The following is a 115,343-nucleotide window of genomic DNA, read 5'->3' as shown; positions in this document are numbered from 1 at the left end:
TTCGAAATAGAGCGACGGCGTTCCCTGGCCCCCGCTGGTACCCACTAAGGCGATTGGTTGACCGGCACGCACCTGCGCCCCGACATTGACCAACGCGCTTTGGTTGTAGCCATACAGGCTCATGTCACCCTTACCGTGCTCGATGACGACCACCAGGCCATAGCCCTGCAACCAGTCGGCCAGCAATACGCGGCCATCGGCAATGGCTTTCACTTCGCTGCCTTCTCTGGCCTCGATGACCATGCCTTTCCAGCGTAGCTCGCCCTGCAGCTGTTCGCCGAAACCGTGCAGTGTGCGGCCGCGCACCGGCCATATGGCCTGTCCGTTTGGTCGACCGAGGCCGCCGGTACGGGCCATCAGTGAACGGTCGGCTTCGCTTGGCTTATAGCTGGTGCCGGTTTTCTTCGCCTGCTGTTCTTTGACGCGAACCTGTTCGCGCACCTTGGCGGCTTCACGGGCTTCGCGTTCCGCACGGGCGCGGGCTTCTCGTTCGGCCCGGGCAATTTTGTCGCGCATGCGGGTTTCGTTCTGACGCAGTTCCACCAGACGCTGCTGGTCTTTTTCCAGCGAGGCTTCCAATGCGGTCAGCGTTTTCTTACGCGCTCCGCGTGCCTGCTCCAGCTTCTGTTGCTGCGTCTGTTGCTCGCCCAGCAGCGATTTCTGTTGGCCTTGCTTGGCGACCAGCGTGGTTTTTTGCTTGGCCAGTTCGGCGCGGGTTTGTTTCAGCTCTTCAATCGTTTGCTGGCGTGCTTCGTTCAGATAACCGAAGTAAGCCAAAATACGTTCGCTGCGTTGGCTCTCTTCACCGCTAAGCACCAACTGGACGGCGCTGTGCTGACCCTGCCTAAAGGCGGCATCGAGTTGCTTGGCAAGGATTTCCTGCTGGGTTGACTGCTGTTTTTGCAGCTTGGCGATTGAGGCGTTCAGGCCGGAGATATCTTTCCCCAACTGGCTCAAAGTGCCCTGGGTATCACGCAGCAGGCGGCTGGCCTGCGCGATGGTTTTTTCTTGCTGCTTAAGCTGGTCTTGCAGTGAGCTGCGCTGTTGCTGCTGCTGTTTAACCGCCTTTTCTTTCTCGGCGATGCTCTGCTGGATGTCTTTGAGTTGGGATTTGTTGTCTTCCGCCGCCTGGCTGGCTAACGGCAACAACAAGACGCCAGCGTAAAATACGCTGGCGCACATGGTGGTCAACTTCCTTGGCGCGGTGCGTTCAGGCAGCGGTTGGCTGCCTGCGTTTGCGCTTCGGGTTACCCTTGATAGTGCAAAAAACGCCTTTTCCCTCATGGAGAAGGATTATTCCACGATGAACAGCGGCTTACCAGTCATCTCTTGCGGGATTTCCATTCCCATCAGCGCCAGCATGGTTGGCGCGATGTCCGAAAGCTTGCCACCATTGACTGCGCTGGCAGGCTTGCCGATGTAAATCAGCGGTACCGGCAGGCTGGTGTGAGCGGTATGCGCCTGACCGGTAGCCGGATCGCGCATTTGTTCGGCGTTGCCGTGATCGGCGGTGATCAGCAACTGCCCGTCGACGGCCTTAACTGCCTCAACCACCTGAGCAATGCAGTTATCCAGAGTTTCTACTGCCTTCACTGCCGCGTCGTAGACCCCGGTATGGCCCACCATGTCCCCATTCGGATAGTTGCAGATAATGGCGTCGTATTTACCACTGGCAATGGCGGCCAGCAGTTTGTCGGTCAGCTCGGCGGCGCTCATTTCCGGCTGCAGATCGTAGGTAGCGACCTTCGGTGAGTTGACCAGCACGCGATCTTCACCGGTGAAGGGTTCTTCAACACCGCCGTTAAAGAAGAAGGTGACGTGAGCGTATTTTTCGGTTTCCGAGATGCGTAGCTGGGTCTTGTCGTGTTTCATCAGCCACTCACCGAAGGTATTGCTCAGCGATGCAGGCGGATAGGCGCAAGGGGCTTTGATATCGGCGGCATACTCGGTCAACATCACGAAATCACCAAAATTGATGACTTTGGCGCGAGGGAAGCCGTCGAAATCGGCATTAACGAAAGAGCGGACGATCTGGCGTGCGCGATCGGCACGGAAGTTCATGAAGATCAGTGCGTCGCCATCATGTAATTCGGCCTTGGCTTCACCGGCGGCTTGCAGCACGGTCGGCTTGACGAATTCGTCGTTTTCACCGCGCTCGTAAGCGGCCTGCAGAGCAGCCACGGCGTTATCGGTGACGTAATCCCCCTTGGCCTGGGTCAGCAGATCGTAGGCCAGTTGAACGCGGTCCCAACGGTTGTCGCGGTCCATGGCGTAATAACGGCCAATCAGCGACGCGATGCGCCCGGTGCCCAGTTTGGCAAAGGCATCGCTAAAGCGTTGCAGAGAGGCTTCTGCGCTGCGTGGCGGGGTATCGCGACCGTCCAGGAAGGCGTGCAGGTAAACGGCTTTGGCGCCGCGCTGCGAAGCCAGTTCAATCATCGCCAGAATATGGTCTTCGTGGCTGTGGACGCCGCCCGGTGACAGCAGGCCCATGATATGTACCGCTTTGCCGGCCTGTACGGCCTTATCGACCGCCGCCGTCAGCGTCGGGTTGGCGAAGAAATCGCCTTCTTTGATCTCTTTATCCAGTCGGGTCAGGTCCTGATAAACGATGCGCCCGGCACCCAGGTTGACGTGGCCGACTTCCGAGTTACCCATCTGGCCGTCAGGCAGGCCGACATCCAGCCCGGACGCGGCGATCAGCTGGTGTGGCTGCTGTTGCCACAGACGGTCCATTACCGGCGTTTTGGCGTTCAGAATGGCGTTGTCCTGTTGCTCCTCGCGGTGGCCGTAACCGTCCAGGATCACCAGTACCATCGGCTTTTTGTTACTCGACATTGCGTTAACCTCGTTATGAACTTTTAAGTTGTGAATAGTCATCAACCCCTGGCCGGGCGGATGACTATTCACTCTCAAAACCGCCCGATTTTACAACGCGACCGCTTAAAAAGAGCCCAGAGAGATCAAAGTTGCGGTGAACAAGGGCGGCTTTTATGCTGTGGCATCGTGAATTTCTCAGCGTAGCCCGCAGTTTCTGCAATAGCGCTTGCTTATTGGCTGTATTTGCTGCACTCGGCAGGTATACTCTGGAACCTTGAGTTATTTTTTCCCTTAACTAACGGGAGTTGTTACACCCCATGCTGCAAGAAATTATGCAATTCGTTAGCAAGCATCCCATACTGAGCCTGGCCTGGATCGCCCTGCTGGTTGCGGTGATCGTCATGACGTTCAAGAGCAGTTTCTCCAAGGTGAAAGAGATCACCCGTGGTGAAGCCACCCGCCTGATTAATAAAGAAGATGCCGTTGTGGTTGATACCCGCAGCCGTGATGATTTCCGCCGAGGCCACCTGGCCAACGCCATCAACCTGACCGCCAGCGAAATCAAAAGCGGCAGTCTGGGCGAGCTGGAAAAACACAAGGCTCAGCCGATCATCGTGGTTTGTGCCAACGGCACCACCTCCCGCGAGCCGGCAGAGAACCTGAGCAAGGCCGGTTTTGAAAACGTAGTTACGCTGAAAGACGGTATTGCCGGCTGGAGCGGGGAAAACCTGCCGTTAGTGCGCGGTAAGTAATTCTTTAACGTATTTGAGGTGGTAATCCATGGCTAACATTGATATCTACACCAAAGCGACCTGTCCGTTCTGTCATCGCGCCAAAGCGCTGCTGAACAGCAAGGGAGCCGCGTTTAACGAAATCGCCATTGATGGTGATAATGAAAAACGCGAAGCGATGATTGCGCGCAGTGGGCGCACCACCGTGCCTCAGATTTTCATCGACGGCCAACATATTGGCGGCTGTGATGATTTATATGAACTCGATGCTCGTGGTGGTCTGGATCCGCTGCTTTAAGCGGATGACTGCCGGTTACTGAGTATCAATAAGGACGTTTAACCAAGGGTATTACACACATGTCAGAACAAAACAGCACAGAGATGGCTTTCCAGATCCAGCGTATTTACACCAAGGATATCTCCTTCGAAGCGCCAAAGGCTCCGCAGGTTTTCCAGCAGGAATGGCAGCCAGAAGTTAAACTGGATCTAGATACCGCTTCCAGCCAGTTGGCTGATGAAGTGTATGAAGTTGTACTGCGCGTAACCGTGACGGCCTCTCTGGGCGAAGAAACTGCGTTCCTGTGTGAAGTGCAGCAGGCGGGTATCTTCTCCGTAGCGGGCATCGACGGTACTCAGTTGGCGCATTGCCTGGGTGCATACTGCCCGAACATTCTGTTCCCGTATGCGCGTGAGTGCATCACCAGCCTGGTTTCTCGCGGTACATTCCCGCAGCTGAACCTGGCACCGGTTAACTTTGACGCGCTGTTCATGAACTATCTGCAGCAGCAGTCAGAAGGCGAAGGTGCCACACCACATCAGGATGCCTGATGAACACCGTCAATGCTTCAATGACTGTAATCGGTGCCGGCTCGTACGGCACCGCATTAGCTATTACGCTGGCGCGTAACGGCCACTCCGTGGTGCTGTGGGGCCATAACCCCGAGCAAATTCAAAAGATGCAGCGCGATCGCTGCAATCAGGCATTTCTTCCCGATGTCGCTTTCCCCGATACCCTGTTGCTCGAAGCCGATCTGGCGCGCGCGCTGGCTGCCAGCCGCGATGTGCTGGTAGTGGTGCCAAGCCACGTGTTCGGTGACGTGCTGCGCCAGTTGAAACCGCATCTGCGTCCGGATGCCCGCATTGTGTGGGCCACCAAAGGGCTGGAAGCGGAAACCGGCAGGCTGTTGCAGGACGTGGCGCGCGAAGCGCTGGGCGAGACTATTCCGCTGGCGGTGGTCTCAGGGCCGACGTTTGCCAAAGAGCTGGCCGCCGGGCTGCCGACCGCGATTGCGCTGGCTTCTACCGACGCGCAGTTCGCCGAAGATTTGCAGCAGTTGCTGCACTGTGGCAAAAGTTTCCGCGTGTACAGCAACCCCGATTTTATCGGCGTTCAACTGGGCGGGGCGGTGAAGAACGTGATTGCCATCGGTGCCGGGATGTCAGACGGTATCGGGTTTGGTGCCAATGCGCGAACGGCACTGATTACCCGTGGCCTGACGGAAATGACCCGTCTTGGCTCTGCGTTGGGGGCTGACCCATCGACCTTTATGGGCATGGCCGGGTTGGGCGATCTGGTGTTAACCTGCACCGATAATCAATCGCGCAACCGCCGTTTCGGTATTATGCTGGGACAGGGTAAAGGCGTGCAGGAAGCGCAGGACAGCATCGGTCAGGTGGTCGAAGGCTATCGCAATACCAAAGAGGTATTGGCACTGGCGCAACGCTACGGCGTGGAAATGCCGATTACCGAACAGATTTATCAGGTGTTGTATTGCCATAAAAATGCCCGGGAAGCTGCGCTGAGCCTGCTGGGGCGTACCAGAAAAGACGAAAAGCACAGCGCATAACCTATAAAACTGATATGCGGGGCGGCATGCTGACCCGGCAATTGAATTGGGCTGCCTGACTGCGATGCGGTGAGGCAGCCTGTTTTGCAAGGCGGAGAGGAACCTGATGTCGTCAGAAGAGTTAGAGCAGGTCTGGAATAGCATCAAATCAGAGGCGAGAGAGCTGGCTGAGTGTGAACCGATGCTGGCTAGCTTTTATCATGCGACGTTGCTCAAGCACGACAACCTGGGTGGTGCGCTCAGCTATATTCTGGCAAACAAGTTGGCCAACCCGATTATGCCCGCTATTGCGGTGCGTGAAGTGGTGGAAGACGCTTACCTGGCCGATCAGCAAATGATCGTTTCGGCGGCTCGCGACATCCTGGCGGTGCGCTTGCGTGACCCGGCAGTAGACAAGTACTCAACGCCGCTGTTGTACCTGAAAGGCTTCCACGCGCTGCAGGCTTACCGTATCGGCCACTGGCTGTGGTTGCAGGGGCGACAGGCGCTGGCAATCTATCTGCAAAACCAGATTTCGGTCGCTTTTGGCGTGGATATCCATCCGGCTGCGACCATTGGCTGCGGCATCATGCTCGACCACGCTACCGGCATTGTGATCGGTGAAACCGCGGTGGTAGAAAATAATGTCTCTATTCTGCAATCGGTCACCCTTGGTGGTACCGGAAAGACCAGCGGCGATCGCCACCCGAAGATCCGCGAAGGCGTAATGATTGGCGCCGGGGCTAAAATTCTCGGCAATATCGAAGTGGGTAAAGGCGCGAAAATCGGTGCCGGTTCGGTGGTGCTGCAATCGGTGCCACCGCATACTACGGCTGCCGGTGTGCCGGCGCGCATTGTCGGTCGACCGGAAAGCGATACGCCATCGATGGATATGGATCAGTACTTCAACGGTACCAACCACGGTTTTGAGTACGGCGACGGTATTTAATCCGGTGGGTTCAAGAATAAATTCAGGGGAGCTTCGGCTCCCCTGATGCTTTCTGACGCGGGATTAACCCTGTTTCGGGAAGTTGGTGATATCGGTGACGACGTCGTCGATCGCCGCTTTCACATCCTCAGCAGTGACCGGCGTGCTGTCGTTGCTAACGGTTTTGCCATAGGTTTTACGCACGACTTCCAGCACTGTTTTACCGGTGTCCTGATCGATCAACTCACCTTCAATATAAAGCGTGGTGTTTTGAGTTCTGTGGCCACTGGCAGCCATGGTGCCGGCAACCACCGCGGCAACTGGAACGACCTCATAGAATTTCATGTCTTCATCTTCAGCGGAGACGGCGGTAATGGCGAGTTTGGCCACCAGAACGCGCGAACCGGCCGGACTTTTCAGGATGGTAAAGCGATCCTGAAGCGCAGCTTTTATCCGCTGGGTGGAATAGGCCTTGATTTTATTCAGCGTGTCCTGGCTCACACGTGTGGTCGGTTTTTCCGCTGGGAAATAGACGACCGGCTGGAAATACAGGCCGCGGTAGTTGGATTCTTTGTAGCTTGGGTCGATCCAACGCAGCGTTTTATGGCCGCTTGGCGACGTCGTTTCTTGCAATTTGCTGTAGTCAGACAGGAACCCCGAGTACTGCTTTGTAGTGGTCACTTTGGACGAACAACCCGCCAGCAACAAACTCACTGCCAATGCCGCCATGGCAACGCTCAAGCGTTGTTTTTTCATACGATTTCCTATGATGAGTGGTGATTACCCCCTACAAAACATAGCTTATTATCTTCTGCCGCAGCGAATATTTTTGGGGCCAAGCGTGCCCTGTTTTTATATCCGTTGTCTGGATCGTGATATACAGCCGGTTTTCGAAGGCGATCAGGGCATGTCGTTGTTTTAAGATTTAATTAATGCGCCCGCATAGTCCAGTTGTCGCCAGGCTTCATACACCACCACGGCGACGGCGTTGGACAGGTTCATGCTACGGCTTTGTGCCTGCATCGGAATGCGGATTTTCTGTTGTGCCGGCAAGGCTTCGAGGATTTCAGCAGGCAGCCCGCGGGTTTCCGGCCCAAACAGCAAATAGTCGCCGGCCTGATAGCTGACCGCGCTGTGCGCGGGGGTGCCTTTGGTGGTCAGGGCAAACAGCCGCTGCGGATTTTCGCTGGCGATAAAAGCGGCGTAGTCGGCGTGACGTCGGATGCTGGCGAATTCATGATAGTCCAGCCCGGCGCGGCGCAGGCGTTTGTCGTCCCACGGGAAGCCCATCGGTTCTATCAGATGCAGTTGAAAGCCGGTATTGGCACACAGGCGGATGATATTGCCGGTATTGGGTGGAATTTCGGGTTCGAATAAAACAATGTTCAACATGTAAAAAGCCCCTCATGACGAGGGGCGCAGAATAGCAAAATCTTACCGACCTGTCTTAGGCGATCAGCGCTGATGCAAGGGTAACCACAGGACTAACCGCAGGCCACCGAGCGGACTGTCTTCCGCTTTCACCCAGCCGCGATGCTGGTTGACTGCCGCCTCTACGATCGCCAGGCCCAAGCCGGTGCCACCGGAGGCGCGATCGCGTGCTTCGTCGGTACGATAAAACGGTCGGAAAATTTGCTCGCGATCTTCCGTACTGACGCCAGGGCCGTCATCGTCGACCACAATGGTAATGCCCTGGTTGTCCGCGCTGAACGCCACGGCGATCCTGGTGTTCGAATAGCGCAGTGCGTTACGCACAATGTTTTCCAGTGCGCTGTCCAACGCGCCGGCGTTGCCGAACAGCGTCCATGGACCAGGAGGAGCGGTGACTTCCAAATGCTTGCCCATTTGCTCGGCTTCAAAGCTGGCGTCATCGAGTACATTGGCCCAGAGTTCATTGGCCAGCAGCCGCTCACGGACCAACTCGCTTTTCTGCTGTCCTCGTGACAGCACCAACAGATCGTTGATCATCGAGTCCAGACGCTGCGCCTCGGTTTCGATGCGCTCCAGCTCACGCCCTTCGCCGTGGCGACGACGCATTAACGCGGTAGCCAGCTGCAGACGGGTTAGCGGGGTGCGCAGCTCATGCGAGATGTCGGAGATCAGCCGTTGCTGAGCGGTCATCATGCGTTCCAGCGAACTGACCATTTGGTTGAAACTGGCACCGGTCGCCAGAAACTCTTGCGGCCCGGCTTCCAGCTCCGGATGCTGTTTCAGATTGCCACGGGCAACGTCATCGGCCGCGTTTTTCAGCTTGCGTGCCGGTTTCGCCAGGCTCCAGGCCAGCCATAGCAGCAATGGGGCGCTGATCAACATGGTGACGATCAGCAGCAGCAGCGGCCGGTCGAACATCAGGTTGATGAAGTCGGATTGTGGGCTGTTGGCCGGACGAATGAGATACAACTGGTAGTTGTCTTCACCATCGCGTACGGAGAAGGGGCCGACCAGTTCGACGCGGCCGTATTTTTTCTTCTTCGGGTGGTCGGAATTATCAGATTGGCCGATAAAATTACGCACCAACTGCATTTCGTTGCGTTGCATGTTGCCAATCACCCGGCCTTCGCTGGTGACCAGGATCAGGCGCTGCCCTGGCGGGGCCCATTTTTCAATGGCGCGGAATAAACGCCGCCACCACATCAGGTCGTTGGCCGGATCGTTTTGCAACTCGGCCTCGACATGTTGTTCCAGCATCAGCCCCTGCCGCTGCTCGCTGTCGAGCAGCGAGGTCATTTGGCGGGAGTCGAGCTTGGGCACCATCAACACCAGCATCAGCACCAGGGCCAATGTGAACCAAAAAATGGCGAAGATACGTGCCGTCAAACTGTTGATCATGTTGCAGATACCATTAAGTAACCCCGTCCACGCAAGGTTTTGAACCACGGGTGGCCGTCTTTGCGGTTCGGCAGTTTACGTCGTAAGTTAGAGATGTGCATATCGATGGCGCGATCAAACGGCGTCAGACGTTTGCCCAGCACTTCCTGGCTCAGCAGTTCACGAGAGACTACCTGGCCGAGATGCTGTGCCAGCAGGTACAACAGGGTAAATTCGGTGCCGGTAAGATCCAGCGTTTGGCCGTCGAAACTGGCTTCCTGGCGGCCCGGATTGAGCTGCAAACCGTCAACGTCCAGCGTGGGTGCGCCGGTATCGACATTTTGCTGCTGCTCGCTCCAGTTGGAGCGGCGCAGAATCGCACGAATACGCGCAACCAGTTCGCGATCGTTAAAAGGCTTTGGCAAGTAGTCATCGGCACCCAGCTCCAGACCCAGTACCCGGTCCAATTCGCTGCCGCGAGCGGTCAGCATAATGACCGGCGTCTGGTGGTGCTGACGCAGCTCTTTTAATGTATCGATACCGTTTTTCTTCGGCATCATGATATCGAGCAACAGCAGATCAATGGAGCTGTCCAGAAGCGACAACGCCTGTTCACCATCGTAGGCCACGACGATAGTAAAACCTTCCATTTCAAGAAGTTCTTTTAACAGCGAGGTCAGCTCGCGGTCGTCGTCAACTAACAGAATTTTGTTCATTGTATTTTTTCCTCCTGACGCAAAATACGTCATCAACTGTTGGCATTCCATGACTTTACGTAGTTTTACATGCACTGACGCATGTTTGCAGGTGCAGCAGTACACTGCTCCTCGTTGATTCGCAAAGTGAGAAAGCACGAGGAGTTAAAATGCGTAAGGTGACCGCATTAGTTATGGCATCAATGCTGGCAATAGGTTCTACCGCTGCGTTTGCTGCTGACACTAAATCGGAAACTGTACCGACTCCCGGCAACGACGCGATGACCCGAGCACCAGGTCAGCACCACATGTTTGACGGTGTTAGCCTGTCTGAACAGCAGCGTCAGCAAATGCGAGATTTAATGCGCCAGGCGCGCCACGATCTGCCTGGTGTCAATGTAGCTGAAATGGAAGCCATGCATAAGCTGGTGACCGCAGACAAATTTGATGAAGCCGCCGTGTATGCCCAGGCGGAACAGATGGCTCAGCAACAGGTTAAGCGCCAGGTCGAAATGGCCAGAGTACGCAATCAAATGTATAACCTGCTGACGCCACAGCAAAAAAGTGTTTTAGACCAGAAACATCAGCAGCGCATGCAGCAGATGGAGCAACAAATTTCTGGTTTGCAGCAAACTTCTGCCCAGAAGTTAAGTATGACTGAGTAGTCCCTGTTTTTCCTTGCCATAGACACCATCCCTGTCTTCCCCCGCCATGATGGCGGGGTTTTTTTTGTCCATCATTCCGCTATATTGGCCCTCTCAACGTTTAACCTGGATGGGTTATGGAACCGCAATATGCGCGTTTGGTGAAATCTGCCGCGTTAGCTGCCACTGCGTTGGCCTCGATACTGCTACTGATCAAAATTGTCGCCTGGTACCACACCGGTTCGGTGAGCCTGCTGGCCGCTTTGGTAGATTCCCTGGTGGATATCGCCGCGTCGCTGACCAACTTGCTGGTGGTGCGTTATTCACTGCAGCCGGCCGACGAGGAACACACCTTCGGGCATGGTAAGGCCGAGTCGTTGGCCGCGCTGGCGCAGAGCATGTTTATTTCCGGCTCGGCACTGTTTCTGTTCCTGACCGGCTTCCAGCATCTGTACTCTCCGGAAACGCTGCGCGATCCCGGTGTTGGTATTGCCGTGACGGTGGTGGCGTTGTTCAGCACCTTGCTGCTGGTCACCTATCAGCGTTGGGTGGTAAGGAAAACCCGTAGTCAGGCCGTACGAGCAGATATGCTGCATTATCAGTCAGATGTCATGATGAATGGTGCTATTCTTATAGCGCTTGCGCTAAGCTGGTACGGTTTTCAACGGGCGGATGCGCTGTTTGCATTGGCCATTGGCGTCTACATTCTTTATAGCGCGCTGCGGATGGGCCATGAGGCGGTGCAATCGCTGCTGGACAGGGCATTGCCGGACGATGAGCGTCAGGCAATTATTGATGTGGTTTCCTCCTGGCCAGGGGTGAAAGGTGCGCATGACCTACGGACCCGCCAGTCAGGTCCGACGCGTTTCATCCAGTTGCATCTGGAAATGGATGATGCGCTGCCGCTGATGCAGGCGCATCTTCTGGCCGAGCAGGTGGAACAGGCACTGTTGCATCGTTTCCCCGGAGCGGATGTCCTCATTCACCAGGATCCCTGTTCCGTGGTGCCAGAGGGCCGACAGGGGCGTTGGGAGCTATAATCAATACAGGGCCTGCAAGATTGGTGCAACGGGTGAATGGCGGAGTTAGCTCAGCGTGCCATGATGGTTTTTTACCGCAATATTGCGTGACTTGAATCAATTCAGCTGGGTGTTTTTGTTATAATATCCAGCAATAAGCCGTAAAGCTGATTTTCTACAGCCGGAGAGGTTCCAGGACAATCGGCGAATACAGAATTCTTAAGAAATTGCATCTACAGTTCAGAGGTAGTCATGATCAAGAAAATCGGTGTACTGACAAGTGGCGGTGATTCGCCGGGTATGAACGCTGCGATCCGTGGCGTTGTGCGTGCTGCACTTTCAGAAGGTCTGGAAGTTTTTGGTATTTACGATGGCTACCTTGGCTTGTACGAAGATCGCATGGAAAAATTGGACCGCTACAGCGTGTCCGATATGATCAATCGCGGCGGCACCTTCCTTGGTTCAGCCCGTTTCCCGGAGTTCAGAGACGACAGCGTACGTGCCAAGGCGATTGAAAATCTGCAAAACCGCGGTATTGATGCGCTGGTGGTGATTGGCGGTGACGGTTCCTATATGGGGGCTAAACGCCTGACGGAAGAAGGTTTCCCTTGTATTGGCTTGCCGGGCACTATCGATAACGACGTGGCCGGTACCGACTACACCATCGGTTTCTTCACCGCGCTTGAAACCGTGGTGGAAGCGATTGACCGCTTGCGCGATACCTCATCTTCACATCAGCGTATTTCTATCGTTGAAGTGATGGGCCGTTATTGCGGCGATCTGACGCTGGCGGCGGCGATTGCCGGCGGTTGCGAGTTCATCGTGTTGCCTGAAATTGAGTTCAACCGTGAAGATCTGGTTTGTGAAATCAAAGCCGGCATCGACAAGGGTAAAAAACACGCGATCGTGGCAATCACCGAGCATATCTGCGATATCGATGAGCTGGCACGCCATATCGAGCAAGAAACCAAGCGTGAAACCCGTGCTACCGTGTTGGGGCATATTCAGCGCGGTGGTTCACCGGTAGCCTACGACCGTATTCTGGCTTCCCGCATGGGTGCTTACGCCATCGAGCTGTTGTTGCAGGGCTACGGCGGCCGCTGTGTCGGTATCCAAAACGAGAAGATGGTGCACCACGACATCATCGATGCGATCGAAAACATGAAGCGTCCATTCAAGGGCGACTGGCTGGAAACGGCGAAAAAACTGTACTGATCCCGTTTTAATTCAGTCAACAGAAGCCTCCGCATGCGGAGGCTTTTTTTATGTCTGCTGTGGTTATATTCCAGAATCGTCTAGCCCAACATTTTTTATTCTTTAATTGATAGCCGAGTTTCTGGCAGGCTCTGATGCTAAATCAACCGATTGAGGTTGCGATTATTTTTCCTGGGGGAGCAAGTCGATGCGTATGCGTAAATGGGGTGCAGGTCTGACAATAATGCTGCTGGCGTCCGGCGCCATGGCGAAAGATATCCAATTGCTGAACGTTTCATACGACCCGACGCGTGAGTTCTATCAGGAATATAACACCGCATTCGGTAAATACTGGCAGCAGCAGACCGGCGATAAAGTTACTGTGCGCCAGTCGCATGGCGGCTCCGGCAAGCAGGCGACTTCGGTGATTAACGGCATTGAGGCCGACGTGGTGACACTGGCACTGGCCTATGACGTGGACGCTATCGCTGAGCGCGGGCGCATTGATAAAGAGTGGATCAAACGTCTGCCGGACAACTCGGCACCTTATACCTCGACCATTGTGTTCCTGGTGCGCAAAGGTAATCCAAAGCAAATTCACGATTGGGCGGATTTGACCAAACCGGGCGTCTCGGTAATCACCCCGAACCCGAAAACCTCTGGTGGCGCGCGTTGGAACTATCTGGCAGCCTGGGGTTATGCACTGCATCAGAACAATAACGATCAGGCCAAGGCGCAAGAATTCGTTAAAAACCTGTATAAGAACGTCGAAGTGCTGGATTCCGGTGCGCGCGGTTCAACTAATACCTTCGTTGAACGCGGTATCGGTGATGTGCTGATCGCCTGGGAGAACGAAGCGCTGCTGGCGGAAAAAGAGCTGGGTAAGGACAAGTTTGAGATTATCACCCCAAGCGAATCGATTCTGGCCGAGCCGACCGTGTCGGTGGTGGATAAAGTGGTTGATAAGCGCGGTACCCGTGATGTGGCTACGGCTTACCTGAAGTATCTGTATACGCCGGAAGGGCAGACCATCGCGGCGAAAAACTATTACCGTCCACGCGATGCGGCGGTAGCGGCCAAGTTTGCCGACCAGTTCCCGAAACTGAAACTGTTCACCGTGGATGATACTTTCGGTGGCTGGACTCAGGCGCAGAAGGTGCACTTTGCCACCGGCGGCGTGTTTGACGAAATCAGCAAACGTTGATGCTCAATGGGCACCAATAAAAAACCCCGGCAAGCCGGGGTTTTGTTATTTATAAGCCGGGTGAACTCAGGCTTTTTTAGCAGCAGCAGCGGCTTTGACGATCACGGCGAAAGCATCGGCTTTCAGTGATGCGCCGCCAACCAGCGCACCGTCGATGTCCGGCTGAGTGAACAGCTCGGCAGCATTTTTGTCGTTCACGGAGCCGCCGTACTGGATGATCACTTCTGCAGCCACGGCTGCGTCCTGCTTGGCGATGTGATCGCGGATAAATTTGTGTACTGCCTGTGCCTGCGCAGGAGTGGCAGACTTGCCGGTACCGATAGCCCAAATTGGCTCATAAGCGATAACCGCGCCTTTAAAGGCTTCTGCACCCTGGGTTTTCAGTACGGCGTCGATCTGACGTGCGCAAACTTCTTCGGTTTTACCCGCTTCGTTTTCAGCGTCAGTTTCACCGATGCACAGCACTGGGATCAGACCGGCAGCTTTCAGCACGGCAAATTTCTCGGCGATCGCAGCGTCAGTTTCTTTGTGGTAAGTACGACGCTCGGAGTGGCCGATGATGATGTATTGCGCACCAATATCTTTCAGCATGTCGGCGGAAACTTCACCGGTGAATGCGCCGGACAGATTCACGTCTACGTTTTGGGCGCCCAGAGCGATGCGGCTGCCGGCCAGCGCGTGCTTGGCCTGGTCCAGGTACATGACCGGTGGTGCGATAGCGACGCCACAACCGTCAACACTGCTCAGTTCATTGCGCAGCGCGGCGATCAGTTCGTTAACCATGTGAGTGCTGCCGTTAAGCTTCCAGTTACCCATAACTAATGGATGACGCATGTTTTTTCCTCCAACAAGGGAACGCGAGAGTCGAAATAACCACTGCCGGACCGGCAGTTTACCTGCCCAACAGTATAGAGATGATTAAGCGCGAAGGCTTTGCTTTTCGTCATTAAATGACCGGCTGTTACGGCTCGGATAGCGTCAGCTTAACCGGTTCAACAGCGAAAGTTACCCCTTTATCGCCGTTGTCCGCGACCACATAACGGATCGCACCGACCTGCTGTTGGTAAAAGCGTGAACCTTTGCCTTTCTCCAACAGGTTGGCCACTTTGCTCAGGCTTTTTTCCACCGTCAGCGCCGGTTCAAACTGGCGCATCAGTGCGGCCATATAGTTGATGGCAATGGTGCGGGCCGCCTTTTCTTCGCTGCTTTGCTGCAGCGGCAGATGGGTAATTTGCAGCGTTTTGATTTTGCCGGTGCCCTTTTCCAGCGCAGTGGAGGCGTAGAGATTTTCGTTCAGCTTGCTGGCGGCACGCGTCAGCAGTGGCGTATCGTCCTCTGCGGTTGCGATGGCGCGAAATTCGCCAATCGGCAGCGTCGGGTTGTCGCGGTTATATTTTTCGCGGAATTTGACCACCGTCAGATCAAAGGTCGGCGCGCCGGCCAGCAGATACGGCGCAGTGGGCGATGCACTGACGGCGGCATCCGGCGGATCGGCCCAGACGCTGCTGATACTCAGCAACAGGCAGGCGATGGCGATGGTTTTTCTCAGCATGGTATAACACGGCATCAAGAACAAAGATGGCTCCGATTAAAGCGATAACCCAGGGGGATTGTCAAAGATCCCACGCCATTATCGCTTGCTGACAGGAAAGCTGTGCGTTACTCCGCGTAATGCAGGGCAGAAATCTTCGCCCGGCAGCGCCTATGTTACACTGCACGGCAGAATATGGGCAGGCTAACAACGCAGGATTCAATGACAATACAACAGTGGTGCTTTTCGTTTAAGGGCCGAATTGGGCGGCGTGACTTTTGGATTTGGATGGTGCTGTGGCTGGTGCTGATGGTTGTGGCTTTTTCTCTCGCCAGTCGTGAACTGGTGGATATCCAGACCATCGCATTCTTTATCGTGGGCTTGCTATGGCCGACGGCGGCGGTGCTGGTGAAACGGCTGCACGACCGCAATAAAGCCGGCTGGTGGGCGTTATTGCTGATCCTGGCGTGGTTGCTGGCGGCGGGCAACTGGCAGATGCTGGCACCGCTCTGGCAATGGGGCGTCGGGCGTTTTATCCCGACGCTGATCATTGTGATGATGATGATCGATTTGGGCGCCTTTGTCGGCACGCCCGATGCCAACCGTTTTGGCCCGCCGGCCGTGCCGGTGAAGTTCAGCGCACAATGAGGCCGTACGCTACCAGTATTGCTCGCTGGTGATATGGCCAGGCTTGCGGCGCAGGTGCTTGCGCATCTGCCGCTGATCCTTCAGCGTTTGCTGGGTATCCCGCACCATTTGCGGGTTACCGCACAGCATGACGTGGTCGGTTTCCGCGTCGAGGGGTAATCCCACGGCCGCTTCCAGCCGTCCATCCTCGATCAGCGCCGGTACGCGGCCGGTCAGCGAGCCGGTGACCTCTTCGCGGCTGACAATAGTCTGAATGCGCAGTTTGCCATTGTAACGCTGCTGTAATTGCTGCATCAGCGGCAGGTAGCTGAGATCGCGTGCAAAGCGGGTGGCATGCACCAACACCAGATTTTTGAAGCGTTCCAGGTCTTTGCCTTCCTGCAGCATCGACAGGTAAGGGCCGATGGCGGTGCCTGTCGCCAACATCCACAGGGTGTCGCATTCAGGCACTTCCTCCAGCACGAAAAATCCGGCGGCCTCTTTGGTCACCATCACTTCGGAACCCGGTCGCAGTTGATTGAGGCGTGGGCTTAGTTTGCCTTCCGGCACGGTGACCAGGTAAAACTCCAGGTTCGGATCGCTGGGGGCATTGACGTAGGAATAGGCGCGCTGCACGCGTTCGCCGTCAATTTCCAGCGCCAGTTTGGCAAATTGCCCGGCGATAAAGGGAGCAATGGGGGCATGGACGGTGATGCTGAACAGCCCGTCGGTCCATTGCGTGACTTGTGTAACCTTGCCATTAACCCAGTCAGCCATACTCTAAAGCTCCAATGGTCGAATCAAATAAGCGCAATGTCGTGAGCCGGAAATAGCATGCGCAGTACGCTCGATGCGATAACCCTGGCCAAACAGACGGTTAAACAGTTGCAGCTCCGAGTTGCACAGGCTGCTGCAGGCGGTGGCCGCCACGCCGATTGGGCAGTGGTTTTCCACCAGTAGCATGCCCTGCGGGTGCTCTAACAGTTCGGCCATGTAGCCATCATGCTGCCGCAGGCGCACCAATCGGGCGAGTTTGGCCTGATGGCAGTCTTCCTCAGACAGTTCTTCAGCATAGCGCTGATAAAGCTTGTCTTCGCGCGCGCTGAGCAACTGCTCCACCCCTTCCGCCCCAAACAACTGATGGGCGGATCCCAACAGCTCTGTCGCCAGCCGATCGTGGCCATTGGCAAACTGGGCGTGGCCCTGCTGGGTCAGCGACCAGTAGCGTGTGGGGCGACCTACCTTGGTACGCGCTTCCTCGTAACCCACCAGCTCACGTTTTTCCAGAGATTGCAGATGCTGACGGATACCCATGGGGGTGATGTCCAGACGCTCAGCCAGCATTTTGGCAGAGTGCGGCCCCAAGGTTTTTAACTGCAATAAAATCAGCTCTGTTGTCTTCATAAACCCAATCCCTATGGCGTTATTTTATTTCAAGATGATGAAAATAATTATCGATTAAATGCTAAAGCCAAACTATTGAAAGTTTGCCATTTTTAACCCATAAGCAGTAGACGTACAGTTTAATTTACGAGGCTGGTTGGCTTTGCTGCCACTGTGACGGAGATCAATATTTGCCGGAAACTCGCTAAAAAAATTAAATTTGTTAGCTTATGCCGCCATAGAGGGCTGCTCGCCGTTCTGGCTGAATTAGGGGCCATACCGGGACGCTGTGACGAGTTAATACGTTAACGAAGATAATGAGAAAAATAGAAAACTTTCACCTGTTGGTGATGCTTACCCTGTTAGTGGCCGTCGGTCAGATGGCACAAACCATTTATGTCCCCGTGATTGCTGATATTGCCAAGGATCTGTCGGTGCGCTCCGGTGCCGTGCAGCGCGTGATGGCGGCTTATCTGATGACCTATGGCTTCTCGCAGTTGATTTACGGCCCGCTGTCGGACCGTATTGGCCGTCGGCCGGTGATCCTGGCCGGGATGATGATCTTCATGATGGGTGCGCTTGGCGCGCTGCTGTCCACCAACCTGACGATGCTGGTTGCCGCCAGTGCCATTCAGGGGATGGGGACCGGCGTGGCGGGGGTGATGGCGCGAACCATGCCGCGTGACCTGTATGCCGGTACTTCGCTGCGCTATGCCAACAGCCTGCTCAACATGGGCATTCTGGTCAGTCCGCTGTTGGCACCGATCATCGGTGGGGCATTGGCGATGATATTTGGCTGGCGCGCCTGTTATGCCTTCCTGCTGGTGTTGTGCGCCGGTGTAGCCTTCGCCATGTTCCGCTGGCTGCCGGAAACCCGACCGCAGCAGACCGAAAAGCGGCGCATGCTGGCGAGCTTCCGCAAGCTGCTGACGGACAGTACTTTCAGCTGTTATCTGGTGATGCTGATTGGTGCTCTGGCGGGGATCGCGGTCTTTGAAGCCAGCTGCGGCGTGCTGATGGGCGGCGTATTGGGCCTTAGCGGACTGACCGTCAGTATCCTGTTTATTCTGCCAATCCCGGCGGCGTTCTTTGGTGCCTGGTATGCCGGTCGTGACGGCAAAAGCTTCCACAGTCTGGTGTGGCATTCGGTGATCAGTTGCCTGTTGGCGGGCCTGATGATGTGGATCCCCGGGTGGTTTGGCGTGATGAATATCTGGACGCTGATTGTGCCGGCTGCGCTGTTCTTCTTCGGTGCCGGGATGTTATTCCCGCTGGCCACTACCGGGGCGATGGAGCCGTTTCCTTATCTGGCCGGTGCGGCTGGCGCATTGGTCGGGGGCATGCAGAACATGGGCTCCGGCCTGGCGACCTGGCTTTCCGCCATGCTGCCGCAGACCGGGCAGTTTAGCCTCGGCCTGCTGATGTTTGCCATGGCATTACTGATTTTGCTGTGCTGGTGGCCGTTATCGCACCGGATGCAGCATCAGGGACATACCGTATAAAACTGACAGGGCGCCGAAGGCGCCCTGATTATTTACAGCAGGAACTCGTGCAGCGCCGGGTCTTTACGATCCAGATAGTGGGTTGAGCGGATACGGCGGATAGTGCGTGATTTGCCGCGGATCAGCAGGGTTTCCGTGGTGGCCATATTGCCCTGACGGCTAATGCCTTCCAACAAATCGCCCTTGGTGATGCCGGTAGCGGAGAAAATCACGTTGTCGTTGCGCGCCATATCATCCAGCAGCAGCACCTTACCGGCTTCAATCCCCATCTCTTTGCAACGCGCCAGTTCTTCCTCACCGATGCGGCGATTCTCGGCGCTGTCGCCCTTCACCTGGTGGCGCGGCAGCAGGCGTGCCTGCATATCACCGTCCAGAGCACGGATCACCGCGGCGGAAATGACCCCTTCAGGTGCACCGCCGATACCGTACATCACGTCGACTTCACTGTCGGGCATACAGGTCAGGATTGAGGCCGCCACATCGCCGTCGGGGATAGCGAAGACTCGTACCCCGAGTTGCTGCATCTGGGCAATAACGCCGTCGTGACGCGGCTTGGCCAGAATGACCACCGTCAATTGGCTCAGCGGTTTGCCCAGACAGACCGCGACCTTGTTCAGGTTCTCGGCCAGCGGCAGGTTAAGATCGATCGCGCCGCGCGCTGCCGGGCCTACCACCAGTTTTTCCATATACATGTCAGGGGCGTGCAGGAAGGTGCCGCGATCGCCCACCGCCAGTACAGCCAACGCATTGGGCTGGCCCATGGCGGTCATGCGGGTGCCTTCGATCGGGTCGACGGCGATATCCACCGCGTCGCCCTGGCCGCTGCCGACCTGCTCGCCGATATACAGCATTGGCGCTTCATCAATTTCGCCTTCGCCGATCACTATGCGGCCATCGATATCCACTTTATTAAGCATAATGCGCATTGCGTTGACCGCAGCACCATCGGCGGCGTTCTTATCGCCGCGTCCCAACCATTTGTAGCCCGCCAGCGCGGCAGCTTCGGTAACACGGGAAAATTCGATGGCTAATTCACGTTTCATGGCAAAACCTGTCTGTGAGAAAGGGAGAAAATATCGACAAAGTTTATCACAGCGGGCGATGGTGGGGCGGGGCAAAAAAAACGCGCCACCCGGAGGCAGCGCGTGATGAGGTCAACAAAGCAAAACAGCGTTAGTCGTGCTCTTCCCATGCTTGCGCGCGGGCAACCGCTTTTTTCCAGCCGCTGTAACGGAAGTTACGCTCGGTGGTTTCAATGCTTGGACGGAACTCACGCTCGATGACCGCCTTGCTCTTCACTTCATCCAGGTCGTTCCAGTAGCCGATAGCCAGGCCTGCCAGGAATGCCGCACCGAGCGCCGTCGACTCACGCACTTCAGGACGCTCTACACGGGTCCCGAGGATGTCAGACTGGAACTGCATCAGGAAGTTGTTGGCGACCGCGCCACCGTCCACACGCAGCGATTGCAGGCGGGTGTTGGAGTCGGCCTGCATGGCATCCAGCACGTCGCGCGTCTGATAGGCAATGGATTCCAGCGTGGCACGGATAATGTGGTTGCTGTTCGCGCCACGGGTCAGACCGAAGATCGCGCCACGGGCATACGGGTCCCAGTAAGGCGCGCCCAGACCGGTAAAGGCAGGCACCACATATACCCCGTTGCTGTCTTTCACCTTGGTGGCGAAGTATTCGGAGTCGGCCGCATCGCTGATCAGTTTCAGCTCATCGCGCAGCCACTGAATAGAAGCGCCGCCGATGAAGACTGCGCCTTCCAGCGCATAGTTCACTTCGCCGCGTGGGCCGCAGGCGATAGTGGTCAGCAGGCCGTGGCTGGAACGTACCGCTTCTTTGCCGGTGTTCATCAGCAGGAAGCAGCCGGTGCCGTAGGTGTTTTTCGCCATCCCCGGTTGAACGCACAGTTGGCCGTACAGTGCCGCCTGCTGGTCACCGGCAATACCGGCGATAGGAATACGCGTACCGCCTTTACCACCGATGTTGGTCTGGCCGTACACTTCAGAGGATGGACGAACTTTCGGCAGCATGGCGCGCGGGATATCCAGCGCTTCCAGCATGCGCTCATCCCAGTCCAGCTCATGGATATTGAACATCATGGTGCGCGAGGCGTTGGTGTAATCGGTCACATGCACCCGCCCCTGGGTCATTTTCCACACCAGCCAGGTGTCGACGGTACCGAACAGCAGCTCGCCGCGCTTGGCGCGTTCACGGGCACCTTCAACGTGATCGAGGATCCATTTTACCTTGGTGCCGGAGAAGTACGGGTCAACCACCAGGCCGGTGTTGTGACGGATGTACTCTTCCATGCCATCGCGTTTTAGTTTTTCACAGATATCGGCGGTGCGGCGGCATTGCCAGACGATGGCGTTATAGATTGGTTTGCCGGTGTCTTTTTCCCAGACGATGGTGGTTTCGCGCTGGTTGGTGATGCCGATGCCGGCGATCTGATCGGAATTGATGTCGGCTTTCGCCAGCACTTCCACCAGCGTGGAGCTCTGTGATGACCAAATCTCCATTGGATCATGCTCAACCCAGCCGGCTTTCGGGTAAATCTGCGTGAATTCACGCTGCGACACCGCAACAATATTGGCATCGTGGTCTAGCACTACGGCACGTGAACTGGTAGTTCCCTGGTCGAGAGCGACAATGTATTTTTTTTCTACAGTCATGATTTTAGTCCTGCTGTTGTTAACCGTTTTAAAACTGTGCCAATCACGCTTTACGCTGCTGAGCCTTGGCGGCGGGTTTTTCTTCTTCTACGCAAACGTCACACGGCAGATTGCGGCCAATGAGCATGCGGTAGCCGAAGGCACCCAGGCAGGCACCGATGATTGGGCCAAAGATTGGCACCAGGAAGTACGGGATATCACGCGCACCGGTGAAGGCCACTTTGCCCCAGCCGGCCAGATAAGCGAACATTTTCGGACCGAAGTCACGGGCCGGGTTCAGCGCAAAGCCGGTCAATGGTCCCATAGAGGCGCCGATCACGGCAATCAGAATACCGATTAACAGCGGTGCCAGCGGGCCACGTGGAATGCCGTTGCCGTCGTCGGTCAGCGCCAGGATCAGGCACATCAGGATCGCGGTAATCACCGTTTCAACCAGGAAAGCCTGACCCACGGAGATGTGTGCATTAGGATAGGTGGAGAAGATGCCGGCCAGGGCCAGGCTTTCGTCGCTGCCACGCACCATATGGTTGGCCGCTTCAAAATCGAAGAACAGGTTGTAATACAGCCCGTAGACCAGCGCTGCGGCGCAGAAGGCTCCGGCGATCTGCGCGACGATGTAAGGTAATACTTTGCGTCCGTCAAAGCAGGCGAACAGCCACAGTGCGATGGTGACTGCCGGGTTGAGATGCGCACCAGAGATGGCAGCGGTCAGATAGATGGCCATGGCAACGCCCAGGCCCCAAATGATACTGATTTCCCACTGGCCGAAGCTGGCGCCAGCCAGTTTCAACGCGGCAACGCAGCCTACGCCAAAAAATATCAACAGGCCGGTGCCGAGAAACTCGGCGATACATTGGCCTTTTAGGGTCGGACTGGTGGTTTGGCTCATAATGTTGTTGTCCTGCAAAACGGCGGTTATGGGTTTATAGGCTCTGGGTGTGTATCGATCTGGCCTATGGGTACAGTTTTTTTCATCTCGTCCAATTATTAATTGAGGACGTGATGTAAATTTATCGTTAACGAACATAAACGAGAAATAGCGAAATCAAAATGTGTGTGCTTCGTCATAAAATTGAGCGAATTCGCGTCGTTTTGTGTTCTTTCTGCTCCATGAAACTGTGATCTGACCAGTGATTTGACCACCGTTCGTTAACAAAGCGATTTACGCGCGGTGAGTATTTTCAGTTTTTGCTGATAGTGGCGGCAGGAAAATTGCAACAGACTGCGCGTTGAGCCGGATGTTGCTAGACAGTCGGGGACAGGCTACTTACAATCGTTTTTATCGAAAGAAGCGTTTTATCGAGACAGGCGCGTTATTTTCAATAAAAGCGTGTGTCACTTGGCGCGATGCATATTCGCAGCAGTTGCAACCAGAGTTGCGGCCGTTACCTATAGATGTACGCCTTGCTATCATGAGGGGACTGAAGAATGTCATTTGAAGTATTTGAGAAATTGGAATCAAAAGTTCAGCAGGCGATCGATACCATCACCCTGCTGCAGATGGAAATTGAAGAGCTGAAAGACAAAAACAACACTCTTTCACAGGAAGTTCAGGCTGCCTCTGGCAACCACGAATCGTTGGTACGCGAGAACCAGCAACTGAAAGAAGAGCAGCACGTATGGCAAGACCGTCTGCGTGCGCTGTTGGGCAAAATGGAAGAAGTCTGATTCCGTATTGCACGATCGAAAAGGGCGCCCTATGGCGCCCTTTTTCCTGTCTGAAAATCACTCGATATCGAGTGGATCCTCGGACAGGATAATACCGGTATTGTCGGCATACAGATGATCGCCGGAGAAGAAGGTCACACCGCCGAAGTTAACGCGGATGTCGCTTTCGCCAATGCTTTCACTGGCGGCGCCGACCGGAATGGCCGCCATTGCCTGAATACCGATGTCCATCTCTTCCAGATCGTCTACCTGGCGAACCGCGCCGTACACCACGATGCCTTCCCACTCGTTCTGGGTGGCCAGACGTGCCAGTTCTGCGTTGATCAGGGCACGACGTACCGAGCCGCCACCGTCAATCACCAGGACGCGACCACGGCCGTTTTCTTCAAGCAGCTCGAATAACAGACCGTTATCCTCAAAGCATTTCACCGTAGTGATTTGCCCGCCAAATGAAGTACGCCCGCCAAAATTGGAGAATAGAGGCTCAACTACGTTCACCTCTTCGTGATAGATGTCGCAAAGTTCGGAAGTATCGTATTTCATAGGATTTTACGTCTGTTTGCCGCTGGAATAACCAGTATATCCCTTTATTCGCCCTGTTGGCAAAATCATCAGTTCGATGGCTAACTGAGCACCACGCCGATAGCGAACAATATATTGGCCAGCAGCGCCGCCTTAACCATATGTTCAAGCATCGGCCGCATACCGGCTGGCGTAGGGTCACGCAACACGCGTAAGCCATGGCGTACCAGCAACGGGATAGCCAAGACAAACAACCAGCCCCACAGGCTATGCAGGTTGAGCAACGTGAACAGCGTAAAGCACGCCACCGCGCCGATCAGCAGCAACAGGTGGTAATAACGCGCCTTCTGCGGCCCGAGCCGGACTGCCAGGGTATTCTTGCCGTTGGCGCGATCGCTTTCGATATCGCGCAGATTATTGATATTGAGCACCGCCGCTGCCAGCAGGCCACAGGCGGTGGCCGGCAGCATCACGATGCTGTCAAAGGCGTGGGTTTGCAGGTAAAAAGTGCCTGCGACGCTCAGCCAGCCGAAGAACACCAGCACCGAGATATCGCCCAAGCCCAGATAGCCGTAAGGTTTGTTGCCGACGGTATAGGTAATGGCTGCGACGATAGAAAGCCCGCCCAGCACCAGGAAACCCACCACATCGCTGGGTTGTTCACAGGCCACGGCAATTAGCGAACTGCCGGCGATGGCGATCAGTACCACCGTCACCACCAAAGCCCGTTTCATCTGTGCCTGGGTGATCATGCCTTTTTGCATACCACGTAGCGGCCCGATACGATCTTCTTTGTCGCTGCCTTTTACCGCATCGCCATAGTCGTTCGCCAGGTTGGAGAGAATTTGCAGCAGGCCGGCCGTCAGCAGCGCCAGCAGCGCCACGCCGGGCTTCAGGCTACCTTGCCAGGCGGCAATGGCGGAACCGACGACGATCGAGGCAAAGGCCAGCGGCAGGGTGCGCGGTCGTAAACTTTCAAGCCAGGCTCTGGCCGGGGAGATGGTAGTTGATGAGCTCATTTTTCGCTTCAGAGTTAGTGGCTGTGTCCGTTAGAAATAGTTGTGGGAGGCAAATGCCTCCCACAGATGACTGACTGGACATGATTGAGCGATTATAGGATAAAACGACTCAAATCTTCATCCGCTACCAGTTCATCCAGATGATTACCTACGTAATCCGCATCAATTGTAATGGATTGACCGTTAATTTCACTCGCATCATAAGAAATATCTTCCATCAGACGCTCGAGCACGGTGTGCAAACGACGTGCGCCGATGTTTTCGGTGCTTTCGTTAACCTGCCATGCGGCTTCGGCGATGCGGCGGATACCTTCGGCGGTGAACTCGATATTGACGCCTTCGGTGCCCATCAGCGCTTTATACTGCTCGGTCAGCGAAGCGCTTGGCTCGGTCAGAATACGCTCGAAGTCTTCGGTGGTCAGCGCCTGCAACTCAACGCGGATCGGCAGACGACCCTGCAGTTCCGGGATCAGGTCTGAAGGGCTGGCGGTCTGGAATGCGCCGGAAGCGATAAACAGAATGTGATCGGTTTTCACCATCCCGTGCTTGGTGGAAACGGTACAGCCTTCCACCAGCGGCAGCAGGTCGCGCTGCACGCCTTCGCGAGACACGTCCGGGCCGGAGCTTTGGCCGCCGCGCTTACAGATTTTGTCAATCTCGTCGATAAACACGATGCCGTGCTGCTCAACCGCTTCGATCGCCTGTTCTTTCAGCTCTTCCGGGTTCACCAGCTTGGCGGCTTCTTCTTCCACCAGCAGTTTGAAGGCTTCTTTGATCTTCAGCTTGCGCGGTTTCTGCTTCTGGCCGCCGAGGTTCTGGAACATTGACTGCAGCTGGTTGGTCATTTCTTCCATGCCAGGAGGAGCCATGATTTCTACGCCCATCGGCGCTGCGGCCAGATCGATCTCGATTTCCTTGTCGTCCAACTGGCCTTCACGCAGTTTCTTGCGGAATGCCTGGCGTGCCGAGGACGGCTCCTGATGCTCTTCCGCCTGGCCCCAGTTGTTCTTGGCCGGTGGGATCAACACATCAAGGATACGTTCTTCCGCCAGTTCTTCGGCGCGGGTACGGTTCTTGTCGATTGATTGCAGACGCACCATTTTGATCGCAGCATCGGTCAGGTCGCGGATAATAGAATCCACTTCTTTCCCAACGTAGCCCACTTCGGTGAACTTGGTGGCTTCAACCTTGATGAACGGCGCGTTGGCCAGTTTCGCCAGACGGCGGGCGATTTCGGTTTTACCGACGCCGGTCGGGCCGATCATCAGAATGTTCTTTGGCGTGACTTCGTGGCGCAGCATCTCGTTGAGCTGCATCCGGCGCCAGCGGTTACGCAGGGCGATGGCAACGGCACGTTTGGCTTTGTTCTGGCCAATGATGTAGCTGTCCAGTTCGCTGACGATCTCGCGCGGGGTCATTTCAGACATAGTATTCGATCCTTACGCTTTGGAAGGCAATTCTTCAATGGTGTGGAAATGGTTGGTGTAAATACAGATGTCACCGGCGATGTTGAGAGACTTATCAACAATTTCGCGGGCGCTCAGCTCGGTATTTTCCAACATCGCGCGGGCGGCTGCCTGGGCGTACGGACCGCCGGAGCCAATCGCAATCAAATCATTTTCAGGCTGGATCACGTCACCGTTGCCGGTGATGATCAGCGAGGAGTTTTCATCCGCGACTGCCAGCAGCGCTTCGAGCTTGCGCAGCATGCGGTCGGTGCGCCAGTCTTTCGCTAATTCAACGGCTGCTTTCACCAGGTGACCCTGGTGCATTTCCAGCTTGCGCTCGAACAGCTCAAACAGCGTGAAGGCATCCGCGGTGCCACCGGCAAAACCGGCAATCACTTTGTCGTTATACAGGCGACGCACTTTCTTGACGTTGCCCTTCATTACCGTATTGCCCAAGGTAGCCTGGCCATCGCCACCGATCACTACCTGGCCGTTACGGCGTACGCTTACAATTGTTGTCACGAGCAGACCCTCGTTGAAGACGGAAAGAAGCCCTCGCAGTATCTGCTTGCGCAGACACTACGAGGCATATTGAGAGTATAGATGGGGGGGGATTGAAGCTTTTCAACCCCCAACGGAGAGGGGAATGCAACTTGACATGCCTACGCCCTTCAGGCGCGACAGGGTTTTGTCCGCAGCAGCCCGGCTGCTGTATGGGCCGAGCACCACACGATTCCAGCCGCCGCCGGCGGTGATACGGCTTTCAATACCTTCAAACGCCAGGCGCGCACGCACGGATTCTGCCTGGTCGGTTGCACGGAACGAGCCACACTGCACCATCCATTTTTGCTTCGACTCTGGCTTGGTTTCCTGCTTGGCCGTTTCCTGTTTCACTTCCGGCCTGGTTTCCGGTTTGACCTCAGGTTTCGGCTGCTTAACCTGCACCGGCGGCTGCGTTACCGGCTGCGGCTTGGGTTGTGGCTTCGGCTGAGCCGGCTGCTGTACCGGTGCTGTCGTCGCGCCGTTGTTAAACGGGTTACGCGGTTGAGTCACCGGTGGTTGCTGCACCTGCTGCTGCTGACGGCTACGTGCGGCGGCCTGAGAAGGGTCGTTATACGGCACTTCATTGAGCTGTGTCGGACGTTGTTGCATATCCGCCTGCATTTGATCCAGCAGTTGGCGTTGCTCTGCAGTCAACTGAGTCTTGGAGTTGGCTTCACCGCCTGCCGTAGGTTCGGTCGGGGTTTGCACGCCAATCTGACGATTCTCCAGCTCTTTGATGTAGCGCCAGCGTTCTTCCGGTTTCGGCGGCAAGCCGTTACCCGGACGATTGCTGTGCACAGGCAGCAGCGGCGCGTCATCCGGCTTGTTGTGCGTAATGAAATAGAGGCCACCGATAAAGACAACCAGAAGTGCGACGGCTAACGCCAACACGGTTTTGGAAACCTTCGGAGAACTGCGTTTTTTACGGCTGGGGGTTTTACGCTTAGCTCCTGCTGCGCGCCCACGGCTTACATAGTCTTTTTGTGCCACTATTATTCCGCTGTGTCCTGATGAGGGGATAAGTCCGTCATGTTACTGAACCCTAAAATATTTGACTAGCGTTTCGGGGCAGCGGTGCTGCCTCTGATAATCAATTCACTGTCCAATAGCCGGGAGCCGCTTGCCACGGTCTGCCCGTGTAGCTGCTCCAACAGCAATAACATGGCCTGCTGGCCAATCTGGTAGCGCGGTTGAGCCACTGTGGTTAACGGTGGATCGCAATACTGCGCCAGTTTGATGTCGTCAAAGCCGATGATAGAAAGGTCCTGCGGTACCCGCAGCCCCATCTTTTTCGCCTGCGACAGCACGCCAATGGCCATCACATCACTGTGGCAGAACACTGCCGTCGGCGGTTTTGGCTGTGCCATCAACGTTGCCAGCGCCTGAGCGCCAGCTTCGTAGGTGAAATCACCCCGGGTAATATAGCTGCTTTCGACGGTAATGCCATTACGACGTAGCGCCTGAATGTAACCTTGCAGGCGATAATGGCTGAGCGGCATCTGCTCCGGCCCGGCGACACAGGCGATTTGCTGGTGGCCGAGCTGATGTAAATAATGCACGGCTTCGAAGGCGGCGGTCAGGTTATCGATGTGCACCGTCGGCAGTTCCAGCTCCGGAGCAAACTCGTTGGCCATCACCATTGGCGGCAGGTTACGCTGCTCTTCCTTGCTGGCATCGAACGGCAGGTTGGAGCCGAGCAGCAGCATGCCATCGATTTGTTTGGTGATGATCAGGTTGACGAAGGTGCGTTCCTGCTGGTTTTGCTGAGCACAGTCACCAATCAGCACCAGGTAGCCCTGTTGTGCGGCGGTTTGCTCGATCCCCTGGATCACATCGGCGAAAAACGGATCGCAAATGTCGGGGACGATCACCAGGATAGTCCGGGATTCGTTACGCTTGATATTGCGAGAGAGGGCATGAGGAGAATAGCCCACGGCCAGTACGGCCTGTTCCACTTTCTGACGCGTCGGCGTTGACACCTTTTCCGGGTTCATCAGCGCACGCGACACGGTTGCCGTTGAAACGCCCGCCATTTCGGCAACGTCTTTCATGGTTGCCATGGATAATTCTTTCTTGTGTTCCAACGCCTTTCTCCTTGCGTTAGCCCCATGCCAACGCGACGACTTCAGTTTGCTCACAAATTCTGGCGTGCGGTGGTGTTGTTATCATTTAGCGCCATCCGCGCTCAAACATTCCATCACTGTCCTGCAAGAGGTGACAAATTGCCTTCGCAGTTATTCTAAACAGAATATGTCCTGCCTTTGTTACCTAATTTGCATAAAAAGTGTGACCTGGGAAGGTTTTTTAGCGTTCGCTCGCAATTTCAAGGGTAAACGTTTGCATTGGATGAACTGAATCGGACTTTTCTGGGTTCAGCTATCTATCGGATCGATATCCAGCGTCCATTTCACCTTACGTGCTTGTGGCAGGGTACTGACCAGCGGCAGGGAGCTTTTCATTAACTGTTGCAGTACCCGCCGGGAAGGGTGTTGCAGCAGCAGTTGCCAGCGGAAACGACCGCCGCGTTTCGACTGCAGCGCCGGGACCGGCCCCATCACCCATAGCGAGTCATCTTTCAACGGGCTGGCTTCCAGCAGATTGCGCAGTTGCTGCAGGAACTGGGGGGCCTGCTGGTTATCGTGATCTTCCGAACGCACGATGATATGGCTGGTATAGGGCGGCAGGAACACGCTGTTGCGCTCCGCCAACGTCTGTTTGGCAAAGGCGTCGTAACCCTGCTGCAGCAGAATTTGCAGCAGTGGGTGTTCCGGGTGGTGAGTCTGTAACAATACTTCACCGGGTTTACCGGCACGGCCGGCGCGGCCGGAGACCTGGGTATACAGCTGGGCAAAGCGCTCGGCGGAACGGAAGTCGGCCGAGAACAGAGCGCCGTCGACATCCAGCAGGGCTACCAACGTCACATCCGGGAAGTGGTGGCCCTTGGCCAGCATCTGGGTGCCGATCAAAATGCGCGAGCCGCCGCGGTGAATATCCGCCAGATGCTGTTCCAGCGAGCCTTTGCGGCTGGTGGTGTCGCGATCGATACGGGTGATCGGCGTTTCCGGGAACAGCGGCGCCAGTTCATGTTCCAACTGTTCTGTGCCGACGCCGACCGACACCAGATGAGTAGAGCCGCATTGTGGGCACTGGTGGGGGACCGGACGCTGGCTGTCGCAGTGGTGGCAGCGCAGTTGACGATGATTCTGGTGGAAGGTGTAGTAATGATCGCAGCGCTGGCACTCGGCGATCCAGCCGCACTCGTGGCACAACAGCGCTGGTGCGTAGCCGCGCCGGTTAAGAAACAGCATCACCTGATTACCGGCCTTCAAATGGTGCTGCATGCTTTTCAGCAACGGCTGCGAAAGACCCACTTTCAGCGGCAGGCCTTTCAGATCGATCAGATGCTGCGTCGCCGGTTTGGCATTACCTGCACGCTGGGTGAGTTTGAGCTGGCGATATTTACCCAGTTGCACATTGTGCAGCGTTTCCAGTGCCGGCGTGGCGGTGCCCATCACCATCGGGATGTTTTCCTCGCGGGCACGGAATACCGCCAGATCGCGGGCGTGGTAGCGCCAGCCTTCCTGCTGTTTATAAGAGCTGTCGTGTTCTTCGTCGATGATGATCACGCCCAGGCGCGAAAAAGGCGTAAACAGCGCCGAGCGGGTGCCGATAACAATTGCCGCCTCGCCGCTGCGGGCGCGCAGCCAGACTGCCAGCCGTTCACTGTCGTTAAGGCCGGAGTGCAGCACCTCCACCGGAGCGTTGAAGCGTTCGCGAAAACGGGCAATGGTCTGCGGCGTCAGGCCGATTTCCGGCACCAGTACCAATGCCTGTTTGCCCTTCGCCAGGATGTTTTCCAGTACGCTGAGATAGACCTCAGTCTTGCCGGAACCCGTGACCCCGGCCAGCAGCCAGGTGGCGAACTGCTCGTCTTCGCTGCGAATGGCACCCACGGCAGTCGCCTGCTCGGTGTTCAACCGCAGCCGTTCACCCAGCACTTCAAAACCGGGTCGCCAGTCCTGCACCGCCAACGTCTGAGAGCGTAAATCGATCAGCCCCTTGGTGCGTAATGCCTGCAAGGCGCTCTCGGTTAATTCCAGTTCACTGACCTGATGGCGATAGACCGGGCGTTGCAGCAACGCGGCCAGTGCTTGCTGCTGCTTGGGCGCGCGTTTCAGGCTTTCCGGCAGCGTAGCGCGGCCCTGTTCGGTAGCGAACCACTGCCACAGCGGTGCCGCTTCAGCCGGTTTTCCCTGACGCAGCAGGATAGGCAATGCGTGGAACAGCACTTCACCGATGGGGTAATGATAATAGTCGCTGGCCCAGCGCAGAATGCGCCACAGGCTGGGGGAAAACAGCGAGGCGCTGTCGAGCACGCTGTCGATGGGTTTAAGCTTGTCCAGCGGCAATTCGCTGGTTTCGCTGCAGCCGGTGACGATACCGATCGCCCGTTGCTTACCCCAGGGCACACCTACGCGCGCGCCGACCGCCGGCTGCAGGCCTTGCGGCAGCAGATAGTCGAAGGTGCGGGCGAGGGGGACCGGCAAAGCAACGTGAACAACAGGCATGGGGTCATCCAGAGTGAAAAAAAGAGTCCATCAGTTTACACTGCGCATCGGCAAATGTACGGTTCCGATTGCGCGGTACTTTTAATTCTGTATAATTTGCCGCCTTTGGTATAATTCGATACCAAATTCTTTATCAACCACGTGTGGTGTCTGGCGAAACAGGGCTGGATAGCGACACGGCCTTAACTGAGGTTTCCCATGAAACAAGGTATCCACCCAAAATACGAAGAAGTTACTGCTAACTGCTCTTGCGGTAACGTGATCAAAATCCGCTCTACAGTGGGTCACGATCTGAACCTGGACGTTTGTGGCGAATGCCACCCGTTCTACACTGGCAAGCAGCGTGATGTTGCTACCGGTGGCCGCGTTGACCGCTTCAACAAGCGTTTCAGCGTGCCAGGCGCTAAGAAATAAGATTTCTTATCGTCAGATGAAAAAGGCGCCTTCGGCGCCTTTTTTCGTTTCTACCGTCTGCAAGCAAGTGCAGACCGGCGCTTAGTATTCCCAGGTATCGGGATCCACACCCAATTCACGCATCAGCAGTTTCGCGGCTTCCGGGATTTCATCGCTGCGTTCTTTGCGCAGGTCTTCGTCGTTCGGCAGCGGCTGGCCGGTAAAGGCGTGCAGAAATGCTTCGCACAGCAATTCGCTGTTGGTGGCATGGCGCAGGTTATTCACCTGGCGACGCGTCCGTTCATCGGTAAGGATTTTCAGGACCTTCAGCGGAATGGATACCGTGATTTTTTTTACTTGCTCGCTTTTTTTACCGTGTTCAGCGTAAGGGCTGACATACTCGCCGTTCCACTCAGCCATGGGACACCTTAAAATTGTCAGAAAAATTACAAAATTCTAAAAACCGGCCAATTATGCCCGATCTTCACTGTTCTCACTAAATAAATGTCAATTTTACGCGACCAGGGTCACTGAATGCGGACGATCAATAGGCGTCGCCTATGCATTCCGGGTTAACATCGTATCGTCATCTAAAACTGGCATAATTTTAGCGGGTATTAGGCTTTTGCTCAATCTATACGCAAAGAAGTTTAGATGTCCAGATGTATTGACGTCTATCCTCACTGCGATTAATCTTTAGGCCTCATTCATCCCAATCCCGAGAGCCGAGAGACCCTATGACGCGTAAACCTGCCACGATTGCCGTACGTAGCGGCCTGAACGATGACGAACAGTACGGCTGCGTTGTCCCGCCGATCCACCTTTCCAGCACCTATAATTTCACCGACTTCAACCAGCCTCGTGCTCATGACTACTCACGTCGCGGTAACCCGACGCGTGACGTGGTCCAGCGTGCGCTGGCGGAACTGGAAGGCGGCGCCGGTGCGGTGATGACCAGCAGCGGGATGTCGGCAATCCACCTGGTGACCACGGTATTCCTGCAACCCGGCGATCTGCTGGTGGCACCGCATGATTGTTATGGTGGCAGCTACCGTCTGTTCGACAGCCTGAGCAAGCGTGGCGCTTACCGCGTGCTGTTTGTCGATCAGGGGAATGAAGAAGCACTGCAGCAGGCGTTGGCGCAAAAGCCCAAGCTGGTGCTGATCGAAAGCCCAAGTAATCCGCTGCTGCGTGTGGTGGATATTGCGGCGATTTGCGATGCGGCACACGCCGTGGGGGCCTTGACGGTGGTGGACAACACCTTCCTCAGCCCGGCGTTACAGCAGCCGATTGGGCTGGGTGCCGATTTGGTGGTGCATTCCTGTACCAAATACCTCAATGGCCATTCCGACGTGGTGGCCGGCGCGGTAATTGCCAAAGATAAAGATCTGGCGGTGGAATTGGCGTGGTGGGCCAATAATATCGGCGTGACCGGTGGCGCGTTCGACAGCTATTTGTTGCTGCGCGGCATGCGCACGCTGTCGCCGCGTATCAAGGCGGCGCAACAAAACGCCGATGCGATTGTCAGTTATTTACAGCAGCAACCCTTGGTGAAAAAGCTGTATCATCCTTCTCTGCCTCAGAACCCTGGGCACGAGATTGCACGTCGTCAGCAACGCGGCTTTGGCGCGATGCTCAGCTTTGAACTGGACGGTGATGAAGCGCTATTGCGCCGTTTTCTGTCTGCCCTTGAGCTGTTTACTCTGGCAGAATCCTTGGGCGGCGTAGAAAGCCTGATCTCGCATGCAGCGACCATGACCCACGCAGGTATGGCGGCAGAAGCCCGTGCGGCGGCCGGTATTTCCGAGAGCCTGCTGCGTATCTCCGTGGGTATTGAAGACAGTGAAGATTTGATTGCCGATCTGGAACGAGCCTTCCAGGCGGCGGCAACGAGGTAAGCATGAATGCAATTGCGGTAGCAGGGCCGGTGAGCGGGCGTCAACTACACAAGTTTGGCGGCAGCAGCCTGGCAGACGTGAAGTGTTATCTGCGGGTGGCCGGGATCATGGCCGAATACAGCCAACCGGGTGACATGATGGTGGTGTCGGCTGCCGGCAGCACCACCAACCAACTGATTAGCTGGCTGAAGCTCAGTCAAAGCGATCGTCTTTCTGCACATCAGGTTCAGCAGACGCTGCGTCGCTATCACAGCGAATTGATTGGCGGTCTGCTCCCACCGGAAACTGCCGAGCCGTTGATCGCCGAGTTTATTCAGGATCTGGAGCGTCTGGCGGTGTTGCTGGACGAAAAGCTCGACGACGCCGTATACGCCGAGGTCGTTGGGCACGGTGAGATTTGGTCGGCGCGGCTGATGGCGGCGGTACTGAACAAGCTGGATATGCAGGCCGCCTGGCTGGATGCGCGTGACTTCCTGCGCGCGGAGCGTGCCGCTCAACCCCAGGTTGACGAAGGCCGCTCTTATCCATTGCTGCAACAGTTGCTGGCTCAGCACCCGGGCAAACGCCTGGTGGTGACCGGCTTTATTTCACGCAACGACGCCGGTGAAACCGTGTTGTTGGGGCGTAACGGCAGTGACTATTCCGCTACCCAGGTCGGCGCGTTGGCCGGTGCGGAGCGCGTGACCATTTGGAGCGACGTGGCCGGGGTGTACAGCGCCGATCCGCGCAAGGTAAAAGATGCCTGCCTGCTGCCACTGTTGCGGTTGGATGAAGCCAGTGAACTGGCTCGCCTGGCGGCACCGGTGCTGCATACCCGTACCCTGCAGCCGGTGTCCGGCAGTGATATCGATCTGCAACTGCGCTGTAGCTATCAGCCGGAACAAGGCTCAACGCGTATCGAACGCGTGCTGGCCTCCGGCACCGGCGCGAAGATTGTCACCAGCCATGACGACGTGTGTTTGATTGAGCTGAACGTTGCCAGCCAGCATGACTTCACACTGGCGCAGAAAGAGCTGGATTTGGTACTCAAGCGCGCGCAAATCAAACCGCTGGCGATCGGCATTCACCCTGACCGTAATCTGGTTCAACTGTGCTACACCTCGGAAGTGGTCAATAGCGTGCTGCGTACCTTGCAGGAAGCGGCATTACCGGGTGAGCTGCGGCTGCGTGAAGGCCTGGCGCTGGTGGCGCTGGTGGGCGCGGGCGTTTGCAAGAATCCGCTGCACAGCCACCGTTTCTATCAACAGTTGAAAGACCAGCCGGTAGAATTTATCTGGCAGGCCGAAGACGGCATCAGCCTGGTGGCGGTACTGCGTCAGGGGCCGACCGCGTTGCTGATCCAGGGCCTGCACCAGACCCTGTTCCGCGCCGAAAAAAGCATTGGCCTGGTGCTGTTCGGTAAAGGCAACATCGGCGCACGCTGGCTGGAGCTGTTTGCCCGCGAGCAGAAAAATATTTCCGCACGCAGCGGCTTTGAGTTCAGCCTGGCGGGCGTGGTGGACAGCCGCCGCAGCCTGCTCAATTACGATGGGCTGGATGCCAGCCGCGCCCTGGCGTTCTTTGAGGACGAAGCACAGGAGCTGGACGAAGAGTCACTGTTCCTGTGGATGCGTGCGCATCCGTTCGACGATCTGGTGGTGCTTGACGTGACCGCCAGTGAGGAGCTGGCCGAACAATATCTGGATTTCGCCAGCTATGGCTTCCATGTGATCAGCGCCAATAAACTGGCGGGCGCATCTTGCAGCGATAATTATCGCCAAATCCGTGATGCCTTCGCCAAAACCGGCCGCCACTGGCTGTATAACGCTACCGTCGGTGCCGGTCTGCCGGTCAATCATACGGTGCGAGATCTGCGTGACAGCGGCGACAGCATTCTGGCGATCAGCGGTATCTTCTCCGGTACGCTTTCCTGGCTGTTCCTGCAGTTCGACGGCACGGTGCCGTTCACCGAGTTGGTGGATCAGGCCTGGCAGCAGGGGCTGACCGAACCGGATCCGCGGGTCGATCTCTCCGGCCAGGACGTGATGCGCAAGCTGGTGATCCTGGCGCGTGAAGCGGGCTACGATATTGAGCCGAATCAGGTACGAGTCGAATCGCTGGTGCCTGCGGGGGCCGAACAGGGCTCCGTCGATCAGTTCTTCGAAAACGGCGATGCGTTGAACCAGCAGATGCTGCAACGTTTTGAGGCCGCCAGTGAAATGGGGTTGGTGCTGCGCCACGTGGCGCGTTTCGATGCCAATGGTAAGGCGCGTGTCGGCGTGGAAGCGGTACGGCCTGAACATCCGCTGGCATCGTTGCTGCCGTGCGATAACGTGTTCGCTATCGAAAGCCGCTGGTACCGCGACAACCCACTGGTGATCCGCGGGCCGGGTGCCGGGCGTGACGTCACTGCCGGTGCGATCCAGTCAGACCTTAACCGTTTGGCACAACTGCTTTAATCTTCTTGTGGGCGCGGATCAACCGCGCCCTTCGTTTGATGACAAACACCCGAAAAACGTGGTTTTCGGGTGTTTGGGTTGAACCAGAAGACATAATCCTTTGTTTTTATTAGCACTCAAAATAGTACTTTAGCCACAAATGACTTTGTCAGCAGTCTGAGGGCGCGCATCCGCCGCGCCCTTCGTTTTTCCTGCCATAATTCTTCTTATTCTGAACGTGAAGTTCTTTCTCTTAACGGGTGAGGATTAATCATCTTATTCCCCTCAGTTTCCTGTTGACTCTTTAGTCAACATACGGCATTTTCTATCTAGACGTCTAAACGTATAGACGCTTAATAAGATAAAGCAAAACAGCGATCGATAAGAGGCGGACAGGGTATGAGTTTTTTTCACGCAAACCAGCGGGAAGCGCTGAATCAGAGTCTGGCAGAGTTAAACGGCCAGATTAACGTATCATTCGAGTTCTTCCCGCCGCGCACCAGCGAGATGGAAGACACCCTGTGGCAGTCCATCGATCGTCTGAGCAGCCTGAAACCTAAATTTGTCTCTGTGACCTATGGTGCCAACTCCGGCGAGCGCGATCGTACCCACAGCATTATCAAAGGGATTAAGGAGCGTACCGGTCTGGAGGCAGCACCGCACCTGACCTGCATCGACGCCAGCCCGGCTCAGCTGCGCGAGATTGCTACCGACTACTGGAACAGCGGCATCCGTCATATCGTGGCGCTGCGTGGCGACCTGCCACCGGGCAGCGGTAAGCCCGAAATGTACGCTACCGATTTGGTGGCCTTGCTCAAAGACGTCGGCGATTTTGATATCTCGGTGGCGGCCTACCCTGAAGTGCACCCGGAAGCCAAAAGTCCGCAGGCGGATCTGATTAACCTGAAGCGTAAAATCGATGCCGGTGCCAACCGCGCGATTACCCAGTTCTTCTTTGATGTGGAAAGTTACCTGCGTTTTCGTGACCGCTGCGTGGCGACCGGTATTGACGTGGAAATCGTGCCGGGCATTCTGCCGGTGTCCAACTTCAAGCAGTTGCAGCGTTTTGCCACCATGACTAACGTGCGTGTGCCGAGCTGGATGACCAGTATGTTTGAAGGGCTGGACGACGATGCCGAAACCCGCAAAATGGTCGGTGCCAATATCGCGATGGATATGGTGAAAATTCTCAGCCGCGAAGGGGTGAAAGACTTCCACTTCTATACGCTGAACCGCGCCGAGATGAGTTACGCCATTTGCCATACGTTGGGCGTGCGCCCAGGTCCTGTGGCTGTCGTCTGAAAAAATACCGGTCAGTAAGCTCTGACCGGTATGAGTCTTTTCCGTCGTTACGCTAGAGATCCAGCACCAGCGTAGGTGAAAGAGCGCGGGAAACGCAAATTAGAATCGAACGGTTGGTGGCGCGTTCTTCATCGCTTAAAACATAATCCCGATGGTCTGCTTCACCCGCCAACAGGGTGACTTCACAACTGCGACACAGCCCCTCGCGGCAACTGAAAGGCAGATTGATGCCGTTTTGTGCCAGAGTTTCCAAAATCGAGATGCCGGGCAACACCCGATAACGCCCACCGCTGCGCTGCAATTCAATATCAAAAGCCTCTCCCTCCTCGCTGATAACCTCGCCGGCAGTAAAACGTTCGAAATGAAGCCGGTCGGCAGGGATCTGCTGCGCCTGGGCAAGGCGTTGTACTTCTTCCATCAGCGACTCCGGCCCACAACAGTAAATGCGCTCCTCAGACGCAATGGCCTCCATGGCCGACGCCAGGTCCTGGCTGCGGGTTTGGCTGTCGGCATGGATGCGTACGCTGTTTCCTGCTACTAACAAGGGTTCCAGCCAGGACTGAGGGTAGTGAGAGCGGATAAACCAATCCAAATGCCATAAATATCCGTGCCGCTGACACCACAGGATCATGCTGCGGATCGGGGTAATGCCAATGCCCCCGGCAATAAAGCGGTAGTGCGGTGCGCCGGGAACTAAAGAAAACAGTGAGCGCGGTTCACCAATGGTCAGTTGTTCCCCTACGCGCAATTGCTGATGAATATAGGAAGATCCCCCACGCGAAGCGCTGGCCAGAGCGATCCCCAGACAGTAGCGATGTGTTTCGTGAGGATCATTGCATAACGAGTAAGGCCTGACCTGACCATTGGGTAAATGCAGGTCCAGGTGATCGCCGGCGGCAAAGGGCTGCAGGGGACGATCGTCGGCTGCCGTTAACTCAATGCCGATCACGTTTTCCGCCAGGTGATAAAGCCGGGAGACCTTAACCGTCCTCATGGCGTTTCCCCGCTGCGACTTTCCTGTTCCAGACGCTGCGTGACATGCCAGCGGAACTGCGCCAGGGCGGCATCAATGGCAAAGGGGAGCATCTTGAAGTCCGGTGCCAGCGCCAGGCTCTGTTGCTGGGCGGTGATAATCACGCGGTCTTCATCAAAGGCTTGCAGGATAGCGCGGTGGATCTGCGCGGTGACCTCTGGTTTATCCAGCGCAAAGTTATGCGGCTGGCAGAAAAAATAGTGGGTGCTGTTTTCCGTTTCCGGCGTGAGCGCCTGACAGCTGTAAAACTCCAAAGCGCCATTGCGATTACCCTCAGGCGCACCCTGGCCTGCCGGGGCGACGCCGGAATCCATCCGCAGAATGCCCGGCAGGGTGAAATGGTAAATATTCCAGCGGTCGACCCGTTCGGGGCAGCCTTCGATATCGCGAACAAACGGCGGCGGAGGCATATTCATCAGCCAGCGGGTGATGCGAACGCCGTCTTCCATTTTCTCCACCTTGGGCTGCACGTTGGCGTATTCCTCACCCCCGCCAAGGGTGGTGCTGTGCACGTAGGGCAAGTGGGAAAAGTCGAGCAGGTTGTCACAGATCAGCAGGTAGTTGACGTCATAATGCAGATAACCGGGGATATAGCGCCATTGCGGCGAGTCCAGCCAAGGTGTGTCGGGGATGGTTGCCGGGTCGGCCAACTGCGGGTCACCGGGCCACAGCCAAATCCAGTTATTGCGCTCTACCACCGGGAAGCTACGCACCCGCGCTTGCGGGGGTAAACGGCTTTGCAGCGGGGCTTCAACACAGGCACCTTCTGAGGTGAATCTCAGCCCGTGATACATGCAGCGGATGTCGTCCCCTTCACGGTTTCCTAAAGACAAAGGTGCGCCGCGATGGCAACAGCGGTCTTCCAGCGCCTTCACTGCTCCGGATTCGGTCCGATAAAATACGATGGGAATACCAATGATGGTGCGAGCAAACAGCGCATCGTCGAGAATTTCATGTGACCAGGCAGCGACATACCACGTATTGCGAATAAACATAGCACACTCCTGTGTAGGGGTTTTGTGGCCGCCTAAAGGCAGCTCGTTGCATTCCCTGCAAACTATGTAATTATATTGTTAAGTTCAACGCAAAGGGATTCATCAGGAGATGCATGCTATGCATATGAAAGGACTTGATTTAAATCTCCTCATTGTTTTTGATGCACTTTTATGTGAAAGAAATGTTACTTGCGCAGCGCAAAAGGTCGGTCTTTCTCAAAGTGCGGTGAGCCATGCGCTGGCGCGTTTGCGGACTTTCTTTGCCGATCCTCTGTTTATCAAAGGGGCCATTGGCATGGAGCCGACCCCCAGAGCGTTGCAGCTGCGCGCCCCGATCGGCCGGATATTGTTGGAGGTACGCCAGCATATCCAGTCACCGACCCCTTTTGAACCCGCATTGGCGCGGCGCCAATTTACCCTGGCCCTGACCGATCTTGGGGAAGTGGTGATGCTGCCAACGTTGCTGAGGCAGTTTCGCCAATTGGCGCCCCATTGCACGCTGCGCAGCGTGCAGATAGCGCCGGAGCAGATGGAGCAGGCGTTGGCCGGAGGGGAGCTGGATTTGGCGGTGGGGGCATTTCCCTCACCGGCGGAAGTGTTGTTTCAGCAACGGCTTTATGATCACACCTTTGTGGTGCTGGGCAGTAGCCACAATAGCCAATTACATAAGGGCATCACGCACGATCTCTTTGAGTCCTTGCCTCATGTGGCGGTCAAATATCCCGGCCGGTTGGGGGCCTGCTATGACGCGGTGCTTGAACAGTTGGAGATACGACGCAATATATGCCTGACCACCCCGCATTTTCTGACCATTCCGTTTTTACTGGAGCAAAATCCGGATCTTATTGCGACGGTGCCGTTAGAGCTGGGGTTGATTTTTGCCCAGAGTCGTCACATCACATTGCTGCCACCGCCAATCCTGCTGCCATCTTTTACTCTGCGTCAGTATTGGCATCCGCATTTTCATGATGATGCGGCGAATCAATGGTTACGGCAGTTGATTCGTCATACGTTCGAGAATTATCCCGAGGTTGAAGGCAATCGGCCTGTGCGACTTAGCGCGCTATAGATAACGGCATTGGCGATGGATAAAAAAACGGCCCCTGTGAACAGGAGCCGTTTTTTACAACGCTCTACCTAGCCGGTGTTGCGCATCCCGGCGGCGACGCCGGCAATGGTCACCATCAGCGCCTGCTCAACGCGGGCATCCGGTTGTTCCTGTTGACGTGAACGGTGCAACAGTTCCGCCTGCAGTACGTTGAGTGGATCGGTATACACGTTACGCAGCGCAATGGATTCGGCGATCCACGGCAAGTCTTCCATCAGGTGCGCGTCATTGGCGATGGTCAACACCACCTTGATGTCGCTTGCCAGCTGGTCGCGCAATTGCTGGCCCAGTGGCCACAGCGATTTGTCGACCAGACGCTGATCGTAGTATTCCGCCAGCCACAGGTCGGCCTTGGCGAACACCATTTCCAGCATCGCGATGCGGGTGGAGAAGAACGGCCAGTCGCGGCACATGGCTTCCAGTTGATCCTGCTTACCGGCCTTCACCGCCTCTTGCAAACCGGCACCGGCACCCAGCCAGGCCGGCAGCATCAGGCGGTTCTGCGTCCAGGCGAAGATCCATGGAATGGCGCGCAGACTTTCAACGCCGCCGTTTGGCTTGCGTTTGGCCGGGCGTGAACCCAACGGCAACTTGCCCAGCTCCAGTTCCGGCGTCGCGGCGCGGAAGTACGGCACGAATTCCGGATTTTCACGCACGTAACCACGATACATTTTGCATGAAGTGTCTGACAGGTCATCCATCAGTGCACGCCACTCTTTTTTCGGCTCCGGCGGCGGCAACAGGTTGGCTTCCAGGATCGCACCGGTGTACAGCGCCAGGCTGCTGATGGTGACTTCCGGCAGGCCAAATTTGAAGCGGATCATCTCACCCTGTTCGGTGACGCGCAGGCCGCCTTTCAGGCTGCCCGGCGGTTGCGACAGCAGTGCCGCATGCGCCGGGGCACCACCACGGCCAATCGAGCCGCCGCGACCGTGGAACAATGTCAGCGCCACGCCGGCTTTCTCACAGGTTTTGATCAGTGCGTCTTGCGCGCGGTACTGCGCCCAGGAGGCGGCCATCACTCCGGCATCTTTTGCCGAGTCGGAATAGCCAATCATCACCATCTGTTTGCCCTGGATAAAGCCGCGGTACCAGTCAATATTCAGCAACTGGGTCATTACGTCGTCGGCGTTGTTCAGGTCGTCGAGGGTTTCGAACAGCGGGGCCACCGGCAGGGCGAACGGGCACCCGGCTTCTTTCAGCAACAGGTGAACCGCCAGCACGTCAGAAGGCGTGCGAGCCATGGAAATCACGTAGGCGGCAATCGAACCCTGTGGCGCTTCGGCGATCACCCGACAGGTTTCCAGCACTTCCTGGGTGTCGGCACTCGGCTCCCATTTCAGTGGCACCAGCGGGCGTTTGGAGTTCAGTTCGCGGATCAGGAACGCCTGTTTGTCGGCTTCCGACCAGCTTTCGTAGTCGCCCAGCCCCAGATAGCGGGTCAATTCGGCGATGGCTTCGGTGTGGCGGGTACTTTCCTGACGCACGTCGATCCGCACCAGCGGCACGCCAAAGCAGCGTACGCGACGCAGGGTATCGAGCAACTGGCCATTGGCGATGATGCTCATGCCACAGGCCTGCAGCGACTGGTAACAGGCGAACAGCGGCTCCCACAGCTGTTCGTTATTCACCAGCAGGTCGTGCGGTTTCAGTACGCGCTCACCCTTCAGGCGACCTTCCAGATAAGCCTGAGAGCTCATCAACTGGCTGCGCAGTTGCTTCATGATTTCGCGGTACGGCTCTTGCACTTCATCGCCACCGGCCCGTGCACGCAGTTCCGGGGTACATTCGGTCATCGACAATTCGGAGACCAGCACCTGAATATCGCGGGTGAATAGGTCGCAGGCCTTCCAACGGCTGAGCAGCAGTACATGGCGGGTAATTTCAGCCGTCACGTTAGGGTTGCCATCGCGGTCACCGCCCATCCAGGAGGTGAAACGTACCGGCACCGCTTCCGCCGGCAGGCTGTAATCGATGGAGTTTTCCAACTGTTCGTTGAATTCGCGCAGGAAGGCAGGCACCCCTTCCCACAGGCTGTTTTCCACCACCGCAAAGCCCCACTTGGCTTCGTCGATCGGGGAGGGACGATGTTTGCGGATCTCGTCGGTATGCCAGGACTGGGCCACTAATTGGCGCAGACGGCGCATGATCTTGTTGCGCTCGTAGTCGGCCAGATCGTTATGGTCGAGTTGGCTGAGGCAGGTGTTGACCTCAACCAGCTTGTGGATCAGGGTGCGGCGAGTGATTTCCGTCGGGTGCGCGGTCAGCACCAGTTCAATGGACAGCTGTGACACCGCATTTTGCAGCTCCTTGGTGCTGAGCTTTTTGTCTTTCAGCCGGGTGAACAACTGCGCCAGCGCTTCCGGGTTGCTGGCGGCTTCACCATTGGGTGAAATGCTGTGGTACTGCTCGGCGACGTTGGTCAGATTGAGAAACTGGCTGAAGGCGCGTGCGACCGGCAGCAACTCGTCGTTGGACAGGTTTTGCAAGGTAGAAAGCAGCTCCTGGCGATGCGCTTCGTTACCTGCACGTGAAGATTTGGAAAGCTTACGGATAGTTTCAACGCGATCGAGAATATGCTCGCCCAGCGCTTCTTTGATGGTATCGCCGAGCAATTTGCCGAGCATACTGACATTACTTCGCATTGCCGAATATTGTTCGTTCATATAACCCCTGACCCAGTTCTGTATGATTTTTATCTTGTAAGTAAATTTCACGTGTCAGGCGAACAGCGCCTGTTTCATCTCGCCACGTTCCTGTCCAATGGTCAATTGACACTATTTTTAGCAAAAAAACATCAAAATCGGCGCATTTTCTGAAATTTAATTACGCTGCGCCGGTTATCAGTCTGGCTTATTTCATTGGTTTGCTACTTATTAATGGGTAGGGAGATGATAAATCATTAACCCTACCCTGTGTCAGGTTTATTGGCGACAGAAGTGGCTGACCAACTGACCCAGCAGCTTGCGCGTCGGTTCGATAAAGCCGGTATCTATGTATTCGTCCGGTTGATGCGCCTGGTCGATAGAGCCGGGACCCAACACCAGCGTCGGGCAGACCTGCTGGACGAAGGGAGCCTCTGTGCAATAGTTGACCACCTGCGTGCGGGTGCCCAGCAGTTTCTCAATCACCGCCACCATATGGTGATCGGTCGGGCACTCATAACCCGGAACCGAGGCATGCAACTCCTCAATGCTCAGGCGGCCCGGCCAGCGCTGGCTGACTGGCTCCAGCGTTTGCTGCATCAGTTCGTTGATGTTGTCGAGCGTCATGCCCGGTAACGGGCGGATATCCAGATGCAGCTCGCAGCAGGCGCAGATACGGTTGGCCGCATCGCCCCCGTTGATATGACCGAAGTTCATGGTCGGGTAGGGCACGGCAAAGGCCGGGTTGTTAAAGCGCTCTTGCAGCGTTTTGCGCAGCTCCATCAGGCGGCCGATGGTTTCATGCATCAGATCGATGGCGTTCACGCCGCGCGCCGGGTCACTCGAGTGGCCGGATTGGCCGACGATGCGGATGGCGTTGGCTATGTGGCCCTTGTGCGCACGCACCGGCTGCAGCGAGGTTGGCTCACCGATAATGGCGAAGTCCGGACGGATGCTGGTCGAGGCGGCAAAATAACGTGCGCCGGCCATCGTCGTTTCTTCATCTGCGGTGGCCAGAATGTATAAAGGCTTGGTCAGTTGGCTGACGTCGATGTCGCGTACCGCATCCAGAATAAAGGCAAAGAAGCCTTTCATATCGGCAGTGCCCAGACCGTACAGCTTATTGTCGTGTTCGGTCAGGGTGAAAGGGTCGCGCGTCCAGCGGCCTTCATCGTAAGGCACGGTGTCGGTGTGACCCGCCAGCAGCAGGCCGCCGCTGCCTTCGCCAATGCTGGCCAGCAGGTTGAATTTGTTGCGGCTGTCCGGCACCGGCTGCACGTCGACGCGGAAGCCCAAATCGGCAAACCAGCCGGCCAGCAAGTTGATTAATGCTTCATTACTCTGATCGAGGGCGCCATCGGTGGCGCTGATCGACGGAGTGGCGATCAACGCCCGGTACAGCTCAATAAATGGAGGTAATTTCATCTTCACTGTTGACAGCCTTTGGTTAGGTTGGTATCAATATTCATGCAATTATTGTGAATAAAAATACAATAAGCTGGAGCGTAAGGGAACCCGATTCCCGGATGATTATAAAAACATCAACGCTCGACCTCGTGGGTGAACGGCAAAACAACGCTGGTGAGCCTGGAAACCTGAGTCGAATACGACCAAACGCAAGTCTAGAAGGTGAAAGGCCCCATGTTGAATACGCTGATTGTCGGTGCCAGCGGTTATGCCGGAGCAGAGCTCACGGCGTACCTTAATCGTCACCCACACATGAACATAACCGCTTTAGCGGTTTCAGCGCAAAGTGCAGATGCAGGAAAATTGCTTTCCGATTTGCACCCCCAGTTAAAAGGCATCGTCGATCTCCCCTTGCAGCCGCTGGTTGATGTAGCCGCCGCCGCTGTGGGTATTGACGTAGTGTTCCTGGCGACGGCACACGAGGTTAGCCACGATATCGCGCCGGCATTCCTGGCCGCAGGTTGCGTGGTGTTTGACCTGTCCGGTGCGTTCCGCGTGAAAGATGCCGCCTTCTACAGCCAATATTACGGTTTTGAACATCAGCATGCCGACTTGCTGGAGCAGGCGGTGTATGGTCTGGCGGAATGGCAGAGCGACAAAATCAAACAGGCTCAGCTGATCGCCGTACCGGGCTGTTATCCGACGGCGGCGCAGTTGGCACTGAAACCGTTGATCGACCAGGAGTTGCTGAACCTTGAGCAGTGGCCGGTGATCAACGCGACCAGCGGCGTTAGCGGTGCAGGCCGCAAGGCCAGCGTGACCACCAGTTTCTGTGAGGTGAGCCTGCAGCCGTACGGTATTTTCAACCACCGTCACCATCCGGAAATCGTCGCGCATTTGGGCGTGCCGGTCATTTTTACGCCACATTTGGGTAACTTCCCGCGTGGTATTCTCGAAACCATTACCTGTCGCCTGAAAGCCGGTGTGACCGCGCAGGATGTGGCTGCCGTTTATCACGCCGCCTATGACGACAAACCGCTGGTGCGGCTGTACGACCAGGGCGTACCGGCATTGAAGTCAGTCGTCGGGCTGCCGTTCTGCGACATCGGCTTTGCCGTGCAGGGCGAACACCTGATTGCCGTGGCGGCGGAAGACAACCTGTTGAAAGGCGCAGCCGCTCAGGCGGTGCAATGCCTGAATATCCGTTTTGGGTTCCCTGAAACCCAGTCATTACTTTAATAAATCACCAGCGTGGGATGTATACAGCGATGAACCCGTTAATTATCAAGTTAGGTGGCGTGTTATTAGACAGTGAAGAGGCGCTGGAGCGTCTGTTTACCGCACTGGACAGCTACCGTCAGCAGCATCAGCGCCCGTTGGTGATCGTTCACGGCGGCGGTTGCCTGGTCGATGAACTGATGAAAAAGCTTTCCCTGCCGGTGGTGAAGAAAAATGGCCTGCGTGTGACTCCGGCCGATCAGATTGACATTATTACCGGCGCGCTGGCCGGCACCGCCAACAAAACCTTGCTGGCGTGGGCCATCAAGCACCAGATTAATGCGGTCGGCCTGAGCCTGGCGGATGGTGGCAGCGTGACTGTCACCCCGCTGGATCCAGCGCTGGGCCACGTGGGCAATGCGCAACCGGGTTCCCCGCTGTTGCTCAATACCCTGCTGGGCGCCGGTTATCTGCCGGTGATCAGTTCCATCGGTATTACCGCCGATGGGCAGTTAATGAATGTGAACGCCGATCAGGCAGCGACGGCTCTGGCCGCCACGCTGGGTGCGGATTTGATCCTGCTGTCGGATGTCAGTGGCATCCTCGACGGAAAAGGGCAACGCATCGCAGAAATGACGGCGCAAAAAGCGGAACAACTGATTGCCCAGGGCATCATCACTGATGGTATGGTGGTGAAGGTGAATGCGGCGCTCGATGCGGCCCGCACCCTCGGTCGCCCGGTAGATATCGCCAGTTGGCGCCATGCCGATCAGCTTCCTGCACTGTTTAACGGCGTGTCAATTGGCACCCGGATCCTCGCTTAAATATAGAATTAAAAAGGAAAAGACCATGCAAAACCAAGGCATCAAAAAAATCGTTCTGGCGTACTCTGGCGGTCTGGATACTTCGGCCATCATTCCCTGGCTGAAAGAAAACTACGGCGGCTGCGAAGTGGTAGCCTTCGTGGCGGATATCGGCCAGGAGCGCAGCGATCTGGAAGGTGTGGAGCAAAAAGCCCTGCAATCCGGTGCCTCTGAGTGCCACGTGGTTGATCTGCGTGAAGAATTCATCCGTGATTACGTTTACCCGGTACTGCAGACCGGCGCCCTGTATGAAGGCAGCTACCTGCTGGGCACCTCCATGGCGCGCCCGATTATCGCTAAAGCGCAGGTTGAACTGGCGCTGAAAGTGGGTGCTGACGCGGTGTGCCACGGCGCAACCGGTAAAGGTAATGACCAGGTGCGTTTCGAAACCACCTATACCGCACTGGCCCCACATCTGAAAGTGGTTGCCCCTTGGCGTGAGTGGAACCTGCGTTCCCGTGAAGCGCTGCTGGACTACCTGAAAGAGCGCAACATCCCGACCACCGCGTCGCTGGAAAAAATCTACAGCCGTGACGAGAATGCCTGGCATATCTCTACCGAAGGCGGCGTGCTGGAAAGCCCGTGGAACGCACCGAACAAAGACTGTTGGGTCTGGACTGTCGATCCGCAGGAAGCGCCGGACCAGCCTGAGCAAGTGACCATCACCGTAGAGAAAGGCTGCGTAGTGGCCGTTAACGGTGAAGCTCTTAGCCCGTACAAATGTCTGGAAACCCTGAACGTGCTGGGTGCCAAGCATGGCGTGGGCCGTATCGATATCGTAGAAAACCGTCTGGTAGGCATCAAATCCCGCGGCTGCTACGAAACCCCGGGCGGCACCATTATGGTGGCGGCACTGCGTGGCGTTGAACAGCTGGTGCTGGATCGCGACAGTTTCAAATGGCGTGAGCAACTGGGCCTGGAAATGTCTTACGTGGTGTACGATGGCCGTTGGTTTGCTCCACTGCGTCGTTCACTGCAGGCCTCCGCCGAAGCGCTGGCCGAAGAAGTTAACGGTGAAGTGGTGTTGCAGTTGTATAAAGGCCAGGTGACGGCGATTCAGAAGAAATCCGCCAACAGCCTGTACTCCGAAGAGTTCGCGACCTTCGGCGAAGACGAAGTTTACGATCACAGCCACGCGGGCGGTTTTATCCGTCTGTTCTCACTCTCTTCACGCATTCGCGCGCTGAACGAGATCAAGAACAAGTAACTTATTAATTATTCGGCGTGACTTGATAGGGGCGCAGCGTGCTGCGCCCCTATTCGCATAAAAATCAGGAGTAAGGTATGGCACTTTGGGGCGGACGGTTCAGTCAGGCGGCAGATCAGCGGTTCAAACAATTAAACGATTCTCTGCGCTTCGATTATCGCCTGGCGGAACAGGACATTGTGGGTTCGGTGGCCTGGTCGAAAGCGCTGGTCACCGTCAACGTATTGACGGCAACCGAGCAGCAGCAGCTTGAGCAGGCGTTGAACGGGCTGTTGGCAGAAGTGCAGGCCGATCCGCAGGCGATTGTCAGCAGCGATGCAGAAGATATTCACAGTTGGGTGGAGCAGAAGCTGATCGACCAAGTCGGCGATCTGGGCAAAAAACTGCACACCGGCCGTAGCCGTAACGATCAGGTCGCGACCGATCTGAAATTGTGGTGCAAACAGCAGATCGGCGAACTGCATCAGGCCATCGTGCAGTTGCAACAGGCGCTGGTGGAAACTGCCGAAGCCAATCAAGACGCGGTAATGCCGGGTTATACCCACCTGCAGCGCGCGCAGCCGGTGACCTTTGCCCACTGGTGTTTAGCCTATGTGGAAATGCTGGCGCGTGACGAAAGCCGTTTGCAGGACACGCTGAAGCGCCTGGACGTCAGCCCGCTGGGCAGCGGTGCGCTGGCCGGCACCGCCTATCCGATCGACCGTGAACAACTGGCCGGTTGGCTGGGCTTTGCTTCGGCCACCCGTAATAGTCTGGACAGCGTTTCCGACCGTGATCACGTGCTGGAGCTGTTATCCAATGCTTCTATCAGCATGGTGCACCTGTCGCGCTTTGCCGAAGACCTGATTTTCTTCAACAGTGGCGAAGCTGCCTTTGTCGATCTGTCTGACCGTGTGACTTCCGGCTCATCGCTGATGCCGCAAAAGAAAAACCCGGATGCACTGGAGCTGATCCGTGGCAAATGTGGCCGCGTGCAGGGTGCATTGACCGGTATGATGATGACGTTGAAAGGCCTGCCGTTGGCATATAACAAAGACATGCAGGAAGACAAGGAAGGGCTGTTTGACGCGCTTGATACCTGGATGGATTGCTTGCAGATGGCTGCGCTGGTGCTGGATGGCATTCAGGTGAAACGTCCGCGTTGTAAAGAAGCGGCGGAGCAGGGTTACGCCAACTCGACCGAACTGGCGGACTATCTGGTCGCCAAAGGCGTGCCGTTCCGTGAGGCGCACCATATCGTCGGTGAAGCGGTAGTGGAGGCCATTCGTCAGGGCAAGGCGCTGGAAGCCCTGCCGTTGACTGATTTGCAGAAGTTCAGCGCAGTGATTGGCGACGATGTGTACCCGATCCTGGCACTGCAGTCTTGCCTGGATAAGCGCTCGGCCAAAGGAGGCGTTTCTCCTCAGCAGGTCGCCAGCGCGATCGCCGCAGCGAAACAGCGTTTGGCTTAATTAGGTTACTCAGTATCAAGGGCGCAGTTCATAGGCAGAACTGCGCCCTTTGTTTTTAGAAAGATTACTCGCCCGGGCAGCGCTGGCAGCGTTCGGCCTCGGCCTCACCCAGCTTAAGCTTGGCCTGCAGATCGCGCAGCGCGGTGCGCAGACCTTCTTCGATCACCGGATGGTAGAACGGCATGTCCAGCATCTGATTGATGGTCATTTGCTGCTGATGCGCCCAGGCCAGCAGATGGGCGATATGCTCGACGTCCGGCCCCATCATCTCTGCACCGAGGAAACGTCCGGGCCCTGTTCGCCGTAGACGTGCAGGATACCTTTGTTACGTAGTATCACGCGTGAACGTCCCGGCAATGCGCGCCTGATCTCCGGCGTCTTGCCGTGTAAATCCTGATAACGGATAAACACTTTGTCGCCTTCGCGCTGCATCATCTCCACTTTCACATCGGCATCAAGATAGAACTCTTCGCCCAGGGTTTTAGCAGCGTAGTTGCGTACCGTGCTGTCAGTCAACGGACCGACGGCGCCGCCAACGCCAAACACTTTGGTCTCAACCCCGAGACGATGAAGCGCCACCGATAACGGCGACGTCAACATTCAACAATTTCATATCCGCTCCTGAAAGCTAAAAAAAGGGCGGGCCGGAGCCCGCCAAAAGTTCACGTTGGCTTTGTTATTACTTATAAATGTTATTACTTATAAATCAGGCTGACAGGAAGTTTTCCAGGTTATCGCTACCGCCAATATGACGGCCGCCGATGAACACCTGCGGTACCGTGGAACGGCCGCTGACGGCGCGCAGGCTGACGGTCGTTGCGTCCTGACCCAGTACAATCTCTTCATACTGGATGCCACGTTCCTGCAGCATTTGTTTGGCTTTGGTGCAGAACGGGCAGCCCGGCTTGGTAAACAGGGAAACCGACTCTTGCACTTTGAATTCCGGTGCCAGGTATTTCAGCATGGTGTCGGCGTCAGACACTTCAAACGGGTCGCCCGGCTTGTTGGGCTCGACAAACATTTTTTCCACTACGCCGTTACGTACCAGCATCGAATAACGCCATGAGCGTGGGCCAAAGCCCAGATCGGCTTTTTCGACCAGCATGTTCATGCCTTTGGTGAATTCACCGTTGCCGTCCGGCACAAAGGTGATGTTTGCAGCATGTTGATCGGCTTTCCAGGCGTTCATCACGAAAGTGTCGTTCACCGAGACGCACAGAATGCTGTCAACGCCGTGCTGTTTGAATACGCTGGACAGCTCGTTGTAGCGTGGCAGGTGGCTGGAAGAACAGGTTGGGGTGAACGCGCCCGGCAGTGAAAATACGATGACGGTTTTATCTTTAAACAGGTCGTTGGTAGTCACATCGATCCATTGGTCACCCTGGCGGGTGTGGAAGGTGACCTGAGGAACTTTTTTGCCTTCTTGACTGGTAAACATCAATTAACCCTTTAATTAGGAAAAATAATTTCTAGCTGACAGCGTACTGCCGCTTTGTTGGGACACATTATCGACCTCGGGGCTTGATAGTTCTAATCGCTCATTGCTATCTTATCTATCGCCATGAGCTATCGTGGTCTGGAGGGAAACAATGAATATTCGTGATTTAGAGTACCTGGTCGCCTTGGCCGAGCACCGGCATTTCCGCCGTGCCGCCGATTCATGCCATGTTAGCCAACCCACGCTCAGTGGGCAGATCCGCAAGCTGGAAGACGAACTGGGTGTGATGTTGCTCGAACGCACCAGCCGCAAGGTGTTATTTACCCAGGCGGGTCTGTTGCTGGTGGAGCAGGCACGTACCGTGCTGCGCGAAGTCAAAGTGCTGAAAGAGATGGCCAGCCAGCAGGGCGAAGCCATGTCCGGGCCGTTGCATATCGGCTTGATCCCCACCGTCGGGCCTTATTTGCTGCCGCAGATCATCCCTACGCTGCATAAAACCTTTCCCAAGTTGGAAATGTACCTGCATGAGGCGCAAACCCAACAGCTGCTGGCGCAACTCGACAGCGGTAAACTGGACTGTGCGATCCTGGCGTTGGTGAAGGAAAGCGAAGCCTTTATCGAAGTGCCGTTGTTTGATGAGCCAATGAAGCTGGCGGTGTACTCCGATCACCCATGGTCGCAGCGTGACCGCGTGGCGATGCCGGACTTGGCAGGGGAAAAACTGCTGATGCTGGAAGATGGGCACTGCTTGCGCGATCAGGCAATGGGCTTTTGCTTCCAGGCCGGTGCCGACGAGGATACCCATTTCCGGGCGACCAGCCTGGAAACGCTGCGCAATATGGTGGCGGCGGGCAGTGGTATTACGTTGTTGCCTTCATTAGCGGTACCGCCGCAGCGCGAGCGTGACGGCGTGTGCTATCTCGACTGTTATAAACCTGAACCCAAGCGCACCATTGCGCTGGTGTACCGCCCCGGCTCCCCATTGCGCAGTCGTTATGAGCAATTGGCCGAGGCGATCCGCGAGCACATGCAAAACTACCTGGGTACTACGCTAAAACAGGCGGTTTAAGCCGTTCAGCGCTGCCACCCGGTAGGCTTCGGCCATGGTCGGATAGTTGAAGGTCGTATTAACGAAATACTCGATAGTATTGCCTTCACCTTTCTGTTCCATGATCGCCTGGCCGATGTGAATGATCTCCGCCGCACGCTCACCGAAGCAGTGGATCCCGAGGATCTGCAGGGTGTCGCGATGGAACAGGATCTTCAGGCTGCCGACGTTCATCCCGGCAATCTGCGCACGCGCCAGATGTTTGAACTGGGCGCGGCCCACTTCATACGGCACCTTCATCGCTGTCAGTTCCTGCTCGGTTTTACCGACGGAGCTGATTTCCGGAATGGTGTAGATACCGGTGGGGATGTCTTCAATCAGATGCCCGCTGGCTTCGCCTGAAGCAATCGCCTGCGCGGCAATACGGCCCTGATCGTAAGCGGCAGATGCCAGGCTTGGATAACCAATTACGTCACCCACGGCATAAATGTGCGACAGCGCAGTCTGGTACATGCTGTTCACTTTCAGCAGGCCACGGCTGTCTGATTCCAGACCGACGTTCTCCAACCCCAGCGAGTCGGTGTTACCGGTACGGCCGTTGGCATACAGCAGGCAGTCCGCTTTCACTTTTTTGCCGGATTTCAGGTGAACAATCACGCCGTCGTCGGTGCCTTCGATCTTCTCGAATTCTTCGTTGTGACGGATCACCACGCCGTTGTTCCAGAAGTGGTAAGACAGTGAGTCTGACATTTCCTGGTCAAGGAACGCCAGCAGGCGATCGCGGGTGTTGATCAGATCGACCTTCACGTTCAACCCGCGGAAGATAGATGCATATTCGCAGCCGATAACCCCGGCGCCGTAAATGATCACGTGACGCGGTTCGTGGTTCAGTTCGAGAATTGAATCGCTGTTGTAAATGCGCGGATGGTTAAAATCGACGCTCGACGGATTGTAAGGGCGCGAACCGCAGGCGATCACGATATGGTCGGCGCGGATAGTGTCCTGAGTGCCATCCATATAGCTGACGCTGACGGTGTTGGCGTCGATAAAGCGTGCGTCGCCGGCAAACAGCTTGCATTGGTTACGCTCATAGAATCCCTGGCGCATCCGGGTTTGCTGGTTAATCACGTTATCGGCATGGCGCAAAATATCAGGGAATGTCGCGCTGAGCGTGCGTGAGTTGTTATAAAGCGGGTTCTGGTTGAATTCGATAATGCGGCTAACGGCGTGGCGGAGGGCTTTGGACGGGATGGTACCCCAGTGGGTACATCCGCCGCCTACGTTATTGTACCGTTCGATAACGGCCACGCGGGCGCCCTGTTTCACCAACCCCATAGCGGCACCTTCACCACCAGGGCCCGAGCCAATAACTATGGCATCAAATTGATAGTGCTGTTGCATAGGGGAGAGACCTGTCTTAATTACAAAATTACAACGGTATCTTAACATCATAGCGCTGAGTGCCCAATCACCATTAGGCTTTTTGAGGCAAAGCACAAATGGTGCAGGCGGAAACTGTGACAGGGCGCGTTTGTATAAATGCTGTTGCAATAAAATTTGCTATATTGCCGGGTCTACGGCGTTAGACTGACAAAATGGATCTTATCTGGATATGCATATGGGCGTCAGAGCACAACAAAAAGAACGGACGCGTCGTTCCCTCATCGAGGCGGCCTTCAGCCAGCTAAGCGCCGAACGCAGCTTCGCCAGCCTGAGCCTGCGTGAAGTCTCGCGTGAAGCGGGCATCGCACCGACGTCATTCTACCGTCACTTTCGTGACGTGGATGAGCTGGGGCTGACCATGGTTGATGAGAGCGGCCTGATGCTGCGGCAACTGATGCGTCAGGCACGCCAGCGTATTGCCAAGGGCGGCAGCGTGATCCGCACCTCGGTCTCCACCTTTATGGAGTTTATCGGTAACAATCCCAACGCCTTCCGTCTGTTGCTGCGTGAGCGCTCCGGTACCTCGTCGGCCTTCCGTGCGGCGGTAGCGCGTGAGATCCAACATTTTATCGCCGAACTGGCAGATTACCTCGAGCTGGAAAACCATATGCCGCGCAGTTTTACCGAAGCGCAGGCGGAAGCCATGGTGACTATCGTATTCAGCGCCGGTGCTGAAGCGTTGGACATCGATCTCGAACAACGGCGTCGGCTTGAGGAACGTTTAGTGCTGCAACTGCGGATGATTTCCAAAGGTGCTTATTATTGGTATCGCCGCCAACAAGAAAAAGCTTCTGTATCCCACGTATAAAAGGTAGAAAGCGATGGAAAAACCAAGCCGTGAGAATGGCACCTTACTGCTGGCGTTGATTGCCGGCCTGTCGATCAACGGTTCGTTCGCCGCGTTGTTCAGCTCGGTGGTGCCGTTTTCGATTTTCCCTATCCTGACTTTGGTGTTGGCGGTTTACTGTCTGCACCAGCGTTATTTGCACCGTGCGATGCCGGACGGCATGCCCAAGCTGGCCGCAGCGACCTTCCTGCTGGGGGTGTTGTTGTACAGTGCGATCGTCCGGGCCGAATACCCGCAGATTGGCTCTAACTTCCTGCCGGCGATCATTTCCGTGGCGTTGGTGTTCTGGATTGGAATCAAGCTGAAGGCGCGCAAGGTGCTGGATGAGAATACGCCGGCCTGATGGGCGTAAAGCAGGGGCGCAGCAATAATGGCGCCCCTGTCAGATTAAACGCGTTTTTCCAACAGTACGCCGCATTCCATATGATGGGTGTACGGGAACTGATCGAACAGCGCCAGGCGGCTGATGCTGTGGGTTTCCTGCAAGGTCTCCAGATTGGTGCACAGCGTTTCCGGGTTGCATGAGATATACAAAATACGCGGATAGGCCTGCACCATCTTCACCGTTTCATCGTCCAGCCCACTGCGTGGCGGATCGACGAAAATGGTTTCGCAGTTATAGCTGCTTAAATCGATACCCTTCAACCGATTAAACTCACGCACTCCGTTCATCGCCTGGGTAAAGTCTTCCGCAGCCATACGGATAATCTGCACGTTATCGATCTGGTTGGCCGCAATATTGTACTGTGCCGCAGCGACCGAAGGTTTGGCGATTTCGGTAGCCAGCACCCGCTCGAAGTTACGCGCCAATGCCAAAGAGAAGTTACCGTTACCGCAATACAACTCCAGCAAATCGCCTTTAGAACCGGTGGTGACGTCCAACGCCCATTCCAGCATCTGTATATTCAACGCCGCATTCGGCTGGGTGAAGCTGTTTTCCACCTGGCGATAGATCATGTCGCGGCCGGCAACCGGCAGCACTTCGTCTACATAATCCTGATCCAGCATGATTTTCATTTTAGACGCGCGGCCAATCAGTTGCAGGTCAAAGCCCTGCGCGCGCAGATCATCACGCAGCTTTTCTGCCTGCTGCTGCCATTCGTCGTCCAGTTTGCGGTGATACAGCAGTGAGGCAATGATTTTGCCGCTGCGGGTCGACAGGTAGTCAATCTGGAAAAGCTTGCGGCGCAGAATCGGCTCCGGCTTGATGGCAGCGATCAGGGCGCTCATCAGGCGGTTAATCAATTCACTGGCGGCAGGAAATTTGTCGACGCGGATGCGTTGCTTGGTCTGCTGATCAAACATGATGTGGTACATCTCGTCTTCATCATGCCAGATGCGGAATTCGGCGCGCATGCGGTAGTGGCTTACCGGCGAGCGGAACACTTCCGGCTCGGGTGCCGTGAACGGTGACATCAGCGTTTTCAGCCGGGCAGTTTTCTCCGCCAGTTGGTCATCGTAACGTTCAATAGGCAAATTCTCGGGCGTCATGTTTCTTCTCGTCAGGCAAAATTGATCAGCGGGGATTGTAGGGAATCAGTCCGTGAAGTCCAGTTTTGTCGTGTTTATTATTTGTAACACTGATGGCAGTCTAGACATCTATTTACATTGATCGTAGCATTGTCGTCCGGCCTCAAGCAGCGAGTGAAAAGGGAATCCGGTTCGAATCCGGAGCTGACGCGCAGCGGTAAGGGGAAGTCACGGCGATAGCGTTTTACGCAGACACTGTCCATTGCAGGATGGGAAGTCATCGCCCGGTGCAGGTCGCTCACAGGCCACCCGCAACTCCCAAGCCCGAAGACCTGCCGGTGTTACGTCGCAATGTCCGTGGCCGTCGCGAAATACCGGCCATGATCCTGCGGCATCCGCCAATTAAGTTTGGATGCTTTTTCATGACAATTACAAAAAATACACTGCTGGCGGTGGTTTCTTCGATCACGGCTTTTTCTGGATGGGCGCAAGACAACACCACAGCCAAGAACAGCGATGACCTGGTGGTTTCCGCCAACCGTTTTCCGCAGCCGGTTTCTTCCGTGCTGGCACCCACCTCTGTCGTTACCCGTGACGAAATCGACCGCTGGCAGGCAAAAAGCCTGACCGATGTGATGCGCCGCCTGCCGGGCGTAGATGTGTCGCAAAATGGTGGGTTGGGGCAAACCAGTTCGCTGTTTATCCGCGGTACCAACTCCAGCCATGTACTGGTGTTGATTGACGGCATTCGTCTGAATCAGGCTGGCGTCAGTGGTTCTTCCGACCTCAGTCAAATTCCGATCTCGCTGGTACAGAAAATTGAATTCATCCGTGGGCCGCGCTCGGCGGTATATGGCTCCGATGCCATCGGCGGCGTGATCAACATCATTACCACCCGTGAAAAGAACGGTACTACGCTTTCTGCCGGCATGGGTTCAAACGGCTATCAGGCCTATGACGCCTCCACTCAGCAACAGTTGGGCGACAGCACGGTTGCGACCCTCGCCGGTAACTACACCTATACCAAAGGGTATGACGTGGTGGCGAATCTGCCAGACAGCTTTGGTAACCCGGCGCAAACTGACCGCGACGGTTTCATGAGTAAATCTCTGTATGGCAGCATAGATCATAAGTTTAATGAGGCTTTCAGCGGATTTGTTCGCGGCTACGGTTATGACAACCGTACGGCTTATGATGGTAATTACAGCTATTCCGACCCGGCACATTCAGACGCACTGCCGGATACCCGTCAGCTCTATAGCCAAAGTTGGGATAGCGGTCTGCGTTACCAGGACGGTATTTATGCCACTCAGTTGATTGCCAGCTATAGCCACAGTAAGGACTATAACTACGATCCCAAGTATGGCCCTTATTCTGCTTCTGCAACTTTGGATGATTCCACACAATACAATGTGCAGTGGGGTAATACGTTCCAGGTTGCCAATGGCAACATCAGTACGGGTGTTGATTGGCAGGATCAGAAAATTGAGCCAGGCACTGCTTATATTACCGACAGCAAGAGTCAGCGTAATACCGGACTTTATCTGACGGCACAGCAACAAATTGATGCCTTTACTCTGGAAGGGGCAGTTCGTGGTGACGATAACTCGCAATTTGGCTGGCATGGCACTTGGCAAACCAGCGCCGCATGGGAGTTTGTTGAGGGCTACCGCGCTATTGCTTCCTATGGCACTGCGTTTAAGGCTCCGAATATGGGGCAACAATACGGTAGCTTTGGCGGCAACCCGGATTTGAAACCAGAAGAAAGTAAACAGTGGGAAGGGGGTTTTGAAGGGTTGACCGGGCCGGTTACCTGGCGCGTCACCGGATATCGCAACGATATAGATAACCTGATCAGCTATGCCTCAAGCGGCTCTGGTTCTGCTTACTACAACGTTAATCAGGCAACCATTAAAGGTGTCGAGGCTACGGCTTCCTTTGATACCGGGCCGTTGACCCACCAGATTGGCTATGATTACGTTGATCCGCGTAATGCCAAAACCAACGAAGTGCTGCTGCGTCGGGCCAAGCAACAGGTGAAATATGAGCTGGACTGGCAGGTCTATGATTTCGACTGGGCCGTGACCTACCATTATCTGGGGGAACGTTATGATGGCGATTACAGTGGTTACACGACACGCACTGTCAAACTTGGTGGCGTCAGCCTGTGGGATCTCGCAGTTTCGTATCCGGTCACATCTCATCTGACAGTTCGTGGTAGAATCGCCAACCTGTTTGATAAAGATTATGAGACGGCTTATGGCTACGCTACTCCAGGAAGAGAATACTACCTCACTGGAAGCTATACCTTCTAACACCACCGCGAAGACCCGTCCGACGGTACTGGTATTTGATTCCGGCGTCGGCGGGTTATCGGTGTATCAAGAGGTTCGGCAACTGCTGCCGGACCTGCACTATATATACGCTTTCGATAATGTGGCGTTTCCCTACGGTGAGAAATCCGAAGAGTTTATTGTTGAACGCGTGCTGGAGATTGTCAGTGCGGTGCAGCAGCGCCATCCTCTGGCGATAGTCATCATCGCTTGTAACACAGCCAGTACCGTATCCTTACCGGCCTTACGTGAACGCTTTACCTTCCCGGTCGTTGGTGTGGTACCTGCCATCAAACCTGCCGCCCGTCTGACTGCCAATGGCGTCGTCGGCCTGCTGGCTACCCGCGGTACCGTACAGCGCACCTATACTCATGAGTTGATTGCCCGCTTCGCCACCGATTGCAAAATTGAGCTATTAGGGTCCTCAGAGCTGGTGGAGCTGGCAGAGGCCAAGCTGCATGGCGAAGCTGTACCATTGCCAACGCTGAAGAAAATCCTGCATCCATGGCTGAGCATGCGTGAGCCGCCGGATACTGTAGTTCTCGGTTGCACCCACTTCCCTTTATTAGCAGAAGAGTTAATGCAGGTGTTGCCTGAGGGAACCCGGCTGATCGATTCCGGCGCGGCAATCGCCCGTCGTACCGCCTGGTTGATCTCGACACAGGAAAATCTGGTGTCTACGCAGGAAGATAATCTGGCGTATTGCATGGCGTTAAATGAAGACACTGACGCTTTATTGCCCGTTCTGCAGGGATATGGCTTTAAATCGTTGAAAAAACTGCCTGTTTAAGACCGTTTTGGTTAAACATTCAACGGTCGGAAAAAATATTGAAATTAGGGGTTGCGGCGTTCTGAGAACTCCCTATAATGCGCCTCCACTGACCGGGAACAACGACTCCTCTAACGAGAACCAAGTCGCCCAGCCAGGAAGAAGCAAGCCGGTGAAAACACCGTTTCTTAATAAGAAAAAAGCTTGACTCTTCAGCGGGAAAGCGTAATATGCACCTCCCGCGTTACCGAGAGTTATCTCCGTAACGAACGCTCTTTAACAATTTATCAGACAATCTGTGTGGGCACTCCACAAGACGATATCCAGAACCTTCGGGTTCGAAAAAATATCAAGTCTTGAAGAGTGACCAAGCAATAAGTTGTTTCGTTGGCTTGTCCAACTGAATGACTATTACGAAAGTTATTTTCGAGCATCGCTTCACGAGTTGAAGCAAATCAAGCTTTTAATTGAAGAGTTTGATCATGGCTCAGATTGAACGCTGGCGGCAGGCCTAACACATGCAAGTCGAGCGGTAGCACAAGAGAGCTTGCTCTCTGGGTGACGAGCGGCGGACGGGTGAGTAATGTCTGGGAAACTGCCTGATGGAGGGGGATAACTACTGGAAACGGTAGCTAATACCGCATAACGTCTTCGGACCAAAGTGGGGGACCTTCGGGCCTCACGCCATCAGATGTGCCCAGATGGGATTAGCTAGTAGGTGGGGTAATGGCTCACCTAGGCGACGATCCCTAGCTGGTCTGAGAGGATGACCAGCCACACTGGAACTGAGACACGGTCCAGACTCCTACGGGAGGCAGCAGTGGGGAATATTGCACAATGGGCGCAAGCCTGATGCAGCCATGCCGCGTGTGTGAAGAAGGCCTTCGGGTTGTAAAGCACTTTCAGCGAGGAGGAAGGGTAGTGTGTTAATAGCACATTGCATTGACGTTACTCGCAGAAGAAGCACCGGCTAACTCCGTGCCAGCAGCCGCGGTAATACGGAGGGTGCAAGCGTTAATCGGAATTACTGGGCGTAAAGCGCACGCAGGCGGTTTGTTAAGTCAGATGTGAAATCCCCGCGCTTAACGTGGGAACTGCATTTGAAACTGGCAAGCTAGAGTCTTGTAGAGGGGGGTAGAATTCCAGGTGTAGCGGTGAAATGCGTAGAGATCTGGAGGAATACCGGTGGCGAAGGCGGCCCCCTGGACAAAGACTGACGCTCAGGTGCGAAAGCGTGGGGAGCAAACAGGATTAGATACCCTGGTAGTCCACGCTGTAAACGATGTCGACTTGGAGGTTGTGCCCTTGAGGCGTGGCTTCCGGAGCTAACGCGTTAAGTCGACCGCCTGGGGAGTACGGCCGCAAGGTTAAAACTCAAATGAATTGACGGGGGCCCGCACAAGCGGTGGAGCATGTGGTTTAATTCGATGCAACGCGAAGAACCTTACCTACTCTTGACATCCAGAGAATTCGCTAGAGATAGCTTAGTGCCTTCGGGAACTCTGAGACAGGTGCTGCATGGCTGTCGTCAGCTCGTGTTGTGAAATGTTGGGTTAAGTCCCGCAACGAGCGCAACCCTTATCCTTTGTTGCCAGCACGTAATGGTGGGAACTCAAAGGAGACTGCCGGTGATAAACCGGAGGAAGGTGGGGATGACGTCAAGTCATCATGGCCCTTACGAGTAGGGCTACACACGTGCTACAATGGCGTATACAAAGAGAAGCGAACTCGCGAGAGCCAGCGGACCTCATAAAGTACGTCGTAGTCCGGATCGGAGTCTGCAACTCGACTCCGTGAAGTCGGAATCGCTAGTAATCGTAGATCAGAATGCTACGGTGAATACGTTCCCGGGCCTTGTACACACCGCCCGTCACACCATGGGAGTGGGTTGCAAAAGAAGTAGGTAGCTTAACCTTCGGGAGGGCGCTTACCACTTTGTGATTCATGACTGGGGTGAAGTCGTAACAAGGTAACCGTAGGGGAACCTGCGGTTGGATCACCTCCTTACCTAATGATATTGATTGCGTGAAGTGCTCACACAGATTGTCTGATGAAATGAAAGAGAGCATAAGGCTTAATCTTCGCGGTTAAGTCTTAAAGCACCTTGTCGGGTCTGTAGCTCAGGTGGTTAGAGCGCACCCCTGATAAGGGTGAGGTCGGTGGTTCAAGTCCACTCAGACCCACCAATTCTCTCCTATCCTGCGTTGTCACCCTATTCGTTTATGTGAATAAACGTCGTAGGACTTCGCTTTGACTAGAAGCGAATTGGCGAAGGTAGTAGATAAGGTGTGAAAAATGCTTTTCTGATATGGGGCTATAGCTCAGCTGGGAGAGCGCCTGCCTTGCACGCAGGAGGTCAGCGGTTCGATCCCGCTTAGCTCCACCATATCAAAAAATCTTAAAACTGATTCGCAAGAGTCATGTTTAAGATATTGCTCTTTAACAATCTGGAACAAGCTGAAAATTGAAACATGACAGCTGAAACTTACTCCTCCGTAGATGTACTGGAGTAAGGATTAACCTGTCATAGAGTCTCTCAAATGTAGCAATGCAAATGTGGAAACACTTTTGGGTTGTGAGGTTAAGTGACTAAGCGTACACGGTGGATGCCTAGGCAGTCAGAGGCGATGAAGGGCGTGTTAATCTGCGATAAGCGTCGGTAAGGTGATATAAACCGTTATAACCGGCGATACCCGAATGGGGAAACCCAGTGCAATTCGTTGCACTATCATACGATGAATACATAGTCGTATGAGGCGAACCGGGGGAACTGAAACATCTAAGTACCCCGAGGAAAAGAAATCAACCGAGATTCCCCCAGTAGCGGCGAGCGAACGGGGAGGAGCCCAGAACCTGAATCAGTTCTTGTGTTAGTGGAAGCGTCTGGAAAGTCGCACAGTAAAGGGTGATAGTCCCGTACACTAAAATGCATTAACTGTGAGTTCGATGAGTAGGGCGGGACACGTGACATCCTGTCTGAATATGGGGGGACCATCCTCCAAGGCTAAATACTCCTGACTGACCGATAGTGAACCAGTACCGTGAGGGAAAGGCGAAAAGAACCCCGGCGAGGGGAGTGAAATAGAACCTGAAACCGTGTACGTACAAGCAGTGGGAGCCTACTAGTTGGGTGACTGCGTACCTTTTGTATAATGGGTCAGCGACTTATATTTTGTAGCAAGGTTAACCGTATAGGGGAGCCGTAGGGAAACCGAGTCTTAACTGGGCGAATAGTTGCAAGGTATAGACCCGAAACCCGGTGATCTAGCCATGGGCAGGTTGAAGGTTGGGTAACACTAACTGGAGGACCGAACCGACTAATGTTGAAAAATTAGCGGATGACTTGTGGCTGGGGGTGAAAGGCCAATCAAACCGGGAGATAGCTGGTTCTCCCCGAAAGCTATTTAGGTAGCGCCTCGTGAACTCATCTTCGGGGGTAGAGCACTGTTTCGGCTAGGGGGCCATCCCGGCTTACCAAACCGATGCAAACTCCGAATACCGAAGAATGTTATCACGGGAGACACACGGCGGGTGCTAACGTCCGTCGTGAAGAGGGAAACAACCCAGACCGCCAGCTAAGGTCCCAAAGTCATGGTTAAGTGGGAAACGATGTGGGAAGGCATAGACAGCCAGGATGTTGGCTTAGAAGCAGCCATCATTTAAAGAAAGCGTAATAGCTCACTGGTCGAGTCGGCCTGCGCGGAAGATGTAACGGGGCTAAACCATGCACCGAAGCTGCGGCAGCGACGCTTAGGCGTTGTTGGGTAGGGGAGCGTTCTGTAAGCCGTTGAAGGTGGCCTGTGAGGGTTGCTGGAGGTATCAGAAGTGCGAATGCTGACATAAGTAACGATAAAGCGGGTGAAAAACCCGCTCGCCGGAAGACCAAGGGTTCCTGTCCAACGTTAATCGGGGCAGGGTGAGTCGACCCCTAAGGCGAGGCCGAAAGGCGTAGTCGATGGGAAACAGGTTAATATTCCTGTACTCGGTGTTACTGCGAAGGGGGGACGGAGGAGGCTAGGCTAGCCGGGCGACGGTTGTCCCGGTTTAAGCGTGTAGGGGGAGTGACCTGGTAAATCCGGTTGCTTATTCAACCCTGAGGCGTGATGACGATGCACTACGGTGCAGAAGTAGTTGATGCCAAGCTTCCAGGAAAAGCCTCTAAGCATCAGGTAACACAGAATCGTACCCCAAACCGACACAGGTGGTCAGGTAGAGAATACCAAGGCGCTTGAGAGAACTCGGGTGAAGGAACTAGGCAAAATGGTGCCGTAACTTCGGGAGAAGGCACGCTGGCGCGTAGGTGAAGAGACTTGCTCTCGGAGCCGAAGCCAGTCGCAGATACCAGCTGGCTGCAACTGTTTAATAAAACACAGCACTGTGCAAACACGAAAGTGGACGTATACGGTGTGACGCCTGCCCGGTGCTGGAAGGTTAATTGATGGGGTCAGCCGCAAGGCGAAGCTCTTGATCGAAGCCCCAGTAAACGGCGGCCGTAACTATAACGGTCCTAAGGTAGCGAAATTCCTTGTCGGGTAAGTTCCGACCTGCACGAATGGCGTAATGATGGCCAGGCTGTCTCCACCCGAGACTCAGTGAAATTGAACTCGCTGTGAAGATGCAGTGTACCCGCGGCAAGACGGAAAGACCCCGTGAACCTTTACTATAGCTTGACACTGAACATTGAGCCTTGATGTGTAGGATAGGTGGGAGGCTTTGAAGCGTGGACGCCAGTCTGCGTGGAGCCAACCTTGAAATACCACCCTTTAATGTTTGATGTTCTAACTCGGCCCCATAATCTGGGGTGAGGACAGTGTCTGGTGGGTAGTTTGACTGGGGCGGTCTCCTCCCAAAGAGTAACGGAGGAGCACGAAGGTTAGCTAATCACGGTCGGACATCGTGAGGTTAGTGCAAAGGCATAAGCTAGCTTGACTGCGAGAGTGACGGCTCGAGCAGGTACGAAAGTAGGTCTTAGTGATCCGGTGGTTCTGAATGGAAGGGCCATCGCTCAACGGATAAAAGGTACTCCGGGGATAACAGGCTGATACCGCCCAAGAGTTCATATCGACGGCGGTGTTTGGCACCTCGATGTCGGCTCATCACATCCTGGGGCTGAAGTAGGTCCCAAGGGTATGGCTGTTCGCCATTTAAAGTGGTACGCGAGCTGGGTTTAGAACGTCGTGAGACAGTTCGGTCCCTATCTGCCGTGGGCGTTGGAAGATTGAGAGGGGTTGCTCCTAGTACGAGAGGACCGGAGTGAACGCACCACTGGTGTTCGGGTTGTCATGCCAATGGCATTGCCCGGTAGCTAAGTGCGGAAAAGATAAGCGCTGAAAGCATCTAAGCGCGAAACTTGCCTCGAGATGAGTCTTCCCTGGGAACTTGATTCCCCTGAAGGAACGTTTAAGACTAAGACGTTGATAGGCTGGGTGTGTAAGTGCAGCGATGCATTGAGCTAACCAGTACTAATGATCCGTGAGACTTAACCTTACAACACCAAAAGTGTTTTGATTTGAGAGATTTTCAGCGCGTTCCGAGATTGGTTCTGGTGGTCATGGAAATGACGGCTGGAATGAAACAGAATTTGCCTGGCGGCAATAGCGCGGTGGTCCCACCTGATCCCATGCCGAACTCAGAAGTGAAACGCCGTAGCGCCGATGGTAGTGTGGGGTCTCCCCATGCGAGAGTAGGACACTGCCAGGCATCAATTAAACGTTATCGGTTTGACACCCGGTAATGAGCAAGATCGCCAAGCGCGATTTTGCCACATCGAAAGATGTAACGTGAAAGAACCGGTGGAGCGGTAGTTCAGTTGGTTAGAATACCTGCCTGTCACGCAGGGGGTCGCGGGTTCGAGCCCCGTCCGTTCCGCCACTTATTTAAATTATGCCTGCTAACTTTAGCAGGCATAATGTTAAGCATGATTTAGGGGCGTAGCTCAGTTGGTAGAGCACCGGTCTCCAAAACCGGGTGTCGCGAGTTCGAGTCTCTCCGCCCCTGCCATATTAGAAACCCTTTGCGAAAGCGAAGGGTTTTTTTTGCTTTCAACTTTCCCTAATCTTCGCTATTCCTCTGATAAATTGCCTAAAAACCCTGCCGAAACTGTTCCAAATTTAGACATTTTTAGCTGGATCCATGTACAAAATGGTTGTTCTCCCGTGATGTGATGCCGCTCATTATTCCTGCCTGATTTTCGACTACACCTAATGGGTGTCCGAGTCTTTGGATACCCACTTCACCAGAAAAATATGCAGCATACACAACAACAGTTACCACTGCCTGAGGTCGCCTGATGCCTGGGCAGTGCGGGGAGAACACAAACATGATTAAACGTCTGCTGTTAGCGGCCGTCATCACTGGCGCATTGATAAGTACGGTACAGGCGGCACCGCTGGTCGTCGGTTTTTCTCAGATTGGTTCGGAATCGGGCTGGCGTTCTGCCGAAACCAAGGTGTCGAAACAGGAAGCGGAAAAACGCGGTATTACGTTAAAAATAGCCGATGCGCAGCAAAAACAGGAAAACCAGATCAAAGCGGTCAGATCCTTCATCGCCCAGGGTGTTGATGCCATTTTCATTGCACCGGTAGTCGCCACCGGGTGGACCCCGGTACTGCAAGAGGCCAAAGAGGCCAAGATCCCGGTATTCCTGCTCGACCGGATGATCGAAGTGAACGATCCCTCGTTGTATACCGCAGCCGTGGCGTCCGACAGCGTGCATGAAGGTAAAGTCGCAGGAGAGTGGCTGGTGAAAGAGGTCGCCGGCAAGCCCTGTAACGTGGTGGAACTGCAGGGGACCGTGGGCTCCAGCGTCGCCATTAACCGCAAGAAAGGCTTTGCCGACGGCATAGCCACCGCTGCCAACGTTAAAATCATCCGCTCGCAATCCGGCGACTTTACCCGCAGCAAGGGCAAAGAAGTGATGGAAAGCTTTATCAAGGCCGAGCAAAACGGCAAAAATATTTGTGCGGTGTATGCGCATAACGACGATATGGCGATTGGTGCTATTCAGGCAATCAAAGAGGCGGGTTTAAAACCGGGCTCACAGATCAAAATTGTCTCTATCGACGGTGTGCCAGACATATTCAAAGCGATGATGAATGGTGAAGCTAATGCCACGGTTGAACTGACGCCGAATATGGCTGGCCCGGCGTTCGATGCGTTGTTGGCGATGAAGAAAGATGGCACTCAGCCGCCGAAGTTTATCCAGACTGAATCGAAACTGCTGCAGCCAGATACTGCGAAACAGGAATTCGAGCTGAAGAAAAGTATGGGTTATTAATCCACTTACCGGCGGGACAGAAGATGGACACATCTCAGACCACGTTATTGGCGATTAAGGGATTATCCGTTGAGTTTCCTGGCGTTAAAGCGCTGGAGCAGGTCGATATCACGTTGCAGCGCGGAGAGATCATGGCGTTGCTGGGTGAAAATGGCGCGGGCAAATCCACGTTAATCAAAGCGTTAACCGGGGTCTATCAGCGTTCCGCCGGTGAGATACTGCTGGAGGGGCGCGCAATCGCCCCACAGAGCACCGCACAGGCGCAAGTGCTGGGGATTGGTACGGTTTATCAGGAGGTTAACCTGCTGCCGAATATCTCGGTGGCGGCCAATCTGTTCATTGGTCGAGAGCCAACGCGCTTCGGTCTGGTTGATCAAAAAAAGTTGCTGCGCCAGGCCCAACAGCTTTTATTGGGGTATGGATTACAGTTGGATGTCAGCCAGCCATTAGGGAATTACTCCATTGCGATCCAGCAGATTATCGCTATCGCGCGGGCGGTCGACTTGTCAGCGAAAGTCCTGATCCTGGATGAGCCAACCGCCAGTCTGGATGCTAAAGAAGTCAGCATGCTACTGGGTATTCTCAGCCAGCTCCGCACCCAGGGCATGGGGATGATCTTTGTCACCCACTTCCTCGATCAGGTTTACCGTATTTGCGATCGCATCACCGTACTGCGCAACGGTAAGTTAGTGGGAACCAAGATTACCGCTGATTTACCGCGCCTGGAATTGGTACAGATGATGCTTGGCCATGCCTTTGACGAATCGCTGCTCAAACGCGGTGAGCACGGGCTAACTGAAGCGCCATCTCTGGTCGAATTCAGTGGTTACGGGCGGCGCGGCATGGTTGAACCCTTCGATCTGCAAATACGTCCGGGCGAGATAGTTGGCCTGGCCGGCCTACTGGGATCGGGGCGTACGGAAACGGCTCAGCTGATATTCGGCATCAAACCTCGTGATAGCGGTAGTGCCAAAGTCGAGGGCCGTAGGGTGAACATCCGTACGCCTCGTAAAGCGGCCAGTCTCGGTTTCGGCTATTGCCCTGAGGATCGTAAAACCGACGGGATTGTCGGCGCTGCAACGGTGCGGGAAAACATCATTCTGGCTCTGCAGGCGCAACGCGGTTGGTTAAAACCCTTATCGCTGCGGGAACAAACCCGGATTGCCGAGAGTTATATCCAACTGCTGGGCATCCGTACTCCGGGGCCGGAACAGCAGATCCAATATCTCTCCGGTGGCAATCAGCAGAAAGTGTTGCTGTCCCGCTGGTTGGCGACCAAACCGCGTTTTTTGATCCTGGATGAACCGACCCGCGGAATAGACGTTGGCGCACATGCTGAAATCATTCGTTTAATTGAAAAACTCTGTGATGAAGGGCTGGCGCTGCTGGTGATTTCTTCCGAACTGGAAGAGCTGGCGGGCTATGCCGATCGTATCTTGGTGCTACGCGACAGAAAGCACGTGGCGCAGCTTGAACATGACGCCATTACGGTGCCTGCAATCATGCAGGCGATTGCCGCGCAACAGGGGGTTGAATGAACCTCAGGAGTTTTTCCATGTCCGGTGGGCCACGCAAGGTCAGATGGGTGTTCCCCGCAGGGGCAACGCAACTGGGGGCGCTGGCGGTGATTTTGCTGATCGACAGCCTGGTCGCCCCGAATTTCTTTTCCATCCACATTCAGGACGGCCGACTGTTTGGTAGCGTGATCGACATCGTTAACCGTGGCGCGCCGGTAGCGTTATTGGCATTGGGCATGACGTTAGTGATCGCCACCGGGGGTATCGACCTTTCCGTGGGGGCGGTGATGGCGATAGCCGGTGCCACGGCCGCAACCTTGACCAGTGCCGGTTATCCGCTGGGGTACGTGCTGGCCGCTGCTTTGGCGGCCGGAGCGCTGTGTGGCTTGTGGAACGGTTTTCTGGTGGCGGTACTGCAGATACAACCGATTGTTGCCACGTTGATGCTGATGGTGGCCGGTCGTGGCATTGCACAACTGATCACCGAAGGACAAATCGTCACCTTTGAACGAGAAGGGTTGGCGTGGCTTGGTAGCGGCGCGCTGATGTATTTGCCGCTGCCGGCGATCATTGCCGCAGTGATGCTGCTGTTGATCTGGCTGCTGACGCGTAAAACGGCGCTGGGGCTGTTTATCGAGGCTGTGGGCATCAATCTGCGCTCGGCCCGCAATGCGGGGGTCAGTACGCGCTGGGTGGTGATGGCGGTATATGTGATCTGCGGGCTCTGTGCTGCGGTGGCCGGGATCATAGTTACGGCGGATATCCGGGGTGCAGACGCCAACAATGCCGGGCTGTGGCTGGAGTTGGATGCAATCCTGGCGGTGGTGATTGGCGGCGGTTCATTGCTTGGGGGGCGTTTTAACCTGCTGCTGTCGGTGGTGGGGGCATTAATTATTCAGGGGATGAATACCGGTATTCTGCTCTCCGGCTATCGGCCGGAGTTTAATCTGGTGCTGAAAGCGATCGTGGTGCTGGCGGTGCTGATGGTGCAATCACCCAGCATTTCGTTGCGTCAACTGCTTAGGAGAAAAAGGCCATGATCAAGCGTAATCTGCCACTGTTGATGACTGTCCTGGTGTTCCTCCTGGGCTATGGTTTTTGCCTTACTCAGTTCCCCAGCTTTGCCTCAACGCGGGTGTGGTGTGACTTGCTGACCGACAACGCCTTTCTTGGCATTGTCGCGGTAGGCATGACGTTTGTGATCCTTTCCGGCGGTATTGATCTGTCGGTCGGCTCGGTGATCGCCTTCACCGGGGTGCTATTGGCCAAATTGATCGGAACCTACGGTATTGCCCCGGGCTATGCGTTTGTTATTGCGCTGCTGATGGGGGCATCGTTTGGTGCACTGATGGGCTGGATCATCGATGTGTTGAAGCTACCGGCGTTTATCATCACGCTGGCCGGAATGTTCTTCGTGCGGGGCATGAGTTTTATCGTCTCGGAAGAGTCGATTCCCATTGATCACCCGTTGTATGCCACGCTGGCGAACTACGCCTGGAAACTGCCGGGTGGCGGCCGTTTCACGCTGCTGGCGTTGGTGATGCTAATGGTGGTGGCGGTCGGCATAGTGTTGGCGCACCGCACCCGATTTGGCCACAACGTCTACGCCATCGGCGGTAATCGGGTGTCTGCGGCGCTGATGGGCGTACCGGTGCAACGGACTACGGTGCTGATTTATATGCTCTCAGGCACGCTGGCTGCGTTGTCCGGGATTATTTTCTCGTTATATACCTCAGCGGGCTACGCGCTGGCGGCCAGCGGGGTCGAGCTGGATGCCATTGCTGCGGTAGTGATTGGTGGCACCTTGTTGACCGGTGGGGTCGGCACCGTATTGGGCACGCTGTTCGGCGTGCTGATCCAGGGGCTGATACAGAGTTACATCACTTTCGACGGCACGCTCAGCTCCTGGTGGACCAAAATTGTCATCGGCATTCTGTTGTTCGGCTTTATCGGCCTTCAGAAGGCGATGAGCGCGTTTTGGCTCGGTAGACGAACCAAACCCCGGCATCCTCGCTTAACGCCGTTATAACGCCTCATGCCGTAGTATTTAAAGGTATTTTCAGCAGTTGCCGGATCAGCGGCTGCTGATCGCTATTTTGCAGCCAAACGGCATACAGCGGGCGGATTATCGGCGGGATGTCGGCAATGGCGGCCAACTGCGGGTAGTCCTTCTCCCATTGACTGGGCAGGAAGGCGCAGCCGCCGGTGGTTTCCAGTAGTTGTCGGGTCAGGTGTGCGGAGGTTGTGGTGAGTACCGGCAAATTATCCCCCTCCAGCATACGGCTCTCCTGCTGATGAAAATCCGCCCCCCATTCCAGCTTGATATACGGCATCGGCGCATGTTTATCACGCAGGGTGGAGGAGAACAGCCGCAGCGAGAAATTGCCCAACAGCTGGCTGGCCAGTTCATCCATTTTTGGCGGCTCGGTGGTGATAAGCAAATCGAGCTGTCTTTCATGCAGCTGTTTTACCAAAGAGTGCCGTAACGCCACCCTGGCTTCCAGCTGTAATGCCTCGCGTTGTTGGTACAACGATTGCAGCCACGGGGTCAGATAAGCTTCCCACAATGACGCGGTGGCACCGATGGACAATTCAGTATGCTGCAGCGAACGCACTACCTCTTTTTTCGCCAATTGCCAGGTCGTCATCAGGCTCTCAGCATAGGGCAGAAGCCGCTCCCCTGCTGGCGTCAGACGGATATTGTTACGATGTCGGGTGAATAAATTCGCGCCCAATTGGGTTTCTAACTGGCGGATACGAAAACTAACGGCAGACTGCGTTAAGTACAAGGATTCTGCGGCTCGGCCAAAGTGACGCGTTCTACTGACCTCCAAAAAGGTTTTCAGTAATTCGGTATCCACACCCATCTCCAGAAATTTTTATCGTTAAGATTTAAATGTTTTGTTTTACACAATGTCAAGCCTATCTAATACTCCGCGCCATAAACAGCACGGCCATGAGAGAATTAGGAGCGTGTCAGATGGCGGATAGCTTCACCACGACCAGTCGTTTTTTTGATAATAAACATTATCCTCGCGGGTTCTCCCGTCACGGCGATTTCACCATTAAAGAAGCGCAATTGCTAGAGCGTTTCGGGTATGCGTTCAATGAGCTGGACGCGGGCAAACGTCAGCCGGTCACTGAAGAAGAACAGTTGTTCGTCGCAGTGTGCCACGGTGAGCGTGAGCCGGTTACCGAGCAGGAAAAAGTATGGGCTAAATATCTGGTGCGCACACGCCGCCCGAAAAAATTCCATACCCTGTCCGGCGGCAAGCCGCAGGCTGATGCGGTGGAAGATTACACCGACAGCGACGATTGATAACGATGGGGCCTTTGGGCCCCATTTTTATTCCAGGCTGCGGTGCAGCTGCAGCAACAGGCGATCCATACTGCGATAGCCCAGCGCTTCGCTCAAATGGCGCTTATCAATATCCCGATCTCCTGCTAAATCCGCCAGGGTGCGAGCCACTTTTAAAATCCGCTGCCAGGCGCGAACCGATAATCCCAATCGATTTAACGTCGTCTCAAGAAAATCTGCGTCCGCCTCGCTCAATGCGCAATCACGCTCTACCTCGTGATTATTCAGCAGGGCGTTGATCTTCCCTGAACGGTTGAGCTGCCTTTCGCGTGCCAGCAGCACCCGCTTGCGTACCTGAGTACTACTTTCACCGGCGATGCGTCGTTTGCTCAGCACGCCTGGTGGCAGCAGTGGCACTTCAATCGATAAATCGAAGCGATCGAGAAACGGCCCTGAAAGCCGCCCGAGATAGCGCAGGATCTGTTGTGGGGACGCGCGGTTATGCATGCCCTGATAATGGCCGGTGGGGCTGGGGTTCATGGCGGCGATCAACTGCACTCTGGCCGGAAAGCAGACCTTGGCCGTAGCGCGAGAAATGACTATTTCGCCGGACTCGAGGGGTTCACGCAGGGCATCCAGCACTCGCCTTTCAAATTCGGGCAACTCATCAAGAAACAGCACGCCGTTGTGCGCCATGGATATCTCACCCGGCCGCGGCAGCGAGCCGCCGCCAACCAGCGCGGCCATCGAGGCACTGTGATGCGGTGCGCGAAACGGCCGCTGTCGCCATGGCAGCGCTTGTGCAGGGTGATGCAGCAGACTGGCTACCGCGATGCTTTCCAGTGCCTCTCGTTCGGTCAGCGGGGGCAGCAGGCCATTCAAACGGCTGGCCAGCATGGTTTTCCCGGTTCCCGGTGGGCCGACCAGCAGCAGGTTGTGACCCCCGGCCGCGGCGATCTCCAGCGCCCGTTTAGCCTGTTCCTGGCCCAGGATATCTTGCAGGTCGGCAGGTTCTTGCGCGCTCTCCATTGCCGGCGGCGCGCTGGCTATCGGTAAGTCCCCTTTACCCAGCAGAAAGGCGCACACCTCCAGCAGGTGTTCTGCCACCAGGGTTTCGCTCTGGGTAATCAACCCCACCTCTCGGCCATTGGTGGCAGCCAGAATCAACTGCCTGCCCGCATCCATTGCGGCCAGCGCGGCGGGTATCGCGCCACTGACTCCCCGTAGTGCGCCGGATAGCGCCAACTCCCCAAGAAATTCATAACGAGCCAGCTTATCGGCCGGTAACTGTTCGGAGGCGGCGAGGATCGCCAAAGCGATCGGCAGGTCGTAACGCCCACCTTCCTTGGGTAAATCGGCCGGTGCCAGATTGACGGTGATACGCCGCGCGGGAAAGGTGAAACCATTGTTGATCAATGCGCTGCGTACCCGATCGCGGGCTTCTTTCACCGTAGTTTCCGGCAGGCCGACCATGGTCAGACCGGGTAGCCCGTTGCTGATATGCACTTCCACCGTAACCGAAGGGGCCTGAACGCCCAGCGTGGCTCGGGTATAGATAACCGCCAGTGACATATTGCTCTCCTTGCTGTAGGCAACATGATGCGGCAAAGACCCTGGCAAGGCGCGGTAACCTTGGAATGTTTGCGTGGAAATCCGCAATTAAAACAATGAATTTCATAGAGATAACGAATTTTTGTGCAGCACTGCGCAAGTTGCGGCAATACCCCTTAACAAATACGTGAATGCTGCAACAAATTAGCAAGCTAACCAAGTTGCAGTGAGGGGGGGAATGGGTGTATTTAACAATTGATTAAAATAAAAATCACTTCGTTAACAAACTCCGACCGCCGTCGCCTTCCGCTGCGGCAGCCGCTAAACCTCATGACCTCGTATTCCAGAGTAGGGATAACACTATGTTTGGTTGGACCCCGCTGCAACGCAATGCAGCTATCGCCAGCTTTTCAAGCTGGACGCTTGATGCTTTCGATTTTTTCGTGCTGGTCTTTCTGCTCAGCGATATCGCGCAATCTTTCCATGTCGGCATGGAGGAGGTGACGCTGGCTATCTTGCTGACGCTGGCGGTGCGACCGATTGGTGCACTGATCTTCGGCCGGGCGGCGGAAAAGTATGGCCGTAAACCGATTTTGATGCTGAATATCGTGTTCTTCTCGATTTTTGAACTGTTGTCCGCAGCGGCACCGTCGTTGACGGTATTCCTGTTACTGCGGGTGTTGTACGGCGTGGCGATGGGCGGGATCTGGGGCGTCGCGTCGTCGCTGGCGCTGGAGACCATTCCGGATCGTTCGCGTGGCCTGATGTCGGGGATTTTCCAGGCCGGTTACCCGTTCGGTTATCTATTGGCGGCGGTGGTGTATGGCCTGCTGTTTGAGGTGATTGGCTGGCGCGGCATGTTTGTGATCGGGGCGGCACCAATTTTACTGCTGCCGTTTATTTACTACTGCGTGCAGGAATCGCCGGTGTGGCTGGCGGCGCGTGAACGCAAGGAAAGCAGCGCCCTGCTGCCGGTATTGAAAAGTCACTGGAAGCTGTGCGGCTATCTGGTGTTACTGATGGCGGCATTCAATTTCTTCTCGCACGGCACCCAGGATATGTATCCGGTGTTTTTGAAAGTTCAGCACGGTTTCGATCCTAAAACCGTCAGTATCATCGCTATTAGCTACAATATCGCGTCAATTATCGGCGGTGTTTTCTTCGGTGCGCTATCGGAAAAAATCGGCCGCCGTAAGGCAATTATCATTGCCGCGTTATTGGCCTTGCCGGTGATCCCACTTTGGGCATTTTCCAGCGGCTCGTTGATGCTGGGGATTGGCGCATTTCTGATGCAGTTCATGGTGCAGGGAGCCTGGGGCGTGATACCGACTTATCTCACCGAACTGGTGCCGGCCAATACCCGTGCGGTGCTGCCAGGATTTGTTTACCAACTGGGTAACCTGATTGCTTCGGTCAACGCTACGCTGCAGGCGACCATCGCCGAACATCACGGCCATAATTATGGCCTGGCGATGGCGATTATTGCCGGCACGGTGGCGATTGTCATTGCGCTACTGGTGTTCTTTGGCAAGGACACGCGCGGCAAGGCAATCTCGGGTGAGGTTAACTCTTCGGGCGTGCAGGCTAACGTTTGAAATCCGGGCATTTTGCACGAGGTATGACCAGATTGCGCCGAATAATAACGCAAAAAAAGTGTTGTCATGCCGCGCGGGACTATGGTACCTCTGTAGGCATTAGTTCGAAACGAGCACAGTGAACAAACCTATTATGAAAGCCTTTGCCCAAGTGATTAGCCTAGTCGTGATTAGCGTGGTGGTGATTATTATCCCACCGTGCGGGGCTGCACTTGGACGAAGAATGGCTTAGAAAACAAGCCGGAATCGCAAGAGAACCCCCGCACCGAAAGGTCCGGGGGTTTTTTATTGGCAAGAGAAAAGTGAAACGAGGATAACAATATGAATGACAGAACAAAATCCTGCAGTTGTCGAAGTAAGGCGGGGAAATAACTATGAACGGGGCTCAGTGGGTAGTACAAGCATTGCGTGCACAGGGAGTTGATACGGTTTTCGGCTACCCGGGTGGCGCAATCATGCCGGTCTATGATGCATTGTATGACGGTGGGGTGGAACACCTGCTGTGCCGCCACGAGCAAGGCGCCGCGATGGCTGCCATTGGTTATGCCCGTTCAACCGGCAAGGTGGGCGTTTGTATCGCCACTTCCGGCCCCGGCGCCACCAACCTGATCACCGGCCTGGCCGATGCGCTGCTGGATTCTGTTCCGCTGGTGGCGATCACCGGTCAGGTAGGCTCCGCACTGATTGGCACCGATGCCTTTCAGGAGATCGATGTCCTCGGCCTGTCGCTGGCCTGCACCAAACACAGCTTCCTGGTGGAATCACTGGATGCGCTGCCGGGCATCATGGCGGAAGCCTTCGCCATCGCCAGCAGCGGTCGTCCTGGCCCGGTGCTGATCGATATCCCGAAAGACATCCAACTGGCACACGGCGAATTACACCCGCACCTGATGCCGGTAGAGGAAGAACTGCACTACCCGGCAGCGGAGCTGGCGCAGGCCGCCGAATTGCTGGCGCAGGCGCACAAGCCGATGCTGTACGTCGGCGGCGGTGTTGGCATGGCGCAGGCGGTACCGGCGCTGCGAGAGTTTATCGCGGTGACCCAAATGCCCAACGTTGCCACGCTGAAAGGGCTGGGCGCACCGGACGCTGAGCAGCCGTACTACCTCGGTATGCTGGGGATGCATGGCACCAAAGCCGCCAACCTGGCGGTGCAGGAGTGCGATTTGCTGATTGCCGTTGGCGCGCGTTTTGACGATCGCGTAACCGGTAAACTGAATGCTTTCGCCCCGCATGCCAAGGTGATCCACATGGATATCGACCCGGCGGAAATGAGCAAGTTGCGCCAGGCCCACGTGGCGCTGCAGGGTGATTTGAAAGCCTTGTTACCGGCATTGCAGCAGCCGTTGAAGATCGCCGCCTGGCAGCAGCGAGTGGTTGAACTGAAAGAAACCCATACCTGGCGTTATGACCATCCAGGCCAGCCGATCTACGCGCCGCTGTTGTTGAAGCAGCTGTCCGAGCGCAAGCCGGCCAACAGCGTAATCACCACCGACGTGGGCCAGCACCAGATGTGGACCGCGCAGCACATGACCTTTGAACGCCCTGAGAATTTCATCACCTCCAGCGGTTTGGGCACCATGGGTTTTGGCGTTCCGGCCGCGGTTGGCGCCCAGATGGCCCGCCCGGAGGATACGGTGGTCTGCGTATCGGGTGACGGTTCTTTCATGATGAATGTGCAGGAGCTGGGTACCATCAAACGCAAACAGTTACCGCTGAAAATCGTTTTGCTGGATAACCAGCGTTTGGGGATGGTTCGTCAGTGGCAGCAGCTGTTTTTTGACGGGCGTTACAGCGAAACCAATCTCTCCGATAACCCCGATTTCCTGATGTTGGCCAATGCCTTTGGCATCCCCGGCCAGCGTATTACCCGCAAAGACCAGGTAGCAGACGCACTCGATGCCTTATTCAACAGCGAAGGGCCTTACATGCTGCACGTGTCGATCGATGAACTTGAAAACGTCTGGCCGCTGGTGCCGCCGGGTGCCGGTAACGAAACCATGTTGGAGAAAATATCATGATGCAGCATCAACTCTCGATCCAGGCCCGTTTTCGCCCTGAAATGTTAGAGCGCGTATTGCGTGTCGTGCGTCATCGTGGTTTTCAGGTTTGTGCTATGAATATGGCAACGGCGGCAAATACCGACAAGATTAATATTGAATTGACCGTTGCCAGCCAGCGCCCGGTGGATCTACTGTCATCTCAGTTGAGCAAACTGATGGATGTCTCCTGCGTTGAGATCCAGCAACAAACATCACAACAAATACGCGCCTGACGCGCGAGAAGGATAAATAACAATGACGAAGAAAGCCGATTACATTTGGTTCAATGGTGAGATGGTTCCTTGGGCTGACGCCAAAGTGCACGTGATGTCGCATGCGTTGCACTACGGCACTTCGGTGTTTGAAGGGGTCCGTTGCTACGACTCCCATAAAGGCCCGGTGGTGTTCCGTCACCGTGAACATATGCAGCGCCTGCATGACTCGGCGAAAATCTACCGTATGCCGGTATCACAAAGCGTTGATGAACTGATGGAAGCCTGTCGCGCCACGCTGCGTAAAAATAATCTGGGCAGCGCTTATATTCGCCCGTTGGTGTTTGTCGGTGACGTCGGCATGGGGGTTAACCCTCCGGAAGGTTACAAAACAGACGTGATTATCGCGGCGTTTCCTTGGGGCGCGTACCTGGGTGAAGAGGCGCTGGATCAAGGTATCGATGCGATGGTTTCGTCCTGGCACCGCGTGGCACCAAACACCATCCCAACCGCGGCCAAGGCCGGCGGTAACTATCTTTCCTCCCTGCTGGTGGGCAGTGAAGCGCGCCGCCACGGTTATCAGGAAGGGATCGCGCTGGATGTGCACGGCTATATTTCCGAAGGCGCAGGTGAAAACCTGTTTGAAGTGAAAGAGGGCGTGCTGTTCACCCCGCCGTTTACCTCTTCCGCGCTGCCGGGTATCACCCGCGATGCCATCATCAAGCTGGCGAAAGACATGGGCTTCGAAGTGCGTGAGCAAGTGCTGTCGCGCGAGTCGCTGTATCTGGCCGATGAAGTGTTCATGTCCGGTACCGCCGCAGAAATTACCCCGGTTCGTAGCGTTGACGGCATCAAGGTCGGCATTGGTAAATGCGGCCCGGTGACCAAACAGATCCAACAGGCGTTCTTTGGCCTGTTTACCGGCAAGACCGAAGACAAATATGGTTGGCTGGATCCGGTAAATCCATAAAATCCTTACCCGCAACCTGAAAGGCAACGGGTAAATCGACAGACAGATAAGAATATCCAGGCGGTTCGTTCGCCGCCTGTAATAAATACATTTGGAGTGAAGAGCATGCCTAAGTACCGTTCCGCCACCACCACCCACGGCCGCAACATGGCGGGTGCCCGCGCATTATGGCGCGCGACCGGAATGACCGACGACGATTTTGGCAAACCCATTATTGCGGTGGTCAACTCATTTACCCAGTTCGTTCCGGGCCATGTGCACCTGCGTGATTTGGGCAAACTGGTTGCAGAACAGATCGAGGCCTCAGGCGGCGTCGCCAAAGAATTCAACACCATTGCGGTGGATGACGGTATCGCCATGGGCCACGGCGGCATGCTCTATTCCCTGCCGTCGCGCGAATTGATCGCCGACTCGGTTGAATACATGGTGAATGCCCACTGCGCGGATGCGATGGTGTGTATCTCCAACTGCGACAAGATCACCCCAGGGATGCTGATGGCGTCACTGCGCCTGAATATTCCGGTGATTTTCGTTTCCGGCGGCCCGATGGAGGCCGGCAAAACCAAGCTTTCCGACAAGATCATCAAGCTGGATCTGATCGACGCCATGATCCAGGGTGCCAACCCGAACGTCAGCGATGCCGACAGCGCGCAGATCGAACGTTCCGCCTGTCCGACCTGCGGCTCCTGTTCCGGTATGTTCACCGCCAACTCGATGAACTGCCTGACCGAAGCCCTGGGCCTGTCCCAACCGGGCAACGGCTCGCTGCTGGCGACCCACGCTGATCGTAAGGATCTGTTCCTCAACGCCGGCAAACGCATCGTTGCGCTGACCAAGCGCTACTACGAGCAGGACGACGAAAGCGCACTGCCACGCAGCATCGCCAACAAGGCCGCATTCGAAAACGCCATGACGCTGGACATCGCCATGGGCGGTTCGACCAATACCGTGTTGCACCTGTTGGCGGCGGCTCAGGAAGGTGAAATTGATTTCACCATGGAAGATATCGATCGTCTGTCGCGCAAGGTACCGCACCTGTGCAAAGTGGCGCCAAGCACCCAGAAATACCATATGGAAGACGTGCACCGTGCCGGTGGCGTACTGGCGATTCTGGGCGAGCTGGATCGTGCGGGTCTGATGAATCGCGACGTCGATAACATCCTGGGCCTGAAGCTGACGGAAACGCTGAACCAGTACGACATCATGCTGACTCAGGACGAAGCGGTGAAGAAAATGTTCCGCGCCGGTCCAGCGGGTATCCGTACCACCCAGGCGTTCTCGCAGGATTGCCGCTGGGACACGCTGGACGATGACCGCGCAGAAGGCTGTATCCGCTCGCTGGAAAATGCCTTCAGCCTGGAAGGTGGCCTGGCCGTGTTGTACGGCAATATGGCACTGGACGGCAGCATTGTGAAAACCGCCGGTGTCGATAAAGACAACCTGACCTTCCGTGGCCCGGCCAAAGTGTATGAAAGCCAGGACACCGCGGTAGAAGCGATCCTCGGCGGCAAAGTGGTTGCCGGCGACGTCGTGGTGATCCGCTATGAAGGGCCGAAGGGCGGGCCGGGCATGCAGGAAATGCTCTATCCAACCACCTACCTGAAATCCATGGGCCTGGGTAAGGCCTGCGCGCTGATCACCGACGGTCGTTTCTCTGGCGGGACTTCGGGTCTGTCTATCGGCCACGTTTCTCCGGAAGCGGGCAGCGGCGGTCTGATTGCGCTGATCGAAGACGGCGACATGATCGACATCGATATTCCAAAACGCAGCATGGTACTGGATGTCAGCGACAGCGAACTGGCGGCACGCCGCGAAGTTGAACTGGCACGTGGCGATCGGGCCTGGACACCGAAAAACCGTGAGCGCCAGGTTTCCTTCGCTCTGCGCGCCTACGCCACACTGGCGACCAGCGCGGACAAAGGCGCAGTACGCGACAAGAGCAAGCTGGGAGGCTAAGCATCATGGCGGTATCGCAACCCCTACCCGACGCCCCCTGTGGCGCGGAGTATCTGCGAGCGGTGCTTCGCTCGCCGGTTTACGAGGTGGCTCAGGTCACCCCGTTACAGACCATGAGCAAAATCTCTTCGCGGCTCGGCAATACTATTTTGGTGAAGCGCGAAGATCGTCAGCCAGTACACAGCTTCAAGCTGCGTGGGGCCTACGCGATGATCGCCAGCCTGAACGAAGAACAAAAGGCGCGCGGCGTGGTGACGGCTTCGGCCGGCAACCATGCGCAGGGCGTGGCCTATTCAGGCAAACGGCTGGGGATCAAAACGCTGATCGTAATGCCGGTGACCACCGCAGATATCAAAGTGGATGCGGTACGCGGCTTTGGTGGCGAGGTGCTGTTGCACGGCGCCAACTTTGATGAAGCCAAGGCCAGAGCGATAGAGCTTTCACTCAAGCAGGGCATGACCTTCGTGCCGCCGTTCGACCACCCGACGGTGATCGCCGGGCAGGGTACGCTGGCGATGGAACTGCTGCAGCAGGACGCTCATCTCGACCGGGTGTTTGTACCGGTTGGCGGTGGCGGTCTGGCGGCAGGTGTGGCGGTATTGATCAAGCAACTGATGCCGCAGATTAAGGTGATCGGCGTGGAGGCGGAAGACTCCGCCTGCCTGCGCGCGGCGCTGGATGCCGGACAACCGGTGGATCTGGCCCGTGTTGGGCTGTTTGCCGAAGGCGTGGCGGTAAAGCGCATCGGTGACGAAACCTTCCGCCTGTGTCGGGAATATCTGGACGACGTGATCACCGTTGACAGCGACGCCATCTGCGCCGCGGTCAAAGATCTGTTTGAAGACGTGCGCGCCATTGCCGAGCCGTCCGGTGCGCTGGCGCTGGCCGGGCTGAAAAAGTATGTGCAGCAGCACAATATTCAGGGCGAACGTCTGGCGCACGTGTTGTCCGGCGCCAACCTGAACTTCCACGGTTTGCGCTATGTGTCGGAACGCTGCGAACTGGGCGAACAACGCGAAGCCCTGTTGGCGGTCACCATTCCAGAGCAGAAAGGCAGCTTCCTGAAGTTTTGCCAACTGCTGGGCGGGCGCTCGGTGACCGAGTTCAACTACCGTTACGCCGATGCAGATAACGCCTGTATTTTCGTCGGTGTCCGCCTGACGCGCGGCCATGCCGAACGCCTGGAAATCATCGATGAACTACAGGCCGATGGTTATCAGGTGGTGGATCTGTCCGACGATGAAATGGCCAAGCTGCACGTGCGTTATATGGTGGGGGGGCGTCCTTCGAAGCCGTTGCGCGAGCGTCTGTACAGCTTCGAATTCCCGGAGTCACCGGGCGCACTGCTGAAGTTCTTGCAGACGTTGGGCACCCATTGGAATATTTCACTGTTCCATTACCGCAGTCACGGCACCGATTTTGGCCGCGTGCTGGCAGGTTTTGAGCTGTCGCAGACCGAACCCGAGTTTGAGCAGCACCTGCAGGCGCTGGGCTATGACTGCCACGATGAAACCGACAACCCGGCGTTCCGCTTCTTTTTGCAGGGTTGATAAGAAATACATAAGTAATCGTGACCTATAAGCCAGTTTATAGGTTGCGTTGTTGTGATTTTGTTGTGCATTTTTATACTGCCAAGACTTTTGACGTATAGGGATGCGCGACAATGACAACGGCTTTTTCTTCGCCATTTGGTTCTCCCGAAGATCAATTAACCAGCGCCGAGTTCGCACGAATGCTCGGTAACGGCAATGTGCAGGCAATGTATCGGGATATTGATTTACAAGCCCTGCAAGACTCCCTGGATTGCAGTATCGCTTTTCATGGGGTGGGGATTATTTTTTCTGACGGCCAAAATTCGTATTTGGTCAGGCCGACCAAACATACCGGTTACTCAACGTCCTCACAGGTCACCCACGTGGTGATCACCAAAACCGTTGCGCATACTTCACGTACCGCGGCGACCAATACCCTGTCTGAGGCTTTGACCAAACCGAACGTCGGCAAAGAACTGGCTTCGGCAGCGCTATCTTGCGGCACACTGCTGGTCTCCGTTTTTTTACTGGCGTCGGGGAGTGTTGCGGTACCCTTTACCGGTGGCACCAGTTCGGCCATCGCCTATTTAGGCTATGCCGGCATGGCTGCCAGTGCCTTACAGTGCGGTAATGGCTTGTATCGCGTGAATAAGCTTTATGATGGGAAAGGCGATGAGCTTGCGCAGTTAGATTCAGAGCAATGGTATGTCGCCACCAGCACCATTCTGGATGTGATCTCTTTGGCTAGCGCCGGGGCAGCATTGAAAGAAGCGGCCATGACTTATCGTGCCATGCGAAGAGTTTCATCGCGTAAGGCGACGGAGTGGCTAAAAAGCATGCCACGAAGTGAAAGGAAAAGGCTCACTGAGAGCATCATCAGGGCGGAGAATCCGGGTATTTCCAATCAAGTGTTAAAACAGATGGTTAACGCGGGCTTATACCCGAAGCGCTATCCAACACAAGCCCTTCAGAACGGACTTCGACAGCAATTACGGTCGGCGCTGAATAACTCGATGGCCTTTGTGGGCAGCGGTATCAGCGGCACTTTGTCCTCGCCTGCTAATGTGAAGGAAACGGGGCAATATTTTGTTGGGATCATGCAAAAATTACCGCAGATGGTGAGGTAATGTCGGACTGGATGATTAACCGCCTGATATCTCAAGGGCGAGAAATGGAACAGCAAATCCTGCAGCGGGATCCGGCGGTATATGCCGGCGTGGATGCGCAGCTTGAGCAACATTTTTTGACGCCGGGGCAGCGTTTGTCGCCGCCGGGCGTGGGCAATGTCATGTTGCTGCTAATTTGTCTTACGCTGGGGTTGGCGGGAACCATGGGGCTATTGGCCGATATAGCCCTTGCGGTAACCGGCAGTGCCTCTGCTGCCACATTATTAGGCAGCGGCGCCATCATGGCCGTGTGGATGACGCTTGTCCTGTTTCACCTGGTTCAGGGTAAAAACACAGGGGTAGTATTGCTGAAATATTATCTTGGCATGCTGGCCGCGCTTTTGATCGGTGCAGTAGCGGCCTGGGCAGCAAACATCACCGGCATTGCCAATGGCCTGATGTTGCTGTGTGCCTGCATTGGCGGGATTATTTTCAGTAACCGGACGGTGTTTTATCTGTATGTTGCCTATTTCAGGACGCGCCGGCGCGTTTTTCTAAAGCGCCGTTGGCAGATGGAAGCCATGCATAATCCCCGCTAGAAAGCTTGTTACGGGAAGGAACATGACGCAGCAATTTAATGGTTTTAGCCAGCAGGGCCTGAATTTTCTTCAGCAGGTGCGCATTGAGAACGACAAGGAATGGTTTGAGGCCAACCGCGACGTTTACGATCGTGAACTATTAACGCCATTCCGTACGTTGATAGCCGAACTGAGTCCGGCGATGTTGGCGATCGATCCCTTATTCGAGACCCGGCCGGCGATCGGCAAAACGCTGTCGCGCATACATCGCGACACGCGTTTTTCCCACGACAAATCGCGCTACCGCAGCCGCATGTGGCTGACGTTCAAACGGCCAAGCAAAGACTGGAAGGACGCGCCGGTCTACTTCTTCGAACTGGGGCCGGACATGTTGCGTTACGGGCTGGGTTATTACAGCGCCAACAAACCGACCATGGATCTGTTTCGCCATACGCTGCAACGCCGACCGCAGCCCTTTTTGGAGGTCGCAGCCTGCTGCCGGCCACCGTTCGAGCTGGTGGGTGAAAGCTACAAGCGGCCGTTAGTGAAAGAGCAGGCGCCAGAAATTGCCACCTGGTACAACCGCAAGTCCTTTGCGGTGATGGCGACCGACAGTCAGGTGGAAAAGCTGTTCAACGCCGGGTTGGTGCAGACTCTGGCGCAGGGCTTCCTGCAGCTGGAACCGCTTTACCATTGGCTGATGCAGGTGGAGACGATGAAGCAAGTCGATCCAGCGGATTTATGAAAGTAAGCGCCAGAAAGCGTCGATCAGCGGATCGCTAAGGCGTTTTTTCTGCACACAGACCCCCAGCTCGAACGGCTCGACCATGGAAATATTCTCCAGTTGCGAGATGCGATTACGCACCGGCTCCGGGCTGTTGTCCACCACCACGCCGGGGATCAGCGCGATGCCGCAGCCCAGCGCCACCATCGAAACGATGGCCTCGTGGCCGCCAACGGTGGCGTAAATCAGCGGATTGGCGATGCGCTGGCGACGGAACCACAGTTCGATGCGTTTTCGCGACGGGCCGTGCTCCGGCAGGATAAACGGAATATTGGCCCAGTCGGGCTGCTCGGCAAACGCCTGGCTGCGTACCGCGCAGGGCAGCGCCGGAGCAATCAGCACCAGCGGGATCTCACCGATTTTAGTGAACGCCACGCTGGTGGGCAGGGTTTCGGGCCGCCCGGCAATGCCGAGATCGGCTTCGTTGGACTGCACTTTATCGACCGCATCGGCGGCGTCACCGGTGGTCAGTTTTATTTCTACCAGTGGATGCTGTGCGCGGAAGCGATCGAGGATCGGCGGCAGGTGGCTGTAGGCGGCGGTAACCGAGCAAAACAGCCGTAATTCGCCGCTCAGCGAAGGGCCGTGTTGACCCAGCGAATGCTTCAGTTGCTGGTACTGCAGCAGCGTCTGCTGGGCAAAATCTTTTAACTGTTCACCGGCATCGGTGAGCTGCACGGTGCGGTTATCGCGCAAAAACAGCGGTTGCCCGAGGATCTCTTCCAACCGTTGGATCTGGCGGGACAGCGTCGAAGGACTGACGTGCATCGCCTTGGCGGTGCGGCCAAAGTGATGGCTTTCAGCCAGATGGAGGAATAGCTTTAAATCACGCAAATCCATATCAGTACGCTCGCAGCAAGAGTGTTGCATAAATTGCAATGTCACATTCGTAATATATCAATTTAAGCAACGCGTTTCCTGTTATACATTGAGTTTAACGAATCTCCGCACAGACAGGGCGGGGAATGAAAATAACAGCAAGACACAACATCTAACTGGAGTACCACCATGGCTAACTATTTCAACACCTTGAACCTGCGTCAGCAGTTGGCGCAATTGGGCAAGTGTCGCTTTATGGCACGTGAAGAATTTGCTGATGAAGCCGGCTACCTGAAAGGCAAAAAAGTGGTGATTGTCGGCTGTGGCGCGCAGGGGCTGAACCAGGGCCTGAACATGCGTGACTCCGGCCTGGACGTGGCCTATGCCCTGCGTAAGGAAGCCATCGACGAAAAACGTCCTTCATGGCGTAAAGCGACCGAAAACGGCTTCAAGGTAGGGACCTACGAAGATTTGATCCCACAGGCAGACCTGGTGGTTAACCTGACGCCGGACAAGCAGCATACCTCGGTCGTTCGTGCCGTACAGCCGCTGATGAAAGACGGTGCGGCGCTGGGTTACTCCCACGGTTTCAACATCGTAGAAGTGGGCGAGCAGGTGCGTAAAGACATCACCGTAGTGATGGTAGCGCCAAAATGTCCGGGCACCGAAGTGCGTGAAGAATACAAACGTGGTTTCGGCGTACCGACTCTGATTGCGGTTCACCCGGAAAACGATCCGAAAGGCGAAGGCATGGCGATTGCCAAGGCCTGGGCAGCGGCGACCGGCGGCCACCGGGCGGGCGTACTGGAATCTTCCTTCGTTGCCGAAGTGAAATCGGACCTGATGGGCGAGCAGACCATTCTGTGCGGCATGCTGCAGGCGGGTTCGCTGCTGTGCTTCGACAAACTGGTTGCTGAAGGCACTGACCCGGCTTATGCAGAAAAACTGATCCAGTTCGGCTGGGAAACCATCACCGAAGCGCTGAAGCAGGGTGGTATCACCCTGATGATGGATCGCCTGTCCAACCCGGCCAAACTGCGTGCCTATGCGCTGTCTGAGCAACTGAAAGAGATCATGGCACCGCTGTTCCAGAAACACATGGACGACATCATCTCCGGCGCTTTCTCCGGCGGCATGATGGCTGACTGGGCAGAAGACGATGTGAAACTGCTGAACTGGCGTGAAGAGACCGGCAAATCGGCGTTCGAGAATGCGCCACAGTTCGAAGGTAAAATCAGCGAGCAGGAATACTTTGACCATGGCGTGTTGATGGTAGCCATGGTGAAAGCCGGTGTTGAGCTGGCATTCGAAACCATGGTTGACGCGGGTATCATCGAAGAATCCGCTTACTACGAATCACTGCACGAGCTGCCGCTGATCGCCAACACCATTGCGCGTAAGCGTCTGTACGAAATGAACGTGGTCATCTCTGATACCGCAGAATACGGCAACTACCTGTTCGCCAACGCGGCAGTGCCGCTGCTGAAAGAGTTCATGACCACCCTGCAGGCGGGTGACCTGGGCAAATCTGTTGCCGGTACTTCGGTAGACAACGCGCAACTGCGTGACGTGAACGAAGCGGTGCGTAATCACCCGATCGAATCCGTTGGCCGCAAGCTGCGCGGGTATATGACCGATATGAAACGCATCGCGGTAGCAGGCTAAATACCCGGAGTCTTTCAAGCTGTAGCGTTGTTACCTGCACTATCACACCCCAGTCACTTACTAAAGTAAGCTCCTGGGGATGAGATAGCTTGGCGCCTAGCTACAACTTGAAATCCATAGGGTATTAAGATTGGTTTTCGAGTCCAATAAAAAGGCCAGCGTTGTTGCTGGCCTTTCGCATTTCTACAGGGCCGGAATTATTGCGGCATAGCAGCAAGTGGAATAATGGCTCCGCGGTGTTGGATTACCGTGCTGGCCGTCAGATGACCGCGCTGCGCCGCCTGCACGGCATCACCACCGGTTAAACGCACGGCCAAATAACCGGCGCTGAAGGAATCGCCTGCCGCAGTGGTATCCACCACCTTTTCTTTTGGCAGGCGCACTGCCGGGATCTCAAATTCGCTGCCTTCGGCGCTGAACACCAGGCAGCTATCCGCGCCGCGTTTAATCACTATCTCCGTTACCCCGAGCTGCTGAGTACGCTGCACCACCTGTTCCAACGGCAGTTTGCCCCATAGCAGATCTTCGTCATCCAGGGTCAGGAAGGCAATGTCGGTGCAGGCCAGCACTTCGCGGTAAACCTGCTGGGTTTCTTCCCGGCTTTGCCACAGGCGCGGCCGATAGTTGTTATCGAAAATCACTTTGCCGCCGTTGGCGCGACACTGTCTTAGCAATGCCAGCAGCTTGCTGCGGCTGGCCGAATCGAGGATCGCCACGCTGATGCCGCTGAGGTACAGATAATCGAATTGGGCCAGTTGCTCGCACAAATTCTCCGCCTGTGGGCCTGCCAGCCAGTAGCGAGCGGCAGCGTCGTTGCGCCAGTAATAGAAGGTGCGTTCGCCGGTGGCATCGGTTTCTATCACGTACAGCCCCGGCAGCTTGTTCTCCAGCCGTTGTATCAGGCTGGTGTTGACCTTTTCCTGCTGCCACACCTGCAGCATTTCCTGGCTGAAACTGTCGGTGCCGAGTGCGGTCACGTAATGCACCTGCAGCGTGCTTTCCGCCACCTGGCGGGCAATGTAGACGGCGGTGTTTAATGTATCGCCGCCAAAGCCGCGGCTCAGATCCGCGCCTTTCTGCGACAGTTCAATCATGCATTCGCCGATCACGGCAAGATTTTGGGTGGTCATAGTCAACGAGCCCTGGCTGAAAGAAGAAGATGAATTGATGCGAAATACAGCCAGTCTCAATGCAAGGGATGGGGGAGTCAATAAAAATAAAACAACGTTTTATTTTATTTATGACGGCGATCGGGAAACTAAAAAGTTTCCCGATGCGTAGCCAACCTGCGGCCGTTATTTAGCGGCAGCGCGTAGGTCGGTGACGCTTTGGCCACCGATACCCCAGTTGTCGGTTTCTACTTCGTCAATGACTACCACGGTGGTAGCCGGGTTCTTGCCCAGCGTATCTACCAGCAGCTGGGTCACCCCGGCGATCAGCTGTTTCTTTTGCTCCGGCGTCGCGCCTTCGCGGGTAATTTTGATATTTACGTAAGGCATATATTTTCCTTGGGTTTTAATACCAGTATTCAATGTAGAAGGCTTTCGTCGCCGCTTAAAGTTTTATTGCCCGCTGCCGATAAATCAGGGAGGCAATCATGCAAGCCTGAGCGTTTTCATTTCCCTTCGATGGCGATAGTACCAATGACAACCAAGATGATTTCGGGTCTGCTGGCGCCACTCCTCGCCGTATGCACGCATATCAAAGCGCAGCATTATTGGCGTCAATGCCGCCGTCAGTACACCTTCCAGCCGATCTACCGCACCTGTGGCGCTTTACTGGCGCTTGAACTGCTAACCGCGGTATCTCATCCGTCCGCGCCAGACAAACGACTGTCCCCGGAGCACTATTTCGCCGCCCTCGACGTCCGCAAGCGCCTGCAGATCATTCAGGAACAGCTGGAATTGCTGCAGTATTGGCAGCCGCTGCTGAGTCGCCACGGGCTGATGGTCTCGGTCAATATCGACGGTATTGCCTTGCAGGCATTGCAGCAGCACGGCGCGTTGCTGCGACAGATTGCCGGCATGCCCTATCTGCGTTTTGAGCTGGTGGAGCACGCCGGGATGGCATTAAACGGCCCGTTGCAGCAGATTGCCGGTGCAGAGCGGCTGTGGCTGGATGACTTCGGTAGCGGCCTGGCGAATTTCTCGGCCGTCAGCACCTGGCGTTATCAATACATCAAGGTTGCGCGTGAGTTATTCACCTTGCTCAAGCAAACGGAAGATGGCGTCCAGTTACTTGTCACCCTGATCAAAATGATGAACCAGCATAGCGAAGGGGTGATCGTCGAAGGGGTGGAGACCGAGCAGGAATGGTTGCTGGTACAGCGCTCTGGCGCGCTGGCTGCCCAGGGTTACTTTCTTTCTCGCCCGGCCCATTTTGACACCCTGCAAACCCTGCCTACGCGATTTTCCATGCCTGCCGCCTGAGCTCCGTCTCTCTCTAAAGCGTGAACTCTTGCCTATCCTCGGCTAGGCTTGGTAAAGCCACTTATCAATTATGGGTAAGCTATCGCGTTCAGGGAGCCGTTATGACAAGAACAGGAAAAGCGTTCACTTGGGTTGGCGGCATTGTGCTGCTGATCATCGCCGCGTTGGTGGTCTTTGTGCTGACCTTCGACTGGAACCGCCTCAAACCGACCATCAATGACAAGGTGTCGGCCGAGTTGCATCGTCCGTTCGCCATCCGTGGCGATTTGGGGGTGGACTGGTCACGCGATGATAAAGATATAGGTGGCTGGCGCGCCTGGGTGCCCTGGCCGCGAATTCATGCTGAAGATGTGGTACTGGGCAACCCGAAAAATATCCCTGGCGACAGCATGGTGCAGTTACAGCGCGTCGAAGCCAGCATTTCGCCGCTGGCACTGTTGGGCAAACAACTGTTGATCCCGCGTATCTGGCTGAAACAGCCGAACGCCAGCTTGCAGCGGTTGGCCAACGGTGAGAATAACTGGACCTTCAACCTGGCCGGTGACCCTAACCAGCCGCCGTCTGCCTGGTCGGTGAATATTCATGACATCGTCTTCGATCGCGGCCAGATTGCTTTCAAGGACGCCACGCTGAAGGCCGATTTTCGCGCGGAGATTGATCCACTCGGCAAGCCTTTGCCATTTAGTGAAGTCACCGGCAAAAAAGATGCCGGCACGACGATCCCCCAAGACTATATTTTCGGCTGGAAGGTGAAAGGCAAATACAACGGCGAGCCGTTATCGGGCAGTGGCAAGATTGGCGGCATGCTGTCGTTGCAGAATGCCGAGGTGCCATTCCCGCTGCAGGCCGACGTACGCTCCGGTTCCACTCGGGTGGTAGTGGCGGGGACGTTGTCCGACCCGATGAACCTTGGCGGGTTGGATCTGCGGCTTAAATTCTCCGGCGACAGCTTGGGTAACCTGTATGCCCTCACCGGCGTGTTGTTGCCCAATACCCCGCCATACTCCACCGATGGTCACCTGACTGCCCGACTGCACGAGAAAGGCGGCGCGGTGTTCCAATACCAGAAATTCGACGGCAAAATCGGCGACAGCGATATCCACGGCGATTTGAAATATGTCGCCGGCAAACCCCGGCCAACGCTGAGCGGCGAAGTGTTGTCGAAACAGCTGCGCTTTGCCGATCTGGCACCGCTGATTGGTGCCGACTCCAATACGGAAAAAGCCGGTCGCGGTGAGAAGAGCCGCCAACCAGCGGGCAAAGTGCTGCCGGTAGAAAAGTTTGATACCAAAAGCTGGAAGGTAATGAATGCGGACGTCAAATTTACCGCCAAACGCATTGAACACGGCAGTTCGCTGCCGTTGAGCGATCTCTATACCCATCTGCAATTGGATAACGGCGTCATTGTGATGGATCCGCTGCGGTTCGGCGTGGCGGGCGGTAACCTCAATTCGACCGTCCGGCTCGATGGCAGCAAAAATCCGATGCAGGGTCGGGCTGATTTGCATGCGCGTAAATTCCAGCTCAAGCAGTTGCTGCCGGATGTAGGCTCGATGAAGCGTAGCCTGGGGCAATTGAACGGCGATGCCAAACTGACCGGCAGCGGCAATTCGGTGGCCGATTTGCTGGCGACCAGCAGCGGCGATTTGCGCATGGTGATTAACAACGGGGTGATTAGCCGCAGCCTGATGGAAATTCTCGGATTGAACGTCGGCAACTATCTGGTGGCGCAATTATTTGGTGATGACGTCGTGGGGATAAACTGCGCGGCGGCGGATGTTGGTATCCACGACGGCGTGGCGGCACCTCGGCTGTTTGTGTTCGACACCGAGAACGCGATTATCAACATCAGCGGCAATACCAACTTCGCTACGGAACGGCTGGACTTGTCCATCGATCCTGAAAGCAAGGGCATGCGGGTGCTGACGCTGCGTTCACCGCTGTACGTGAAAGGCACCTTCGCGCACCCGGATGCCGGTGTGAAGGCCGGCCCGCTGATTGCACGTGGTGCGGCGGCGGTGGCACTGGGCGTGGTGCTGACGCCGGCAGCGGCCCTGCTGGCATTGGTTTCCCCCAGCGAAGGCGGTGAAGAAAACCAGTGCGGGAAAATCCTTCAGCAGATGAAGCAGAAAAAATGATCGCTAACGGCCCGCATTGCGGGCCACGCTTACTGCAGAACCCGGCAGTCGTGATCCTGGATCTCTTCTGACGAAGCCAGCGTAAACGGCAGCAGGCTGCGCTCGGTGGCCAGCAACAGAAAATCGCCGCCCGGCAAGGCTGTCATCGCCAGGCCAAAGCTCCCCATGCGCCCCTTTGAGCGTGCTACCTCATCTGCCAGCAGGCGGAAAGCCCCTTGTTTGTGCAACTCTTCAGGCGTCACCCGGCGCACCAGATAGTCATGGCCCAGCAGGCCGCCAGGCAGCGGCTCCCACCGCTCGCTGTAATCTGCCGCATACTGCGCCAGCTGCGTTTTTACCGCAGGCAGCAGGCAGGAGATATGAATGTGCAACTGGTTCTGAGTGCGGCCGTAGGCCGAATTAATCGCCAGCGAAATATCGGCGTCATCAATCTCTTTACCATATTTATCCGCCATAAAGTGCCGTGCCTGCCAGGCTTGCTCAAAGAAGTTTGGGGTCGTGGCAGCCAGTACCTCGGGGCTTTCGATTCCGGTGATTTTAGCGCTTGGCATCAACAGATATTGCAGTGGCCCGTTACGGTCCTTAAACACCACAAAACCGGCCTGAGGGTCCACCTGCGCACAGGGCGCCGGGTTGTTATTTGCCTGTTGGTTGGGCAGACACTGTTGGCTGACGATGCGCCACAGCGCGCTCGACTGGGGTGGCTTCACCCATATCCAGAGCGCACCAGCAATGACAATGGCGGCCATTAGCAACGGCGCAACGTACAAAAACAGCCTGCGGCGCAAAGACATGATTGATTTCCATTTCCGTAAAAGGAGAAGCATTCAGCATAGTCTGATTTTATGACAGGAGACAACGCGGGAAGTGCGGCCCCGCAGGCAGGGGCCGCATAAGCAGGGTTACAGCGATTGGTCGCGAGTCTCTTTCATCAGCAACAGGGCTATCAGCGTGAGGCAGGCCATGGATGCCAGATACAGACCGACGTAGAACAGGCCGTAGTGGGTTGCCAGCCAGGTGGCGATATAAGGTGCCACTGCCGCCCCGAGGATTGACGCCACGTTGTACGAGAACGAAGCCCCGGTATAACGTACTTCGGTCGGGAACAGCTCTGGCAGCAGCGCGCCCATCGGGCCGAAGGTCAGGCCCATGATGCTCAGACCACACAGCAGGAAGCCCATCACCAGCGCCTGGTTACCGGAGCCCAGCATGCTTGGGAACAGGAAGGCGAAGGCGATCATCAGCAGAGTGATAACGATCATGGTCTTGCGGCGACCAAAGGCATCGGCCAGCAGGCCGGCAATCGGCACCATCACACCAAAACCAATCACCGCCACCATCAGCATCCACAGGAAACTGTTGCGTGAGTAACCCAGCCCCAGCGGCTGCGCCGTGGTGCCGTAGGTCATTGAGTAAACCGTCATCAGGTAGAACAGGGTATAGGTCGCCAGCATGATAAAGGTGCCGAGGATGGTCGCCTTCAAATGCTTGCTCAGCAGGGTACCGAGCGGGATTTTCACCTGTTTGCCGGCTTTGGCCACCTTGGCGAACACCGGAGTTTCATGCAGCGACACGCGCACGTACAGGCCGATCAGCACCAGGGCGGCGGAAAGGATAAACGGCACGCGCCAGCCCCATTCCATAAATTGTTGGTCAGTCAGCAGCCAGGAGAGCAGCAGGAAGGTGCCGTTAGCGAAGAAGAAACCGATAGGCGCGCCCAACTGTGGGAACGAGCCATACAGCGCACGCTTCTTGGGAGGGGCATTCTCGGTTGCCAGCAAGGCGGCTCCGCCCCATTCACCCCCCAGCCCCAGGCCCTGACCGAATCGCGCCAGCGCCAGCAGGATAGGGGCGAAGATGCCGATGGTTTCGTAGCTTGGCAGCAAGCCGATCAGCACGGTGGAAATCCCCATGGTGAGCAGCGACGCGACCAGCGTCACCTTGCGCCCCACGCGATCGCCAAAGTGGCCGAACAGCGCCGAGCCAATCGGACGCGCCACAAAGGCGACGGCAAAGGTGGCCAACGACTGTAGCGTCGCGGTGGTGGGATCGCCCTGCGGGAAGAAGATATGCGGGAATACGATCACCGCTGCGGTGGCGTAAATATAGAAATCGAAAAACTCGATGGCGGTCCCGACCAGCGAGGCGACAATCACTTTTCCGCGTGAGTTGACTGGTGTTGGCGCGTCGTCGGCGTCCAGAGTTGGTGCGATGGAGGCTTGCATAATTTTTCTTATATTTTGGATTGGTAAAAATCCATCTTAGTCATAGCAAAATGCCTTTTCAATGGTGAAACTTTGTACAATGCCGCAATTAACCGGTTAAAAAGCTTAATGTTTCATTGGCGTGTTTCTGCGTGGTTTTTAACGTTGCCAAATGAATGATTTGCAGACTTAACATCTGTAAAAGCCGCAAAGAAAAGTTATCGGGTAGTTTGTTATGCTGGATTTGGTAGGTGTGGTGTTGATATTTTGGTTTTATGTGCTGGGTTTTAGGCTGAATTCCGGAATAAAAAACCAGCCACCAGAGAGTGGCCGGTATGATTGCATTGCTTTAGGGGGCGGATTGCTCGGAGGCTGGCAGAGTTTTGTCTTCTTTATACTGCGCGGTGGCGATCCAGGCGGCGCAAAAAAGCGTCAGTCGGGCAAAGAAATAGAAAAACGCCATCAACCCGATTACCGAACCAAAGGCGGCACCGGAAGGCGATTTAGCCACCTGTGGCAGCGTCATGGTCATCACAAACTTAATCACTTCGAAGCCAATGGCGGCAAGCAGCGTGCCACGCAGCAGCGCCTTCTTCTTCGGCTTATGCCGCGGCAGCATCCAGAAGATCCACAGGAACAGCAGATAGTTGGCGAAGATGGAGATCGACAGCGCAATCAGCGTCATCGCCGGCCGCAGCCACTCGATACCCTCCAGGCCCAGTGCACGGACAATGGCCGCCTGTGCCGAACCGGCGATGGAGGTCAGCGTCAGGGTGATAATCAGCGCCACCACCAATCCACTCAGCGAAATAAAGTCGCGGGTGTATTTGAAGTAGATTTTTTCCTGATCCTGCGGATTACGTTCCCATACGTCACGCGACTGCGCGCGGATCGCCTCACGCAGGTTACCCATCCAACTGATGCCTGAATACAGCGCCAGCGCCAGACCGGTCAGCCCCACGGTGGTGCGCTGCTGAATCGCCGTATTGACGGTGTTTTTCAGCGTGCTGGCCAGCGTAGGGTCACTGATGCTGCCGACAATTTTATTAATCAGCTCAGTCAGCAGGTCAGGATTGGATGCCAGCACAAAGCCGACGGCGGCAAACGACACCATCAAAATCGGGATCAGCGAAAGAAACGAGAAATAGGTGATAGCGGCGCCGAACTGGCTGCCCAGACGATCGTTAAAGCGCTCGGTGGCGCGCAGCAGGTGAGCGATGCTTGGCCAGGCCTTGATGCGTTCGACCAGGCGTGAAAAACCGGAGATGCGGCGGTCAATAGTCTGGTGGCCGGTTTTGATGGCGATCAGCGGCTTTTGCGGCGCTTCACTGTTGGGCTGTCGGGGGTCTTTATCTGATCCTGTAGGCATTACGTCACGATTTCCTTAACGATAAATAGGCTCTCTCAGCCTTGATTATAGCCAAAAGGCGCGCTGATTTGGCCGCCGGGGGGGGCAACCGGCTAATTTGTGAGCTTAACGCGTTCGTTCGCCGGGTGAAATGTTACTGCCTGCCGATAGGTAAAATTCTTATGTCAGCCCCGTGCCAGCGGGGTTTTTTTCGTTCATCGACCTCCAATTTTTATCTGTTTCATCACCAAGAAAGCGTTTACTCATGATGTGGCGCTGCGGTTTACCAGCCGCCGCGTGACTGCAGCCGTAGGGGCTGGAACGGTTTCACCTGTTATCACTGGATAAAATGGAAGGTCATATGAAATTACTTAATCACCCCACCTGTCGTCCGTTTACCGAAGCGGGCAATTTGACACAGATTTCCGCTTACTATGAAGAAGGGCGACACATCATGTGGATGCTGCTGCGTGCGGAACCGCGCCCTTGTTTTAATCAGGCGTTAATTGAAGACATCATGACGTTGGCGCAGGCAGCCAAAGAATCATCATTGCAGTTTGATTTTTGGGTCACTGGCTCGTTGGTGCCCAATATGTTCAACGTGGGTGGCGATTTGCAGTTCTTCGCCGAGGCGATTAAAAATCGCAAACGTGAGGCGATGATGGCTTACGCACGGGCCTGCATTGATTGCGTGCATGCGGCGGCTCGCGGATTTGATACCGGAGCGGTTAGCATCGCGATGGTCGAGGGCAGTGCACTGGGCGGCGGCTTTGAAGCGGCGCTGGCGCACCATTTCGTTCTGGCGCAGAACAATGCGCGCATGGGCTTCCCGGAAATTGCGTTTAATCTGTTCCCCGGCATGGGCGGTTATTCGCTGGTGGCGCGTAAAGGAAACATGCGCCTGGCGGAAGAGCTGATTTGGGGCGGCGAGTCGCATACCGCGGAATGGTTTGAAAGCCGTGGCCTGGTCGATCAGTTATTCCAGCCTGGCGACGCTTATATAGCGACCCGTACCTTTATCGATACCATTCGGCCCAAACTGAACGGCATGCGTGCCATGCTGCGTGCCCGTCAGCGGGTGTTGCAGTTGACGCGTTCGGAACTGATGGACATTACCGAAGACTGGGTGCATTCGGCCTTCACTATCGAGGAGAAAGATCGCGCCTATATCGAACGTCTGGTGATGCTGCAGGATCGTCATACCCTGAACCTGCGTCGTGCCGGCTAATGTTGCCCTGCCCGCCTCACGCTGAGGAGGATGGCGGGCGATAAGACTGCAGCCAATGCTCCAGCTGTTCCGGGAGCATTGGCCGCGCAAACAGGAACCCCTGTTTTTCATCCACGCCGATTTCATCGAGGAACCGATTTTCGCTTTCTGTTTCCACGCCTTCGGCGATCACCCGGAATTTAAGCGCTTCGGCCGCCGCGACGATGGCACGCACCAGCGATTGTGAAACCGGATTGTCATTCACTCCGCGCACAAAGCTTTTATCCAGTTTAATCGCATCCAGCGGAATACGCGCCAGCTGCGCCAGCGAAGAGTAGCCGGTGCCAAAATCATCAAGATGAACCTGTGCGCCCAGCTCGCGTAGCCGGGTGATCACTTCGCGAGCGCGTTTCTCATCCTCAATCAGGCTGCTTTCCGTGAGTTCGAAATCCAGCAGGCAGGGGGTCAACTGATTGTGCTGCAACACCTGCGCCAGATCTTCAACGATAGAGTCATCCACCAACTGGCGGGCGGAAAGATTGACCGCGACCCGCAGTTGCAACCCCTGTCGTTGCCACAGAGCGGCCTGTTTGGCGGCGGTTTGCAGCACCCAACGGCCGAGGGGGCCGATCAGACCGGACTCTTCGGCGTAAGAGATAAACTGTAGCGGCGGGATCAGGCCGCGCTCGGGGGAATCCCAGCGCACCAGCGCTTCCACGCTGCATACCCTGCCGCTGAGCGCCTCTATTTTTGGCTGGTAATACACCACCAGTTGATTTTGTTCCAATCCCTTACGCAGGTTGGTGTCCAGCCACATGTATTCCGCGACGCGTTTATTCATTTCTGGCGAGAACACGGTATAGGTCCGTTTGCCATGCTCTTTGGCGACATACATGGCGGTGTCGGCACTGCGGATCAGGCTGTCGAGGTCGTTGCCGTGTTCGGGACACAGTGCGATACCAATAGAACAGCCGGTATAAACTTCGATAAGCCCTATGCGGAACGGCGTTTTCAGCCGGTCGATAATGCGCTGGGCCAGGCGTTGCAGCATTTCGCGGTCGGCCTGCTGGGCCAGCACCAGGAATTCATCGCCACCCAGGCGGGCCAGGGTTTGGTCGTTATCCAGACAGCCGAGCACCGCCAGCGACACCTCCACCAATAAACGGTCGCCGAACATATGGCCGTAGGCGTCGTTAACCTTTTTAAAATTGTCGAGATCGAGGTACACCAGCCCAACACTGTGGCCATCGCGAGTGGCGATCGACTGGGTTATTTTGTCCTGAATGGCATTGCGATTGGGCAGGCCGGTAATGATGTCGGTATTGGCCAGCACCCGCAGACGTTCCTGGGCGCGGCGTTCTTCGGTGATATCGGTACCGGAGCAAATCAAAAAAACTTCATTTTTGCCGCTGCCGCTGTGGACGAACTTGTTGCGGAACAAAAACAGCCGCTCGCCTTTCACCGTTTTGATCCAGCGTTCTACCTCATAGGAGGAACCATTACGGAAAAAACCGGCGATGTTGCGCCGTGATGCCGAGGCTTCCTCCGGGCTCATAAATAATTGAAAGACGTTTTTACCAATAACATCATGTTCGTGCAGACCGGTGTACTCTTCGCTCAGGCGGTTGAAACGCTGAATGCGGCCGTGTTGATCGACAATCACAATCACGGAGTTGGCTTCGGACACCACCTGCTCGGCAAAGGATAGGCCGTGTACCAGGTCACGGGCGACCGATTGAGTGTCGCTGAAGGCGGAGGCGGTGCCTGCCCATTCCAGATTGTTGACTCGTCGCCCGACCAGATGCAGATGTATCGGTTCGCCGCCGAGCGTGATGGTGATATCAAGGCTGGCGGTAATGCCACTCAGGCGACGGATTTTAGCCGCCTGCATGGCGCTGAGCGCCACGGCCATATGAGTTTTACCTTTGACTGCCGACAACGCCAACGCATTGCTGTCAAACGCCAATCGCCAATAAGGGCTGTTGGTGCCGAAGTGAGCGTTAAGAAGCATAGGGCCTTGGTCTGCGAACATGATGATTCCTCAAAAGGGCACGACAGCCAGGTCTGTGCGATGAGCGCAGCCGCAGGTTTCTGGCCCGGGAGTGGCCGTAGTGCACGTATCTCCATCATATAACAGGTTTTACACCGGCGGGGGATGAAACTATTATATAAGCAATAATTAGTTTTGCCCTGTAATCGTCAAATTGCCGCACGTTTTAAAGTGTAAGTGAGAACCGGGGATTTCGAGAGATTGATGCGATCCTGGTGCTTCGCGCACTGCGATCATTTTGTTGCCGGGCGGTTGTAGCGGAGGGGGCTACATTATAATAAAGTGGGCCGCTGGTGGGAATAATCCTATAGAAAAAGACATCATGTTGTGGTGGTTTTTATGCTCTGGGAAACCAAACTTTCCAAATAATACGCACCATCTTCATAATTAATTCATTATTGATGGATAAAAGTGTTTCGGGCTTTAATAAATTTACACACAATCGCATTACTATATATTTATCGGCCTATTATTATCTCCGACGAAAGATGAGCCTGTTCACGTACAGCGCTCCTGATGAAGAATAATTTTAAGGAAATGAATATGCGTAAACTGACCGCTTTATTTGTCGCTTCAACTCTGGCACTGGGTTCTGCTTCTATGGCTTTCGCTGCAGATACCACGGCAGCACCGGCTACTACAGACGCCGCCCCGATGAACATGAAAATGATGCATCATAAAGGTGAAGGTAAAGGTGGGCCGTTTGCCGGCCTGAACCTGACCGAGCAACAGCGCCAGCAAATGCGCGATATTATGAAAGAATCGCACCAGAAACGCGGCGAAGGTACTAAAGAAGAACGCCAGGCACTGCATAGTATGGTCGCTTCCGACAGTTTCGATGAAGCCAAAGCGAAAACCCAAATTGATGCCATCAGCAAAGCACAGTCCGAACATATGCTGGAGCGCGCCAAGGCTGAAAATAAAATGTATAACCTGCTGACCCCTGAGCAGAAAAAACAATACAATGAGAATTATCAGAAACGCGAACAAAAAATGATGGAGCACATGAATAACATGAAGTCGAAAATGACGAATTCACAGTAATAAATTCATGTGGTGAATATAAAAAGGGCCAGATTAATCTCTGGCCCTTTTGCTTTTTCTGACCAAAAACAAGTCACTTCGATAAGAGGTGAGGGTTGGCAATATGTTGAAACTGTTCGGTAACAATATGTGCAAAACGTGGATCGTTAATATGATAAGCCGTTTTTATCAGCCGTCGTTTGTTAGTTGGCCGAAGCGTACTTTCTAACGCCTGTATAAAGGCGGCCAATGCCTGCGGATCCCAAAAAGGCTGTCCCGGAGCATCCAGTGCGGATACCCCCCCTCCCGGGATCACAAATCGTATCTCACCGCTGCAAGCATTCATTTTTTCCCCTATCCAGCGCCCGATACTGGCATTTTCCTGCGGTGTAGTGCGAACCAAAGTAACCTGAGGGTTATGTTGGTGGATCAGGCGTTCGGCATAACGCGGCGGTACCGTTTCTGGGGGGCCAAAATTAATCATATCCAATGCACCACAGGATAGTATGCAGGGGATGCCGGTGCGGGCGATGGCACTAAAGCGCTCCTCATTGCAGGGAAGAACCCCTCCGAACAGATAATCGGCCACTTCGGTTGTGGTCAGATCCAGCGCTGCGCTCAGCAAACGGCTATCGATCAGTTTCTCCAACGCTCTGCCTCCACTGCCGGTGGCGTGGAATACCAAGCAGTCCCATTGAGGTTCGAGCGCGGAAACAACCATTTTTATGCAAGGCGTTGTGACGCCAAACATCGTCAGACCGACAGCCGGTTTTTCCTCGATGTCATGAGCGGTGGCGAAACGTACCGCTCCAGCAATCTGGCATGCTGCATTGCTCAGGACACGGCGCGATATACGGTTCAGGCCTGCTATATCCGTGACGGAATAAAGCATGGCGATATCGCTGTTGCCGACATATGCCGAGACGTCGCCTGCAGCCATGCTTGAAACCATCAATTTAGGCAGGCCGATGGGTAATTTTTGCATCGCCGGAGTGATAATGGCTGTGCCGCCAGAGCCGCCCAAACCAAGCAGGGCCGCGATATCGTGGCGTGTCAGGAGAAAACGTTCGAAGGCGAGTGCCATCGCGGTAATGGCCTGACTGCGGTGGGGGCAAAATACGGCCTTGGCCCCTTCGGGATGATAGCCGGCAACTTCTTCTGCACAGATATCGACTGCCGGGTTGGCCGGCCGTTTGTTGGTAGAGAGATCGACGGTAATAGTGGGCAAACCGAGGCTGGCGATCGTCTGGCGAACATACTCCAGTTCTTGTCCTTTGGTATCTGCTGTGGTAGCAATGTAGACAGAATTTGAAGTATTAAACATTGCCCATTCCTGCTGAATTTCTAATTTTATATTATAAATTATAGCATTATGAATTTATGTGGAACCCTGGTGTTGGTCGTTTAAGTTAAAATGATTAATATATCTACATAATGAGACGGTCGTATCATTTATGCAAGCCCAGTTCAGTTCGAAATGAGACACTTGTCTCATTTTTGAGCGTTTTAATGCTGCCGATAAAGCGGGATATTGTCGGTTTGATGGTTATCGCATCCTGTCCCGAGAGCGGGAGATGCGATGAAGTATGAGGTTGCCGTGCTAATAACTGCCTTTCCCATGAAACAGGAAAAATCTCTGACCTCTGCCCGGGCCAGAACTCATCATTTACTGTTGACCAGTGCCATGGCGTTGTATGACGAAGGCTTCTTTCCGTCGATCACTGAGCTTGCCGCACATGCGCAGGTGTCAAGGGCTACGGCTTATCGTTATTTCCCCACTCAAAGTGAATTGATTGCTGCGGTCGTGGCTGAAAGTCTGGGGCCGATCCTGGAATGGCAACCAGAGGATCATGATGCGTTGAAACGTATTCAACAATTGCTGGCTTTCGCCTATCCGCAGATGGAGCAACATGAAGGTGCTTTACGTGCCGCATTACAGCTGTCATTGCAACAATGGGCGCAAGCGACGCCGGGGGAAAAGTTCGTCCGCGGCAACCGCAAACGCCTGCTGAATCTGGCAGTAGAGCCGTTGCAGGATAAACTACCGCCCGAGGCGTTACAGCGGGTGATTCATTCTTTCTCGCTGATCTATGGTTCGGAAGTTTTCCTGGTACTGAAAGATATTTGGGGACTGGATCTCGGTGGCATCCAGGATGTGACGCAATGGATGGCGAAAGCCATTATTCGCCAGGCTGAAGAAGATGCGATGAACAGCAGAAAACCACTAGCATGATAGTCCAATTTTTACGGTCATTCTCGGCGAAAACCAGCACATTTCACTGAGTGAGTATTGGCAATAGTTATAATTAAAACTGATAAAAAGAGCGTCTTAAGCATTTTTTTACCGGCCGCATGGAGATGTTCCTGCGGCCTTTATTGTCTCTATTATCCCTATTTTTCATTGAATTATATTTTATCCTCAGCACCCTAAATTCACGCCTCTCGCTGGTGATAGCCATCGAAGATCCTTATGCCTTTCCCCCTGTTTTCTCGATCCTTAGGTTTGCCGTTTAGGTCATCCAGCGCCTTGACCCATTAGGCGCGCTTGAGATTGTTGTGCTTTATTTATTTGGTGTTACGAAACTGTTACACAAAAAAATCAATAAGACATTTGCAAACAACAATGGACGGTATCTGGGATGGAAAATAGACGTAGAGGAGTCAAGCCTGTTCAGGCGGCCTTCGGCTGGCCTGAAATTGGTGTTAATCGCGCACAGTGGAGTGCTGTGCTTTTTTGCCTGGCGGCGATCGGTGGAGCGCAGGCTGCACCATATGTAGAGAGCGGCAAGCCGGGCGATCCTGCGAGTTGGCGCAGTAATGAATTTAACGCCGAATGGGGCCTGGGAGCGATCCACGCCGATCAGGCCTACGCCGCCGGTTATAGCGGGAAAGGCGTAAAACTCGGCATTTTCGATCAACCGGTGTATGCCAAACATCCGGAGTTTGCCAGCCAGGGCAAAGTGATCAATCTGGTGACGACCGGCATTCGCGAATACACCGATCCCTACATTCCGGTGAAAAAAGGCGACGTATTCCGCTATGACGGCACGCCGAGCGTGGATTCCGACGGCACCCTGGGTTCACACGGTACCCATGTGGGCGGCATTGCTGCCGGCAACCGCGATGGTGGTGAGATGCACGGCGTGGCGTTCAACGCACAAATCATCAGCGCGGAAAACGGCGACCCCGGGCCGGAAGACGGCATCATTCTCGGTAACGATGGCGCGGTGTACCAGGCCGGCTGGGATGCGTTGATCGCCAGCGGCGCGCGCATTATCAACAACAGCTGGGGGATTGGCATCACTGAGAAGTTTGATCAGGGTGGCAAGGATCCGGCCTATCCTCACTTCACGCTTGCCGACGCGCAAAAGCAATTCGATCAAATCAAACAGATCCTTGGCACAAAAGCCGGCGGCGCTTATCAGGGTGCAATCGATGCGGCACGCAGCGGCATCGTCACCATTTTTGCCGCCGGTAACGATTATAACCTCAATAACCCGGACGCCATGGCCGGGCTGGCCTATTTCGTGCCGGAGATAGCCCCCAACTGGCTGTCGGTCGCCAGTCTGCAGGATCCGAACAACACCGGCGACTACAGCATTAGCACCTTCTCCTCCCGCTGCGGCTATACCGCCAGCTTCTGCGTTGCCGCGCCGGGCAGCAAGGTGTACAGCTCAATCATCGAAGGCAACAGCGTAGATAACCTGACCACCGGTTACGCCAAATACAGTGGGACCTCAATGGCGGCGCCGCACGTGGCCGGCAGCATTGCGGTGCTGATGGAGCGCTTCCCGTACATGACAGGCGCACAGGTTGCCTCGGTGCTGAAGACCACCACCACCGATATGGGCGCACCGGGTATCGATGCGCTGTACGGCTGGGGGATGATCAATCTGGGCAAGGCGATCAACGGTCCGGGCATGTTTGTTACCGAGCAGGATATTCCTGAAGAGTTTCGGGTTAGCGGCGCTTATGGCCCGGAGCAGTTCGTGGTGAATCTACCGGGCGTCGGTGCGGTGCTGGACAAGGGCAAACCGACCGAACGCGTGTGTGACGATACGCATTGCGGATTGGATGTCTGGAGCAACAACATTTCCGGTCACGGCGGCCTGACCAAACAGGGTATCGGTACCCTGGTGCTGACCGGCAACAACAGCTACGCGGGGCCGACGCTGATCAATCAGGGCCTGCTGGCAATTAACGGCTCGGTGACTTCCGACGTCACGGTGCAAAACGCTGGCGTGCTGGGCGGTTCCGGCACGGTAGGTTCACTGACCGCCCGCAGCGGCGGTACCGTGGCACCGGGCAACTCGATCGGCACGCTGAACGTGACGCGTAACGTCAGCTTCGAGCCGGGTTCCCGCTATGCGGTGGAAGTGGCACCCAACGGCCAGAGCGATCGGATCCAAAGCAGCGGATCGGCGACGATCGGCGGCGGTGAGGTCGTGGTGTTGCAGGAACAAAACGCCAACCTGCTGTCGCAAGGTAGCGTGAGCAGCCTGCTGGGCCGCCAGTACAATATTCTGACCGCCCAGCAGGGTATCAGTGGGCAGTTTGCTTCCACTTCAACTTTCTCTCCCTTCCTGGGCGCCGGGCTGACCTATCAACCCAATCAGGTCACGCTGAACGTTGGCCGTAACGACACCAGTTTTGCCAGCGTGGCCGCCACTCAGAATGAGCGTGCGGTAGCGGCAGCGGCGGATGCCCTGGCGGCGGGCAACCCGGTGTACGAAAGCATCCTCAACGCCGGTTCGGCAGGGGAAGCGCGTCAGGCGTTCCGTCAGTTGTCCGGGCAGATCCACGCGGATATTGCCTCGGCACAGGTGAACGACAGCCGTTATCTGCGTGACGCGCTGAACGGCCGTCTGCGACAGGCGGAAGGGCTGGCAACCTCGCCGGACATCAAGGCGGACGACGACGGTGGTGCCTGGGCGCAGTTACTGGGGGCCTGGGACCATGCGTCGGGCGATGCCAATGCCACCGGCTATCAGGCATCGACCTACGGCGTGCTGGTGGGGCTGGACTCGGCGCTGGCGGACGACTGGCGGCTGGGGGTGGCGACCGGCTACACCCGCACCTCGCTGGACGGCGGCTACGGCTCGAATGCCGACAGCGACAACTACCACCTGGCAGTGTACGGCGGCAAACAGTTCGGTGAACTGGCGCTGCGTGCCGGTGGGGGCTACACCTGGCACCGCTTCGATACCTCGCGTTCGGTCAATTACGGCATGCAGTCGGATCGGGAAACCGCAAAATACAGTGCGCGCACCGAGCAGGTGTTTGCCGAAGCGGGTTACAGCGTGAAGGCTGATTGGGTGAATCTGGAGCCGTTCGCCAACCTGGCGTACATCAACTTCCAGAACAACGGTATCTCGGAGGACGGCGGGGCGGCGGCGCTGCACGGTGACAAGCAACATACCGACGCGACCGTCTCGACGCTGGGGCTGCGTGCGGATACCGAGTGGCAGGCGAGCAAAACCACGTCGGTGGCGCTGCGCAGCGAACTGGGCTGGCAGCATCAGTACGGCGATTTGGATCGTGGCACCGGGCTGCGCTTCAACGGGGGTAATTCCCCGTTCGTGGTGAACAGCGTGTCGGCCTCGCGTGACGGTGCGGTGCTGAAAGCCAGTGCGGAAGTGGCGGTGAACAAGAACGCCACGCTGTCATTGGGCTACGGCGGGTTACTGTCGCAAAACTACCAGGACAACAGCGTCAACGCTGGCTTCACCTGGAAATTCTGATCTTAAAAAACAGAGGGACAAACCGCCTCGTCGGGGGCGGTTTGACTAAAACAAAAAGGATAAGGGAATGAAGCAAGCGACAGGAAAGAATAAACCGGCATTGGCGCCGACATGGAAACTGAACGCCTTGTTGTGCGCGCTGTTGGCGGCCGGTGGCGTACAGGCTGCGCCCTATACGGAAGGCGGTAAGTCAGGCGATCCGGCAAGCTGGCGTAGTAATGAATTCAACGCCAACTGGGGGTTGGGGGCGATTCACGCTGACGAGGCCTATGCCGCGGGTTATACCGGTAAAGGGCAAAAAGTGGGCATCTTTGATACCCCGGTGAACAAGCACCCTGAATTCGCCGGTGACGGCAAACTGGTGAACGTGGTGACCCAGGGGAACCGCGCCTATACCGATCCGCATCGGGAGGGGATTAAGGCTGGCGATCGTTTTTACTTCGACGGCACCTTCCATTTCTACAGTGGTTCACAGGGTATGCTGAGTAACCACGGCGTACATGTGGCCGGCATCAGCGGGGCCAATCGCGACGGTACCGGCATGCATGGCGTCGCCTTTGATTCACAGATAATCAGCGTTGATAACGACAATGATGGCCCGGCCTATGGCGAATTCCTCGGGCTGGATGGTAGCGTAACCAACGCCGGTTGGCAGGCGATGATCAACAATGGCGTGCGGGTTATCAATAACAGTTGGGGCGTCAGTATTCCCGATTTCTTATCGGATAATGGCAAAAAGCCAGACGCGCTGCATTTCGAACTGAAAGACGCACAGGAACAGTTTGATCAGGTGAAACCGCTGCTGGGCAGCCTGGCGGGAGCGGGGTATCAGGGCGCGATCGATGCGGCACGTAAAAACATTTTGGTCTTGTTCGCTGCCGGTAACGACGGCAACTACAACCAACCTGACGTGATCAGCGGTCTGGCCTATTTTGTGCCGGATATTGCGCCTAACTGGCTGTCGGTTGCCAGCGTCGCACAGGATGATGCCTCCACCAACAGCGTGCCTTATACCATCAGCAGCTTCTCTTCACGCTGCGGCTATACCGCCAGTTTCTGCGTCTCGTCACCGGGCAGTAAAATCTACAGTACCGTGGCCAACGGTTCCGATCCGAATCAATTGGTCTCGGACTATGGCAATAAAAATGGGACCTCAATGGCGACGCCGCACGTGACCGGCGCGGTTGCCGTGTTACTGCAGCGTTTCCCGTACATGACGTCGGCGCAAATTGCCGACGTGTTGAAGACCACCGCCACCGATATGGGCGCACCGGGGATCGATGCGCTGTACGGCTGGGGGATGATCAATCTGGGCAAGGCGATTAACGGCCCGGGCATGTTCTATACCGTCGAAGATATTCCTGAAGAGTTCCGCATTCCGGATCCGACAGGCGTGGCTTACGGCTCGTCACAGTTTGTCGCCAACATTCCCGGCTTCGGGGCGCAAATCGATCAAGGCACGCTGCAGGCTCGTATTTGTGATGACTACCACTGTTCGGTGGAGGTCTATTCCAATGACATCTACGGCCATGGCGGCCTGACCAAGGAAGGCCAGGGGGCGCTGGTACTGACCGGCACCAATACCTATTCCGGCCCGACCTGGGTAAATACCGGCCTGCTGGCGGTTAACGGTTCGGTCACATCAGACGTCACGGTGCAAAACAGCGGCGTGCTGAGTGGTTCCGGTACGGTCGGGTCACTGACCGCCCGCAGCGGCGGTACCGTGGCACCGGGCAACTCGATCGGCACGCTGAACGTGACGCGTAACGTCAATTTTGAGCCGGGTTCCCGTTATGCGGTGGAAGTGGCGCCCAATGGCCAGAGCGATCGGATCCAAAGCAGCGGATCGGCAACGATCGGTGGCGGTGAAGTCGCTGTTTCGCTGGAGAACAGCACCAATCTGCTGTCGCAAAGCGAAGTCCGCAGCCTGCTCGGCCAGCAGTACAACATTCTGACCGCGCAGCAGGGTATCAGCGGGCAGTTTGATTCGGTGGCTCCAAACTACCTGTTCCTGGGCGCCGGGCTGACCTATCAACCCAATCAGGTCACGCTGAACGTTGGCCGTAACGACACCAGTTTTGCCAGCGTGGCAGCAACCCAGAACGAGCGTGCGGTAGCGGCAGCGGCGGATGCCCTGGCGGCAGGCAACCCGGTGTACGAGAGCATCCTCAATGCTGGCTCTACAGGGGAAGCGCGGCAGGCATTCCGTCAGTTGTCCGGGCAGATCCACGCGGATATTGCCTCGGCACAGGTTAACGACAGCCGTTATCTGCGTGATGCGCTGAACGGCCGTCTGCGACAGGCGGAAGGGCTGGCAACCTCGCCGGACATCAAGGCGGACGACGACGGCGGTGCCTGGGCGCAGTTACTGGGGGCCTGGGACCATGCGTCGGGCGATGCCAATGCGACGGGCTATCAGGCATCGACCTACGGCGTGCTGGTGGGGCTGGACTCGGCGCTGGCGGACGACTGGCGGTTAGGGGTGGCGACCGGTTACACCCGCACCTCGCTGGACGGCGGCTACGGCTCCAATGCCGACAGCGACAACTACCACCTGGCGGTGTACGGCGGCAAACAGTTTGGTGAACTGGCGCTGCGTGCCGGTGGTGGCTACACCTGGCACCGTTTCGATACCTCGCGTTCGGTCAATTACGGCATGCAGTCGGATCGGGAAACCGCAAAATACAGTGCGCGCACCGAGCAGGTGTTTGCCGAAGCGGGTTACAGCGTGAAGGCTGATTGGGTGAATCTGGAGCCGTTCGCCAACCTGGCGTACATCAACTTCCAGAACAACGGTATCTCGGAGGACGGCGGGGCGGCGGCGCTGCACGGTGACAAGCAACATACCGACGCGACCGTCTCGACGCTGGGGCTGCGTGCGGATACCGAGTGGCAGGCGAGCAAAACCACGTCGGTGGCGCTGCGCAGCGAACTGGGTTGGCAGCATCAATACGGCGATTTGGATCGCGGCACCGGGCTGCGCTTCAACGGGGGTAATTCCCCGTTCGTGGTGAACAGCGTGTCGGCCTCGCGTGACGGTGCGGTGCTGAAAGCCAGTGCGGAAGTGGCGGTGAACAAGAACGCCACGCTGTCATTGGGCTACGGCGGGTTACTGTCGCAAAACTACCAGGACAACAGCGTCAACGCTGGTTTCACCTGGAAGTTCTGATCCCCCTATCTTAATTTTGTTAACGAACACTAGGGCCAGCTTGCTGGCCCTATTTTTTTGGATTTTAACGGGGTGATGACGGAGGGAAAACGTATGATGCATCACGCCGCTTTGCGGTAAAAACGACAAAAAAAAACGGGACCCTTGCGGATCCCGGTTCAAAACGCGGTAAAACAGATTAGCGCTACGGCCCAAATTACGACGAGGATCTATTGCATACATTCTCTCACGTCGTAACTGAAACGAGCTTTCCCTGGTGTCATTATGATTATTGGTGATGCGATCTTACTATTGTTATATTTTTATTGTGGTGTTGCTGTGTGTCTCTTCTGATACCATGTTTGACTATATAATGTGGTATGTCAAGCAATGTTTAGGTTATACATTGTACCATATACCAGTTTTGGATCGCTTTTTTGCACGGCAAGTATGAAAACGACTGAAAAAACAGCAAAAAAAATCGAAGGAAAAAATGGATAACAATCACCAGAAATTCGATTCACAGTCGATAGCAAACCGGGTCAGGGAACTGTTTGTACATTATGGGATTGGTAAGCGTCAGCATGCCAAAGAGCTCAGCCGCATTCTGGATCTGAGTTTTTCGCATGCGCATCGTAAGCTGAAGGGGCAAAGTCCCTGGACTCTGGAGCAAATTAACAACGTCGCTGCGGCATTAGGGGAAACGCCTGCCGCGATCGTGGACACCGGCCCTGAAAATGTCATCTCTGCGCAAACTATGGTGCGAGATGCCATCTTTTATGTGGGTGGTGTGGAACTGGGTTGTGTGGCTTATATCGGCCATGAGCTGGTTGGCGGACGTTCGTCGGAATATGTCGCGTTGCAGCAGGCGGGGCAATGGTGTCTTTATCGTGCGGATGATGCGCCGCTGGGGCAGCGTTTTTGCGTGGAGCTGATCGAGCTTCGCTCAGCCGCCGTCGAAGATGAGCGCCTGAGCATTGCGGTACTTGATGATTCACATCAGGCGGCCGATGAGCTGACCAAATACCTAAACAGCCGCGGTTTTCATGCGGTGGCATTTTATGATGTCAGCAGTTTTAACCTGGCGTTGCAGCAGAGCCTGTTCGATGGTTATGTGGTCGACTGGCTGATTGGTCAGGAAACGGCAGACCAATGTATTGCAGCCATCCGCGCCTCGGATAACCCGGATGCGCCGGTTCTGGTTCTCACCGGCCAGTTAGGGACCGATCAGCGCGAATCTGAAATCGCCAGGGCGATGCGCGACTATGACGTACTGGGCCCTTATGAAAAGCCAGTACGGCTCCATGTGATTGAAGCCGCACTGTTGCGCTGTTTTAATCTCTAGCGGCCAGCAGTGAAGCCAGTGCGGAAGACAACGCGTCCAGCCTGACCGGCTTCATCAGGTAATTGTCGAATAGCGCCCGCTGTTCGACAGACAGTTGTTCCGGGGTGTAAGCGCTAATGCCCACGATCGGAATACCGCGGTTGGGGCCACGTTGGCTGCGTAATTGTTTAGCCAGCGCGGCACCGTCAATGCCGGGCATTTGCAGATCCAGCAGTAATGCGTCATAAGGGCGACGGAGCAGCTTTTGCAGCGCCCGTTCCGACGAATTGCACAGTTCATGTTGATAGCCGAGCTTGTCTAGCAGCGCCGCGAAGGCGTCACTCACCGATTTGTTGTCATCAACCACCAAAATATGCTGCTGTTTTTGCAGCAGGCCCTGGTGGTGGTGAGGTATTTCGTCGAGCCGTTCTTCGTTGCTGACTTCAACCGGAATACTGACGATGAAGGTGCTGCCTTTTTTGGGCTCACTGTAGACGGTAATGCTGCCGTCGAGCAGCGTGACCAGTCCGTGTACAATCGCCAGCCCCATGCCGACGCCGCCATACTGCCGGGTATGCGACTGATCGAGCTGGGTGAAGGGCTGGAATATCTGGTCGAGCATCTCCTTTTCGATACCGATGCCGGTATCCGTGACCTCAATAATCAATGCATTGCCGTTAGGCTGGCGCCGCAGGCTGCTATACAGCGTGATGGTGCCGCTTTCGGTATATTTGAACGCGTTGGTCAGCAGGTTGACGATAATTTGCCTGATGCGCAGTGGATCGGAATGTATCTGCAGATGCCCGCACTCCACTTCACATAACAGCGTCACCTGATCTTTCTGACTCAGCGTATTGATTTCATTAGCCGTTTCCTCGACCAGTCGCTGGACGTCGAAGGGGGCGATGCGCAGCTCCATCATTCCGCTGTCCAGGTGCGCGTAATCGGTCAGATCTTTCATCTGGCTTTCAATTTGCTGCGCGGCAGTTTCCAGACGTTGGAAGGTGTCCGCATGTTCGGCCGACACTTTGGTATTCACCAGCACATCAATGGCAGACATAATACTTTGCAGCGAGGTGCGCAGTTCGTGACCAATGGCCCCCAGAAAGGCGTTTTTGGTGCGAGTGGCTTTCTCTGCCTCAATCGCTTTGGCCTGCTGCCGGATTGTCAGGCGCTGCTGGCGCAGCACAATCAGGGTGATGGCGATCAGCGCGATCACCGAGAACATCACGATCACCAGACCATAAAAAATGATGTGTCGTTTTTCGATATAGTCTTCGTAGGCGGCGGTGCGCTGCTTCACTTCAGCGTGATCGGTCAGGTTGGCCATCTCAATCGCATAGGGCTTGATTTGCCTCATGGCCTGCGAAATCAACGAGAAATCAATCTTTGGGCTGTTGAGCAAATGATCAATCTGATCCATTTTCGCCCGCATGTGTGCGACCACCTCGGGATAACCCGGTTCGGCATACAGTGGCTGGGTGGACTCGGACACCGTTTCCAGCACGTAAAAGCGAGAGTAAAGGATTTCAAATTTAAGCCGCAGAGCCTCGGCGTCCACCTGCGGCGCATTTTTCAGCTGTTCGACCAGCGTATCAAACTCGGCCAGCTTGATGGAGAACTTGGCGATCGACCAGGAGTAATTCTCCTGGGTGCCGGCGATAGCATACAGCCCCTTCTTTGACAGGGTTGCGCTGTAGTAATACAGCGTCACCGTAGAGGCAACCAAAAACAGTGCGGCAAAAATAGCCGGGATTGCCAGCCTGCTGTTGCTTTTAAACCCTGTGAGCTTCATTTGATCACAATCCTGTCCACTTGCCAGATAAAGCGTGAGTTGTAGAGCGGGGAATTCAACTCAGGCCCTGCGGCATCCCTGGGATAAACCAAAAACAGCGGGCCGAAGTTTCTGATCTTCAGCATTTCGCCGTCCATCTTGTAGGCCAAAATCATATTGTATTTCTCGACGTCGGACAGCGGCACGTCGATGTAATAATCATTCAGCGCGTAAAACGTCAGCGTGCTGCCCTTGGCCCCGACACGCGCCAAAATGTCCGCCACGGCAACCCCTTCGAACTTTCTTTGCGGCGTCCAGGAGGTTGAGGTGGTGATGCTGCTCACCGGCATCGCCAACAGTTGTTTATCGGTAAACAGATAGCTTTTCTTTACCGGATCGGTGGTGTTTTGGATGTTGCCCGAGACTTCCAGAGTAAAACTCAGCGCGCTGGATTGGACGACCATCAACGCAACAAATGCCAACGTGATGTTTTTAAATAACTTGAACAGCATCGGGGTTCTCCAGTGTCGCGGATGCTTGCATGAGCTCCGCCCATTGATCAGGCAAAATAATGGCAGAAAATGAAGGTTTGTGTCGAAGGAAATGGTGCAGGGAGTGAAAAGATGCACGCAGGGGTACCCACCCTTGCAAAGTGACGTACGGCCTTTATCACTTGCGATCATCTACATGGGTTGTGTGTGGGTTCGGAATTGCCGCGTTTGGTGGTCTGAGAATGACCGGTGCATTCCGAACTGGGACAGATGATGCACGCGTAAATTCAAAAATAAGGGGCAATATTACCTGTGAAACAAGTGGCGCTAATACCAGATATTTTCTCAATTTTGGGGATGTATTGCATGTCGATGGCAGTACTAGAGCGAATACGCTTTCAGCGCTAATTTATCAAATAAGAGTTAATAAATATAAATTTATATTGTTTCGGTTTAACATGGGTTTAGTTTTGACATTGTTGATCAATTTATCACCACTGGTGGTGGTGTGTTTTTTAGTCTTGCTATTTATAATGTTTACAAAGTGTATAATTTCTTGTTTATTTCATAAAATGTAAACCAAATCACAGTTTTATATTTATAAAAACATCTCCAGCCACACGTTGTGGATATGAACTTGTTTAATTTCGGTTAAGTTAAAGATTGGTTAAGCGGATATAAACTAATCTAAACTCATAAATGTAACAAATATTTTCATAATCGCTTGAATTTTTTTTGTCATATAAAACATAAATATAAATTATTATCGTACATTTATTGAACGCGTTGGTATTTGCAGAAAGCATGATGGGTTACACTTGGAATCATTTTTATCTTTGAGAAATATCCCTATAGGATTACCATTGCTAACTAATTACTAACCGTTAATATCTACCAGTCAGAGTTCATTTTTCAATCGCCACTTTATTTTAACATGCACGCTTAACTGAGGTTTTGGCCGGCGCGAGATAAATGCCATAGGGTCATAACACTTTTTTATGCTGTGCTTTCCGTCGCAATGACGGCTTTTTATTAAAAAATAAAACTAACTGTACATTTTGGTTAATTATTTTGCCAAGGGACCATATTGAGTAAAAAAATATAGGGCATCTACCTGGAATTCCCCATTTTTATGCGGGGATAAAGGTTGGAAAATATGGAAGGAATCGCCATGAATTGCAGGAAACCTGTTTTTGAAACTATTTCAGCATGGTCAGCTCATCGACCAGATAAGATTGCTGTTACTTTTAGCGGACAGAACTTGAGCTATAGGCAATTAGAGCTTCAATCCAACTTGTTGGCAGGTTACTTGATATCAACCTATCCGAAAAACCAGCGAGGAAGGATTGCCGTTTATCTGGAACCAGGTTTGATGATGCCCGTAGTCTTGTTAGCAATTCTTAAGGCGGGCTGTACCTATATACCTCTTTCTCACTTTCAGCCGAATGAGAGGATAACTAAAATCCTCGATGATGCTTCGGTCTTCCTGCTGCTAACGACACGTTCTACCATCAATAAAGCCGGAATAGAAAAACTATTCCCTTCAACACTGGCGCTGGAGGATATCCACTACCCAGATTTGACGGTTCCTATTAGCCTGCCTGTTGTGCACGAAACCGATCTTGCTTATGTGCTGTATACCTCTGGTTCGACAGGGGCGCCAAAAGGCGTTGCCATAGAGCACTGTAACCTGAGCTATTATCTGAATTGGTTTAACCAGGAACTCTGGCCCGAAACTCAGGCGGTATTGCCGCTGACATCCACTTTAAGCTTTGCTGCGGCAGTCACTCAACTTTATGCCCCTTTGCTGCGTGGAGATACGTTGCATATCTTGCCTGCTGATAGTCTACATGAGCCAGAGGTCTTACTGTCTTGGTATCAGCAACATCCGCGGGGAGCAATTTATTGCGTGCCAACGGTATGGGATGAATTGTTGCGTTATCATCGCGATGTAGATAGTCCGTTGAATTTACCCAGAATCGTATTCCTCTCTGGTGAGCCGGTACCTTTTGATCTCAAAGAGCGTACTTTTGAACAGTGCCCTGAAGTCAAAGTGTATAACCTTTACGGCCCTACGGAAGCGACGGCCAATGGTTCTTTTGCCCGGCTAGAGAAACAGCATGCCGTCACTTTGGGCAAGGCGCTACGCGGCAGCAAAATCCTCATTGTTGACGAGAATTTAACGCCAGTTGAGGTTGGAAAAAGTGGTGAAATTTGCATTGTTGGTGAGGGGGTTGCGCGGGGGTATATCAATCAGGATAGCCTGACTCAGCAACGTTTTTTCACCTATGAAAGTGACAATGTTTGCTACCGTGCTCACCGCACCGGCGATTTGGGAAGATTTGATTCGCAAGGTGATATCGTCTATCTGGGACGTATTGATCGTCAGATCAAGATTAATGGAGTGCGTATTGATCCGGAGGAAATTGAAACCGCCTTGCGTGAAGATGCCAGAATTAGTCATGCCTTGGTGCGTGCTTTCGGTGAAGAGAAGGGTTCAGCACGGCTGATCGCTTATTTAGTCAGCCCTGGCACTTCAATTTCTACAAATGAAATAAGAAGCTTCTTACGTACAAAATTGCCCGTAGGAATGATCCCGTCACACTTTATTACTGTCGAAACATTACCCAAGTTACCCAATGGGAAATTGGATCTTCAACGCCTGCCGGCACCTTGTCCAACACGGCCGACACTGAGCTACTCTTATCGCCAGGCCGCCAATGAGATGGAGCAGGAACTGATTGAAATATTTCAGGATATACTGAATTTCCGTGAGCTGGGGGCTGATGATAACTTCTTTGATTTGGGAGGCAGTTCGCTGCAGGTCATTCAGGCCAGGCAAATGATTAGACGTAGACTGTTCAGTGATATCGATTATTTCCTTTTCTTTAATAATGCTACGCCTCATCTGCTGTCGTTTATTGTGCCTTACTATGTCAACGATGAGGATACAGTGTGCCTTGACCAGGGGTTGGAGTCGGCTCCCCTGTCTGGTGAGCAACATTATTTCTTGACCCTGGATCAGATAAGTCCTGACCCACGGGCCTATCAGATTGCATTTTGCTTAACCTGGCATGGGCCGTTAAATATCGCCGCTCTGGAATGGTGTACCCAGAGGATTCTGGAAGACAATCCGGTTCTGCGCAGCCGCTTTGACCTTGATAACGTCAGTTGTCGCGAGGGGGCATATTCTTCTGCTGCGCTGCAAATTTCACAACAGCGCTGCTGCCAAGAGGTGATTGTCGCTGGTGAGCTAAACGACGAACTGTTGTTGGCATCGGTCGGTTCACCTGAGATGGATCTGGAACAGATGCCCCTTATCTGCATCAGGTTATTGTCTTCGGCAGATGCTCAACACATTCTGTTAGTGCAGGTGCATCATACTGTTTTTGATCATGACTCTATCTCTCTGTTCTTTAATCAGTTTATTCATTATATGCGAGCTTACTATGCTGGCGACCGCGGCTTCAGGCTTGGTCAAGGAAAACGCTATCAACACTACCGTCAATGGCAGCAACAAATAATCAAACCAACACGTTACCCGCAAGAAAGGCAATTTTGGCTGGAAACCTTTGCTGAATATGTGCAGGCCGGTGCCGATGCCTCACTATTCCATCCTCAGGCGGATCAAGAGGGGGAAAACAGGTGCTGTATCTTATCCCCGGTTTTGACGCAAAAGCTTCGGTCTTTTGCCAAAGAGCGTCAAACAACCGTTTTTGTCTGTATGTTGGCGGCATTTAATCTGTTACTGAACTCTGACACGCGTTATCGGCATGTACCGATTGGCATTCCTGTCTCCAGCCGTATGCTCTATGAGGAAACTGAGTTACTAGGATGCTTTGTCAATCGGGTTACCTATTACGATAAGGTTTTCCCAAACGATGATATTAATACGTTACTGGTGCGCTGTCGTAAAAAAATGTATGCAATTTTAGATAATCAGACGCTTCCTTATGATGTTTTGAATAACGATATTCGTGCTCAGGGGTGGAGTGAAAAACTCTATGCACCTGTCTGTTTTAACTATTTAACTGCTATGCCTGCAGCGGTGCCAATTGATAACATTGAGTTTAATGTCAATTCTATTGAAAGTTCATTGGCAAGAGTGGATTTGACATTGTCAGTTAATGACGGAGATAGACTACGGGTTTGTTTTAATTATCATAAAAATGTGTTCAATGCAGAACAGATAAACGTTTTATCCAAAAAATATCTCTCATTATTGACAACGATGATTCAGCCAGGATAGTTAGCACTTTTTAAAATAAAAGCACGCCATATTTTTAATGAATATTAGAGGGTCAGATCATGGAATCTGAGAGTGTTCTTCATGCTAAATTCAAGCGGCAAAGTAATGATTCGCCCAATTCAATTGCGTTAAGGTCTGATGAAAACACACTGACTTATAAGCAGTTAGACCAATATACTGACGCGTTGGCAGAGCAGCTAATTAGCCGCGGAGTCGGACCAGGGGATATTGTAGGCGTTTATCTTAACAAAGGAATAGACCTTGTTATCAGCTTGTTGGGAATATTAAAGGTTGGCGCTTGTTATTTGCCGTTAGATCCTTATTACCCGGTAAGACGCCTGGCGTACATGATATGTCATGCCGACACCAAACTGGTCATTACGGATACGGTGCCAGAAGCGGCCTTGAATGTGAACTCGCACCATTGCGAGTGGTTGGACATTACCCAGTTGGATCTCACCTTACCCGCAACGCCGGTGCTTCCAAAAGTCAGCGACGATCATCTTTGCTATGTCATGTATACCTCTGGTTCCACCGGCACGCCAAAAGGCGTAATGGTGAGTCATCGCACGGTGGCACATTATCTGGAATGGATGCAGGCCGCGTTCCAACTGAGTCAGCGTGACGTGGTACTTAACCAATCCAGCTTCAGTTTTGATGTCTCGGTCT

Annotated in this window: 92 protein-coding genes, 4 tRNA genes, 3 rRNA genes, 1 pseudogene and 1 riboswitch (2 of these 101 running past the window's edge); of the genes and pseudogenes, 59 read left to right on the top strand and 41 right to left on the bottom strand. The window is 55.0% G+C overall.

Annotated elements, in window-relative coordinates; translation table 11 throughout:
• Both envC and gpmM read right to left on the bottom strand, forming a co-directional pair.
• Positions 1-1,284, bottom strand: partial view of a murein hydrolase activator EnvC gene (envC, locus tag SERS4_RS0124880; protein ID WP_026142594.1) — the 5' portion only. 51 nt of this gene lie to the left of the window's left edge; 1,284 of the gene's 1,335 nt are visible here — the first part of the coding sequence; its start codon is at positions 1,282-1,284; its stop codon lies beyond the left edge, outside the window.
• 9 nt (positions 1,285-1,293) lie between these two features.
• Complete coding sequence (gene gpmM / locus SERS4_RS0124875; protein ID WP_026142593.1) at positions 1,294-2,838, bottom strand: 2,3-bisphosphoglycerate-independent phosphoglycerate mutase; 1,545 nt, start codon at positions 2,836-2,838, stop codon at positions 1,294-1,296.
• 299 nt (positions 2,839-3,137) lie between these two features.
• Here gpmM and SERS4_RS0124870 point away from each other — a divergent pair, with 299 nt between their 5' ends.
• The 5 genes from SERS4_RS0124870 (at position 3,138) to cysE (ending at position 6,326) form a co-directional block, all read left to right on the top strand.
• Positions 3,138-3,572 (top strand): rhodanese-like domain-containing protein, encoded by a 435-nt coding sequence (locus SERS4_RS0124870; protein ID WP_012147491.1) that lies wholly within the window; start codon positions 3,138-3,140, stop codon positions 3,570-3,572.
• A 28-nt stretch (positions 3,573-3,600) separates the two neighbouring features.
• Positions 3,601-3,849, top strand: a complete 249-nt coding sequence (gene grxC, locus SERS4_RS0124865; protein WP_012147490.1) for a glutaredoxin 3 — start codon at positions 3,601-3,603, stop codon at positions 3,847-3,849.
• A gap of 59 nt (positions 3,850-3,908) precedes the next feature.
• Positions 3,909-4,379 carry a protein-export chaperone SecB gene (gene secB / locus SERS4_RS0124860; RefSeq protein WP_017894429.1) on the top strand — a complete coding sequence of 157 codons (471 nt, stop codon included), beginning with the start codon at positions 3,909-3,911 and terminating at the stop codon, positions 4,377-4,379.
• A complete protein-coding gene (gene gpsA, locus SERS4_RS0124855) occupies positions 4,379-5,398 on the top strand; it encodes an NAD(P)H-dependent glycerol-3-phosphate dehydrogenase (RefSeq protein ID WP_017894428.1) in 1,020 nt (339 codons plus the stop codon). The genes secB and gpsA overlap by 1 nt, the downstream gene beginning before the upstream one ends.
• A gap of 106 nt (positions 5,399-5,504) precedes the next feature.
• Positions 5,505-6,326, top strand: a complete 822-nt coding sequence (gene cysE / locus SERS4_RS0124850) for a serine O-acetyltransferase (protein ID WP_012147487.1) — start codon at positions 5,505-5,507, stop codon at positions 6,324-6,326.
• Positions 6,327-6,389: 63 nt separating this feature from the next.
• Here the strand turns inward: cysE and SERS4_RS0124845 are convergent, their stop codons facing one another.
• The 4 genes from SERS4_RS0124845 to cpxR form a co-directional block, all read right to left on the bottom strand.
• Positions 6,390-7,061, bottom strand: coding sequence for a DUF3313 domain-containing protein (locus SERS4_RS0124845; RefSeq protein ID WP_012147486.1), 672 nt, complete (start codon positions 7,059-7,061; stop codon positions 6,390-6,392).
• 162 nt (positions 7,062-7,223) lie between these two features.
• Entirely contained in the window at positions 7,224-7,697 is a 474-nt protein-coding gene (gene trmL, locus SERS4_RS0124840) for a tRNA (uridine(34)/cytosine(34)/5-carboxymethylaminomethyluridine(34)-2'-O)-methyltransferase TrmL (protein ID WP_012147485.1), read from the bottom strand.
• A 63-nt stretch (positions 7,698-7,760) separates the two neighbouring features.
• Complete coding sequence (cpxA, locus tag SERS4_RS0124835; RefSeq protein WP_017894427.1) at positions 7,761-9,134, bottom strand: envelope stress sensor histidine kinase CpxA; 1,374 nt, start codon at positions 9,132-9,134, stop codon at positions 7,761-7,763.
• Positions 9,131-9,829: an envelope stress response regulator transcription factor CpxR gene (gene cpxR / locus SERS4_RS0124830; protein ID WP_004953234.1), complete on the bottom strand. Its 699-nt coding sequence runs from the start codon at positions 9,827-9,829 to the stop codon at positions 9,131-9,133. The genes cpxA and cpxR overlap by 4 nt, the downstream gene beginning before the upstream one ends.
• A gap of 149 nt (positions 9,830-9,978) precedes the next feature.
• On the opposite strand from cpxR, the gene cpxP reads away from it, so the two are divergent.
• From cpxP to SERS4_RS0124810, 4 genes are all read left to right on the top strand, one after another.
• Positions 9,979-10,473, top strand: coding sequence for a cell-envelope stress modulator CpxP (gene cpxP / locus SERS4_RS0124825; protein ID WP_017894426.1), 495 nt, complete (start codon positions 9,979-9,981; stop codon positions 10,471-10,473).
• Between the two features lie 116 nt (positions 10,474-10,589).
• Entirely contained in the window at positions 10,590-11,492 is a 903-nt protein-coding gene (fieF, locus tag SERS4_RS0124820) for a CDF family cation-efflux transporter FieF (protein ID WP_017894425.1), read from the top strand.
• Positions 11,493-11,723: 231 nt separating this feature from the next.
• Positions 11,724-12,686: a 6-phosphofructokinase gene (gene pfkA / locus SERS4_RS0124815; protein ID WP_012147481.1), complete on the top strand. Its 963-nt coding sequence runs from the start codon at positions 11,724-11,726 to the stop codon at positions 12,684-12,686.
• 193 nt (positions 12,687-12,879) lie between these two features.
• The gene (locus SERS4_RS0124810) at positions 12,880-13,869 is read left to right on the top strand and encodes a sulfate ABC transporter substrate-binding protein (protein ID WP_026142592.1); all 990 of its coding nucleotides are present in this window, start codon (positions 12,880-12,882) and stop codon (positions 13,867-13,869) included.
• 66 nt (positions 13,870-13,935) lie between these two features.
• On the opposite strand, the gene tpiA is transcribed toward SERS4_RS0124810, so the two are convergent.
• A complete protein-coding gene (gene tpiA, locus SERS4_RS0124805) occupies positions 13,936-14,703 on the bottom strand; it encodes a triose-phosphate isomerase (protein ID WP_026142591.1) in 768 nt (255 codons plus the stop codon).
• Between the two features lie 127 nt (positions 14,704-14,830).
• Positions 14,831-15,421: a DUF1454 family protein gene (locus SERS4_RS0124800; RefSeq protein WP_026142590.1), complete on the bottom strand. Its 591-nt coding sequence runs from the start codon at positions 15,419-15,421 to the stop codon at positions 14,831-14,833.
• Between the two features lie 201 nt (positions 15,422-15,622).
• On the opposite strand from SERS4_RS0124800, the gene SERS4_RS0124795 reads away from it, so the two are divergent.
• On the top strand, positions 15,623-16,048 hold the full coding sequence (locus tag SERS4_RS0124795) for a DUF805 domain-containing protein (protein ID WP_026142589.1): 426 nt from the start codon (positions 15,623-15,625) through the stop codon (positions 16,046-16,048).
• A gap of 9 nt (positions 16,049-16,057) precedes the next feature.
• On the opposite strand, the gene fpr is transcribed toward SERS4_RS0124795, so the two are convergent.
• Together fpr and SERS4_RS0124785 are read right to left on the bottom strand one after the other, a co-directional pair.
• A complete protein-coding gene (fpr, locus tag SERS4_RS0124790) occupies positions 16,058-16,804 on the bottom strand; it encodes a ferredoxin--NADP(+) reductase (RefSeq protein WP_017894420.1) in 747 nt (248 codons plus the stop codon).
• 3 nt (positions 16,805-16,807) lie between these two features.
• A complete protein-coding gene (locus SERS4_RS0124785; protein ID WP_012147475.1) occupies positions 16,808-17,431 on the bottom strand; it encodes a metalloregulator ArsR/SmtB family transcription factor in 624 nt (207 codons plus the stop codon).
• A 296-nt stretch (positions 17,432-17,727) separates the two neighbouring features.
• On the opposite strand from SERS4_RS0124785, the gene emrD reads away from it, so the two are divergent.
• Entirely contained in the window at positions 17,728-18,912 is a 1,185-nt protein-coding gene (gene emrD, locus SERS4_RS0124780) for a multidrug efflux MFS transporter EmrD (RefSeq protein WP_017894419.1), read from the top strand.
• Between the two features lie 32 nt (positions 18,913-18,944).
• On the opposite strand, the gene glpX is transcribed toward emrD, so the two are convergent.
• The 3 genes from glpX to SERS4_RS0124765 form a co-directional block, all read right to left on the bottom strand.
• Entirely contained in the window at positions 18,945-19,955 is a 1,011-nt protein-coding gene (gene glpX, locus SERS4_RS0124775; protein WP_017894418.1) for a class II fructose-bisphosphatase, read from the bottom strand.
• A gap of 130 nt (positions 19,956-20,085) precedes the next feature.
• Positions 20,086-21,594 (bottom strand): glycerol kinase GlpK, encoded by a 1,509-nt coding sequence (gene glpK, locus SERS4_RS0124770; protein WP_017894417.1) that lies wholly within the window; start codon positions 21,592-21,594, stop codon positions 20,086-20,088.
• Positions 21,595-21,637: 43 nt separating this feature from the next.
• On the bottom strand, positions 21,638-22,483 hold the full coding sequence (locus tag SERS4_RS0124765; RefSeq protein WP_012147471.1) for an MIP/aquaporin family protein: 846 nt from the start codon (positions 22,481-22,483) through the stop codon (positions 21,638-21,640).
• Between the two features lie 539 nt (positions 22,484-23,022).
• On the opposite strand from SERS4_RS0124765, the gene zapB reads away from it, so the two are divergent.
• A complete protein-coding gene (gene zapB / locus SERS4_RS0124760; RefSeq protein ID WP_012147470.1) occupies positions 23,023-23,262 on the top strand; it encodes a septal ring assembly protein ZapB in 240 nt (79 codons plus the stop codon).
• Positions 23,263-23,319: 57 nt separating this feature from the next.
• Here zapB and rraA read toward each other — a convergent pair whose 3' ends face one another.
• The 7 genes from rraA to priA all read right to left on the bottom strand — a co-directional run bounded on the left by rraA (position 23,320) and on the right by priA (position 31,362).
• Positions 23,320-23,805 carry a ribonuclease E activity regulator RraA gene (gene rraA / locus SERS4_RS0124755; protein ID WP_012147469.1) on the bottom strand — a complete coding sequence of 162 codons (486 nt, stop codon included), beginning with the start codon at positions 23,803-23,805 and terminating at the stop codon, positions 23,320-23,322.
• Between the two features lie 80 nt (positions 23,806-23,885).
• Positions 23,886-24,803, bottom strand: coding sequence for a 1,4-dihydroxy-2-naphthoate polyprenyltransferase (locus tag SERS4_RS0124750; protein ID WP_012147468.1), 918 nt, complete (start codon positions 24,801-24,803; stop codon positions 23,886-23,888).
• A 92-nt stretch (positions 24,804-24,895) separates the two neighbouring features.
• Complete coding sequence (gene hslU / locus SERS4_RS0124745) at positions 24,896-26,230, bottom strand: HslU--HslV peptidase ATPase subunit (protein WP_017894416.1); 1,335 nt, start codon at positions 26,228-26,230, stop codon at positions 24,896-24,898.
• Between the two features lie 12 nt (positions 26,231-26,242).
• Complete coding sequence (gene hslV, locus SERS4_RS0124740) at positions 26,243-26,773, bottom strand: ATP-dependent protease subunit HslV (RefSeq protein WP_012147466.1); 531 nt, start codon at positions 26,771-26,773, stop codon at positions 26,243-26,245.
• 102 nt (positions 26,774-26,875) lie between these two features.
• The gene (ftsN, locus tag SERS4_RS0124735; RefSeq protein ID WP_017894415.1) at positions 26,876-27,784 is read right to left on the bottom strand and encodes a cell division protein FtsN; all 909 of its coding nucleotides are present in this window, start codon (positions 27,782-27,784) and stop codon (positions 26,876-26,878) included.
• Between the two features lie 65 nt (positions 27,785-27,849).
• Positions 27,850-28,878, bottom strand: coding sequence for a DNA-binding transcriptional regulator CytR (gene cytR / locus SERS4_RS0124730; protein ID WP_012147464.1), 1,029 nt, complete (start codon positions 28,876-28,878; stop codon positions 27,850-27,852).
• Between the two features lie 288 nt (positions 28,879-29,166).
• Positions 29,167-31,362: a primosomal protein N' gene (gene priA / locus SERS4_RS0124725; RefSeq protein WP_017894414.1), complete on the bottom strand. Its 2,196-nt coding sequence runs from the start codon at positions 31,360-31,362 to the stop codon at positions 29,167-29,169.
• Between the two features lie 198 nt (positions 31,363-31,560).
• Between priA and rpmE the strand changes: the two genes are divergently transcribed.
• Positions 31,561-31,776, top strand: a complete 216-nt coding sequence (gene rpmE / locus SERS4_RS0124720; RefSeq protein ID WP_012147462.1) for a 50S ribosomal protein L31 — start codon at positions 31,561-31,563, stop codon at positions 31,774-31,776.
• 81 nt (positions 31,777-31,857) lie between these two features.
• On the opposite strand, the gene metJ is transcribed toward rpmE, so the two are convergent.
• Positions 31,858-32,175 (bottom strand): met regulon transcriptional regulator MetJ, encoded by a 318-nt coding sequence (gene metJ / locus SERS4_RS0124715; RefSeq protein ID WP_012147461.1) that lies wholly within the window; start codon positions 32,173-32,175, stop codon positions 31,858-31,860.
• A 317-nt stretch (positions 32,176-32,492) separates the two neighbouring features.
• Here metJ and metB point away from each other — a divergent pair, with 317 nt between their 5' ends.
• The 3 genes from metB (at position 32,493) to metF (ending at position 37,372) form a co-directional block, all read left to right on the top strand.
• A complete protein-coding gene (gene metB, locus SERS4_RS0124710) occupies positions 32,493-33,653 on the top strand; it encodes a cystathionine gamma-synthase (protein ID WP_012147460.1) in 1,161 nt (386 codons plus the stop codon).
• Between the two features lie 2 nt (positions 33,654-33,655).
• On the top strand, positions 33,656-36,091 hold the full coding sequence (locus SERS4_RS0124705) for a bifunctional aspartate kinase/homoserine dehydrogenase II (RefSeq protein WP_012147459.1): 2,436 nt from the start codon (positions 33,656-33,658) through the stop codon (positions 36,089-36,091).
• A 378-nt stretch (positions 36,092-36,469) separates the two neighbouring features.
• A complete protein-coding gene (gene metF / locus SERS4_RS0124700; RefSeq protein ID WP_017894413.1) occupies positions 36,470-37,372 on the top strand; it encodes a methylenetetrahydrofolate reductase in 903 nt (300 codons plus the stop codon).
• A gap of 52 nt (positions 37,373-37,424) precedes the next feature.
• Here metF and SERS4_RS0124695 read toward each other — a convergent pair whose 3' ends face one another.
• Entirely contained in the window at positions 37,425-38,366 is a 942-nt protein-coding gene (locus tag SERS4_RS0124695) for a PDR/VanB family oxidoreductase (RefSeq protein ID WP_017894412.1), read from the bottom strand.
• Positions 38,363-39,400, bottom strand: coding sequence for an aromatic ring-hydroxylating dioxygenase subunit alpha (locus tag SERS4_RS0124690; protein ID WP_017894411.1), 1,038 nt, complete (start codon positions 39,398-39,400; stop codon positions 38,363-38,365). The genes SERS4_RS0124695 and SERS4_RS0124690 overlap by 4 nt, the downstream gene beginning before the upstream one ends.
• Positions 39,401-39,509: 109 nt before the next feature.
• Between SERS4_RS0124690 and SERS4_RS0124685 the strand changes: the two genes are divergently transcribed.
• Complete coding sequence (locus SERS4_RS0124685) at positions 39,510-40,469, top strand: LysR family transcriptional regulator (protein WP_071593047.1); 960 nt, start codon at positions 39,510-39,512, stop codon at positions 40,467-40,469.
• 68 nt (positions 40,470-40,537) lie between these two features.
• Here the strand turns inward: SERS4_RS0124685 and ppc are convergent, their stop codons facing one another.
• Together ppc and argE are read right to left on the bottom strand one after the other, a co-directional pair.
• Positions 40,538-43,174, bottom strand: a complete 2,637-nt coding sequence (ppc, locus tag SERS4_RS0124680; RefSeq protein ID WP_012147457.1) for a phosphoenolpyruvate carboxylase — start codon at positions 43,172-43,174, stop codon at positions 40,538-40,540.
• A gap of 258 nt (positions 43,175-43,432) precedes the next feature.
• Positions 43,433-44,578, bottom strand: a complete 1,146-nt coding sequence (gene argE / locus SERS4_RS0124675; protein ID WP_017894409.1) for an acetylornithine deacetylase — start codon at positions 44,576-44,578, stop codon at positions 43,433-43,435.
• Positions 44,579-44,794: 216 nt separating this feature from the next.
• On the opposite strand from argE, the gene argC reads away from it, so the two are divergent.
• The 4 genes from argC (at position 44,795) to argH (ending at position 49,299) form a co-directional block, all read left to right on the top strand.
• Positions 44,795-45,799 carry an N-acetyl-gamma-glutamyl-phosphate reductase gene (gene argC, locus SERS4_RS0124670; protein ID WP_017894408.1) on the top strand — a complete coding sequence of 335 codons (1,005 nt, stop codon included), beginning with the start codon at positions 44,795-44,797 and terminating at the stop codon, positions 45,797-45,799.
• A 29-nt stretch (positions 45,800-45,828) separates the two neighbouring features.
• On the top strand, positions 45,829-46,602 hold the full coding sequence (gene argB / locus SERS4_RS0124665) for an acetylglutamate kinase (protein WP_012147454.1): 774 nt from the start codon (positions 45,829-45,831) through the stop codon (positions 46,600-46,602).
• 25 nt (positions 46,603-46,627) lie between these two features.
• On the top strand, positions 46,628-47,848 hold the full coding sequence (locus SERS4_RS0124660) for an argininosuccinate synthase (protein ID WP_012147453.1): 1,221 nt from the start codon (positions 46,628-46,630) through the stop codon (positions 47,846-47,848).
• 77 nt (positions 47,849-47,925) lie between these two features.
• A complete protein-coding gene (gene argH, locus SERS4_RS0124655) occupies positions 47,926-49,299 on the top strand; it encodes an argininosuccinate lyase (protein ID WP_017894407.1) in 1,374 nt (457 codons plus the stop codon).
• A gap of 64 nt (positions 49,300-49,363) precedes the next feature.
• Here the strand turns inward: argH and SERS4_RS26810 are convergent.
• Positions 49,364-49,884 (bottom strand): annotated as a pseudogene (locus SERS4_RS26810) (dihydrolipoyl dehydrogenase); the annotation flags it as partial.
• Between the two features lie 121 nt (positions 49,885-50,005).
• The gene (locus SERS4_RS0124640) at positions 50,006-50,737 is read right to left on the bottom strand and encodes a glutathione peroxidase (protein WP_017894406.1); all 732 of its coding nucleotides are present in this window, start codon (positions 50,735-50,737) and stop codon (positions 50,006-50,008) included.
• 151 nt (positions 50,738-50,888) lie between these two features.
• Here SERS4_RS0124640 and oxyR point away from each other — a divergent pair, with 151 nt between their 5' ends.
• Positions 50,889-51,806, top strand: coding sequence for a DNA-binding transcriptional regulator OxyR (gene oxyR, locus SERS4_RS0124635; RefSeq protein WP_017894405.1), 918 nt, complete (start codon positions 50,889-50,891; stop codon positions 51,804-51,806).
• Here the strand turns inward: oxyR and sthA are convergent.
• Complete coding sequence (gene sthA / locus SERS4_RS0124630) at positions 51,789-53,186, bottom strand: Si-specific NAD(P)(+) transhydrogenase (RefSeq protein ID WP_012147448.1); 1,398 nt, start codon at positions 53,184-53,186, stop codon at positions 51,789-51,791. The two genes, oxyR and sthA, sit on opposite strands and share 18 nt — an antisense overlap.
• A gap of 217 nt (positions 53,187-53,403) precedes the next feature.
• Between sthA and fabR the strand changes: the two genes are divergently transcribed.
• On the top strand, positions 53,404-54,036 hold the full coding sequence (gene fabR, locus SERS4_RS0124625; RefSeq protein WP_017894404.1) for an HTH-type transcriptional repressor FabR: 633 nt from the start codon (positions 53,404-53,406) through the stop codon (positions 54,034-54,036).
• Between the two features lie 13 nt (positions 54,037-54,049).
• Entirely contained in the window at positions 54,050-54,418 is a 369-nt protein-coding gene (locus tag SERS4_RS0124620; RefSeq protein ID WP_017894403.1) for a YijD family membrane protein, read from the top strand.
• 44 nt (positions 54,419-54,462) lie between these two features.
• Here SERS4_RS0124620 and trmA read toward each other — a convergent pair whose 3' ends face one another.
• Positions 54,463-55,566, bottom strand: a complete 1,104-nt coding sequence (gene trmA, locus SERS4_RS0124615; protein ID WP_017894402.1) for a tRNA (uridine(54)-C5)-methyltransferase TrmA — start codon at positions 55,564-55,566, stop codon at positions 54,463-54,465.
• A gap of 120 nt (positions 55,567-55,686) precedes the next feature.
• A riboswitch (cobalamin riboswitch) is annotated at positions 55,687-55,900 on the top strand.
• Positions 55,901-55,967: 67 nt separating this feature from the next.
• Here trmA and btuB point away from each other — a divergent pair.
• From btuB to yjfF, 13 genes are all read left to right on the top strand, one after another.
• Positions 55,968-57,860: a TonB-dependent vitamin B12 receptor BtuB gene (btuB, locus tag SERS4_RS0124610; RefSeq protein WP_017894401.1), complete on the top strand. Its 1,893-nt coding sequence runs from the start codon at positions 55,968-55,970 to the stop codon at positions 57,858-57,860.
• Entirely contained in the window at positions 57,805-58,668 is an 864-nt protein-coding gene (murI, locus tag SERS4_RS0124605) for a glutamate racemase (RefSeq protein ID WP_012147443.1), read from the top strand. Before btuB ends, murI begins: the two co-directional genes overlap by 56 nt.
• A 443-nt stretch (positions 58,669-59,111) precedes the next feature.
• Positions 59,112-60,654, top strand: a 16S ribosomal RNA gene (locus tag SERS4_RS0124600).
• Positions 60,655-60,756: 102 nt separating this feature from the next.
• Positions 60,757-60,833 (top strand) — tRNA-Ile (locus SERS4_RS0124595).
• A 124-nt stretch (positions 60,834-60,957) separates the two neighbouring features.
• Positions 60,958-61,033: transfer RNA gene (locus SERS4_RS0124590), tRNA-Ala, on the top strand.
• 193 nt (positions 61,034-61,226) lie between these two features.
• Positions 61,227-64,134 (top strand): 23S ribosomal RNA (locus SERS4_RS0124585).
• 97 nt (positions 64,135-64,231) lie between these two features.
• Positions 64,232-64,347: ribosomal RNA gene (gene rrf, locus SERS4_RS0124580) — 5S ribosomal RNA — on the top strand.
• The 16S, 23S and 5S rRNA genes sit together here with 4 tRNA genes alongside, the layout of an rRNA operon.
• Before the next feature lie 94 nt (positions 64,348-64,441).
• Positions 64,442-64,518: transfer RNA gene (locus SERS4_RS0124575), tRNA-Asp, on the top strand.
• Between the two features lie 53 nt (positions 64,519-64,571).
• A tRNA-Trp gene (locus SERS4_RS0124570) sits at positions 64,572-64,647 on the top strand.
• Positions 64,648-64,966: 319 nt separating this feature from the next.
• Entirely contained in the window at positions 64,967-65,923 is a 957-nt protein-coding gene (gene ytfQ, locus SERS4_RS0124565) for a galactofuranose ABC transporter, galactofuranose-binding protein YtfQ (protein ID WP_017894400.1), read from the top strand.
• Between the two features lie 23 nt (positions 65,924-65,946).
• Positions 65,947-67,461 carry a galactofuranose ABC transporter, ATP-binding protein YtfR gene (gene ytfR / locus SERS4_RS0124560; protein WP_017894399.1) on the top strand — a complete coding sequence of 505 codons (1,515 nt, stop codon included), beginning with the start codon at positions 65,947-65,949 and terminating at the stop codon, positions 67,459-67,461.
• Between the two features lie 17 nt (positions 67,462-67,478).
• Positions 67,479-68,480: a galactofuranose ABC transporter, ATP-binding protein YtfT gene (gene ytfT / locus SERS4_RS0124555; protein ID WP_017894398.1), complete on the top strand. Its 1,002-nt coding sequence runs from the start codon at positions 67,479-67,481 to the stop codon at positions 68,478-68,480.
• Positions 68,477-69,469: a galactofuranose ABC transporter, permease protein YjfF gene (gene yjfF / locus SERS4_RS0124550; protein WP_012147439.1), complete on the top strand. Its 993-nt coding sequence runs from the start codon at positions 68,477-68,479 to the stop codon at positions 69,467-69,469. Before ytfT ends, yjfF begins: the two co-directional genes overlap by 4 nt.
• Before the next feature lie 4 nt (positions 69,470-69,473).
• Here the strand turns inward: yjfF and hdfR are convergent, their stop codons facing one another.
• Positions 69,474-70,301 carry an HTH-type transcriptional regulator HdfR gene (hdfR, locus tag SERS4_RS0124545; protein ID WP_026142584.1) on the bottom strand — a complete coding sequence of 276 codons (828 nt, stop codon included), beginning with the start codon at positions 70,299-70,301 and terminating at the stop codon, positions 69,474-69,476.
• A 119-nt stretch (positions 70,302-70,420) separates the two neighbouring features.
• Here hdfR and SERS4_RS0124540 point away from each other — a divergent pair, with 119 nt between their 5' ends.
• Positions 70,421-70,759: a DUF413 domain-containing protein gene (locus SERS4_RS0124540; RefSeq protein ID WP_012147437.1), complete on the top strand. Its 339-nt coding sequence runs from the start codon at positions 70,421-70,423 to the stop codon at positions 70,757-70,759.
• Between the two features lie 27 nt (positions 70,760-70,786).
• On the opposite strand, the gene SERS4_RS0124535 is transcribed toward SERS4_RS0124540, so the two are convergent.
• A complete protein-coding gene (locus SERS4_RS0124535; RefSeq protein WP_012147436.1) occupies positions 70,787-72,310 on the bottom strand; it encodes a YifB family Mg chelatase-like AAA ATPase in 1,524 nt (507 codons plus the stop codon).
• A gap of 341 nt (positions 72,311-72,651) precedes the next feature.
• Between SERS4_RS0124535 and SERS4_RS0124530 the strand changes: the two genes are divergently transcribed.
• The 10 genes from SERS4_RS0124530 (at position 72,652) to SERS4_RS0124490 (ending at position 83,025) form a co-directional block, all read left to right on the top strand.
• The gene (locus SERS4_RS0124530) at positions 72,652-73,884 is read left to right on the top strand and encodes an MFS transporter (protein WP_017894397.1); all 1,233 of its coding nucleotides are present in this window, start codon (positions 72,652-72,654) and stop codon (positions 73,882-73,884) included.
• 133 nt (positions 73,885-74,017) lie between these two features.
• The gene (gene ilvL, locus SERS4_RS26655) at positions 74,018-74,116 is read left to right on the top strand and encodes an ilv operon leader peptide (RefSeq protein ID WP_015962288.1); all 99 of its coding nucleotides are present in this window, start codon (positions 74,018-74,020) and stop codon (positions 74,114-74,116) included.
• A 142-nt stretch (positions 74,117-74,258) separates the two neighbouring features.
• Entirely contained in the window at positions 74,259-75,905 is a 1,647-nt protein-coding gene (ilvG, locus tag SERS4_RS0124525; RefSeq protein WP_017894396.1) for an acetolactate synthase 2 catalytic subunit, read from the top strand.
• A complete protein-coding gene (ilvM, locus tag SERS4_RS0124520; RefSeq protein WP_012147433.1) occupies positions 75,902-76,159 on the top strand; it encodes an acetolactate synthase 2 small subunit in 258 nt (85 codons plus the stop codon). The genes ilvG and ilvM overlap by 4 nt, the downstream gene beginning before the upstream one ends.
• Positions 76,160-76,181: 22 nt before the next feature.
• Entirely contained in the window at positions 76,182-77,108 is a 927-nt protein-coding gene (ilvE, locus tag SERS4_RS0124515; RefSeq protein WP_017894395.1) for a branched-chain-amino-acid transaminase, read from the top strand.
• A gap of 105 nt (positions 77,109-77,213) precedes the next feature.
• Positions 77,214-79,064 (top strand): dihydroxy-acid dehydratase, encoded by a 1,851-nt coding sequence (ilvD, locus tag SERS4_RS0124510; RefSeq protein WP_012147431.1) that lies wholly within the window; start codon positions 77,214-77,216, stop codon positions 79,062-79,064.
• 5 nt (positions 79,065-79,069) lie between these two features.
• Positions 79,070-80,614, top strand: a complete 1,545-nt coding sequence (ilvA, locus tag SERS4_RS0124505) for a threonine ammonia-lyase, biosynthetic (RefSeq protein WP_017894394.1) — start codon at positions 79,070-79,072, stop codon at positions 80,612-80,614.
• A 113-nt stretch (positions 80,615-80,727) separates the two neighbouring features.
• On the top strand, positions 80,728-81,723 hold the full coding sequence (locus tag SERS4_RS0124500; protein WP_012147429.1) for a hypothetical protein: 996 nt from the start codon (positions 80,728-80,730) through the stop codon (positions 81,721-81,723).
• Positions 81,723-82,301 carry a hypothetical protein gene (locus SERS4_RS0124495; RefSeq protein WP_017894393.1) on the top strand — a complete coding sequence of 193 codons (579 nt, stop codon included), beginning with the start codon at positions 81,723-81,725 and terminating at the stop codon, positions 82,299-82,301. Before SERS4_RS0124500 ends, SERS4_RS0124495 begins: the two co-directional genes overlap by 1 nt.
• 22 nt (positions 82,302-82,323) lie before the next feature.
• Complete coding sequence (locus SERS4_RS0124490) at positions 82,324-83,025, top strand: DUF2461 domain-containing protein (protein ID WP_017894392.1); 702 nt, start codon at positions 82,324-82,326, stop codon at positions 83,023-83,025.
• Here SERS4_RS0124490 and ilvY read toward each other — a convergent pair.
• Positions 83,020-83,904 (bottom strand): HTH-type transcriptional activator IlvY, encoded by an 885-nt coding sequence (gene ilvY, locus SERS4_RS0124485; protein WP_017894391.1) that lies wholly within the window; start codon positions 83,902-83,904, stop codon positions 83,020-83,022. The two genes, SERS4_RS0124490 and ilvY, sit on opposite strands and share 6 nt — an antisense overlap.
• A 168-nt stretch (positions 83,905-84,072) precedes the next feature.
• Between ilvY and ilvC the strand changes: the two genes are divergently transcribed.
• Positions 84,073-85,548, top strand: a complete 1,476-nt coding sequence (gene ilvC, locus SERS4_RS0124480; RefSeq protein ID WP_017894390.1) for a ketol-acid reductoisomerase — start codon at positions 84,073-84,075, stop codon at positions 85,546-85,548.
• A gap of 197 nt (positions 85,549-85,745) precedes the next feature.
• Here the strand turns inward: ilvC and SERS4_RS0124475 are convergent, their stop codons facing one another.
• Positions 85,746-86,678, bottom strand: coding sequence for a sugar kinase (locus SERS4_RS0124475; protein ID WP_017894389.1), 933 nt, complete (start codon positions 86,676-86,678; stop codon positions 85,746-85,748).
• A gap of 165 nt (positions 86,679-86,843) precedes the next feature.
• The gene (locus SERS4_RS0124465) at positions 86,844-87,047 is read right to left on the bottom strand and encodes a 2-hydroxymuconate tautomerase family protein (RefSeq protein WP_012147423.1); all 204 of its coding nucleotides are present in this window, start codon (positions 87,045-87,047) and stop codon (positions 86,844-86,846) included.
• A gap of 144 nt (positions 87,048-87,191) precedes the next feature.
• On the opposite strand from SERS4_RS0124465, the gene pdeH reads away from it, so the two are divergent.
• Together pdeH and SERS4_RS0124455 are read left to right on the top strand one after the other, a co-directional pair.
• Complete coding sequence (gene pdeH / locus SERS4_RS0124460) at positions 87,192-87,977, top strand: cyclic-guanylate-specific phosphodiesterase (RefSeq protein WP_017894387.1); 786 nt, start codon at positions 87,192-87,194, stop codon at positions 87,975-87,977.
• Positions 87,978-88,078: 101 nt separating this feature from the next.
• Positions 88,079-90,115, top strand: a complete 2,037-nt coding sequence (locus SERS4_RS0124455; RefSeq protein ID WP_026142582.1) for an AsmA family protein — start codon at positions 88,079-88,081, stop codon at positions 90,113-90,115.
• A 29-nt stretch (positions 90,116-90,144) separates the two neighbouring features.
• Here SERS4_RS0124455 and SERS4_RS0124450 read toward each other — a convergent pair whose 3' ends face one another.
• From SERS4_RS0124450 to yhjD, 3 genes are all read right to left on the bottom strand, one after another.
• Positions 90,145-90,942, bottom strand: a complete 798-nt coding sequence (locus SERS4_RS0124450; RefSeq protein WP_083906172.1) for a CDP-diacylglycerol diphosphatase — start codon at positions 90,940-90,942, stop codon at positions 90,145-90,147.
• Between the two features lie 75 nt (positions 90,943-91,017).
• Positions 91,018-92,340, bottom strand: a complete 1,323-nt coding sequence (locus SERS4_RS0124445; protein ID WP_012147419.1) for an MFS transporter — start codon at positions 92,338-92,340, stop codon at positions 91,018-91,020.
• 328 nt (positions 92,341-92,668) lie between these two features.
• Entirely contained in the window at positions 92,669-93,688 is a 1,020-nt protein-coding gene (yhjD, locus tag SERS4_RS0124440) for an inner membrane protein YhjD (protein WP_017894384.1), read from the bottom strand.
• A gap of 340 nt (positions 93,689-94,028) precedes the next feature.
• On the opposite strand from yhjD, the gene SERS4_RS0124435 reads away from it, so the two are divergent.
• Positions 94,029-94,895, top strand: a complete 867-nt coding sequence (locus tag SERS4_RS0124435; protein WP_017894383.1) for a crotonase/enoyl-CoA hydratase family protein — start codon at positions 94,029-94,031, stop codon at positions 94,893-94,895.
• A gap of 16 nt (positions 94,896-94,911) precedes the next feature.
• On the opposite strand, the gene pdeR is transcribed toward SERS4_RS0124435, so the two are convergent.
• On the bottom strand, positions 94,912-96,906 hold the full coding sequence (gene pdeR / locus SERS4_RS0124430; protein WP_017894382.1) for a cyclic di-GMP phosphodiesterase: 1,995 nt from the start codon (positions 96,904-96,906) through the stop codon (positions 94,912-94,914).
• 561 nt (positions 96,907-97,467) lie between these two features.
• Here pdeR and spy point away from each other — a divergent pair.
• Entirely contained in the window at positions 97,468-97,968 is a 501-nt protein-coding gene (gene spy / locus SERS4_RS0124425; protein WP_012147415.1) for an ATP-independent periplasmic protein-refolding chaperone Spy, read from the top strand.
• A gap of 73 nt (positions 97,969-98,041) precedes the next feature.
• Here the strand turns inward: spy and SERS4_RS0124420 are convergent, their stop codons facing one another.
• Positions 98,042-99,271 (bottom strand): Tm-1-like ATP-binding domain-containing protein, encoded by a 1,230-nt coding sequence (locus SERS4_RS0124420; RefSeq protein ID WP_017894381.1) that lies wholly within the window; start codon positions 99,269-99,271, stop codon positions 98,042-98,044.
• Positions 99,272-99,526: 255 nt separating this feature from the next.
• Here SERS4_RS0124420 and SERS4_RS0124415 point away from each other — a divergent pair, with 255 nt between their 5' ends.
• From SERS4_RS0124415 to SERS4_RS0124400, 4 genes are all read left to right on the top strand, one after another.
• A complete protein-coding gene (locus SERS4_RS0124415) occupies positions 99,527-100,180 on the top strand; it encodes a TetR/AcrR family transcriptional regulator (protein WP_051071219.1) in 654 nt (217 codons plus the stop codon).
• Positions 100,181-100,586: 406 nt separating this feature from the next.
• Positions 100,587-103,688, top strand: a complete 3,102-nt coding sequence (locus tag SERS4_RS0124410) for an autotransporter outer membrane beta-barrel domain-containing protein (RefSeq protein WP_026142580.1) — start codon at positions 100,587-100,589, stop codon at positions 103,686-103,688.
• 67 nt (positions 103,689-103,755) lie between these two features.
• Positions 103,756-106,857 carry an autotransporter outer membrane beta-barrel domain-containing protein gene (locus SERS4_RS0124405; protein ID WP_017894378.1) on the top strand — a complete coding sequence of 1,034 codons (3,102 nt, stop codon included), beginning with the start codon at positions 103,756-103,758 and terminating at the stop codon, positions 106,855-106,857.
• Positions 106,858-107,329: 472 nt separating this feature from the next.
• Entirely contained in the window at positions 107,330-108,181 is an 852-nt protein-coding gene (locus tag SERS4_RS0124400; RefSeq protein WP_012147410.1) for a helix-turn-helix domain-containing protein, read from the top strand.
• Here the strand turns inward: SERS4_RS0124400 and SERS4_RS0124395 are convergent.
• Together SERS4_RS0124395 and SERS4_RS0124390 are read right to left on the bottom strand one after the other, a co-directional pair.
• A complete protein-coding gene (locus tag SERS4_RS0124395; RefSeq protein ID WP_017894377.1) occupies positions 108,171-109,955 on the bottom strand; it encodes an ATP-binding protein in 1,785 nt (594 codons plus the stop codon). The genes SERS4_RS0124400 and SERS4_RS0124395 overlap by 11 nt on opposite strands.
• The gene (locus SERS4_RS0124390; RefSeq protein WP_017894376.1) at positions 109,952-110,446 is read right to left on the bottom strand and encodes a molybdopterin-dependent oxidoreductase; all 495 of its coding nucleotides are present in this window, start codon (positions 110,444-110,446) and stop codon (positions 109,952-109,954) included. The genes SERS4_RS0124395 and SERS4_RS0124390 overlap by 4 nt, the downstream gene beginning before the upstream one ends.
• Positions 110,447-111,581: 1,135 nt before the next feature.
• Here SERS4_RS0124390 and SERS4_RS0124385 point away from each other — a divergent pair.
• Both SERS4_RS0124385 and SERS4_RS0124380 read left to right on the top strand, forming a co-directional pair.
• A complete protein-coding gene (locus tag SERS4_RS0124385; RefSeq protein WP_253275404.1) occupies positions 111,582-114,674 on the top strand; it encodes an amino acid adenylation domain-containing protein in 3,093 nt (1,030 codons plus the stop codon).
• Between the two features lie 59 nt (positions 114,675-114,733).
• Positions 114,734-115,343, top strand: the 5' portion of a protein-coding gene (locus SERS4_RS0124380; RefSeq protein WP_017894374.1) for an amino acid adenylation domain-containing protein. 1,190 nt of this gene lie beyond the right edge of the window; 610 of the gene's 1,800 nt are visible here — the first part of the coding sequence; it begins with the start codon at positions 114,734-114,736; its stop codon lies beyond the right edge, outside the window.

The sequence above is a fragment of the Serratia sp. S4 genome (assembly GCF_000347995.1).
GTDB classification, from domain to species: Bacteria; Pseudomonadota; Gammaproteobacteria; order Enterobacterales; family Enterobacteriaceae; genus Serratia; species Serratia quinivorans.
Note: the sequence above shows the minus strand (reverse complement) of the source record. Positions and strands in the feature narration are given on the sequence as shown.

Excerpts from the sequence above, each read along its gene's own strand:
- gpmM (WP_026142593.1), bottom strand. The coding sequence starts at position 2,838 with ATGTCGAGTAACAAAAAGCCGATGGTACTGGTGATCCTGGACGGTTAC.
- SERS4_RS0124870 (WP_012147491.1), top strand. The coding sequence starts at position 3,138 with ATGCTGCAAGAAATTATGCAATTCGTTAGCAAGCATCCCATACTGAGC.
- grxC (WP_012147490.1), top strand. The coding sequence starts at position 3,601 with ATGGCTAACATTGATATCTACACCAAAGCGACCTGTCCGTTCTGTCAT.
- secB (WP_017894429.1), top strand. The coding sequence starts at position 3,909 with ATGTCAGAACAAAACAGCACAGAGATGGCTTTCCAGATCCAGCGTATT.
- gpsA (WP_017894428.1), top strand. The coding sequence starts at position 4,379 with ATGAACACCGTCAATGCTTCAATGACTGTAATCGGTGCCGGCTCGTAC.
- cysE (WP_012147487.1), top strand. The coding sequence starts at position 5,505 with ATGTCGTCAGAAGAGTTAGAGCAGGTCTGGAATAGCATCAAATCAGAG.
- SERS4_RS0124845 (WP_012147486.1), bottom strand. The coding sequence starts at position 7,061 with ATGAAAAAACAACGCTTGAGCGTTGCCATGGCGGCATTGGCAGTGAGT.
- trmL (WP_012147485.1), bottom strand. The coding sequence starts at position 7,697 with ATGTTGAACATTGTTTTATTCGAACCCGAAATTCCACCCAATACCGGC.
- cpxA (WP_017894427.1), bottom strand. The coding sequence starts at position 9,134 with ATGATCAACAGTTTGACGGCACGTATCTTCGCCATTTTTTGGTTCACA.
- cpxR (WP_004953234.1), bottom strand. The coding sequence starts at position 9,829 with ATGAACAAAATTCTGTTAGTTGACGACGACCGCGAGCTGACCTCGCTG.
- cpxP (WP_017894426.1), top strand. The coding sequence starts at position 9,979 with ATGCGTAAGGTGACCGCATTAGTTATGGCATCAATGCTGGCAATAGGT.
- fieF (WP_017894425.1), top strand. The coding sequence starts at position 10,590 with ATGGAACCGCAATATGCGCGTTTGGTGAAATCTGCCGCGTTAGCTGCC.
- pfkA (WP_012147481.1), top strand. The coding sequence starts at position 11,724 with ATGATCAAGAAAATCGGTGTACTGACAAGTGGCGGTGATTCGCCGGGT.
- SERS4_RS0124810 (WP_026142592.1), top strand. The coding sequence starts at position 12,880 with ATGCGTAAATGGGGTGCAGGTCTGACAATAATGCTGCTGGCGTCCGGC.
- tpiA (WP_026142591.1), bottom strand. The coding sequence starts at position 14,703 with ATGCGTCATCCATTAGTTATGGGTAACTGGAAGCTTAACGGCAGCACT.
- SERS4_RS0124800 (WP_026142590.1), bottom strand. The coding sequence starts at position 15,421 with ATGCTGAGAAAAACCATCGCCATCGCCTGCCTGTTGCTGAGTATCAGC.
- SERS4_RS0124795 (WP_026142589.1), top strand. The coding sequence starts at position 15,623 with ATGACAATACAACAGTGGTGCTTTTCGTTTAAGGGCCGAATTGGGCGG.
- fpr (WP_017894420.1), bottom strand. The coding sequence starts at position 16,804 with ATGGCTGACTGGGTTAATGGCAAGGTTACACAAGTCACGCAATGGACC.
- SERS4_RS0124785 (WP_012147475.1), bottom strand. The coding sequence starts at position 17,431 with ATGAAGACAACAGAGCTGATTTTATTGCAGTTAAAAACCTTGGGGCCG.
- emrD (WP_017894419.1), top strand. The coding sequence starts at position 17,728 with ATGAGAAAAATAGAAAACTTTCACCTGTTGGTGATGCTTACCCTGTTA.
- glpX (WP_017894418.1), bottom strand. The coding sequence starts at position 19,955 with ATGAAACGTGAATTAGCCATCGAATTTTCCCGTGTTACCGAAGCTGCC.
- glpK (WP_017894417.1), bottom strand. The coding sequence starts at position 21,594 with ATGACTGTAGAAAAAAAATACATTGTCGCTCTCGACCAGGGAACTACC.
- SERS4_RS0124765 (WP_012147471.1), bottom strand. The coding sequence starts at position 22,483 with ATGAGCCAAACCACCAGTCCGACCCTAAAAGGCCAATGTATCGCCGAG.
- zapB (WP_012147470.1), top strand. The coding sequence starts at position 23,023 with ATGTCATTTGAAGTATTTGAGAAATTGGAATCAAAAGTTCAGCAGGCG.
- rraA (WP_012147469.1), bottom strand. The coding sequence starts at position 23,805 with ATGAAATACGATACTTCCGAACTTTGCGACATCTATCACGAAGAGGTG.
- SERS4_RS0124750 (WP_012147468.1), bottom strand. The coding sequence starts at position 24,803 with ATGAGCTCATCAACTACCATCTCCCCGGCCAGAGCCTGGCTTGAAAGT.
- hslU (WP_017894416.1), bottom strand. The coding sequence starts at position 26,230 with ATGTCTGAAATGACCCCGCGCGAGATCGTCAGCGAACTGGACAGCTAC.
- priA (WP_017894414.1), bottom strand. The coding sequence starts at position 31,362 with ATGCCTGTTGTTCACGTTGCTTTGCCGGTCCCCCTCGCCCGCACCTTC.
- rpmE (WP_012147462.1), top strand. The coding sequence starts at position 31,561 with ATGAAACAAGGTATCCACCCAAAATACGAAGAAGTTACTGCTAACTGC.
- metJ (WP_012147461.1), bottom strand. The coding sequence starts at position 32,175 with ATGGCTGAGTGGAACGGCGAGTATGTCAGCCCTTACGCTGAACACGGT.
- metB (WP_012147460.1), top strand. The coding sequence starts at position 32,493 with ATGACGCGTAAACCTGCCACGATTGCCGTACGTAGCGGCCTGAACGAT.
- SERS4_RS0124705 (WP_012147459.1), top strand. The coding sequence starts at position 33,656 with ATGAATGCAATTGCGGTAGCAGGGCCGGTGAGCGGGCGTCAACTACAC.
- metF (WP_017894413.1), top strand. The coding sequence starts at position 36,470 with ATGAGTTTTTTTCACGCAAACCAGCGGGAAGCGCTGAATCAGAGTCTG.
- SERS4_RS0124695 (WP_017894412.1), bottom strand. The coding sequence starts at position 38,366 with ATGAGGACGGTTAAGGTCTCCCGGCTTTATCACCTGGCGGAAAACGTG.
- SERS4_RS0124690 (WP_017894411.1), bottom strand. The coding sequence starts at position 39,400 with ATGTTTATTCGCAATACGTGGTATGTCGCTGCCTGGTCACATGAAATT.
- SERS4_RS0124685 (WP_071593047.1), top strand. The coding sequence starts at position 39,510 with ATGCATGCTATGCATATGAAAGGACTTGATTTAAATCTCCTCATTGTT.
- ppc (WP_012147457.1), bottom strand. The coding sequence starts at position 43,174 with ATGAACGAACAATATTCGGCAATGCGAAGTAATGTCAGTATGCTCGGC.
- argE (WP_017894409.1), bottom strand. The coding sequence starts at position 44,578 with ATGAAATTACCTCCATTTATTGAGCTGTACCGGGCGTTGATCGCCACT.
- argC (WP_017894408.1), top strand. The coding sequence starts at position 44,795 with ATGTTGAATACGCTGATTGTCGGTGCCAGCGGTTATGCCGGAGCAGAG.
- argB (WP_012147454.1), top strand. The coding sequence starts at position 45,829 with ATGAACCCGTTAATTATCAAGTTAGGTGGCGTGTTATTAGACAGTGAA.
- SERS4_RS0124660 (WP_012147453.1), top strand. The coding sequence starts at position 46,628 with ATGCAAAACCAAGGCATCAAAAAAATCGTTCTGGCGTACTCTGGCGGT.
- argH (WP_017894407.1), top strand. The coding sequence starts at position 47,926 with ATGGCACTTTGGGGCGGACGGTTCAGTCAGGCGGCAGATCAGCGGTTC.
- SERS4_RS0124640 (WP_017894406.1), bottom strand. The coding sequence starts at position 50,737 with ATGTTTACCAGTCAAGAAGGCAAAAAAGTTCCTCAGGTCACCTTCCAC.
- oxyR (WP_017894405.1), top strand. The coding sequence starts at position 50,889 with ATGAATATTCGTGATTTAGAGTACCTGGTCGCCTTGGCCGAGCACCGG.
- sthA (WP_012147448.1), bottom strand. The coding sequence starts at position 53,186 with ATGCAACAGCACTATCAATTTGATGCCATAGTTATTGGCTCGGGCCCT.
- fabR (WP_017894404.1), top strand. The coding sequence starts at position 53,404 with ATGGGCGTCAGAGCACAACAAAAAGAACGGACGCGTCGTTCCCTCATC.
- SERS4_RS0124620 (WP_017894403.1), top strand. The coding sequence starts at position 54,050 with ATGGAAAAACCAAGCCGTGAGAATGGCACCTTACTGCTGGCGTTGATT.
- trmA (WP_017894402.1), bottom strand. The coding sequence starts at position 55,566 with ATGACGCCCGAGAATTTGCCTATTGAACGTTACGATGACCAACTGGCG.
- btuB (WP_017894401.1), top strand. The coding sequence starts at position 55,968 with ATGACAATTACAAAAAATACACTGCTGGCGGTGGTTTCTTCGATCACG.
- murI (WP_012147443.1), top strand. The coding sequence starts at position 57,805 with ATGGCTACGCTACTCCAGGAAGAGAATACTACCTCACTGGAAGCTATA.
- ytfQ (WP_017894400.1), top strand. The coding sequence starts at position 64,967 with ATGATTAAACGTCTGCTGTTAGCGGCCGTCATCACTGGCGCATTGATA.
- ytfR (WP_017894399.1), top strand. The coding sequence starts at position 65,947 with ATGGACACATCTCAGACCACGTTATTGGCGATTAAGGGATTATCCGTT.
- ytfT (WP_017894398.1), top strand. The coding sequence starts at position 67,479 with ATGTCCGGTGGGCCACGCAAGGTCAGATGGGTGTTCCCCGCAGGGGCA.
- yjfF (WP_012147439.1), top strand. The coding sequence starts at position 68,477 with ATGATCAAGCGTAATCTGCCACTGTTGATGACTGTCCTGGTGTTCCTC.
- SERS4_RS0124540 (WP_012147437.1), top strand. The coding sequence starts at position 70,421 with ATGGCGGATAGCTTCACCACGACCAGTCGTTTTTTTGATAATAAACAT.
- SERS4_RS0124535 (WP_012147436.1), bottom strand. The coding sequence starts at position 72,310 with ATGTCACTGGCGGTTATCTATACCCGAGCCACGCTGGGCGTTCAGGCC.
- SERS4_RS0124530 (WP_017894397.1), top strand. The coding sequence starts at position 72,652 with ATGTTTGGTTGGACCCCGCTGCAACGCAATGCAGCTATCGCCAGCTTT.
- ilvL (WP_015962288.1), top strand. The coding sequence starts at position 74,018 with ATGAAAGCCTTTGCCCAAGTGATTAGCCTAGTCGTGATTAGCGTGGTG.
- ilvG (WP_017894396.1), top strand. The coding sequence starts at position 74,259 with ATGAACGGGGCTCAGTGGGTAGTACAAGCATTGCGTGCACAGGGAGTT.
- ilvM (WP_012147433.1), top strand. The coding sequence starts at position 75,902 with ATGATGCAGCATCAACTCTCGATCCAGGCCCGTTTTCGCCCTGAAATG.
- ilvE (WP_017894395.1), top strand. The coding sequence starts at position 76,182 with ATGACGAAGAAAGCCGATTACATTTGGTTCAATGGTGAGATGGTTCCT.
- ilvD (WP_012147431.1), top strand. The coding sequence starts at position 77,214 with ATGCCTAAGTACCGTTCCGCCACCACCACCCACGGCCGCAACATGGCG.
- ilvA (WP_017894394.1), top strand. The coding sequence starts at position 79,070 with ATGGCGGTATCGCAACCCCTACCCGACGCCCCCTGTGGCGCGGAGTAT.
- SERS4_RS0124500 (WP_012147429.1), top strand. The coding sequence starts at position 80,728 with ATGACAACGGCTTTTTCTTCGCCATTTGGTTCTCCCGAAGATCAATTA.
- SERS4_RS0124495 (WP_017894393.1), top strand. The coding sequence starts at position 81,723 with ATGTCGGACTGGATGATTAACCGCCTGATATCTCAAGGGCGAGAAATG.
- SERS4_RS0124490 (WP_017894392.1), top strand. The coding sequence starts at position 82,324 with ATGACGCAGCAATTTAATGGTTTTAGCCAGCAGGGCCTGAATTTTCTT.
- ilvY (WP_017894391.1), bottom strand. The coding sequence starts at position 83,904 with ATGGATTTGCGTGATTTAAAGCTATTCCTCCATCTGGCTGAAAGCCAT.
- ilvC (WP_017894390.1), top strand. The coding sequence starts at position 84,073 with ATGGCTAACTATTTCAACACCTTGAACCTGCGTCAGCAGTTGGCGCAA.
- SERS4_RS0124475 (WP_017894389.1), bottom strand. The coding sequence starts at position 86,678 with ATGACCACCCAAAATCTTGCCGTGATCGGCGAATGCATGATTGAACTG.
- SERS4_RS0124465 (WP_012147423.1), bottom strand. The coding sequence starts at position 87,047 with ATGCCTTACGTAAATATCAAAATTACCCGCGAAGGCGCGACGCCGGAG.
- pdeH (WP_017894387.1), top strand. The coding sequence starts at position 87,192 with ATGACAACCAAGATGATTTCGGGTCTGCTGGCGCCACTCCTCGCCGTA.
- SERS4_RS0124455 (WP_026142582.1), top strand. The coding sequence starts at position 88,079 with ATGACAAGAACAGGAAAAGCGTTCACTTGGGTTGGCGGCATTGTGCTG.
- SERS4_RS0124450 (WP_083906172.1), bottom strand. The coding sequence starts at position 90,942 with ATGCTTCTCCTTTTACGGAAATGGAAATCAATCATGTCTTTGCGCCGC.
- SERS4_RS0124445 (WP_012147419.1), bottom strand. The coding sequence starts at position 92,340 with ATGCAAGCCTCCATCGCACCAACTCTGGACGCCGACGACGCGCCAACA.
- yhjD (WP_017894384.1), bottom strand. The coding sequence starts at position 93,688 with ATGCCTACAGGATCAGATAAAGACCCCCGACAGCCCAACAGTGAAGCG.
- SERS4_RS0124435 (WP_017894383.1), top strand. The coding sequence starts at position 94,029 with ATGAAATTACTTAATCACCCCACCTGTCGTCCGTTTACCGAAGCGGGC.
- pdeR (WP_017894382.1), bottom strand. The coding sequence starts at position 96,906 with ATGTTCGCAGACCAAGGCCCTATGCTTCTTAACGCTCACTTCGGCACC.
- spy (WP_012147415.1), top strand. The coding sequence starts at position 97,468 with ATGCGTAAACTGACCGCTTTATTTGTCGCTTCAACTCTGGCACTGGGT.
- SERS4_RS0124420 (WP_017894381.1), bottom strand. The coding sequence starts at position 99,271 with ATGTTTAATACTTCAAATTCTGTCTACATTGCTACCACAGCAGATACC.
- SERS4_RS0124415 (WP_051071219.1), top strand. The coding sequence starts at position 99,527 with ATGAAGTATGAGGTTGCCGTGCTAATAACTGCCTTTCCCATGAAACAG.
- SERS4_RS0124410 (WP_026142580.1), top strand. The coding sequence starts at position 100,587 with ATGGAAAATAGACGTAGAGGAGTCAAGCCTGTTCAGGCGGCCTTCGGC.
- SERS4_RS0124405 (WP_017894378.1), top strand. The coding sequence starts at position 103,756 with ATGAAGCAAGCGACAGGAAAGAATAAACCGGCATTGGCGCCGACATGG.
- SERS4_RS0124400 (WP_012147410.1), top strand. The coding sequence starts at position 107,330 with ATGGATAACAATCACCAGAAATTCGATTCACAGTCGATAGCAAACCGG.
- SERS4_RS0124395 (WP_017894377.1), bottom strand. The coding sequence starts at position 109,955 with ATGAAGCTCACAGGGTTTAAAAGCAACAGCAGGCTGGCAATCCCGGCT.
- SERS4_RS0124390 (WP_017894376.1), bottom strand. The coding sequence starts at position 110,446 with ATGCTGTTCAAGTTATTTAAAAACATCACGTTGGCATTTGTTGCGTTG.
- SERS4_RS0124385 (WP_253275404.1), top strand. The coding sequence starts at position 111,582 with ATGGAAGGAATCGCCATGAATTGCAGGAAACCTGTTTTTGAAACTATT.